General features: G+C 59.7%; 138 protein-coding genes, 3 tRNA genes and 1 pseudogene (2 of these 142 cut by a window edge). 84 read left to right on the plus strand and 58 right to left on the minus strand.

Translation table 11 applies throughout. The features are described 5' to 3' along the window. Positions 1-1120, plus strand: partial view of a siroheme synthase CysG gene (gene cysG, locus NRG23_RS30965; protein ID WP_053269441.1) — the 3' portion only. It extends 275 nt beyond the left edge of the window; 1120 of the gene's 1395 nt are visible here — the last part of the coding sequence; its start codon lies beyond the left edge, outside the window; its stop codon occupies positions 1118-1120. A 98-nt stretch (positions 1121-1218) separates the two neighbouring features. Here the strand turns inward: cysG and NRG23_RS30970 are convergent, their stop codons facing one another. From NRG23_RS30970 to NRG23_RS31005, 8 genes are all read right to left on the minus strand, one after another. Beyond that, positions 1219-2226, minus strand: a complete 1008-nt coding sequence (locus NRG23_RS30970; RefSeq protein ID WP_016701879.1) for a glutathione S-transferase family protein — start codon at positions 2224-2226, stop codon at positions 1219-1221. Positions 2227-2315: 89 nt separating this feature from the next. Further along, positions 2316-3317, minus strand: coding sequence for a glycosyl transferase family protein (locus NRG23_RS30975; RefSeq protein WP_110175634.1), 1002 nt, complete (start codon positions 3315-3317; stop codon positions 2316-2318). After that, positions 3314-3649, minus strand: a complete 336-nt coding sequence (locus NRG23_RS30980) for a TusE/DsrC/DsvC family sulfur relay protein (protein ID WP_009049764.1) — start codon at positions 3647-3649, stop codon at positions 3314-3316. Before NRG23_RS30980 ends, NRG23_RS30975 begins: the two co-directional genes overlap by 4 nt. Further along, entirely contained in the window at positions 3646-3945 is a 300-nt protein-coding gene (tusB, locus tag NRG23_RS30985; protein WP_009049763.1) for a sulfurtransferase complex subunit TusB, read from the minus strand. Before tusB ends, NRG23_RS30980 begins: the two co-directional genes overlap by 4 nt. Then, entirely contained in the window at positions 3945-4307 is a 363-nt protein-coding gene (gene tusC, locus NRG23_RS30990) for a sulfurtransferase complex subunit TusC (RefSeq protein ID WP_009049762.1), read from the minus strand. Before tusC ends, tusB begins: the two co-directional genes overlap by 1 nt. A gap of 3 nt (positions 4308-4310) precedes the next feature. Further along, on the minus strand, positions 4311-4703 hold the full coding sequence (tusD, locus tag NRG23_RS30995) for a sulfurtransferase complex subunit TusD (RefSeq protein WP_009049761.1): 393 nt from the start codon (positions 4701-4703) through the stop codon (positions 4311-4313). Between the two features lie 64 nt (positions 4704-4767). Continuing rightward, positions 4768-5472: a YoaK family protein gene (locus NRG23_RS31000; RefSeq protein ID WP_009049760.1), complete on the minus strand. Its 705-nt coding sequence runs from the start codon at positions 5470-5472 to the stop codon at positions 4768-4770. A gap of 51 nt (positions 5473-5523) precedes the next feature. Beyond that, positions 5524-5856 carry a DUF6388 family protein gene (locus NRG23_RS31005; protein ID WP_009049759.1) on the minus strand — a complete coding sequence of 111 codons (333 nt, stop codon included), beginning with the start codon at positions 5854-5856 and terminating at the stop codon, positions 5524-5526. A 282-nt stretch (positions 5857-6138) separates the two neighbouring features. Here NRG23_RS31005 and NRG23_RS31010 point away from each other — a divergent pair, with 282 nt between their 5' ends. Then, positions 6139-6387: a DUF1652 domain-containing protein gene (locus NRG23_RS31010; protein WP_009049758.1), complete on the plus strand. Its 249-nt coding sequence runs from the start codon at positions 6139-6141 to the stop codon at positions 6385-6387. 90 nt (positions 6388-6477) lie between these two features. Here the strand turns inward: NRG23_RS31010 and NRG23_RS31015 are convergent, their stop codons facing one another. Next, positions 6478-6714 (minus strand): DUF6555 family protein, encoded by a 237-nt coding sequence (locus tag NRG23_RS31015; protein ID WP_009049757.1) that lies wholly within the window; start codon positions 6712-6714, stop codon positions 6478-6480. Between the two features lie 482 nt (positions 6715-7196). Here NRG23_RS31015 and NRG23_RS31020 point away from each other — a divergent pair, with 482 nt between their 5' ends. The 3 genes from NRG23_RS31020 (at position 7197) to NRG23_RS31030 (ending at position 10548) form a co-directional block, all read left to right on the plus strand. Next, on the plus strand, positions 7197-7532 hold the full coding sequence (locus NRG23_RS31020) for a hypothetical protein (protein WP_009049756.1): 336 nt from the start codon (positions 7197-7199) through the stop codon (positions 7530-7532). Positions 7533-8243: 711 nt separating this feature from the next. After that, positions 8244-9890 (plus strand): malate dehydrogenase (quinone), encoded by a 1647-nt coding sequence (mqo, locus tag NRG23_RS31025; RefSeq protein WP_009049755.1) that lies wholly within the window; start codon positions 8244-8246, stop codon positions 9888-9890. Positions 9891-10149: 259 nt separating this feature from the next. Continuing rightward, complete coding sequence (locus NRG23_RS31030) at positions 10150-10548, plus strand: hypothetical protein (RefSeq protein WP_016701874.1); 399 nt, start codon at positions 10150-10152, stop codon at positions 10546-10548. Between the two features lie 12 nt (positions 10549-10560). Here the strand turns inward: NRG23_RS31030 and NRG23_RS31035 are convergent, their stop codons facing one another. The 6 genes from NRG23_RS31035 to NRG23_RS31060 all read right to left on the minus strand — a co-directional run bounded on the left by NRG23_RS31035 (position 10561) and on the right by NRG23_RS31060 (position 21409). Beyond that, positions 10561-12744, minus strand: a complete 2184-nt coding sequence (locus NRG23_RS31035; protein WP_257373225.1) for a TonB-dependent siderophore receptor — start codon at positions 12742-12744, stop codon at positions 10561-10563. 333 nt (positions 12745-13077) lie between these two features. Next, positions 13078-14484: an ATP-binding protein gene (locus tag NRG23_RS31040; RefSeq protein ID WP_009049752.1), complete on the minus strand. Its 1407-nt coding sequence runs from the start codon at positions 14482-14484 to the stop codon at positions 13078-13080. After that, on the minus strand, positions 14481-16292 hold the full coding sequence (locus NRG23_RS31045; RefSeq protein ID WP_009049751.1) for a DAHL domain-containing protein: 1812 nt from the start codon (positions 16290-16292) through the stop codon (positions 14481-14483). Before NRG23_RS31045 ends, NRG23_RS31040 begins: the two co-directional genes overlap by 4 nt. Then, positions 16289-17242: a cytochrome-c peroxidase gene (locus NRG23_RS31050; RefSeq protein ID WP_009049750.1), complete on the minus strand. Its 954-nt coding sequence runs from the start codon at positions 17240-17242 to the stop codon at positions 16289-16291. The genes NRG23_RS31045 and NRG23_RS31050 overlap by 4 nt, the downstream gene beginning before the upstream one ends. Positions 17243-17267: 25 nt before the next feature. After that, positions 17268-19136: a GGDEF and EAL domain-containing protein gene (locus NRG23_RS31055; protein WP_009049749.1), complete on the minus strand. Its 1869-nt coding sequence runs from the start codon at positions 19134-19136 to the stop codon at positions 17268-17270. Further along, the gene (locus NRG23_RS31060; protein WP_041986209.1) at positions 19133-21409 is read right to left on the minus strand and encodes an EAL domain-containing protein; all 2277 of its coding nucleotides are present in this window, start codon (positions 21407-21409) and stop codon (positions 19133-19135) included. The genes NRG23_RS31055 and NRG23_RS31060 overlap by 4 nt, the downstream gene beginning before the upstream one ends. A 213-nt stretch (positions 21410-21622) precedes the next feature. Between NRG23_RS31060 and NRG23_RS31065 the strand changes: the two genes are divergently transcribed. Next, entirely contained in the window at positions 21623-22981 is a 1359-nt protein-coding gene (locus NRG23_RS31065; RefSeq protein ID WP_009049747.1) for an HD domain-containing phosphohydrolase, read from the plus strand. 12 nt (positions 22982-22993) lie between these two features. On the opposite strand, the gene NRG23_RS31070 is transcribed toward NRG23_RS31065, so the two are convergent. Next, positions 22994-23707 (minus strand): murein L,D-transpeptidase catalytic domain family protein, encoded by a 714-nt coding sequence (locus tag NRG23_RS31070; RefSeq protein WP_009049746.1) that lies wholly within the window; start codon positions 23705-23707, stop codon positions 22994-22996. A gap of 141 nt (positions 23708-23848) precedes the next feature. Here NRG23_RS31070 and NRG23_RS31075 point away from each other — a divergent pair, with 141 nt between their 5' ends. The 8 genes from NRG23_RS31075 (at position 23849) to NRG23_RS31110 (ending at position 29039) form a co-directional block, all read left to right on the plus strand. After that, a complete protein-coding gene (locus NRG23_RS31075; RefSeq protein ID WP_016701867.1) occupies positions 23849-25420 on the plus strand; it encodes a murein L,D-transpeptidase in 1572 nt (523 codons plus the stop codon). Positions 25421-25528: 108 nt separating this feature from the next. Then, positions 25529-25744, plus strand: a complete 216-nt coding sequence (locus NRG23_RS31080) for a hypothetical protein (protein ID WP_257373227.1) — start codon at positions 25529-25531, stop codon at positions 25742-25744. A gap of 228 nt (positions 25745-25972) precedes the next feature. Then, a complete protein-coding gene (locus NRG23_RS31085; RefSeq protein ID WP_169751699.1) occupies positions 25973-26296 on the plus strand; it encodes a hypothetical protein in 324 nt (107 codons plus the stop codon). A gap of 153 nt (positions 26297-26449) precedes the next feature. Next, positions 26450-26686 (plus strand): hypothetical protein, encoded by a 237-nt coding sequence (locus tag NRG23_RS31090; protein ID WP_028682827.1) that lies wholly within the window; start codon positions 26450-26452, stop codon positions 26684-26686. 83 nt (positions 26687-26769) lie between these two features. Next, positions 26770-27186: a VOC family protein gene (locus NRG23_RS31095; RefSeq protein ID WP_009049741.1), complete on the plus strand. Its 417-nt coding sequence runs from the start codon at positions 26770-26772 to the stop codon at positions 27184-27186. A gap of 130 nt (positions 27187-27316) precedes the next feature. After that, positions 27317-27508, plus strand: a complete 192-nt coding sequence (locus NRG23_RS31100; RefSeq protein WP_009049740.1) for a hypothetical protein — start codon at positions 27317-27319, stop codon at positions 27506-27508. Positions 27509-27819: 311 nt separating this feature from the next. Beyond that, positions 27820-28395: a hypothetical protein gene (locus NRG23_RS31105; RefSeq protein WP_257373229.1), complete on the plus strand. Its 576-nt coding sequence runs from the start codon at positions 27820-27822 to the stop codon at positions 28393-28395. 209 nt (positions 28396-28604) lie between these two features. Further along, entirely contained in the window at positions 28605-29039 is a 435-nt protein-coding gene (locus NRG23_RS31110; RefSeq protein WP_009049738.1) for a GNAT family N-acetyltransferase, read from the plus strand. Positions 29040-29374: 335 nt separating this feature from the next. On the opposite strand, the gene NRG23_RS31115 is transcribed toward NRG23_RS31110, so the two are convergent. Then, complete coding sequence (locus tag NRG23_RS31115) at positions 29375-30424, minus strand: tyrosine-type recombinase/integrase (protein ID WP_257373230.1); 1050 nt, start codon at positions 30422-30424, stop codon at positions 29375-29377. A 1-nt stretch (position 30425) separates the two neighbouring features. After that, on the minus strand, positions 30426-30668 hold the full coding sequence (locus NRG23_RS31120; RefSeq protein WP_257373231.1) for a DUF4224 domain-containing protein: 243 nt from the start codon (positions 30666-30668) through the stop codon (positions 30426-30428). Positions 30669-30817: 149 nt separating this feature from the next. Between NRG23_RS31120 and NRG23_RS31125 the strand changes: the two genes are divergently transcribed. Then, positions 30818-31204, plus strand: coding sequence for a hypothetical protein (locus tag NRG23_RS31125; protein WP_257373232.1), 387 nt, complete (start codon positions 30818-30820; stop codon positions 31202-31204). Between the two features lie 462 nt (positions 31205-31666). Here the strand turns inward: NRG23_RS31125 and NRG23_RS31130 are convergent, their stop codons facing one another. Continuing rightward, the gene (locus NRG23_RS31130; protein ID WP_257373233.1) at positions 31667-32017 is read right to left on the minus strand and encodes a hypothetical protein; all 351 of its coding nucleotides are present in this window, start codon (positions 32015-32017) and stop codon (positions 31667-31669) included. Positions 32018-32066: 49 nt separating this feature from the next. Then, positions 32067-32399 carry a hypothetical protein gene (locus tag NRG23_RS31135; protein ID WP_257373234.1) on the minus strand — a complete coding sequence of 111 codons (333 nt, stop codon included), beginning with the start codon at positions 32397-32399 and terminating at the stop codon, positions 32067-32069. Here NRG23_RS31135 and NRG23_RS31140 point away from each other — a divergent pair. Further along, positions 32398-32703, plus strand: a complete 306-nt coding sequence (locus tag NRG23_RS31140) for a hypothetical protein (RefSeq protein WP_257373235.1) — start codon at positions 32398-32400, stop codon at positions 32701-32703. The genes NRG23_RS31135 and NRG23_RS31140 overlap by 2 nt on opposite strands. 83 nt (positions 32704-32786) lie before the next feature. Here NRG23_RS31140 and NRG23_RS31145 read toward each other — a convergent pair whose 3' ends face one another. Together NRG23_RS31145 and NRG23_RS31150 are read right to left on the minus strand one after the other, a co-directional pair. Continuing rightward, a complete protein-coding gene (locus tag NRG23_RS31145) occupies positions 32787-33428 on the minus strand; it encodes a hypothetical protein (RefSeq protein WP_257373236.1) in 642 nt (213 codons plus the stop codon). 330 nt (positions 33429-33758) lie between these two features. Next, positions 33759-34097, minus strand: a complete 339-nt coding sequence (locus tag NRG23_RS31150; RefSeq protein WP_257373237.1) for a hypothetical protein — start codon at positions 34095-34097, stop codon at positions 33759-33761. Between the two features lie 230 nt (positions 34098-34327). On the opposite strand from NRG23_RS31150, the gene NRG23_RS31155 reads away from it, so the two are divergent. Next, complete coding sequence (locus NRG23_RS31155; RefSeq protein WP_257373238.1) at positions 34328-34558, plus strand: hypothetical protein; 231 nt, start codon at positions 34328-34330, stop codon at positions 34556-34558. Here the strand turns inward: NRG23_RS31155 and NRG23_RS31160 are convergent. Next, a pseudogene (locus NRG23_RS31160) lies at positions 34555-34638 on the minus strand (DNA cytosine methyltransferase); the annotation flags it as partial. The gene NRG23_RS31155 and the pseudogene NRG23_RS31160 overlap by 4 nt on opposite strands. A 51-nt stretch (positions 34639-34689) precedes the next feature. Here NRG23_RS31160 and NRG23_RS31165 point away from each other — a divergent pair. Then, on the plus strand, positions 34690-36267 hold the full coding sequence (locus NRG23_RS31165; protein WP_257373239.1) for a hypothetical protein: 1578 nt from the start codon (positions 34690-34692) through the stop codon (positions 36265-36267). Here the strand turns inward: NRG23_RS31165 and NRG23_RS31170 are convergent. Further along, a complete protein-coding gene (locus NRG23_RS31170; protein ID WP_202339618.1) occupies positions 36213-37025 on the minus strand; it encodes a hypothetical protein in 813 nt (270 codons plus the stop codon). The genes NRG23_RS31165 and NRG23_RS31170 overlap by 55 nt on opposite strands. 119 nt (positions 37026-37144) lie before the next feature. Between NRG23_RS31170 and NRG23_RS31175 the strand changes: the two genes are divergently transcribed. After that, positions 37145-37426 carry a hypothetical protein gene (locus NRG23_RS31175; RefSeq protein WP_202339619.1) on the plus strand — a complete coding sequence of 94 codons (282 nt, stop codon included), beginning with the start codon at positions 37145-37147 and terminating at the stop codon, positions 37424-37426. Further along, positions 37423-37878: a hypothetical protein gene (locus NRG23_RS31180; RefSeq protein ID WP_257373240.1), complete on the plus strand. Its 456-nt coding sequence runs from the start codon at positions 37423-37425 to the stop codon at positions 37876-37878. Before NRG23_RS31175 ends, NRG23_RS31180 begins: the two co-directional genes overlap by 4 nt. Positions 37879-37930: 52 nt before the next feature. On the opposite strand, the gene NRG23_RS31185 is transcribed toward NRG23_RS31180, so the two are convergent. The 3 genes from NRG23_RS31185 to NRG23_RS31195 all read right to left on the minus strand — a co-directional run bounded on the left by NRG23_RS31185 (position 37931) and on the right by NRG23_RS31195 (position 38756). Then, the gene (locus NRG23_RS31185) at positions 37931-38275 is read right to left on the minus strand and encodes a hypothetical protein (RefSeq protein ID WP_202339621.1); all 345 of its coding nucleotides are present in this window, start codon (positions 38273-38275) and stop codon (positions 37931-37933) included. A gap of 111 nt (positions 38276-38386) precedes the next feature. Beyond that, complete coding sequence (locus tag NRG23_RS31190) at positions 38387-38563, minus strand: hypothetical protein (protein ID WP_257373241.1); 177 nt, start codon at positions 38561-38563, stop codon at positions 38387-38389. Positions 38564-38567: 4 nt separating this feature from the next. Next, entirely contained in the window at positions 38568-38756 is a 189-nt protein-coding gene (locus NRG23_RS31195) for a hypothetical protein (protein WP_257373242.1), read from the minus strand. Positions 38757-38860: 104 nt separating this feature from the next. On the opposite strand from NRG23_RS31195, the gene NRG23_RS31200 reads away from it, so the two are divergent. Continuing rightward, positions 38861-39079 (plus strand): hypothetical protein, encoded by a 219-nt coding sequence (locus NRG23_RS31200; protein ID WP_257373243.1) that lies wholly within the window; start codon positions 38861-38863, stop codon positions 39077-39079. A gap of 4 nt (positions 39080-39083) precedes the next feature. On the opposite strand, the gene NRG23_RS31205 is transcribed toward NRG23_RS31200, so the two are convergent. Further along, positions 39084-39644 carry a hypothetical protein gene (locus NRG23_RS31205; RefSeq protein ID WP_257373244.1) on the minus strand — a complete coding sequence of 187 codons (561 nt, stop codon included), beginning with the start codon at positions 39642-39644 and terminating at the stop codon, positions 39084-39086. Positions 39645-39736: 92 nt separating this feature from the next. Between NRG23_RS31205 and NRG23_RS31210 the strand changes: the two genes are divergently transcribed. After that, on the plus strand, positions 39737-40228 hold the full coding sequence (locus tag NRG23_RS31210) for a hypothetical protein (RefSeq protein ID WP_257373245.1): 492 nt from the start codon (positions 39737-39739) through the stop codon (positions 40226-40228). Here the strand turns inward: NRG23_RS31210 and NRG23_RS31215 are convergent. From NRG23_RS31215 to NRG23_RS31265, 11 genes are all read right to left on the minus strand, one after another. Then, positions 40225-40602, minus strand: a complete 378-nt coding sequence (locus tag NRG23_RS31215; RefSeq protein ID WP_257373246.1) for a hypothetical protein — start codon at positions 40600-40602, stop codon at positions 40225-40227. The genes NRG23_RS31210 and NRG23_RS31215 overlap by 4 nt on opposite strands. 72 nt (positions 40603-40674) lie before the next feature. Continuing rightward, a complete protein-coding gene (locus NRG23_RS31220) occupies positions 40675-41199 on the minus strand; it encodes a hypothetical protein (RefSeq protein ID WP_257373247.1) in 525 nt (174 codons plus the stop codon). Beyond that, positions 41196-41963: a lambda exonuclease family protein gene (locus tag NRG23_RS31225; RefSeq protein ID WP_009048005.1), complete on the minus strand. Its 768-nt coding sequence runs from the start codon at positions 41961-41963 to the stop codon at positions 41196-41198. The genes NRG23_RS31220 and NRG23_RS31225 overlap by 4 nt, the downstream gene beginning before the upstream one ends. Then, on the minus strand, positions 41960-42769 hold the full coding sequence (locus tag NRG23_RS31230; protein ID WP_257373248.1) for an ERF family protein: 810 nt from the start codon (positions 42767-42769) through the stop codon (positions 41960-41962). Before NRG23_RS31230 ends, NRG23_RS31225 begins: the two co-directional genes overlap by 4 nt. Before the next feature lie 7 nt (positions 42770-42776). After that, complete coding sequence (locus tag NRG23_RS31235) at positions 42777-43877, minus strand: hypothetical protein (protein ID WP_257373249.1); 1101 nt, start codon at positions 43875-43877, stop codon at positions 42777-42779. A gap of 55 nt (positions 43878-43932) precedes the next feature. Next, positions 43933-44427, minus strand: a complete 495-nt coding sequence (locus NRG23_RS31240; RefSeq protein WP_257373250.1) for an HNH endonuclease — start codon at positions 44425-44427, stop codon at positions 43933-43935. 252 nt (positions 44428-44679) lie between these two features. Then, entirely contained in the window at positions 44680-44868 is a 189-nt protein-coding gene (locus tag NRG23_RS31245; protein ID WP_081360813.1) for a hypothetical protein, read from the minus strand. Further along, entirely contained in the window at positions 44865-45056 is a 192-nt protein-coding gene (locus tag NRG23_RS31250; protein ID WP_257373251.1) for a hypothetical protein, read from the minus strand. Before NRG23_RS31250 ends, NRG23_RS31245 begins: the two co-directional genes overlap by 4 nt. Continuing rightward, positions 45053-45493 carry a hypothetical protein gene (locus NRG23_RS31255; protein WP_257373252.1) on the minus strand — a complete coding sequence of 147 codons (441 nt, stop codon included), beginning with the start codon at positions 45491-45493 and terminating at the stop codon, positions 45053-45055. Before NRG23_RS31255 ends, NRG23_RS31250 begins: the two co-directional genes overlap by 4 nt. A 21-nt stretch (positions 45494-45514) precedes the next feature. Continuing rightward, on the minus strand, positions 45515-45769 hold the full coding sequence (locus tag NRG23_RS31260; RefSeq protein WP_257373253.1) for a hypothetical protein: 255 nt from the start codon (positions 45767-45769) through the stop codon (positions 45515-45517). A 21-nt stretch (positions 45770-45790) separates the two neighbouring features. Then, positions 45791-46066: a hypothetical protein gene (locus NRG23_RS31265; RefSeq protein ID WP_257373254.1), complete on the minus strand. Its 276-nt coding sequence runs from the start codon at positions 46064-46066 to the stop codon at positions 45791-45793. 162 nt (positions 46067-46228) lie between these two features. On the opposite strand from NRG23_RS31265, the gene NRG23_RS31270 reads away from it, so the two are divergent. Next, the gene (locus tag NRG23_RS31270) at positions 46229-46465 is read left to right on the plus strand and encodes a hypothetical protein (RefSeq protein WP_037005894.1); all 237 of its coding nucleotides are present in this window, start codon (positions 46229-46231) and stop codon (positions 46463-46465) included. Positions 46466-46722: 257 nt separating this feature from the next. Here the strand turns inward: NRG23_RS31270 and NRG23_RS31275 are convergent, their stop codons facing one another. Continuing rightward, positions 46723-47577, minus strand: a complete 855-nt coding sequence (locus NRG23_RS31275) for a ParB N-terminal domain-containing protein (RefSeq protein ID WP_257373256.1) — start codon at positions 47575-47577, stop codon at positions 46723-46725. A 578-nt stretch (positions 47578-48155) separates the two neighbouring features. On the opposite strand from NRG23_RS31275, the gene NRG23_RS31280 reads away from it, so the two are divergent. Beyond that, positions 48156-48488, plus strand: a complete 333-nt coding sequence (locus tag NRG23_RS31280; RefSeq protein WP_257373257.1) for a DUF1654 domain-containing protein — start codon at positions 48156-48158, stop codon at positions 48486-48488. A 71-nt stretch (positions 48489-48559) separates the two neighbouring features. On the opposite strand, the gene NRG23_RS31285 is transcribed toward NRG23_RS31280, so the two are convergent. From NRG23_RS31285 to NRG23_RS31295, 3 genes are all read right to left on the minus strand, one after another. Next, entirely contained in the window at positions 48560-48970 is a 411-nt protein-coding gene (locus tag NRG23_RS31285; RefSeq protein WP_257373258.1) for a hypothetical protein, read from the minus strand. 273 nt (positions 48971-49243) lie between these two features. Continuing rightward, positions 49244-50137, minus strand: a complete 894-nt coding sequence (locus NRG23_RS31290; RefSeq protein ID WP_257373259.1) for a hypothetical protein — start codon at positions 50135-50137, stop codon at positions 49244-49246. Between the two features lie 66 nt (positions 50138-50203). Then, positions 50204-51022, minus strand: a complete 819-nt coding sequence (locus NRG23_RS31295) for a S24 family peptidase (RefSeq protein WP_257373260.1) — start codon at positions 51020-51022, stop codon at positions 50204-50206. A gap of 113 nt (positions 51023-51135) precedes the next feature. Between NRG23_RS31295 and NRG23_RS31300 the strand changes: the two genes are divergently transcribed. The 10 genes from NRG23_RS31300 to NRG23_RS31345 all read left to right on the plus strand — a co-directional run bounded on the left by NRG23_RS31300 (position 51136) and on the right by NRG23_RS31345 (position 56667). Further along, entirely contained in the window at positions 51136-51372 is a 237-nt protein-coding gene (locus NRG23_RS31300) for a helix-turn-helix domain-containing protein (protein ID WP_257373261.1), read from the plus strand. A 28-nt stretch (positions 51373-51400) separates the two neighbouring features. Next, the gene (locus NRG23_RS31305; protein ID WP_009048020.1) at positions 51401-51601 is read left to right on the plus strand and encodes a hypothetical protein; all 201 of its coding nucleotides are present in this window, start codon (positions 51401-51403) and stop codon (positions 51599-51601) included. A gap of 19 nt (positions 51602-51620) precedes the next feature. Then, positions 51621-51827: a hypothetical protein gene (locus NRG23_RS31310; protein WP_039967907.1), complete on the plus strand. Its 207-nt coding sequence runs from the start codon at positions 51621-51623 to the stop codon at positions 51825-51827. A gap of 174 nt (positions 51828-52001) precedes the next feature. After that, positions 52002-52724, plus strand: a complete 723-nt coding sequence (locus NRG23_RS31315) for a Rha family transcriptional regulator (RefSeq protein ID WP_257375103.1) — start codon at positions 52002-52004, stop codon at positions 52722-52724. A gap of 1 nt (position 52725) precedes the next feature. Then, positions 52726-53697, plus strand: coding sequence for a phage replication protein (locus NRG23_RS31320; RefSeq protein WP_257373262.1), 972 nt, complete (start codon positions 52726-52728; stop codon positions 53695-53697). Continuing rightward, entirely contained in the window at positions 53684-54484 is an 801-nt protein-coding gene (locus tag NRG23_RS31325; protein WP_257373264.1) for a hypothetical protein, read from the plus strand. The genes NRG23_RS31320 and NRG23_RS31325 overlap by 14 nt, the downstream gene beginning before the upstream one ends. After that, on the plus strand, positions 54481-54939 hold the full coding sequence (locus NRG23_RS31330) for a hypothetical protein (protein ID WP_257373265.1): 459 nt from the start codon (positions 54481-54483) through the stop codon (positions 54937-54939). The genes NRG23_RS31325 and NRG23_RS31330 overlap by 4 nt, the downstream gene beginning before the upstream one ends. Then, complete coding sequence (locus tag NRG23_RS31335) at positions 54936-55406, plus strand: hypothetical protein (protein WP_257373266.1); 471 nt, start codon at positions 54936-54938, stop codon at positions 55404-55406. The genes NRG23_RS31330 and NRG23_RS31335 overlap by 4 nt, the downstream gene beginning before the upstream one ends. Further along, complete coding sequence (locus NRG23_RS31340) at positions 55403-55984, plus strand: recombination protein NinG (protein ID WP_257373267.1); 582 nt, start codon at positions 55403-55405, stop codon at positions 55982-55984. Before NRG23_RS31335 ends, NRG23_RS31340 begins: the two co-directional genes overlap by 4 nt. Continuing rightward, positions 55981-56667: a hypothetical protein gene (locus NRG23_RS31345; protein ID WP_257373268.1), complete on the plus strand. Its 687-nt coding sequence runs from the start codon at positions 55981-55983 to the stop codon at positions 56665-56667. Before NRG23_RS31340 ends, NRG23_RS31345 begins: the two co-directional genes overlap by 4 nt. Here NRG23_RS31345 and NRG23_RS31350 read toward each other — a convergent pair whose 3' ends face one another. Beyond that, a complete protein-coding gene (locus NRG23_RS31350) occupies positions 56668-56796 on the minus strand; it encodes a hypothetical protein (protein ID WP_257373269.1) in 129 nt (42 codons plus the stop codon). Positions 56797-56942: 146 nt separating this feature from the next. On the opposite strand from NRG23_RS31350, the gene NRG23_RS31355 reads away from it, so the two are divergent. The 5 genes from NRG23_RS31355 (at position 56943) to NRG23_RS31375 (ending at position 58072) form a co-directional block, all read left to right on the plus strand. After that, positions 56943-57167: a hypothetical protein gene (locus NRG23_RS31355; protein WP_257373270.1), complete on the plus strand. Its 225-nt coding sequence runs from the start codon at positions 56943-56945 to the stop codon at positions 57165-57167. Positions 57168-57229: 62 nt separating this feature from the next. Further along, positions 57230-57305 (plus strand) — tRNA-Thr (locus tag NRG23_RS31360). Between the two features lie 3 nt (positions 57306-57308). After that, positions 57309-57384: transfer RNA gene (locus tag NRG23_RS31365), tRNA-Asn, on the plus strand. A gap of 253 nt (positions 57385-57637) precedes the next feature. Continuing rightward, complete coding sequence (locus tag NRG23_RS31370; RefSeq protein WP_257373271.1) at positions 57638-57823, plus strand: hypothetical protein; 186 nt, start codon at positions 57638-57640, stop codon at positions 57821-57823. A gap of 48 nt (positions 57824-57871) precedes the next feature. Continuing rightward, positions 57872-58072: a hypothetical protein gene (locus tag NRG23_RS31375; protein ID WP_257373272.1), complete on the plus strand. Its 201-nt coding sequence runs from the start codon at positions 57872-57874 to the stop codon at positions 58070-58072. Here NRG23_RS31375 and NRG23_RS31380 read toward each other — a convergent pair. Further along, positions 58050-58346 (minus strand): hypothetical protein, encoded by a 297-nt coding sequence (locus tag NRG23_RS31380; RefSeq protein WP_257373274.1) that lies wholly within the window; start codon positions 58344-58346, stop codon positions 58050-58052. The two genes, NRG23_RS31375 and NRG23_RS31380, sit on opposite strands and share 23 nt — an antisense overlap. A 147-nt stretch (positions 58347-58493) precedes the next feature. Between NRG23_RS31380 and NRG23_RS31385 the strand changes: the two genes are divergently transcribed. From NRG23_RS31385 to NRG23_RS31395, 3 genes are all read left to right on the plus strand, one after another. Then, entirely contained in the window at positions 58494-58826 is a 333-nt protein-coding gene (locus tag NRG23_RS31385; RefSeq protein WP_041983323.1) for a phage holin, lambda family, read from the plus strand. A gap of 4 nt (positions 58827-58830) precedes the next feature. Continuing rightward, a complete protein-coding gene (locus NRG23_RS31390; RefSeq protein WP_257373276.1) occupies positions 58831-59127 on the plus strand; it encodes a hypothetical protein in 297 nt (98 codons plus the stop codon). A gap of 122 nt (positions 59128-59249) precedes the next feature. Beyond that, positions 59250-59825 (plus strand): hypothetical protein, encoded by a 576-nt coding sequence (locus tag NRG23_RS31395; RefSeq protein WP_257373277.1) that lies wholly within the window; start codon positions 59250-59252, stop codon positions 59823-59825. A gap of 46 nt (positions 59826-59871) precedes the next feature. Here the strand turns inward: NRG23_RS31395 and NRG23_RS31400 are convergent, their stop codons facing one another. Then, a complete protein-coding gene (locus NRG23_RS31400) occupies positions 59872-60084 on the minus strand; it encodes a hypothetical protein (RefSeq protein ID WP_257373278.1) in 213 nt (70 codons plus the stop codon). A 73-nt stretch (positions 60085-60157) separates the two neighbouring features. On the opposite strand from NRG23_RS31400, the gene NRG23_RS31405 reads away from it, so the two are divergent. From NRG23_RS31405 to NRG23_RS31505, 21 genes are all read left to right on the plus strand, one after another. After that, positions 60158-60790: a putative metallopeptidase gene (locus NRG23_RS31405; RefSeq protein ID WP_257373279.1), complete on the plus strand. Its 633-nt coding sequence runs from the start codon at positions 60158-60160 to the stop codon at positions 60788-60790. Continuing rightward, positions 60790-61311, plus strand: a complete 522-nt coding sequence (locus tag NRG23_RS31410; protein WP_257373280.1) for an NUMOD4 motif-containing HNH endonuclease — start codon at positions 60790-60792, stop codon at positions 61309-61311. The genes NRG23_RS31405 and NRG23_RS31410 overlap by 1 nt, the downstream gene beginning before the upstream one ends. Before the next feature lie 111 nt (positions 61312-61422). Next, entirely contained in the window at positions 61423-61899 is a 477-nt protein-coding gene (locus tag NRG23_RS31415) for a DUF2280 domain-containing protein (RefSeq protein ID WP_009048040.1), read from the plus strand. Next, the gene (locus NRG23_RS31420; protein WP_257373282.1) at positions 61874-63193 is read left to right on the plus strand and encodes a terminase large subunit; all 1320 of its coding nucleotides are present in this window, start codon (positions 61874-61876) and stop codon (positions 63191-63193) included. Before NRG23_RS31415 ends, NRG23_RS31420 begins: the two co-directional genes overlap by 26 nt. Positions 63194-63195: 2 nt before the next feature. Then, entirely contained in the window at positions 63196-64572 is a 1377-nt protein-coding gene (locus NRG23_RS31425; protein WP_257373283.1) for a DUF4055 domain-containing protein, read from the plus strand. 1 nt (position 64573) lies between these two features. Further along, positions 64574-65686, plus strand: a complete 1113-nt coding sequence (locus NRG23_RS31430) for a hypothetical protein (protein ID WP_257373284.1) — start codon at positions 64574-64576, stop codon at positions 65684-65686. Between the two features lie 325 nt (positions 65687-66011). Next, complete coding sequence (locus NRG23_RS31435) at positions 66012-66362, plus strand: DNA-directed RNA polymerase subunit alpha C-terminal domain-containing protein (protein WP_257373286.1); 351 nt, start codon at positions 66012-66014, stop codon at positions 66360-66362. A 129-nt stretch (positions 66363-66491) separates the two neighbouring features. Further along, positions 66492-67280 carry a DUF6651 domain-containing protein gene (locus NRG23_RS31440; RefSeq protein ID WP_162094831.1) on the plus strand — a complete coding sequence of 263 codons (789 nt, stop codon included), beginning with the start codon at positions 66492-66494 and terminating at the stop codon, positions 67278-67280. 75 nt (positions 67281-67355) lie between these two features. After that, a complete protein-coding gene (locus tag NRG23_RS31445) occupies positions 67356-68504 on the plus strand; it encodes a P22 phage major capsid protein family protein (RefSeq protein WP_257373288.1) in 1149 nt (382 codons plus the stop codon). A 57-nt stretch (positions 68505-68561) separates the two neighbouring features. Next, positions 68562-68897, plus strand: a complete 336-nt coding sequence (locus NRG23_RS31450) for a hypothetical protein (protein ID WP_257373289.1) — start codon at positions 68562-68564, stop codon at positions 68895-68897. A 1-nt stretch (position 68898) separates the two neighbouring features. Beyond that, positions 68899-69393, plus strand: a complete 495-nt coding sequence (locus NRG23_RS31455) for a DnaT-like ssDNA-binding protein (protein WP_257373290.1) — start codon at positions 68899-68901, stop codon at positions 69391-69393. Further along, a complete protein-coding gene (locus tag NRG23_RS31460) occupies positions 69393-69782 on the plus strand; it encodes a hypothetical protein (RefSeq protein WP_041983500.1) in 390 nt (129 codons plus the stop codon). The genes NRG23_RS31455 and NRG23_RS31460 overlap by 1 nt, the downstream gene beginning before the upstream one ends. Then, positions 69779-70411, plus strand: a complete 633-nt coding sequence (locus NRG23_RS31465) for a hypothetical protein (protein ID WP_257373291.1) — start codon at positions 69779-69781, stop codon at positions 70409-70411. The genes NRG23_RS31460 and NRG23_RS31465 overlap by 4 nt, the downstream gene beginning before the upstream one ends. Further along, complete coding sequence (locus NRG23_RS31470; RefSeq protein ID WP_257373293.1) at positions 70411-70830, plus strand: DUF4128 domain-containing protein; 420 nt, start codon at positions 70411-70413, stop codon at positions 70828-70830. The genes NRG23_RS31465 and NRG23_RS31470 overlap by 1 nt, the downstream gene beginning before the upstream one ends. Before the next feature lie 71 nt (positions 70831-70901). Then, positions 70902-71558, plus strand: a complete 657-nt coding sequence (locus NRG23_RS31475) for a phage tail protein (RefSeq protein WP_038578404.1) — start codon at positions 70902-70904, stop codon at positions 71556-71558. Between the two features lie 3 nt (positions 71559-71561). Then, complete coding sequence (locus tag NRG23_RS31480; protein WP_038578407.1) at positions 71562-71942, plus strand: phage tail assembly chaperone; 381 nt, start codon at positions 71562-71564, stop codon at positions 71940-71942. Between the two features lie 62 nt (positions 71943-72004). Further along, positions 72005-72259, plus strand: coding sequence for a DUF1799 domain-containing protein (locus NRG23_RS31485; RefSeq protein ID WP_231999320.1), 255 nt, complete (start codon positions 72005-72007; stop codon positions 72257-72259). Continuing rightward, the gene (locus NRG23_RS31490; RefSeq protein WP_257373296.1) at positions 72256-75537 is read left to right on the plus strand and encodes a phage tail tape measure protein; all 3282 of its coding nucleotides are present in this window, start codon (positions 72256-72258) and stop codon (positions 75535-75537) included. Before NRG23_RS31485 ends, NRG23_RS31490 begins: the two co-directional genes overlap by 4 nt. Beyond that, positions 75537-75875, plus strand: a complete 339-nt coding sequence (locus tag NRG23_RS31495) for a phage tail protein (RefSeq protein ID WP_257373298.1) — start codon at positions 75537-75539, stop codon at positions 75873-75875. The genes NRG23_RS31490 and NRG23_RS31495 overlap by 1 nt, the downstream gene beginning before the upstream one ends. Before the next feature lie 9 nt (positions 75876-75884). Next, positions 75885-76634, plus strand: a complete 750-nt coding sequence (locus tag NRG23_RS31500) for a phage minor tail protein L (protein WP_257373299.1) — start codon at positions 75885-75887, stop codon at positions 76632-76634. Between the two features lie 2 nt (positions 76635-76636). Further along, on the plus strand, positions 76637-77425 hold the full coding sequence (locus tag NRG23_RS31505) for a C40 family peptidase (protein ID WP_257373300.1): 789 nt from the start codon (positions 76637-76639) through the stop codon (positions 77423-77425). Between the two features lie 101 nt (positions 77426-77526). Here NRG23_RS31505 and NRG23_RS31510 read toward each other — a convergent pair whose 3' ends face one another. Beyond that, positions 77527-78108, minus strand: a complete 582-nt coding sequence (locus tag NRG23_RS31510) for a hypothetical protein (protein WP_257373301.1) — start codon at positions 78106-78108, stop codon at positions 77527-77529. 62 nt (positions 78109-78170) lie between these two features. Between NRG23_RS31510 and NRG23_RS31515 the strand changes: the two genes are divergently transcribed. From NRG23_RS31515 to NRG23_RS31560, 10 genes are all read left to right on the plus strand, one after another. Further along, positions 78171-78554 (plus strand): hypothetical protein, encoded by a 384-nt coding sequence (locus tag NRG23_RS31515; RefSeq protein ID WP_257373303.1) that lies wholly within the window; start codon positions 78171-78173, stop codon positions 78552-78554. Further along, complete coding sequence (locus NRG23_RS31520) at positions 78542-78940, plus strand: DUF2846 domain-containing protein (protein ID WP_257373304.1); 399 nt, start codon at positions 78542-78544, stop codon at positions 78938-78940. The genes NRG23_RS31515 and NRG23_RS31520 overlap by 13 nt, the downstream gene beginning before the upstream one ends. 75 nt (positions 78941-79015) lie before the next feature. Then, complete coding sequence (locus NRG23_RS31525; protein WP_257375104.1) at positions 79016-79576, plus strand: tail assembly protein; 561 nt, start codon at positions 79016-79018, stop codon at positions 79574-79576. A 58-nt stretch (positions 79577-79634) separates the two neighbouring features. After that, the gene (locus tag NRG23_RS31530) at positions 79635-82910 is read left to right on the plus strand and encodes a host specificity protein J (RefSeq protein ID WP_257373305.1); all 3276 of its coding nucleotides are present in this window, start codon (positions 79635-79637) and stop codon (positions 82908-82910) included. Further along, a complete protein-coding gene (locus NRG23_RS31535; RefSeq protein ID WP_080684194.1) occupies positions 82907-83230 on the plus strand; it encodes a hypothetical protein in 324 nt (107 codons plus the stop codon). The genes NRG23_RS31530 and NRG23_RS31535 overlap by 4 nt, the downstream gene beginning before the upstream one ends. Further along, positions 83230-83910, plus strand: coding sequence for a hypothetical protein (locus NRG23_RS31540; protein WP_257373306.1), 681 nt, complete (start codon positions 83230-83232; stop codon positions 83908-83910). Before NRG23_RS31535 ends, NRG23_RS31540 begins: the two co-directional genes overlap by 1 nt. 65 nt (positions 83911-83975) lie before the next feature. Continuing rightward, positions 83976-84473 (plus strand): hypothetical protein, encoded by a 498-nt coding sequence (locus tag NRG23_RS31545; RefSeq protein ID WP_257373308.1) that lies wholly within the window; start codon positions 83976-83978, stop codon positions 84471-84473. A 2-nt stretch (positions 84474-84475) separates the two neighbouring features. Then, positions 84476-85036 carry a tail fiber assembly protein gene (locus NRG23_RS32725; protein ID WP_306674796.1) on the plus strand — a complete coding sequence of 187 codons (561 nt, stop codon included), beginning with the start codon at positions 84476-84478 and terminating at the stop codon, positions 85034-85036. Positions 85037-85097: 61 nt separating this feature from the next. After that, a complete protein-coding gene (locus NRG23_RS31555; RefSeq protein WP_257373309.1) occupies positions 85098-85523 on the plus strand; it encodes a structural protein in 426 nt (141 codons plus the stop codon). Then, a complete protein-coding gene (locus tag NRG23_RS31560; protein WP_257373310.1) occupies positions 85520-86038 on the plus strand; it encodes a lysis protein in 519 nt (172 codons plus the stop codon). The genes NRG23_RS31555 and NRG23_RS31560 overlap by 4 nt, the downstream gene beginning before the upstream one ends. Before the next feature lie 9 nt (positions 86039-86047). Here the strand turns inward: NRG23_RS31560 and NRG23_RS31565 are convergent, their stop codons facing one another. Continuing rightward, positions 86048-86755 (minus strand): SOS response-associated peptidase, encoded by a 708-nt coding sequence (locus NRG23_RS31565; RefSeq protein ID WP_257375106.1) that lies wholly within the window; start codon positions 86753-86755, stop codon positions 86048-86050. 87 nt (positions 86756-86842) lie between these two features. Between NRG23_RS31565 and NRG23_RS31570 the strand changes: the two genes are divergently transcribed. Further along, positions 86843-87181 carry a hypothetical protein gene (locus NRG23_RS31570; protein WP_257373311.1) on the plus strand — a complete coding sequence of 113 codons (339 nt, stop codon included), beginning with the start codon at positions 86843-86845 and terminating at the stop codon, positions 87179-87181. Positions 87182-87344: 163 nt separating this feature from the next. Here the strand turns inward: NRG23_RS31570 and NRG23_RS31575 are convergent. Further along, positions 87345-87432: transfer RNA gene (locus NRG23_RS31575), tRNA-Ser, on the minus strand. Positions 87433-87555: 123 nt separating this feature from the next. Between NRG23_RS31575 and NRG23_RS31580 the strand changes: the two genes are divergently transcribed. Continuing rightward, a complete protein-coding gene (locus NRG23_RS31580) occupies positions 87556-88227 on the plus strand; it encodes a Bax inhibitor-1/YccA family protein (RefSeq protein WP_007929309.1) in 672 nt (223 codons plus the stop codon). A 124-nt stretch (positions 88228-88351) separates the two neighbouring features. On the opposite strand, the gene NRG23_RS31585 is transcribed toward NRG23_RS31580, so the two are convergent. Both NRG23_RS31585 and NRG23_RS31590 read right to left on the minus strand, forming a co-directional pair. Then, a complete protein-coding gene (locus NRG23_RS31585) occupies positions 88352-88681 on the minus strand; it encodes a YceK/YidQ family lipoprotein (protein WP_041986197.1) in 330 nt (109 codons plus the stop codon). Positions 88682-88764: 83 nt separating this feature from the next. Continuing rightward, entirely contained in the window at positions 88765-89202 is a 438-nt protein-coding gene (locus NRG23_RS31590; RefSeq protein WP_257373314.1) for an Lrp/AsnC family transcriptional regulator, read from the minus strand. Positions 89203-89334: 132 nt separating this feature from the next. On the opposite strand from NRG23_RS31590, the gene NRG23_RS31595 reads away from it, so the two are divergent. After that, positions 89335-90231 carry a DMT family transporter gene (locus tag NRG23_RS31595; protein ID WP_257373316.1) on the plus strand — a complete coding sequence of 299 codons (897 nt, stop codon included), beginning with the start codon at positions 89335-89337 and terminating at the stop codon, positions 90229-90231. A gap of 84 nt (positions 90232-90315) precedes the next feature. Further along, complete coding sequence (locus tag NRG23_RS31600) at positions 90316-91269, plus strand: Dyp-type peroxidase (RefSeq protein ID WP_257373317.1); 954 nt, start codon at positions 90316-90318, stop codon at positions 91267-91269. 127 nt (positions 91270-91396) lie between these two features. On the opposite strand, the gene NRG23_RS31605 is transcribed toward NRG23_RS31600, so the two are convergent. The 5 genes from NRG23_RS31605 to NRG23_RS31625 all read right to left on the minus strand — a co-directional run bounded on the left by NRG23_RS31605 (position 91397) and on the right by NRG23_RS31625 (position 96593). After that, on the minus strand, positions 91397-91558 hold the full coding sequence (locus NRG23_RS31605; protein ID WP_016701859.1) for a DUF2474 domain-containing protein: 162 nt from the start codon (positions 91556-91558) through the stop codon (positions 91397-91399). Continuing rightward, positions 91545-91700 carry a hypothetical protein gene (locus NRG23_RS31610; protein ID WP_164485349.1) on the minus strand — a complete coding sequence of 52 codons (156 nt, stop codon included), beginning with the start codon at positions 91698-91700 and terminating at the stop codon, positions 91545-91547. The genes NRG23_RS31605 and NRG23_RS31610 overlap by 14 nt, the downstream gene beginning before the upstream one ends. Further along, on the minus strand, positions 91687-92703 hold the full coding sequence (gene cydB / locus NRG23_RS31615; protein ID WP_009049731.1) for a cytochrome d ubiquinol oxidase subunit II: 1017 nt from the start codon (positions 92701-92703) through the stop codon (positions 91687-91689). Before cydB ends, NRG23_RS31610 begins: the two co-directional genes overlap by 14 nt. Before the next feature lie 15 nt (positions 92704-92718). Further along, the gene (locus NRG23_RS31620; protein ID WP_257373320.1) at positions 92719-94140 is read right to left on the minus strand and encodes a cytochrome ubiquinol oxidase subunit I; all 1422 of its coding nucleotides are present in this window, start codon (positions 94138-94140) and stop codon (positions 92719-92721) included. Positions 94141-94268: 128 nt separating this feature from the next. Then, positions 94269-96593, minus strand: coding sequence for an FdhF/YdeP family oxidoreductase (locus tag NRG23_RS31625; RefSeq protein ID WP_257373321.1), 2325 nt, complete (start codon positions 96591-96593; stop codon positions 94269-94271). A 444-nt stretch (positions 96594-97037) separates the two neighbouring features. On the opposite strand from NRG23_RS31625, the gene moaA reads away from it, so the two are divergent. The 5 genes from moaA (at position 97038) to moaE (ending at position 100246) form a co-directional block, all read left to right on the plus strand. After that, positions 97038-98036 (plus strand): GTP 3',8-cyclase MoaA, encoded by a 999-nt coding sequence (gene moaA / locus NRG23_RS31630; RefSeq protein WP_110175629.1) that lies wholly within the window; start codon positions 97038-97040, stop codon positions 98034-98036. Between the two features lie 39 nt (positions 98037-98075). Further along, entirely contained in the window at positions 98076-98975 is a 900-nt protein-coding gene (locus tag NRG23_RS31635) for a bestrophin family protein (protein WP_162095659.1), read from the plus strand. Between the two features lie 78 nt (positions 98976-99053). Beyond that, a complete protein-coding gene (moaC, locus tag NRG23_RS31640; RefSeq protein WP_257373324.1) occupies positions 99054-99548 on the plus strand; it encodes a cyclic pyranopterin monophosphate synthase MoaC in 495 nt (164 codons plus the stop codon). Next, the gene (locus tag NRG23_RS31645; protein ID WP_009049725.1) at positions 99545-99796 is read left to right on the plus strand and encodes a MoaD/ThiS family protein; all 252 of its coding nucleotides are present in this window, start codon (positions 99545-99547) and stop codon (positions 99794-99796) included. Before moaC ends, NRG23_RS31645 begins: the two co-directional genes overlap by 4 nt. A gap of 3 nt (positions 99797-99799) precedes the next feature. Then, the gene (gene moaE, locus NRG23_RS31650) at positions 99800-100246 is read left to right on the plus strand and encodes a molybdopterin synthase catalytic subunit MoaE (RefSeq protein ID WP_257373325.1); all 447 of its coding nucleotides are present in this window, start codon (positions 99800-99802) and stop codon (positions 100244-100246) included. 30 nt (positions 100247-100276) lie between these two features. Here moaE and NRG23_RS31655 read toward each other — a convergent pair whose 3' ends face one another. Together NRG23_RS31655 and mobA are read right to left on the minus strand one after the other, a co-directional pair. Then, positions 100277-101179, minus strand: a complete 903-nt coding sequence (locus tag NRG23_RS31655; protein WP_009049723.1) for a LysR family transcriptional regulator — start codon at positions 101177-101179, stop codon at positions 100277-100279. Between the two features lie 147 nt (positions 101180-101326). Continuing rightward, positions 101327-101917, minus strand: a complete 591-nt coding sequence (gene mobA, locus NRG23_RS31660) for a molybdenum cofactor guanylyltransferase MobA (protein WP_257373327.1) — start codon at positions 101915-101917, stop codon at positions 101327-101329. A gap of 251 nt (positions 101918-102168) precedes the next feature. Between mobA and moaB the strand changes: the two genes are divergently transcribed. Both moaB and glp read left to right on the plus strand, forming a co-directional pair. Continuing rightward, positions 102169-102708: a molybdenum cofactor biosynthesis protein B gene (gene moaB, locus NRG23_RS31665; protein ID WP_038577944.1), complete on the plus strand. Its 540-nt coding sequence runs from the start codon at positions 102169-102171 to the stop codon at positions 102706-102708. Then, positions 102705-103760 carry the 5' portion of a gephyrin-like molybdotransferase Glp gene (glp, locus tag NRG23_RS31670; RefSeq protein WP_257373329.1) on the plus strand. The gene runs 150 nt beyond the window's last position, so the window shows 1056 of its 1206 coding nt (coding positions 1-1056); its start codon is at positions 102705-102707; its stop codon lies off the right edge, out of view. Before moaB ends, glp begins: the two co-directional genes overlap by 4 nt.

A 103760-nucleotide genomic window follows, 5' to 3' on the forward strand; every position in this document is an offset into this window, starting at 1 on the left:
TGCTCATCGGCGTTGTGTGCCGGTCAATGTGGTGGACGCGCCGGCCCTGTGCAGTGTGATCTTCCCGGCGATCGTCGACCGTTCGCCGCTGGTCATTGCCGTCTCCAGTGGCGGCGATGCGCCGGTGCTGGCGCGCCTGATCCGGGCCAAGCTGGAAACCTGGATTCCCTCGACCTACGGTCAACTGGCCGGCCTGGCCGCGCGTTTTCGCAATCAGGTCAAAGGCCTGTTTCCGGACGTGCAGCAGCGTCGTGCCTTCTGGGAAGACGTGTTCCAGGGACCGATCGCCGACCGGCAACTGGCCGGGCAGGGCGAGGAAGCCGAGCGCTTGCTGCAGGCCAAGATTGCTGGCGAAGCGCCCCATGCGCCGGGCGAGGTGTATCTGGTGGGGGCGGGGCCGGGCGATCCGGACCTGCTGACCTTCCGCGCCTTGCGCCTGATGCAGCAAGCCGACGTGGTGCTCTACGACCGCCTGGTAGCGCCGGCGATTCTCGAACTGTGCCGTCGCGATGCCGAGCGGGTGTATGTCGGCAAGCGCCGCGCCGATCACGCCTTGCCCCAGGAGCAGATCAACCAGCAACTGGTGGACCTGGCCAAGCAGGGCAAGCGCGTGCTGCGTCTGAAAGGGGGCGATCCGTTCATCTTCGGCCGTGGCGGCGAAGAGATCGAAGAGCTGGCGGCCCAGGGCATTCCGTTCCAGGTGGTGCCAGGGATTACCGCGGCCAGCGGCTGTGCGGCCTATGCCGGGATTCCGCTGACCCATCGTGACTATGCGCAGTCCGTGCGTTTCGTCACCGGGCACCTGAAGGATGGCACCACCGATCTGCCCTGGGCCGACCTGGTCGCGCCTGCACAGACCCTGGTGTTCTACATGGGCCTGGTGGGCTTGCCGGTGATCTGCGAACAACTGATCCAGCATGGCCGTTCGGCGGACACGCCGGCCGCCTTGATCCAGCAGGGCACGACCTCCAACCAGCGGGTGTTCACCGGCACCCTGGCGGACCTGCCGAAGCTGGTGGCGGAGCATGAAGTGCATGCGCCGACCCTGGTGATCGTCGGCGAAGTGGTGCAGCTTCGCGAGAAGCTCGCCTGGTTCGAAGGCGCGCAGTCGCAGGTCTGAACAGCATCGCGGGCAATCTCACTCCTGCACAGAACATCTCTTCTGTAGGAGCGAGGCTTGCCCGCGATAGCGATCTCAAGAACGATCGCTCTCCTGAGTTATTGCTTGTTGCCTTGCCAAACCCCACGCCCGCTCAAACGCTCGCGATCATGCGCTGCATCGAAGTCCTGCACCGGCCCTTTCGGCACGATGCCGGTCGGGTTGATGGTGCGGTGGCTGGCGTAGTAGTGCCCCTTGATATGGGTGAAGTCCACGGTTTCGGCGATCCCCGGCCACTGGTACAGCTCTCGCAGCCAGTTCGACAGGTTCGGATAGTCGGCGATCCGCCGCAGGTTGCACTTGAAGTGACCGTAATACACCGCGTCGAAGCGAATCAGCGTGGTGAACAGGCGGATGTCCGCTTCCGTCAGGTATTCGCCGGCCAGGTAGCGTTGGCCGGCCAAGCGCTGTTCCAGCCAGTCGAGTTCGGCGAACAGATCGTCGAAGGCCGCTTCGTAGGCTTGCTGCGAAGTAGCGAAGCCGGCGCGATAGACGCCGTTGTTCACCGCCGGATAGATGCGCGCGTTCAGTTCGTCGATTTCACGGCGTAGCGGTTCCGGATAGAAATCCAGGCCGTTGCCGCTCAAGTCATCGAAAGCACTGTTGAACATGCGGATGATTTCCGCCGATTCGTTGCTGACGATGCGTTTCTGCTGGGTGTCCCAGAGCACGGGCACGGTGACCCGGCCGGTGTAGTCGCGGGTATCGGCGGTGTAGCGCTGATGCAGGAAATCCAGGTGGTCCAGCTTGTCGCCGCTGGAGCCCAGGGTCCGGTCGAAAGTCCAGCCTTGTTCCAGCATCAGCCAGCTAACCACTGACACATCGATCAGGCTTTCCAGGCCCTTGAGCTTGCGCAGGATCAGCGTGCGGTGCGCCCAGGGGCAGGCCAGAGAGACATACAGATGATAACGGCCGGCTTCCGCGCGAAAGCCGCCTTCGCCACTAGGGCCGGGTTTGCCGTCGGTGGTCACCCAGTTGCGGCGTTGCGCCTGTTCGCGCTGGAAGGCGCCGTCTTTGCTGCTTTCGTACCACTGGTCGTGCCAGCGTCCTTCAATCAGCAGGCCCATGAAAAAGCTCCTCGGTCAGTGTGCATTGGCGTGCAGTTTAATCCGAGGAGTTCGAACGAATTACGCAAAAGTCGGGCGGTTATGATCGGTTAAATCGATCTGTTGCGAGCGTCCCAGTATTGCCGAGCCTGCTCGAACGCCTGCTCCCGCGGCACGCCGAGCCCGCGCAGGGCGAGGGCCATGGTGGCGGTCAGCGCCAGTTGCGGGTAGCTGTCCTGCACATCGCCGCGCCAGACGGCTTTCAGGTGCTCGGGGTCGAGGGCGGCTGGTTTGACATGGCGCTGCTCGGACAGCGCCGGCCATTCCTCATCCCAACTGACGCCGCCAGTAGTGCCGTACAGATGGCTGGCGCTGTCCGGGTTGATCTCGATTTCGCCGCCGTCGCCCTTGATCACAATGACGTTGTCCCCCAGCAGCCCGCTGGCATCGCGGTGCACGCCCTGATAGCCGGGGTGGAAGATGCTTTGCAGGCCGCAGCGCGCGCCCAGCGGGTTGAGGATGCGCGCCAGGGAGTGGATCGGCGAGCGCAGGCCCAGGGTGTTGCGCAGGTCGATCATGCGCTGCAACTGGGGCGCCCAGTCGCCCAGGGGGATAAAGGCCAGGTTGCCCTGGTCCAGCGCCTTGCCTACCGCCTGCCAGTCGCGGCACAACGGGATGTGCAATTGTTCCAGCAATTGCTCGGTGTACAGCCGGCCGGCGGTGTGGGCGCCACCACCGTGCAGCAGGATGCGCACGCCGTTCTGTGCCAGGCACTTGGCGGCCAGCAGGAACCAGGGCAGGTGGCGCTTTTTGCCGGCGTAGCTGGGCCAGTCCAGGTCGACCTTGATCGGTGGCGCCTGCAGTCGCTCGCGCAGGGCCTCGGTAAAGCCGGCCAGTTCCTCGGGGCTTTCTTCCTTGTGCCGCAACAACATCAGGAAGGCGCCGAGCTGGGTGTCCTCGACCTTGTCGTCGAGCAGCATGCCCATGGCTTCGCGGGCTTCTTCACGGGTGAGGCTACGGGCGCCGCGTTTGCCTTTGCCGAGAATGCGCACGAACTGTGCGAAAGGATGCTCGGCGGGCGTTTCGGTGGTCAGCGAGGTGAAGTCGGTCATAGGCAATTGGTCGGCTTGGGCAGGCCCGCCAGCTTGGCGGCAAGTTTGGCGGGAGTGCCTTTGAACAGTCGGTTGAGGTGCAGGCTGTTGCCCTTGTCCGGGCCCAGCTTCAAGGCGGTGTATTTGATCAGCGGGCGGGTCGCGGGCGACAGCTGGAACTCTTGATAGAAGCCGCGCAGCAGCTCGAGGATTTCCCAGTGCTCGGGCGTCAGTACGATCTGTTCCGCCGCGGCCAGGGCATCGGCCACCTCGCTGGACCAGTCGTCCAGTTCCACCAGGTAGCCGTCCTTGTCCAGGGCGATGGCGCGTTCGCCGACAGTCAGTGCATTCATAACCAGCTGTTGACCTTGTCGTAGTGGATCGACAGCGCGACGAACCCCGGGTAATCGACGCTGGTGGCCCAGGCTGGAACTTCCAGGCCTCGGGCCTGGTGGTCTTCCGCCAGGACGTAGAGCGCCAGCGCCTCCCCGCGTGCCTGCAAGGCCGCCAGCGGTGCGCTGCCAGGCTGCAGGGCGTACACCGCGTCGCCACACAGAAGAATGGCATCCTGCGCGCCAAGCAGGCGCAAGCAACTGGTCAGCCGGGAGTCGGTGAAGGGCGAGTGGGACAGCACGTGCAAGGTCGACATCAGAGGGTGATCACCTGGTCAAAACGGTCAATAAGTGCGCCGAGTTCGGCCGGGGCCAGGACCTGCACCTCGTCCAGGTTCAGCGCGGCCGGGTCGAGGCCACGTTCCGCCACGCTGGCGCCACAGGCGAACACCTGCTCCACACCAAACAACGACAGGGCCTGCAGATTGGCGCTGAGATCCTTTTGCTGCACGGCGGCGGCTTGTTGCCCGGGGGCGAGCTGAAACACGCCGTCGTCGAGAAACAGCAGGCCGATCGGCAAGTCGAAGGCGCCGCCGGCCAGCACGATATCCAGTGCCTCGCGGGCGCCGGGGCCGGACCAGGGCGCCTGGCGGCTGATAATCAACAGGGATTGCGCCATGTTTCATGGCCCTCCAAAACAGATCAGGCGGTCGGCCGCCTGTACGGCGTCGTGCAACTGGCCGAGCCCGGAAAGCTCCCAGGGCGCGCTCAGGTTGACGGCCGGGCGCTGGTAGCGTGCGGCTTCCTCCTGGTTCAACACCCCGCGGCGCAGGGCCGCGGCAATGCACACCACGCCATCGAGCTGGTGCTCGCTGACGAAGGTCCGCCATTGCGCGGGCAGGTCCAGCTCGTCCTGCGGGGTGACGATGTTGTCCGATGCGCTGTGCACGCCATCCTGATAGAAAAACAGCCGCACGATCTCGTGGCCACCGGCCAGCGCTGCCTGGGCGAATGCCAGGGCGCGGCGCGAGGAGGGCGCGTGAGCGGCGGAGAAAAGGGCAATGGCGAACTTCATGAAGAACTCTGTCTGCAAACCTGGGGCCATGATAAAGCTTTATGCCGGGCCCGGCGAAGTGGCTTTAGCGCGGCATATAGCCCAGTTGCCAGCGATGGGGGATCTTCAGCGACAACAGCCCCAGCAGCGCCGACAGCAGGCCGCTGACGAACAGGGCCGCGAGGCCGAGATGCTGTTCCAGAACGGCGCCCAGCACGGCGCCGGCGAACATGCCGCTCCAGGGCACCAGCTGCACGCGCCAGCCATTGCGCCGCTCGCCGAGCATCCAGCGGCCCAGGCCGCGGCCAAAGCGCGACAGGGCGCCGGTGACATAGGTCAGGCCCACGGGAAGCCCGTTCACTTCCTCGACGGCGGCATTGAGCATGCCCATGGAGATGATCGCGGCCAGCACGGCCGGTAGCCGTTGTTCAAACGGCCAGGCGGCTGCCGCGCACAGCAGCGTGGCAATGCACAGCAGCAGCGGCAGGGCGCGGCGCCCGCCAAAGCGGCTGACGACTATGCCCAGGGCGTTGCCGGCGATGAAGGTGGCGACCAGCAGCACCAGGTGCAGGGTCAGGGCCAGGTCGGCATCGCTGATGGCGACGGCCAGGCGCGTGGTGTTGCCGCTCATGAAGGAGACGAAATCGCCGGTGGCCATGAAGCCGATGGCGTCGGTCATGCCGGCCAGGACCGACAGGCTGGCGACCAGGCACAGGCCTATGCGGCCGCGCCATTTCTGGCGCCGCAGCAGCTCCGGGTTACTACGAAGACTGGTGGAAGAGGGCAGCATCAGCGTTGACTCATGGTGACAGTGATCCTTTATCGAAGGCCCGAGCGGCGCTCAATCGCGCGGCAGGCCATGTAGCTCGCAATACTCGCTCCAGGGCATGCCGGCCATTTCCGCCACTTCCCGGTGCACTTCGAGCCGCCGCACGGCAAATTCCTCCGCGCTCTGTGCGGTCAGTTGCAGGCTCAGTTCCCAGGCAAACAGGCCCTGACGTTCCGCCTCGGCCTCGAAGGCTTCGTGCAGTCGCTCGGCGCGGTATTGTTCCTGGGTTTCGCCCCTGGCCTGGGCGGCCAGAGGGTTGAGGTGATCGAGTGCTTCACGAAGCTCCGGGCGCGCCGCGAGAAACTTCTGCAGGGCCACTTCATGCGGGTGTTCGGGGGCGGCCATCGGTGATCCTGGATGGGGTTGGAGGAAGTCGTTTCGGCTTGGGGCTGTGCGAAAGCCCAGCGACCATAACGCCTGGCCGGTCCAGCGTCAAAATGCTCCCGGGCGGAGCTGCCGCGACGGACGGTCGAAGCCATGTCCGCGCCATGCCACTGAGCGGATTGGCTTGGCAAAAATGCGTGCTGGATAACACTTTCCACTGAATGCCTTGGTATGAGCCCCGTTCTTGTGACCTATTCTCAACAGGCACTCTCTCCAAGTGGCGTCGCCAAGGAGGAATTTCTCATGCTCTCGATGGACGAGCTTTGCCAGATCCTGGAGTCCGGTTTCCTGCCGCTTTCCTGCACCTGCACCGTCAACCCCGACGGCTCCCTGGCGATCAAGGTTTTCGAGCCGCAAAGCGGACGGATCGACCTGTTCATTACCAGGGTATCGACCGAACATCTCACCAGTGTCCGCGCGGCGGCCAATTTTGTCGGTGAGTTGCGGACTGAAATCAGGGCGGGGCGTCGGGCATTTGCCGGCGGTTTCTAGTGATTGAACACGTTGAGCATTGGGCAGGTCGAGCGCGCTTCCTTGCGCGAATGTGGCAGGTGACGTCTGAACGGTTGCGGGGAGGGGGGGCTAGTTCTTTTCAGACAGCTCTCTCCAGTTCGCCAGCGTGACGCCACTGCGCTCGGCGAATGTCTGCATGGTGCGGTAGGTCCCGCCGCAGGGGGTGTCGAGGGTAATCAGGCACCCTGAATGCAGAAAGGCAAGATACCAGGTATCGCTGTCGCTCAATCGCGCGCCCTGGTAGGTGAAGGTCCTTTGCGAACCTGCGAAACAGTAGCGGATTTCGAAAGTCTTGATGCTGTTCATCGCCGCGTCCTTTGGGCTGTATTTGGGTGTTGGCGATTCAAGATATTCCCAAAAGGACGCGTTGGCGTGCACCGCTCATCCGAACTCTATGAACAGTCGCGGTTCGTTCCTCAAATGCTTCGCCGCATTCTCCTGCACCTCACGCGCGCCTGGCTGCAACCGCCCTCAATAGGTGTCATGTTGAGCCAGGTCGTCGGTGATGCTGAACCAGGGCGCCTTGCTCCCGACAAAGATATGGCGGCTGGCGCTGACCCGAGGATCGCTGTCCAGGGTCCCCAGGGGGAACCCGGGTACGTGTGGGGCGGCATCAAAACGGGTGAACCATTTGCCTGTTCGGGACGTGATGGGGTTAACGGTTTTTTGACAGCTGTCAGGTGATGATCGCCGGGCGGGGGGACCGTTCGGCGAAAGAGGCAGGTGCTGCTAACGGTCGGCGCGGGCAAATGATACATTTCTCGATTTTTTAGGGGTGAGGAAGACATATGCGAGTTTGGCTAGGGGCGTCGTTGATGGGACTGTTGGCCGGGTGTTCGTTACCCACGGCTTTGGCACCGGGCAAGCCGAATGTCAGTGAGCTGACTGGCAAAACGCCAAAAGACTATGCGCAGTGTGTTCTGCCAGCCTGGCAGCGTGAGACGCCCAGGAGCACCCAGGCCGATATCTCCAACGGTTATCGGATCACCGCTCCTGGCAGCCTGGCATCGGATGAGGTCGTGGAAGTGGTGAAGTCGAAGAACGGCAGCCTGGTCTCGCTCTACCAGGGAACACCCTGGGCCAAGTCCGCGGCGCTGAAAAAGGCCGTGCACGATTGCCTGTAAGGCCGCTTCATGCCTTGCGTGAACGACCTGTCAAAGTGACAGCCCGCTGCCGTGGAACCGCAGGATCCCACCCACAAGAAAGCCCTGACCGTTCAGGGCTTTTTTGTGCCGGGTATTCGCCGGGCCTTGTCCGGAGGGCTCACTTTGCTCGCATCAAGGCAAGTTCTTGAATCATCAAGGTGCTTTTCTGCATAAAAACAGGATAAATCTGACAGTTTTTTTGACGGCTTTATCCGTCCAGTAGACAATGGCGCGTTAGCCACCACCCATGATGGCCATTATGTCCGTTTTCAGCAGGAGGGCTGCCAGGGTTGGGGGCGATCCCTGTTGCGATACCCGTGGCCTTGCCGCTGTCAGGCGGTGATCGGGGCATTGGCAGCAGGCCGATCGTGATACCGGGTGTTGTTGACTCACTCCTTTGGTTACACCCGACTAGTCTCTCTGTGGGAATGTGGTTTTAGCGGGCGTTTCGGACCGTCGATCGATGCTGTCCGAAGGCGTCCCAACAAAAGAGTGTCACTCAAGTAGCTGAAGCCAATAGCGAATAAGAAGTCAGCGCAGGAGCGACATATAAACTGAGGTCGATAGTGTCATGTCGGCCTTGTGTGCCCACCCTTCAGTTCTTCTGAGTGCGGGAACCCATGGCGGTGCCGGGGCGACTGATGATCGAGAATGGGGGGGCGGATGGCGTTCTATCGTAGGAACTACTGTATGTTGAAAAAAGTGAACACGGCCCTGCTGGGCTTGGCGATGACGATGGGGCTCAGCTCCGCGTACGCCGCCGAGACCAAGAAAGTGGATGTGCTGCTCATCGGTGGCGGCATCATGAGTTCGACCCTGGGTGTCTGGCTCAATGAGCTGGAGCCGGGCTGGTCGATGGAAATGGTCGAGCGTCTCGACGGCGTTGCCGAAGAAAGCTCGAACGGCTGGAACAACGCCGGTACCGGTCACTCTGCCCTGGCGGAACTGAACTACACCCCGGAAAACAAGGACGGCAAGGTCGAGATCGCCAAGGCCATCGAGATCAACGAAGCGTTCCAGATTTCCCGCCAGTTCTGGTCGTGGCAGGTCAAGAACAATGTCTTGAAGGACCCGCGTTCGTTCATCAACTCCACTCCGCACATGAGCTTCGTGTGGGGCGATGACAACATCAAGTTCCTGAAGAAGCGCTACGAAGCGCTTCAGGCAAGCCCGCTGTTCGCCGGCATGCAGTACTCCGAAGACCCGGAGCAGATCAAGAAGTGGGTCCCGCTGATGATGGAAGGGCGCGATCCGAAGCAGAAGATCGCCGCCACCTGGTCGCCGCTCGGCACCGACGTGAACTTCGGCGAGATCACCCGCCAGTTCGTCGGCCACCTGAAAGCCCAGCCGAACTTCTCGCTCAAGCTGTCGAGCGAAGTGGAAGACATCAAGCGTAACGAAGATGGCTCCTGGCGCGTGGTGTACAAGAACCTGAAAGACGGTACTGAAACCCAGACCGACGCCAAGTTCGTGTTCATCGGCGCGGGCGGCGGTGCCCTGCACCTGCTGCAGAAGTCGGGCATCCCTGAAGCCCAGGAATATGCCGGTTTCCCTGTGGGCGGCTCGTTCCTGGTGACCGAGAACCCGGCGATCGCCGAGCAGCACCTGGCGAAGGCCTACGGCAAGGCGTCGGTCGGCGCTCCACCGATGTCGGTTCCGCACCTGGACACCCGCGTGCTGGACGGCAAGCGCGTGATCCTGTTTGGCCCGTTCGCGACCTTCTCCACCAAGTTCCTCAAGGAAGGTTCGTACCTCGACCTGCTGACCACTACCACCACTCACAACATCTGGCCTATGACCAAGGTCGGCATCAAGGAGTACCCGCTGGTCGAGTACCTCGCCGGCCAGCTGATGCTGTCGGATGAAGACCGCCTGAATGCCCTGAAAGAGTACTTCCCTAACGCCAAGGCTGAAGACTGGCGTCTGTGGCAGGCCGGCCAGCGTGTGCAGATCATCAAGCGCGATGAGCAACTGGGTGGCGTGCTGAAACTGGGCACCGAGATCGTCAGCGCCAAGGACGGCAGCATTGCCGGCCTGCTGGGTGCCTCGCCAGGTGCTTCGACCGCCGCGCCGATCATGCTCAGCGTGCTGGAGAAGGTTTTCAAGGACAAGGTCGCGACGCCTGCCTGGCAGGCGAAGCTGCACCAGATCGTGCCGAGCTACGGTACCCAGCTCAACGGCAGTCCTGAGCGTGTCGCTCAAGAGTGGGCCTACACCAGCGAAGTGCTGCAATTGACTCCGCCACCGGCCATCGGTCAGACCGCTGCTCCTCAGCAGCCGGCTGGCGACAAGCCGAAAGCGCAAGAGAGCAACCCGTCGGCTGACATGGCTCTGTAATACCCGGCTGCGCCCAACACTGTTGGATGCCGCCAATACCCGGAACCCGCTGTTCGTTCCAGGTTAAAAAAAACGCCGCTCCCAGGAGCGGCGTTTTTGTTTGTGCGGCGCGCTCAAGCGCCTTTGCCCTCGCGTCCTGCGACCCTGCCTTGCGCCCATGGCGCCTTGCTGACCGAAACATCCAGGTCACGCCTGCCCGGGAACTATTGCCGGGGAATCCCTTTCCATAAGCTCGACGCAATGATGCCTGGAGAAGGCGATGTTCAGAGCTGGCTCGTTAATCTCGATCGTCTCGATTCTGCTATCGATCCCGCTGGATGCCGACGCTGCGCCTGGCGCGCAGGCGAACGCGCGGTACTCCAACGATCATGCGAATTGGGAGCGTCTTCCCGTGGTCAACTACTACCAGGTGAAAACGCTGTTGCAGGCTTCGAAGCGGGACTGGAGCCCGACCGCGGCCCTGCCGGCGGACATCAGGCAGAACCTTCGCCGGGGCAGGACGTTGCCCGCGCAGCAATCGCGACGCTTGAACCCCAGGCTGGTCCGGCAGTTGCCGCGTTACGACGGTTACCAGTGGTGGCGCGCGGGTTCCGATCTGCTGCTGGTCAGGACCTCGAATCGGATGATTTTCGACGTCCTGGTCGACGCCTTCCAGTAGGCCTGGCCCCGATCAGAAGTTGATCGAGGCACTCAAGCGCGCGGTGAGGGGCGCGCCCTGGAACAGGTAGCCATCGCCCATGTATTCACCAGCATCGCGCCAGTAGCGCTTGTCGAACAGGTTGTCCACGGTCAGCCGGAACACGGTGTCGTAACCGTCGATCCGGGTGCTGTAGCGGCTGCCGATGTTGAACACGGCGTAGCTGCCGGTCTGCACTTCGCCCTCGCGGTTGGCGTATTTGCGACCGCTGTACTGCACCCCGCCAAGCAGCGCCAAACCGTCGAACCAGGGCAGGGTGTAGTCGCCATAGAGGCTGGCGCGCAGGGTCGGCACGTTGAGCGCCTGGTGACCTTCGTACTCCGGGGTGTCGCTGCCGGTGACCCGCGCGCGGATCGCCGCGACACTGGCCGAGACTTGCAGGCGTTGGGTGGCCCAGCCATTGGCCGAGAGTTCCAGCCCGGTGTTCTTCTGTTCGCCCTGCTGGGTGAAAGTGAAGGTGCCGTCGCCATTCGGCCGGGAATACTGGTAGGCCTGGCGGATCTGGAACAGCGCCGCGGCCAGGCTGATGCGCTGCCAGTCGTATTTGATGCCGGCCTCGATCTGCCGCGACACGGTGGGCGCGAGGATCTCGAAGGCATTGCTGGCGAACCACGGCGCTTCGCCGCCCAGGGACAGGCCCTTGCTGTAACGGGTGTACAGCGCCAGGTTCTGCACCGGCTTATAGATCAGCGCGGCCTGGGGCAGGAACACATAACGCTGGGTGTGGCGGGTGGTGTCGCCCTGGCTGTCGAAGGTTTCCTCGTCCAGGCGTACTTCGCGCCCGCCGAGCACGGTCTGCCAGTGTTCGTTGAAGCTGATGCGGTCGTTGAAGAACAGCCCGTACTGGCGGCTGTCCAGGCGGCGATAGGCGTCGTTGAGCGGTCCGTCGTAGCGGGCGAAATCCGCTGGTTCGCCGTTGATATTGGCGCTGCCGATCATCTGGTTGATCGGGTCGCGCTTGTCTACCACGCGGCGGAAGGCGCTGGTCCCGACGCTGAGTTCGTGGCCCAGGCCGGCGGTGTCGAAGTTGCCGCTGAGGACGGCCTGCACCTCATCGTTGCGCCGGGTATCGTCGGGGCTGCGGAAGTCGTAGATGTCGTAGTCGCCCTCGGGGCTGAAGTGATTGGGCACCGCTGTGCCGGCGCAACTGGCGGCGCCATAGCAACCCCAGGCGAACGAGCTGTAGTCGTCGATCACCACCCGGCTGCGCGAGGCGCTGAGGTTGCCTTTCCATTGATCGTTGAAGCGGTATTCGAAATTGCCATTGAGGTTCAGCGCGTCGGTGCTGACCGGCTTCGAGCCGCTCTGGTGCGCCAGGAGCTTTTTCGGCGAGGCGTGGTGCGGCAGGCTGGAGCCGCCGAGCAACTGATAACCCGGGGCCGAACGCTGTTCCTTGGTCTGGTACTCGACATCCAGTTGCAACAGGGCGTCGGGGCTGATGTTCCAGTCGAAGGCCAGGGACGCGAAGTCGCGCTGGCCATTGGTGTGTTCGACGTAGGAGTGGATGTCCTCGTGGGCCAGGTTGGCGCGCAGCCCGAACTGCTGTTCGCTGCCGAACCAGCCGCCGACGTCGGTGGCCACATAGCCGCTGCCGCGATCGTCGGTGGAGACCGTGACCGAGCGCACGTCGGTGGGGCGCTTGGTCACGTAGTTGATCAGCCCGCCGGGTTCGCTGACGCCGCTCTGCAGGCCGTTCAGCCCCTTGAGCAATTCCACCTGCTGCTTGTTTTCCAGGCCGACGTTCTGCTCGCCGGTGATGCTGCGACCATTGATCCGGTAGCTGCTGGCGGCGTTCAGGGAGAAACCGCGCACCGTGAAGTTCTCGTAGTAACCGACCGGCGCGTAGCTTTCACCGACCGAGGCGTCGTTCTTCAGCACCTCGCTGAGCAGGCGGGCCTGCTGGTCCTTGATCAAGTCTTCGTTGATCACCGCAATCGAGGCCGGCGTGTCGAGCAGGGGAGCCGCCTCGAAACCACCGACCGCGGCGCTGCTGGCCTGATAACCGGAGCGGTCTTCGCCGGTCACGGTCAGCGCCGGCAATTCGGTTTCGGCGGCCTGGGTCACGGGTGCGGCACCGGCCAGCAGCAGGCTCAGCAGATTGCGCGCGAACCGCGGGGCGGGCAGCCCCTGGCGGGAGGCCCGGTAAAGCATATCCATGAAAAGCTCCTCGACGATGGCGATCCCGGCCCCGGCGAATACCAGGCACGGAGGTCCAGGCGCGCTCGGGAAAGCATCGTGCTGTTTAAGACGGGGGAAGCGCTGTGTGCCCTGAAGGCGTCAGGCCGGATTTGCTCCGGTGGTCATTGGCAAGACGAAATCCGCGACCCATTCTTGAAGCGCGCCATCATACAAGAGATCGGGCTCGTGGCATGCACGGTCCCTGTAGGAGCGAGGCTTGCCCGCGATGGGGGTTTACCTGACCCATCGCGCTGCCTGGATCGCCAGCAAGCTTGGCTCCTACAGAAGCGGTGGCGTCATCGAGAACGCCGTTCAGCCGGCCTTTTTGCTCTGGTGCACGGGAAGCTCGACGCGGAAGGTGGTGCCGACACCGACCTCGCTGCGCACCGAGATGTCGCCGCGGTGCTTCTTGACGATGCCGTAGGACAGCGACAGCCCCAGCCCCGTGCCCTGGCCCACGGGCTTGGTGGTGAAAAACGGGTCGAAGATCTTCTGCAGGCTGTCCGGCGGGATGCCCGAGCCGTTGTCGGCCACTTCGATCCATACGTTTTCGCCCTCGACGCCATTGCGCAGGGTAATGGTGCCCCGTTCGTTGCCCATGGCCTGGGCGGCGTTGACGATCAGGTTCATCACCACCTGGTTGATCTGCGAAGGCAGGCACTCGACCTCCGGCAGCTCGGCGTACTCCTTGATCACGTCGGCCTTGTACTTGATCTCGGCGGCGACGATGTTCAGGGTCGAGTCGATGCCCTGTTGCAGGTTCGCCCATTGCCATTCCTGGGTCGAATCGACCCGGGAAAAGTCCTTGAGGTCCTTGACGATCTGGCTGACCCGGCCGATGCCGTCCTTGGACTCCTTGATCAGCAATGGAATGTCCTCGAGGAGGAAATCCAGCTCGATGTCCGTGCGCAGCTGTTTCAGCCGATCGCGCAGCTCGCTGGCGCCGATCCCGGTTTCGGCGTTGGCGTAAGCCTCGAGCATCTCCTGCAAGCGCTTGAAGTAATTGTCCAGGGCGCCGAGGTTGGAGGAAATGAAGCCGATCGGGTTGTTGATTTCATGGGCGACCCCGGCGGCCAACTGGCCCAGGGAGGCGAGCTTTTCCGATTGCACCAGCTGGCTTTCCAGCAGCTTGCGCTCGTCGATTTCCCGTTGCAGCGCGGCGCTAGCCTGCTTGAACGCCAGGGTGCGTTGCTCCACCCGTTCTTCCAGCTCGCTCATCTGCAGCTGCGCGCGCAAGGTCATTTCCCACTTGGTGGTGAGGGTGTTGGCCATCTGCTGGACTTCGATATTGTCGAAGGGCTTTTTCAGGATCAGCAGGCGGTCATGACCGTTCAGGCGATCGAGCAACTCGTCCCAGGAGTAATCGGAATAGGCGGTGCACACCACCACCTGCAGCAGTGGGTCGTGTTTCCACAACTCTTCGATGGTTTGCGCGCCATCCCAGCCATCGGGCATGCGCATGTCGACAAAGGCCAGGGCATAGGGCTGGCCCTTGCTCGCCGCCTCCAGCAGTTTGCCCAGGCCTTCCTGGCCACCGTAGGCCGAGTCCAGTTCGAACACCGTGGCGGCGGTTTTCGGCGCACTGCCGAACAGCGTGCTTTCCATTGCATCGAGGTCGGCGCTGTCGCCGGTCTTGGGGGTGAGGATCTTGCGGAAGTCGTCGTGGATCGTAGGGGTGTCGTCGATCAGCAGGACGCGCCGGTTTATCGGGTTGTTCATGACTCACCTTCGGCGGGGATCAAGGGGATCTGCAGGACGAACAGCGCGCCTTTGCCCGGACCGTCGCTGTGGGCGGTCAGGTGGCCATTCATCTCGATGGCCGCCAGTGCGCAACTGTGCAGGCCGAACCCATGGCCTTCCTTACGGGTGGTGAAGCCGTGGGCGAAGATGCGGGTCATGTTTTCCGGGGCGATGCCTTCGCCTTCGTCGCGCACGCTGATCTGCAAGGTTTCGCCGTCGACCACCGCTGCCGCCAGGGTCATGTTGCGCGTCTGGTTGGCCAGGTCGGACATGGCGTACTTGGCGTTGCTGATCAGGTTGATCAGGATCAGCAGCAGGCGGTGTTTGTCGCCCATGATCCGCGGCACATCGGCGTAATCCTTGAGCACGGTCACATGATGGCGGGTGAGGGCGCCGGAGTTCATGCGCAGCGCGTCTTCGAGCAGCTCGCTGATCGACAGGGGTTCCAGCAGGCTGCTGGCACCCGCATAGGATTGCTGGGTGGCGACGATGTCCTTGATGTGATCGACGCTTTTGCTCAGTTGCGTCAGCTCCTCGGTCATGCCTTGCTGTTCCAGGTCGATGGCCTCGACCAGCTGGTTCAGGTAGCCGGGCAGCAACTTGCCTTTTGCATCCTCGGTGAGAAAGTTGCCCAGGTCCTCTTTGTGCTCGTTGATCAGTTGCATCGCCTTGCCCAGCCCCTGGGCCTTGCTGTTGCGCAGCTTGCGGCTGACCAGGTCGGCGGAGATGTTCACGCTGTTGAGCACGTTGCCGACGTTGTGCAGGACGTTGGTGGCGATTTCCGCCATGCCGGCCTGGCGGGCGGTGTCGAGCAGCTCGCTCTGGGTGTCCTTGAGCTGGCGCGTGCGCTCTTCGACCCTTTGCTCGAGTTCGTCGTTGGCGGTCACCAGGGCCCGGTTCATCTGGTTGATCTCGGCAAAGCTGCGGATCAGGCGGATGCCCAGCCAGATCAGCAGCAGCACCAGCAGCGCGGAAAACAGCAGCAGGTAGAAATGGTACTGCTGGTCGACGGTCTCGGCCTGCTGCTGGTCGCGGTTGAGCAGGACGGTGATGTCGTCCAGGCGTTCGTCGACCGGCACCACTTCTATTTCCTCGAGCAGGCGGTTGACCTTGGGTTGCTCGCGCAGGATCAGCCCGACGTGGTTGCTGAGGGTATCGATCAGCTCATGGAAGTCCGTGGGCAAGCGCTCCTTGTTGACCGCCAGCTTGTTCAGGCCCACCAGGATGTCCGCGGCCCGGTCGGCGGAGGTGACCTGGGCGAACTCCAGGCTGCTGAGCAACAGGTCGTAGGTATCGGTGGCGATGTTCTGCAACTGCAATTTGTCCACGTCCTGCAGTTGCGCCAGCTCCTGCTGGATGTCGTCCTCGGCGGTCGGCAGGAAGGCCAGGGAGTTGCGCAGCACGGAGTTGTGCGACTTGAACTGTTCCACCAGCCGGGTCTTTTCCTTTATCGCGCTCAGGTAGCCGTCATGGGCGTTGCGCCACAGCGGCGAATCGTTGCGCTGGTTCTGCGCCTCTATCGAGTCGAATTTCTGCCACAGGCGCGTCATTTCGCCCAGGGGTGAAACCAGTGGGTCGTAGTTGTGGGTGATGGCCACCCTGGCCTTGAGTATTTCGTTCTCCCACAGCGAATCCTGCTGCTTGATCTGGCGGATCAGGTCGCGGGATTCGGTGTAGGTCACGGTCTGGTCGGACCTGGACTTGAGGTAGAGAAACAACAGGATCGAAGCCAGCAGGGCCGCCAGGGCGGACAGCAGCAGGATGCTCACGCGACGGGATACTTTCATAAGGGTTTGCCTTCCCACTCGCCGGTCAGGGTCTTGAGAAACTTGACGATCAGGCGTTTGTCTTCCTCGGACGGTGTACGCCCCAACTGGTACTTGAACATCACCGTCACGGCGCCTTCGAGGGTGGCTTGCGAACCGTCGTGGAAGTACGGCGCGGTGACCGCGACGTTACGCAGGCTCGGTACCTTGAACACATTGCGGTCTTCTTCTTCGCCCGTGACATTGAACCGTCCCAGGTCGGCCTCGGTCGGATTGCCCCGGGCCGCGAAGTAGTCGCCGAGCACGCCGAATTTCTGGAACATGTTGCCGCCGATATTCACCCCCTGGTGACAGGCGATGCAGCCGTATTCCTGGAAGCGCTGGTAGCCGTACTTTTCCTCGATGTCGAGGATCTCGGTGTTGCCCGCCAGGTACTGGTCGAAGCGCGAGTTGACACTGAGCAGGGTGCGCTCGTAGTCGGCCAGGGCGCCCTGGATATTGCTCTGGGTCACGGCGTCGGGGTAGGCGTCGGCGAAGGCGGTGCGATAGGCCGGGTCGTCGGCAATGCGTTGCACCACGACTTTCCAGTCGCTGCCCATTTCACTGGGGCTCTGCACCACGATATGCACCTGGTCTTCCAGGGTCTCGACCCGACCGTCCCAGAACTGATGGAAGTTCAGGCTGGCGTTGAACACGCTCGGGGTATTGACCACCACCGGCTTGCCATCGAAACCCAGGGAGTGCGGGACGGTGTCGGCACCACCTTGGTCGAGGCGATGGCAACTGGCGCATGACAGGCTGTTGTTCACCGACAGGCGTGGGTCGTTGAACAGTCGTCGTCCCAGTTCGACCCGTTTGCTGTCCAGCACCGGAACTGCGGGGAGGGGTTTGAGCGGTCCTTCCAGTGGCGCAGCCGCGGCGCCTGGAGCGAACAGCAAGCCAGTCGAAAGGAGTAAGACGAGTGACAACATGGAGGTTTCCTTACCAGGCACAACTTCATGGATGGGGCAGGTGAGGTTGCAGGGAGTCGACCAGGAAGCGGGCGAAGGCGTCGGGCTCCACGGCCTTGCTGAAGTAGAAGCCCTGGCCTTCCTCGCAATGGTGGCGCTTGAGGAAGTCCAGTTGCTCGAGGGTCTCGATCCCTTCGGCGATGATGCTCAGGTTGAGGCTCTTGCCCAGGTCGATGATGCTGCTGACCAGTTTCGCGTCGTTGCTGTCGGTACCCAGGTCACGCACGAACGACTGGTCGATCTTCAGCACGTCGACCGGGAACTTCTGCAGGTAACTCAAGCTCGAGTAGCCGGTGCCAAAGTCGTCGATGGCCAGGCGCACGCCCAGTTGCTTGATGGCGCGGAGCGTGGCGATGGTGGCGTCGACGTTCTGCATCAGCACGCTTTCGGTGATTTCCAGCTCCAGCAGCTTCGGGGCGAGCCCGGTCTCGGTCAGCGTGCGGGTGAGACGCTCGACGTAGTCGCGCTGGCGAAAATCGATGGCCGACACGTTCACCGACATGCAGATGGGGGGCAGGCCCTGCTTTTGCCAGGCCTGGGATTGCAGGCAGGCTTGGCGCAATACCCATTGGCTGAGGGCGACGATCAATCCGCTGTCTTCGGCCACCGGGATGAAGGCCGAGGGGAACACCCAGCCATGGCCGGGCCGGTTCCAGCGCACCAGCGCTTCGGCGCCGACCACCGTGCCCCGGGCCAGGTCCAGCTTGGGCTGGTAGTGCAGGACGAACTCTTCGCGCTGCAACGCCAGGCGCAGGCCGGTTTCCAGGGTCTGCTGCTGGCGCGCGCGCAGGTTCATGTCGTCGATGAAAAAACTGAAGTCGTTGGGGCCGCAATCCTTGACGTTGCGCATGGCGGTCTCGGCCTTCTTGATCAGCGTTACGGCATCGGAACCGTCGTCGGGGTAGATGCTGATGCCCAGGCTGGCGGTGACCGTCAGGTCGTGGCCTGCCACGGAGTGAGGGGTATTGACGGCGGCCAGGAGTTTTTCGGCCACCCCTCGGGTCTGCTGCGGATGCAGGATGTCGCCGAGAATCACCACGAACTCGTCCGAACCGTAGCGAAACACCGAGTCGGACTCGCGCACCGCCGCCGCCAGGCTCTGGGCGACGAGCTTGAGCATTTCGTCTCCCGCCGGGTGCCCGAGGGCATTGTTGATGCGTTTGAAACGGTCCAGGCCGATGAACATCACCGCCAGCTTGCGGTCATGACGGCGTGACTGTGACAGGTGCTGGGTCAGGCGGTCGCCCAGCAAGGTGCTGTTGGGCAGCCCGGTGAGCACATCGTAATGCAGCAGGTGCGACACGCTCAGCAGTTCCTGGACCCGTTCCTCGATGGTCTGTTCCAGGTTGCGCATCTTGCTCGCCACGTCCTGCGCCAGTTGCCACTTCCAGGTCAGGGCACTGGCCATCTGGCGGATCTCCAGGCTGTCGAATGGCTTTTTCAGGATCAACAGCTGGTCGCCGAACTCGATGCGCTCGGCCATGGCTTCCCAGGAGTAATCGGAGAACGCCGTGCATAAAGCGATCTGCAACTGCGGGTCGGTTTTCCAGAGACGTTCGACGGTCTGCAGGCCATCCCAGCCGGGTGGCATGCGCATGTCGATGAAAGCCAGGGCATACGGCCGGCCTTCGGCCTGGGCGCGCTTGACCAGTTCCACGGCCTCTTCGCCCTGGTAGGCGGAGTCGATCTGGAAGTGCTGGTGAGGCCTGCTGTTGACGCCGAACAGCAAGGCTTCGGTGCTGCCCAACAGCCCTTCGTCTTCGGGGCTGAGGATCTTGCGAAAATCCTGATGGATCGCCGGTGTGTCGTCGATGATCAGAATCCGCCGGTTGGGCGCCACGGATAAAGGGCTCACCTGAAATGCTCCGACGTGGGATCCGCCGACCAGGCACTGCCATCCATAGCGACAGACCTGGCCTTGAGCAGTTCGCCAGCCTGGTCGCTGTCGACTGCCGTACCAAGTGAGTGCCCCAGTGGCGTGCCGCTGGATATCAGGGTGGTGCGCTGCTCCTGGGTTTCCACCCCTTCAGCGGTGACCCCGATCCCCACCTCGCGGGCGAAGTTGAGGATGGCCCGCAGCGTCATGGCGTTGTCCGGGTCGCTGCTGGCGCTGTCGAGAAAACGCTGGGCAAGCTTGAGGTGGTTGACCCTGTAGGTCTTGAGGTAGTCGAACGAGGAATACTCGGTGCCGAAATCGTCGATGGCGATCTTCACGCCCAGATCGCACAACCTCGGCAGGATATCGTTGTGGGTCCACTTGGTCTGGGCCAGGGTACCCTCGGTGACGTCGAATCTCAGGTCCCACGGGCACAGGCCCCAGCGCGTGGTGGTGCGCAGCACGTCGTAGATCAGTTCCGATCCGGTCTTGAGCTGGACCAGGGACAAATGGATCGCAATCAACGGCGGCGCCACGTTCTGGTCGCGCCAGGCGCTCATCTGCCGGCAAGCCTGGTCCAGCAGCCAATGGCCGAGAGCGATGACGATGCCGGTCTTCTCGGCCGCGGGCATGAAATCCTCGGCCTCGAGCCAGCCGCGCCGGGGGTGGAGCCAACGGACCTGCGCTGCCATGCCGAGGATCCTGCCGGTACCGAGATCGACTTCCGGCAGGTAATGCAGGTGCAGTTCGTCGCGTTCCAGGGCCAGCTTCAACTCGTTGGCCAGGGTCACCCGCTCCGTGACTTCCCGGTTGATTTCCTCGCTGTGGAAATGGAACTGGTTGCGGCCCTGGTCCTTGGAGCGATACAGCGCCATGTCCGACTGCGCCATCAGGCTGTCGGCGCTCAGGGTCTGCGGGCTGTAGAGGCTGATGCCGATGCTCACCGAGATACGCACCTCGTTACCTTCCAGCGAGTAGGGCAGCACCAGGGTGTCGCGGATTTTCGTCGCCAGCGCGGCGCAGTGCGTGGCCTCGTCGACGTCCAGTTGCAGGATCGCGAACTCGTCGCCACCCAGGCGCGCCACCACATCGTTTTCCCGGGTACAGGCCCTGATACGTCGGGACACTTCCTGCAACAACAGGTCGCCGATGGGGTGGCCGAGGGTGTCGTTGATGCGCTTGAAGTGGTCCAGGTCCAGGTAAAACATCGCGAAGGGCGAGGATCCCCGCCGGGCCGCGGCGAATGCCTGGTGCAGGCGCTCGATCAGGGTGGCGCGGTTGGCCAGCCCGGTCAGGCTGTCGGTGCGGGCCATCAGGGCCATCTTTTCTTCGGCTAGCTTGCGTTCGGTGATGTCGAGGATGATCCCTTCCACTTCGACCAGTTGGCCCTGGTCGTTGCGCACCGGGATGTAGCGGTTTTCCACCCAGCGGAAGGCACCGTCGCCGGTGCGCATGCGGAACTCGATGGACGCTCCCGCCACATCCCGGTCGAGGACCCGGAGCATGGCGCTCTCGACCTTGGCCTGGTCATCGGGGTGGATCAGCGTCTGGGCCCAGTCGGCCGAGGCCACCAGTTGCGCCGCCACATGGCCGAACTTGGTGATGTTGTGGGAGATGTACATCAACTTGAACGACGGCTCGCCGCGCAGGCGATAGAGGATGGTGGGGCTGTTCTGCACGATGATGTTGGCATCGGCCAGCTCGCGGGTGCGTTCCTCGACCGCCTGTTCCAACTGGTCCATTTTCAGCGCGGCGTCTTCGGTCATCTGCCATTTGACGGTCAGGGCGCTGGCCATCTGGCGGATCTCGATGGCATCGAAGGGCTTTTTCAGGATCAGCAGGCGGTCGCCCAGTTGCAGGCGCTCGGCGATGTCTTCCCACGAGTAGTCGGAGTAGGCGGTGCACAGGGCGATTTGCAGCTTGGGGTCGACCTGCCACAGCCGCTCGATGGTTTCCAGGCCGTCCCAGCCAGGCGGCATGCGCATGTCGATGAAGGCCATGGCATAGGGCGCATTGCGTTCCAGCGCCGCTTGCACCATGTTCAGCGCCTCCCGGCCCTGGAACGCCGAGTCGAGGAAAAAATGCTCCAGCGCGGCACTCACGGGCGTACCGAACAGGGCGGCCTCGGCGTCGCTGAGGCCGTCTTCGGGGGCATCCGTGGCGGCGAGGATCTTGCGGAAATCCTCGTGGATCGACGCCGTGTCGTCGACGATCAGAATTCGCCGGTTGGTCCGGTCTGCCGACGCCATCATCGTCGTGCTCCAACCCAGCGCGGGGACCTTATAGATAGGCTCATCGGGCTTCCCTTCCTGCTTCCTGGACATGCAATCCATTTTCGCCTTGAGCATAGTCAGGCTCCCCTGTATGCGCTAATCGGCCGGCGTCAAATCCATGCCGAAACGCTACAAGTCATCTAGCCTGTCCCAGAAGGCAGGTCTGATCGAAGTCAAAGGGGAGGGGGAGACATGGAAGAACATACAGCGGGCGCAGCCCAGGACAGATCGACGGTACTGCTGGTCGACGATGAGGAATCGATTCTCAATAGCCTTCGCCGGCTGTTACGCAGCCAGCCTTACGACATCCTGCTGGCCGACAGCGGTACCAAGGCCCTGGAAATCCTCGAGCAGCGGCCGGTCGACGTGGTCATGAGCGACGCCCGAATGCCGGGCATGGACGGAGCGACCTTGCTGGCCCATATCCATCAGCGTTATCCATCGACGCTGCGCATCCTGCTCACCGGTTATGCCGACATGACGTTGATCGCCAAGGCCATCAACGAAGGGCAGATCCATCGCTATATCAGCAAGCCCTGGAACGACGAGGACATGCTGGTGACGCTGCGTCAGGCCCTGGCCCATCACCATTCCGAAAGCGAGCGCCTGCGTCTGGAAGCGCTGACCCGGCAGCAGAACGAGCAACTGAAGAGCCTCAACTCGACCCTGGAAAAGCGCGTTGCGGCGCGCACCGCCGAGCTGCAACAGACCGCCGACATGCTCGACCTGGCCTATGAAGAGCTCAAGCGCAGCTACGTGACCGGCACCGAGGTGTTTTCGCTGCTGGCGAACCTGCGCTTGCCCAAGGCCAAGCAGACCAACCGGCAGATCATCGAACTGATTCGCGTCTACTGCATCACCCATGGCCTGGATGAAAGCGAAAGCCGCGACATGACCATGGCCGCCGCGTTGTACAACATCGGCAAGCTGAGCTGGACCGACAGCATGATGACCGCGCCGGCGGATCTGCTGCACCACACCGAGCGCGACCTGTACCGCGCCTACCCGAAACAGAGCGAATCGCTGCTGATGACCCTGGAGCCGATGAAAGACGCGGCGCGCATCATCCTGCATCACCAGGAGCGCTGGGATGGCAGTGGTTTTCCCGATCATCTCAAGGGCGAGGCGATTCCGCTGGGCTCGCGCTGGCTCAAGCTGGCCGTGGACTTCATCGAGTTGCAGCGTGGGCTGATCCTCGAACGGCAGATGAACAGCGATGAGGCGCTGCTGTTCATTCGCAAATACGCCGGCAAACTCTACGATCCGGACCTGGTGGAGGACTTCGTTGGCGTCTGCGCGGCCTATCAGAACGATGTCACCCTGGCCGATCCGACGGTCAGGGTCCTGACCACCCGGGACCTGGCTGCCGGCATGACCCTGGCGCGCAACCTGAATGCCGACAACGGCATGCTGCTGCTCAATGCCGGCAAGGTGCTGAGCGGCCCGCTGGTGGACAAACTCATCGCTTTCGAAGCGATGGAAGGGGCCAAATACAGCATCTTCGTCAAAATACCCGAAGAGCCGGAAACGGCGGCCTTAGCCGCCGGTTGAGGGACGAACGGATTAACCGCCGCTGGCGGCGACAATGCTGGCCACCTGGCGTGGCTGGCAGTTGAGATAGGGCGAGGATTTCAGCCATTGCTGGTCGGGGTACCAGGAAAACATGAACTGACCGTCCTTGAGGCGGTCGATCACCTGGCGTGCCACCTGTGGCCGCACGGCCGGGCAACCCAGGCTGCGGCCGATGCGCCCTTGGCGTCGGCTCCACAGGGGGCTCACGTAGTCGGCCGCGTGAATCACAATGTCCCGATCGCGGGCGAGGTCGTTAAAGCCTGGTTCCAGGCCGTCCATGCGCAGCGAATAACCGTGGCTGCCTTCATAACTTTCCTGGGTACGAAACAGGCCGAGGCTGGACTGGAAGCTGCCCATGCGATTGGAAAACTGGGTGGCGAAGTTTTCCCCGGATTTCTGCCCGTGGGCGACCAGGTCGCGCAGCACCAGGGTTCTTTTATTCAAATCGAAGATCCACAGGCGGCGGGCGGTGGAAGGTTGCGAATAGTCGATGACCGCCAGGTGCCGGGCCTGCCTGGCGCCGCTGTTGACGGCGCATTGCATGGCGCTCAAGGCACTTTTCAGCACTTGGGGATTGAGTTCTGGAGCGGCGTGGGCGAGGCTGTTGTAAAGCAGCGGAGTCGTGTTGTTGGCGGCGAGCGCGGGGCTGCAGATCGCGCCTAGGGTGGTCATTGCCAGGCAGAGCCGGCGCAGAAAGGTCAGCATTCTAGAGTGTCCCCACAGTCACTTTGGCTCCCGACGTCCTATCGCTCTTCTGGCAGTTCTGGTTACAGGTGGTTGGACGATTTTTCGCAGCCACTGCCGAGGTTGACCATCACCATGATGGCCATGATTGGAGTAAAGCAGTTGTTCAAAAAACACGCATGTTACTTGAGCCTTTTCCTGCTCGCTGCGCCGTTGGTCGCGACTGCTCAGGATGTACCGGTCGATCATGAGAACCCTGTGCAACTGGTATTCACTCGATTGTCCGCTGCCTGTCCGGGGTTGGCGGCGCACCTGGACATTCCCGCCCAGAGCCTGCTACAGGCCTTTTACCAACAGCAGGGTGACCAGCCGCTCTGGTCGTCCAGCGCACGTTTGGAGGCGTTGCAGGCACAGTTGCAGCAACTGGCCGACGATGGACTGGACCCGGCCGACTACCGGTCACCGGCCAGCGCGCTCGCGGGCGACGCGCTGTGCGCCGACCTGAGCTTCAGCCAGCATTACCTGCAAGCCCTGCATGACCTGCATTACGGCCGTCTGTCGCAAGCCCGTTTCGAGCCGATGTGGCACGCCCACCCCTTGCAGCTGGATCGCCAGGCGCAGGTGCTCGCCATTGCTGGGCCCGGCCTGCAAGACATCCCGGCGGCCTTCGCGCTGGCGCGGCCGAGCCTCGAGCAATATCAGAACCTGCGCCAGCTGTATGCCCAGCAGCGCCAACTGGAGTTGCCCCATTGGCAACCGCTGCCCAGCGGGCCGCTGCTGCGTCCGCAGATGCAGGACGCGCGGGTGCCGGAGTTGGCGCAACGGCTGTTCAAGGAGGGATACCTGAGCACCCTTGGCAACGGGGGCGATACCCTTTACAGCGGCGATCTGGTGAGCGCGGTGAAAAGCTTCCAGCTCAGCCATTCGCTGCAAGCCGACGGGGTGATCGGTGCGGGGACCTTGAATGAACTGAATATCAGCCCGCAGATGCGCCGCGAACAGCTGCGCATCAACCTCGAACGCTTTCGCTGGCTGGCGCAGGACATGGAACCCGACAGCCTGCTGGTCAACCTGGCCGCGGCGCAGTTGATCGTCTATCAGGACGGCGTACCGGTGTGGCAGACCCGGACCCAGGTGGGGCGTGCCGAGCGCCAGACGCCCTTGCTGAAATCCCAGGTCACACGCCTGACCCTGAACCCGACCTGGACGGTGCCGCCGACCATTTTCCGCGAAGACAAACTGCCGGAAATTCGCCGTGACCAGTCCTTCCTCAATCGGCAGAACCTGCAGGTGCTCGATAGCGAGGGGCATCCCCTGGCGGTGGAAGATATCGACTGGGACAACCCCGGCAATATCCTCCTACGCCAGGAGGCCGGGCCGAGAAACCCGCTGGGGCAGATGGCGATCCGGTTCCCCAACCCATTCTCGGTGTACCTGCACGACACGCCCAGCCAGGCGTTGTTCAACAAGGGGCCGAGGGCCTTCAGTTCGGGCTGCGTACGGGTCGAGCATGCGTTGCAGCTGCGCGATCTGCTGGTGAGTCCGGCGGAGCGGGTGCGTACCGACGAGTTGCTGAGCACCGGGCTCACGCATGAGTTCAGGCTGTCGACGCCGGTACCCATCCTGCTCACGTACTGGACGGCGCAAGCCGACAGCCATGGCCAGCTGTCCTATGCCCCGGACATCTACGGACGGGACGCGGCCTTGCTGGTGGCGCTGAACAGCAAGCTTTGAGCGCCTGGCCATGGGCATGGGAGCGCTGTGCCTTTGGTCAGGAACTGCTGAACATCCGCCGGCGCGCGACGATCTGAATAAATAAGAGGGCCATAAAGGAGAACCAAAATGGTTCAGCGTCGCCGCCACCACATCTCGCAGCTGTCCCTTCGTATCGAAGGGCTGCGGGCCAATGTCCTGCAATTCAAGCAGGATGAGTTCCAGATCCAGCAAGCCCTGTGCGGTGCTTCGGCGACAGCGAGGGTGCGCGATCTGGAGGATGCCTTCGATGAGATCCGGGAATCGATCAACCACACCGAGGCCTTGCTGGAAGCCCTGGTCTAGGTCGCGGGAGGCGTGGGGGAAGAGGGCGCAGGAGCCTGCCAGGCCGCTGGCCGATAAAGGGGCCCGGCACAGGACCGGATTCGCGGCTCCAGCTGCAGGCACCGCTACGCGATTGATGAAAACCCGGCCATTGCGCCGGGTTTTTTATGGCGACGCGAATGGCTATCATCGCTCGGTGATTTTTCAGCGTAGGTTGCCATGGCCTTTTTCGAGTTATTCGATCAATTCATGAGAAGCATGCTGGCGGCCTGGCTCTTTGTCGGTATCTGCCAGCTGGCCCGGTTCGTCTTCTCGCAGGCCCCGTCCAGGTTGTCCGGATGGATCACCCTCGCCGGGCTGGCCTTCTTGATGGTGTACCCCTGTGGGTGGGACTGGGCTTCCGGCTTCATGGAAAACGCCTGGGTGGCGATGTGCAGGGTCTACCAGCATTCGGCCTCTCAACTGGCGCTGTTTCTGGCCGATGCGGCGGGCGCGGCATTGGGCGGCCTGGTCGCCTACCTGATGTCCCGTTATGTCATGGCCGCCCCGGCGCCACTGAAACCTGCCGGCTGAAGCGCTGACAGATACAAAAACAGCCTCGCCACTTGTGCGGGGCTTTTTATGGCCTTCGGAAAATCTGTCTCTAACTCTTGATGGGGGCCTATCGACTGGCATGAATCAATGGGCTGTGCCTTACTCGAACTTCATTTACTGAGGGATGCGGCCATGACTGAGCGCCATTTGAACCACAGTGAAACCCTTTCCAATGGGTGCAAGATCAAGGTGCGATCAGAGATCCTCAGAGATGGCTCGCTCAAGATGTTCATTGGCATCTACAAGCCGGATGGCAGCGTTATTGTCGAGGATAATGACCTGGCCCCGGATGGCCTGGATATGGAGGATGCGTTTGAGTGGGGGATCGACAGGGCCAAGAAGATTGGCAGCGAGCAGAAGGTGCAATGACAGGTCATGCCGCGCGCTAAATAAGCCGGCATGCAGAGAACCAGGTAAATTGGCCGGCCAAGGAACTGAATGGATGCTAGAGCATGTTCAAGTTGAACGCCCTGGTGCCGGAACTGATCGTTTCGGACCTGCAGCAGAGTCTGTATTTCTACTGTGACGTGTTGGGTTTCAGGGTCGAGTACGACCGACCCGAAGACAAGTTTGCCTTTCTCTCCTTTGGCAACAGCCAGATCATGCTGGAGCAGGACTGGCATGACGATTCACCCTGGCGTGTGGGCCCCCTGGAGCCTCCCTACGGACGTGGCATGAACCTCTCCATCGAGTGTCCGGATGCCTTTGCCCTGGTTTGTGCACTGGAGAAGGCTGGTTGCGCGATCAGGAGATCCGTCGAAGAGCATTGGTACCGCAGCAATGACCGGCAATTCGGGCAGAGGAATTTCCTGGTCCTGGACCCTGACGGTTATCTGCTTCGTTTTGCAGAAGATATTGGCGTGAAATAACTGCCAAACAGCACCGGAAGCTCGAACGGTTCGACAGGTATCACGCCATTTGCCGGCTATCCGTTACGGCAGGGGCTGCCCGCGATTCAGGCGTAAAATGGCGGTGCTACCTCGTCAAAAGGAGTCCCATATGATCGCCGACCAAGTAAGCAAGCAGGCGTCGGAACAAAGAGTCTGGGATCAATACTTCTGCGCTGCGTTGATTGCCGAAAGCAACCTGACGGCACCGGTCGTAGGAGTGGCCACTCACGAAGACAGGCAGAACCTGTTGATCGAAAGAGCCAAGACGCTCGCCGACAAGATGATGGAATCCAGAAAATAACCAGAGCCCGGCCATAGTGCCGGGCTTTTTGCATCCTTCTCCTTGCACATGACCAAGGTCTGCCGACCGTTATACCCATGATGACGGTGCTCTGTGGTATCGATTGAGCACTCGACCCTCAGACTTTCTCGATGCAGGTACAAGCCGGTTTTCAAGGGCAAATGTATGCCGTAGGCGCCGGCCAGGCGATTCCAGATCCAGATGGACGGCTGGGCAGGTAACTTGTTGATACAAATATGAGTACGTATCATTTAGTTTCAAATCAAGGGTGCGAGGGAGTGCATTGCCCACATAAGAATAAGGTCAAGGTAATGCTCAAAATGCTACTCGTGTATGGTCATCTGATTGCCACCTGTATTGCTCTGGGGAGGGTGTTACAGGCTGATCAAAAGCTCTGGAGCTGGCGCAAGGATGTGCTGGGCCAGGTGCAGCGTGAGTACCTCGACGAGACTCAAAAGATCGTCATGCTCGCGCTATTGGCTCTTTGGGGAAGTGGCTTGTTGCTGGTGCTCCAAGGCTACCTCTATGAGGGCAGTGCGTATCTGCTCAATCAAAAACTCTGGGCCAAGGCCAGTGTCGTCGCGCTGCTTAGCCTCAACGGCGCTTTGTTGCATCGGATCGGTTTCCCGCTGCTGCAGAAGGCTCCTTTTGCCTCGTTACCCAACTCCGCCCGTACTCGCCTTGCTCTCTTGGGCGCGCTCTCCATGAGTGGCTGGTTATTTGCCGCCTTCCTGGGGGTGGCTCGAGCGTGGAATAACACACTGCCTTACTTGCATGTGATGGGTGTCTTTGCCGTGTTCGCGTTGTTTGCCTGTGTCGTGGCGCTGATAGTCGCCAATACCGCGGGCGCTATGGATGATGAGTGGTCGCGCACTGGCAGCAAGTGAGGTTTGGATCTGTCATGCATTGTGCTGCGAGTGCCGTATAGCGTGCTGTAGAGGCTCTGGACCTTCGGCGTACCAAAATGTAACCAGCGTCAATTAGCCCGTTCATGGTCGAGTTTGCGCTTTGCATCAGAACTATCGCTGAGCGTAATGGCATCTGGGGCATCGGAGCTGAAGTAAACTCCGGCGAATTTGACCGAAGGGACGCGATCATGAATTGGCAAATCAGACAGGCCGTCTTGAGCGATATCGAATGGTTGGTGCGTGTGGATCCTATAGCGGCAAAAGACCACGGCCGTCGAGCACAAATAGAAAGGGTAGTAGGCTCGGGCGAATGCTGGGTTGCTTGTGAGCCGAACGATCCCCGTGTCCCGATCGGTTACGGCTGCTTGGACAAAAGCTTTTTCGGGGAGTGGTTCATCCCGCTTGTAGTCGTTTCAAACGCTCATAGACGTTCTGGTGCAGGTAGGCAAATCATTGCTCACTTGGAGCATTGCTCCTCTGCCAGAAAGATCTTCACTTCGACCAACACGTCCAATACACCCATGCGGCAATTGTTGGTACAGAGTGGATATCAATACAGCGGGACTGTGGAGAATCTTGACCCTGGTGATCCAGAGCTGATTTTTGTGAAATTTTTGAATTAACTCCGCACAACAACGGCGGCAAGGTCTTCACCATCCATGTTGCGCTGTCGACGCTGGTTACCTTTGCGGCGGGACTCCCAAAAGCAGCATCGATCCTCAAACCCCAGAAACGAAAAAGCCCCGAATAATCGGGGCTTTAGCGTGACGAATATGGCGGAGGCGATGGGATTCGAACTCATGGACCTGTTACAGTCGACGGTTTTCAAGACCGATATAGCTAGGCAAGCAGGCTGCGCCTTGTAGAGGATTTCCGTTCCATTACTTACAATTTTCAGCACCTCTACAGACCGCGTTCTACAAGGGGGCGGATTTGAGTTATGGAACGGATTTTCGGGCTATTTTGATGGCTTCGCGATCGCGCCGACGCGACGATAAACGCGCTCTGTGATGTCGCCTTTTGTGTGGCCGAGCAAAAGGCTTGCCTCGCCTACGTCTGCAATCTCTGAGGCTGCTTTTGGCCGGATGTCTCGGAACTGGAAGCCGCCGATCTTTGCCGCCAGCAGCTCGTCGCCAATCTCCAGTGCCGCCGATTTCGCCTTTTCGCGGGCAGCATCCCAGCGTTTCCTCAGCATCGTGGCTGTCATCCGCTTTCCATGCCGGCTGACGATCAGGTAGCTCGACACATGCTGGGCATTGCGCGCGGCAATTTCCGCGATCAGCCGGCCCAGGCTGTTCGCTTCACCCCCAGCAGTCAGCTGAATGCGCAGCTTCTTGTGCGTCTTATTCTGCTGCACTCCTAGATATCCACCATCGATATCATCCTTGCGCATGATCAGGACGTCTGCCGGCCGCTGCCCGGTCAGGTACGCCAAATCCATAGCGTCTTTCAGCTCTTGAGCTGCCTTCCTGTACACCGCATCCCACACCAAGTCGTTCGCGTAGTAATCCCTCGGCGTTTCCTTGTTCTTGCGCACGCCCTGGCAAGGGTTTTCTTTCGTCGTCAGACCCCACTCCCGGGCGATGTTGAAAATGTGGGACAGCGTGGCAATCTCTCGGTTTGCCCGAACCTTTGCCGAACGAGCATCCCGGTAACCGGCAATCGTTGCCGGCGTGATCGAGTCAATCGGCGCACCGTCGAACATTGGTCGCAGCTGCTTGATCTCCGCCAGGTTGTCCTTCTGGGTTCGCGGCGCTTTCTTGGGCACCACCTCGCGGATATACCGGTCGAAGATACCTTTCATGGTGCGCAGGTCGAGCGGCTTTTCCTTGGCTTCGAGCTCGGCCCATTTGAGCCTGGCTTTGTCTAGGTCCTTGCCCAGTGGAATGTCTTTGCCGAGCAGGTCGCGGTAGTAATACGCGGTCCAGGTACTGCCGTTTTTTCGTTTCCGTGAACGCTTGTACATCCGAGGGGGGAGGTGCTGGTGCTCGGTCTTGCGGGGGCGCATATCAGTTCACTCGCGAATAGTCAGGTGTCCATGCCGGCGCCGCCGGCGGTGGGGCTGGATCGGCAAGGGTGGGGCTGATCATGCCCAGCTTCATGCGGGCGTACATGCGACCCACCAGCGGGCGTTTGCCGCGGCTTTCGACGTACTGCCAGTTCCGGTCATCGAGCCAGCGGCGCTGGTAGGCCCTGGCCTTGTAGCCGGTGATCTCGGCGAGTTCATCGTCCGAGAGGATTTCAGATTCCATGGTGTGCTCCATGCCGCGCGTGGCGCAGAGGTGAGGAGATAAGCGAGGGCACCGTCTATCAGTGGCGCAGAGCCTGAGCTTGATGTCAGGCGGCCCTGGACTAGAATTTTCAGTGCTGTAAGGAAGTTCAACTCATAAGGAGATGAGTCATGCTTGATGAACAAGATTCGATTGATCCGCGCGAATCCTTTACTGCTGCAGTGCAAGCAGATCTGGATGGATTCACTTTCTTAGGCAACGGTCGTTGCGAAATCAAAAACAAAGAAGGAGAGAGGGCAGGCCCCAACTTCGTTGAGTCTGCAATTCAGCAGTACAAATCCTTCAAGCTGGTTTCGGCAGCCGGGTCGGGAACCTTCATGGTTCGACTGGATTACGCCGGCGGTTCCGACAAGAACCTTCACTACGTTGAAGTGACACCCAACGCTTCCTCTGAGTCGTTCAACATCCGTTCTGTTTCGATGAACAACCTCAGAGGTCTTTTCCCAGCCGGCAAGAGTTCGACCAATCTGAACTTTGCTGTTTATGGTCGGCCTTGATTTAGCTGGATAGTAGGCCCAGAGCTCCGACTGAATCCTCAGTCGGAGTTTTCATTTGTCGTGGCTCAGATCATCCGGGCCATGGTGTAAATCTTGGTGGTGCCCAGCCCAACCAGCTTCTTGACTTCTGGCAGGCGGATTTACTCGATTACTTCTGGCTCGGTGTTGCATTCGGTATTCATGGGGATTCCTCGCCCACCAATGGCAGGCCTTCAGGTTTATTCAGAATTGTGTTCGGGACAGTTGTCGCGACAGTTTGTAGAGTTGCGCCGCTCGACCGGCCCAGCGCACTTGTAAAGGGGCGAATGTGCTGGCCGGGACGAGCGCCAATTCAGATTTCGGGCGTGGGCATTTTGGAAAGCTCTGATGGTTGCCGGCGTTGCGCAAGGCTATCGTTGAGTCGTTCGCCCAGTCCGTTGTCCTGGCTATCCGTCGACTGCAACACGGGCTGTGGCGAACTCCTCACTTCCTGTTCATGCGCTCGCACTCGGCGGCCAGCTTGAGCAGATGGCGCGTTGTTGGCCGGAAGCCTTCCGTATTGGGGAAGTGCTCATGTTCATGCCCGTCCGGGTAATCCTCGAACGGGCCGTGCCAAGGCCACGTCTGGCACCACTCAACCCACACGGTGAAAGCATCCTCGCCATCACCCTGCCAGTCGGTCCCACCACCAACGGATAGGACGTGACTCACTCGCGTGTTCTGCTCGTAGGCCAGCACAGATGGCTCACCATCATCGACCCAGGCGCTCCCGAAGTTCGATGGGTAGAGTTGAACAAGGCGCTTGCTCAGCTTCTTCTCGATGCGAGCTTTCATCGCCTCGGCCCTCGGTAGATCAGCCATGCCATGTAGAGCGGGGCGAAGATCATGGCGCCACCCTCCGACCCCAGATGCAGACAGGACCTTCCTCAGTGTCGTGAATTGACAGGATGAACCATCCAGGCTCGGTAGGGTGTCGGATATCCCATGCCGAGCAATCGACCTGGCCGTCCTCCATGTAGGCGTCGAACACATCGGCATCGACGTCGCTTTCCATGCAGGTGACCTTCGTTTCCACCTGGTGGCGCGCACACCAATCATCGAATTGCGCCCGGGTGATTTCATCGTCGAATTCCGAAAGGTAATCCGGGTGCGACCACCAGCCGTCGGCATCACGTTCAACTGGTAATGGCTGAATCAAAACGGTTTCTACAGGCATGACTTCGTCCTTGGCCGCTATAGCGGCTGACTTTGATGAGGAGTTTTACTTTTCTGGTACCTGGTCTTTACTTCACAAACCAGATCACTATGAAGAGAAGGTCGTAATGGGCGAATGGTCGGATTACTTCGAGGACTTTCCGGAAGAAGACCCCGCGAATTTTGGTAAGCGAAATCCTGACTCCTTGGAGGGCGTCATGGAGTCGACAAAAAAGCGGGTTCGTGAGCGCTCGATCGCTGAGCGGGATGAGGTTCGAAAAAAACTTAGCGAAGCTTTCTCCCGAGACAACTCAAAGAAGAACTAGTCCTGGCTTTGAATGAGCAGGGATAAGGGTTGCTGCGGTGTGAATTCGCGTGCCTCCGCCGAGGCCATGGGCATTCACGACCGTCATGCGGCCAGTTGCTGCTGTTCCTGGCGCAACGCCTGTTGAACAGCCTCGACAACACGTCGCAGGTACGTGAACTTGTGATTCTCTTCGACAGCCTTGCCATCGAGTGGGTAATGCCATTCCTCGCCGAACAGCTCGGTCAACAGCGTGCTGTGGTGCCAGCATTCGTTTGCACTCTCGATGCCGCGCAGAACATCGATGTCATGCCAAAGCTCGCGGGCTTCGCCCTTACTCAGCTCGCCTAGTTCCCAGTCGTGGCGCCCGGTCTGTTGCCGGCGGCGTTGGACGATGCACTTCTTAGCCAAAGCATGCAGGGCGTTACCGCTGAACACCGTCGAACTGATACCGCGATCCAAACAGTTCAGGATGTAATCCCAACCGCAGTCTGCGACGAACTCCGCGACGGTACGCGGCCCCATCCCGCCCCAGTAGGCGTTCCAGCTGCTGTCCCAGCAGTTGATCGTGATCTTGCCCTGGGCTGTCTCATAGTTCGGGTCGGATTCAGTCGGGCAAGCGCGCCGGCCGAAGTCTTCCAGGAACACCGTGATCGGGTCGAGACGGGGTGCACCGGTGATTACCAGCTTTGTGACTGTCGAGCGCTCAACCTGTAGCGGCTCGGCCGGTTTGTTTTCTGTGGGCATGAGAAGTCCTTGCCGCTGCTGCGGCTGGCTTGAAAGGGGGGTTAGGAATATGCGTGAGCGAAAACTTGTCAGAGGACTTAAGATGCGACACTTTTCCGCCATAGAAAGCACAGGGAGCGAGCTTGTTAGAGCCTTACATACTGATCTTTGGGGCAGCTGGATTTGGCCTGCTATATCTGTGGCTTATTTGCAGAGTCCTCACTAGCGGGCTCGGGCCGGTGAAAAAGATCGCACTAGTTCTCGTACTGATCTCCGTCTTACTTTCAGCTCTGTTCGGGTCGCTTAAGTAGTATTTTTGAGAACGTCACGAACTCACAATCGGCGCGGCTCCTAACCTGGACAAATGGCAGGCTCTGCGCTGGCGGCCGGGCAGCTGCCGCAGCAGGTGTGGGGCTTTGTGGTTAGCTTGAGTGCAGCCTCGATGCGCTGCACGGTCGCGAGCGAAAGGCCGAAGGGGTCACCGTGAAGAGCTTCGGACAGGCAATACCGCAACAACTCCTCCAGCTCATCCACCCGCTGATCCTTGGCATCCAGGTCGGCCTGCAGGGCGGAGCGCTCGGCGGCGACACGGTCGAAGTCCACAACTGTCACGAACTGCATTGTCGGGTTCTCGCTCGACTGAACGAGGCCCGCTACTGTGTAGCGCTTGATCTGGTTTTCTGTAGGCATGGGGAGTCCTTGCCGGGCCATGCCCGGGCGACTGGTAGGTTTATAGGTGCCTGTCATCCATCTCGAGTAAGGGGCTAATCCCTGAAGAGGAAGATGCATGACACAAGTTCTTGAGTGGCTGGACCTGCTTATCGCAATTCTCGAACTGATCAAACTGATCATCAGTCTGTGGCGCGGAACGCAATAAACATGAGGTGATACGATGGGCCTTCACTGAACTGGGAAGGCCCATGACAAAGCACGATATCTATGACGAGCTGGAAGGATTTCAGCTCTGGAACTACATGGAGTGCGAGAAAGACGAAGAAGGCCGGGAGACTTGGCGGATCAACGTCGAGGTGAAGCGGGGCGGTGAAGTGGTGGTGCCGGTTGTTGCTGGCGATCGCACATTCCCCGACCGCGGTCTGGCCCAGGTCGCTGGCCGGGAGCTGGGCGCTAAGTTGGTGGCCGAGCGCGGTTAGGCCGCTTTCAACAAGGCCTCTATAACTCGCTGCCCCGCCAGAGGCGGCACTGCGCTTCCAGCCATGTGCATGGTATGTCGAAATGCCATCCGTTTGCTTTAGACTCTTCTCCTAAATCGGAGAGGGTAAACATGGACGCACGCAAGATGGAAACTCTGAAGCAAGAAGCGGAGCGCATTGCTCTTGAGCGGTTCGGTGCAACCTCATCGGCTGAGATCGAGTCGATTCTTGCAGTGCTGTCGTATGAGCAAACGTTGCTCCAGAAACATGGAAAGCGACAGCCAGCTGCTTATACGTGGCGCATGCTGGAAAAGCATGGGATTGTTTCGGGCGTCGAGAGAGTGGTTACCCGTGAGGCAGAAACGCAAGGCTACAAAGCTCTAGTCAGCCTTGGTTTACAGGAGTTCGCTTTTGAAGCTGTTGTGGTTAGGCATCCGGATATTTTCTCCCCTGAGGCAGTCGAGCATTCAGCTTCACGACTACGCGACTTTGAAGATTCGTTAACCTCCCGGTATAAATTTTGGTGGGTAAACCATAAGCAGACTTTTAAGGCCGAATTTGAAGGTGGCTATATTTGGTCGCCAAAAACCAATAAAAATGGTGCTCGCAACAAAACTTACGATAATTTGACCCAAGTGGAGCCTGGCGACGTTGTGGTGTCCTACGCTGATGGACATATCAAAGCGATCGGTGTCGCAATTCATAATTGCTCAGAGGCTCCAAAGCCTGAAGAATTTGGAACGATTGGTGCCAGCTGGGCTGCCAACGGGTGGTTAGTGTCGATCGACTGGATCGCATTATCGACTTGGATTTCGCCGAAGGCTCACATCGAGAAAATCCTAAAACTTCTACCGAAAAAGAATTCACCTCTACAGCCAAATGGTAACGGTAACCAGGGCTGTTATCTGGCGGCCATTTCGATTGCATTAGGTAAAGTAATTCTTAACCTTTTAGATGACGTTGATTTGGAAGCAGTAACCGCAAAGCAGATTTTAGTTTCCGTTGACGGGGAAGAGCTGAAAGATAGTGGCCGTTTGCCTGCGGAAGAGTTACGCAAAGTTACTGCTGAATATATTTGGAAGGCAGTACAGAATCTTCTTCAAGGCGCTCAGACCAAGGATTTTGGACCTTCTATCGACTACGATTTATTGGTTGAAGCGAACGTAAGGCTAGCCCCTAAGCAGGTCTTCGGCCTGGCCGCAACGGAAGCACTGGGATTCAATGTGATGCCGAAGCACTTTACCGCGGGAAAGGGGACCGTTTGTTTCGAGCTGCTGGAGGCTGCGGGCTACCGAATCATCGCTAAAGGCGAGCAAATTGACTCCGTAGAAGTACCCATTGATGCCGAGGAACGGGAATGGGCGGAAGGCCAGCTTAAGTTGGTTATGCATCTGCGTAGGGAGCGGTCTCCAGGTCTAGCCAAAGCAAAGAGGGCGGAATTTATCAAAGCCCATGGCCGGCTTTTCTGCGAGAAGTGCGGAATAGACCCCATCGAAACCTATGGCGAGCAGGGTGAAGCCTGCATCGAGGTTCATCACGACTGTATACAGGTCGCTGATATGGGCGAGAATCACAAGACGACCCTCGATCAATTGCGATGCCTGTGCGCTAACTGTCATCGTGTATTGCACCGCAAACTGAAAGCTCAGATTGTTCACTCTGCACCAGATAACGACCAATCCGACGTTAGGTCCGCATTACTCATTTGATAATCGGCCTCAGCTATCTCGCAAAAAAAAGAGCAAGCCGGTAGCGCCTCGTTTCGGCGGGGCTCACCAGGCGGAAGGTCACGCAGAGAAAAGCGGATATTGGTCTTACGGTCGCGATGTAGGTACGAGCCTGGGCCAAGTTCATCTTGAACCTGGCACAGCACCTCAAACTGTTCCGGGAAGTCTTCACGAATTGCACGAAAATAGCCTTCACCGCCTTTCACGCAACCTATACAGTTCGCATTGTCATACCCCAAGCGATACATCAAGGGAAGCTCTATCCCAGCGCGTAAGATCATCGCCTTGCAATCCTCTTTCCCCAGGCCAGCCTCGATCAATGGCGCAATGACGGGACGATGGGGGTTCCGGTCGCGAAATCCCTCCAGGCGGTCTACTTCTTCGGCGGTGTAGCCGAACACCATTACGTCACCTGGTTGTTTCCACGCATCCATCAGGCGGCGCTTGAGGAATTTTGTGCAGGGCGCCCCCCAGCGGCTCATCATGAATCGCTCACGGAGAAACACGTGCATGATGTCTGCACCGTACTTCTCGTCCCGTAGTTGCACTATTTCCTGTCCAAACCACGTCTGGCAGTCCATCAGAAACCGCCGGTTGTCTTCGTGTTCATTGGCCAGAAAGGCGTTGATGATTTGTACGTCGTGAGTGGCGCTGTATTGCGCCAGCGCCAGCTTGGTGGCCACCGCCGAGGCAGCGCCACAGCTGAATTGGCATACGATTCGTGGTTGTTGTGCGGACATTGAGGATCCTCGCCGGCTGGCGTGATTCAAGGGAAATAGGATTTGTCTTGCTATAAATTTCAATAGAGAATGCGCATGAACTAAACTACAGCTGAATTCAAATAATGAGGGACTGACAAGTGGCTATTGGCATAAAAGAAGCGGCAAGAGTGGCGGTTTCCGTAGTTGCAGATCTGTTTGATGATCAGGCGATATCTAATGTTAAGTTTGAAGAAATAAATAGACGGGGCTTTAATTGGTTGGTCACAGTAGGATTTGATCGTGTGATCGAGAGGAATCATCAGATTTTGGGTGGTGCACTTTCCTCTATGTTTCCTACAGAGAGAACGTATAAAGTTGTTGAAGTCGATTCGGATGGGGATTTAATTTCCGTTACCGATAGAATGCTTGACAAGAAATGAAGTCGCCTACGCTGATTGATACTAATTTATTGTTGTTATTAGCGGTTGGTACTTATGATGTGCGTTACATCCAAGAGCATAAAAGAACGGATAGTTTTACTGCTGAAGATTATGAGATTTTGCTGATGTTGTTGTCCGACAGTGAGTTGGTTTTGACGGCAAATATTCTTACGGAGGCGAGTAATTTGCTTTGGAGTGGTGAGGGTGATCGCAAAAAAGAAATCAGAAAAGTATTAAAGGCCATCGCAGATAACTGTTCAGAGCTTCATGTGGAAAGTCGGGCGGTGATGTCCTGTCCAGAGTTTATGCCGCTTGGTCTTACAGATGCTGGGATTTTAGAACTTAGAGATAGAGCTGGTTTGATTCTAACTCAAGATCTTGATTTGCATCTGGCAGCTTTAGAAAGAGGGTTGCAGAGTGATAATTTCACTCATTATAGAAGCCTGATCTGAAATAGCCGCGCCACAGGCGCAGGAGTCACCGCCCTGCGCCAAAGCTTCTTCTTTATTTGGGATCAAACCCACCGAGACATAGCGAGGCGTTGGTACCGATTTTCTCCTGAAATACCGTCTTGAATTCCTGGGCAATGTCTTCGCGCTGAACTCTTTCCCTACCCACCGCAACTTCAACGCCGGCTGGCGTGATTCGTAGAAGTGGGGTATTTGTGTTGCGTTCGGTGAGTACCGGATGGTGGAGCGAGAGATGATCAGTGAGTGCTGCGCGGCAGCGATGCATGAGGTCGATGAGTCCGGTGGATCGGACAGTTTTTCGGACTTCGGCCATCACGAAGAGGGCGACCTCGTCGTGACGAGATACGTCTGCCGGACCTGTGAAACGCAATGGCTCCATGAGGCGCGCGATTGCTCAGGTACAAGCACGTGGCTCCCTGGTAGCTCTACCCGCAGCTGACTCTTCGCCAGTGGCGTAATTCAAAGGTGAAGGTGTGTATGCAGAATGGGGTTACAGCGACTCTTCGCCGGTATCGATCTTGCGGAGCTCCAGCACCTCGATGCGCTGCGTGCCGTCGGTGATCACCCAGCAAGGCAGCTCAAGGTTTCGGAAGGTGCCGTGGTAGCTGCGGTAGGCGCCGAGCGCCGCCTTCCGGAATGAGTCGGCGGCGACCCGGCCAATCGGCATCGGGCTACCCCCCCCCCAATAGGCTCAGCTCGTACACCGTGGCGTTGGCGATGCGCTTCGACGCCGCGCGGATCGTGTTCGGGGAGAGCTTGAAGTCCTGGGCGACCTCGGCAACGTGCTTGTAGGTCAGGGCGTCGTGGATCTGCTGGTCGCGGGCGCCATTACGCAGGCCCGCATAGATTACTGCTTGCATAAGTTTCCTCCGGGCAGCCTTCGGCAGTGCCTGGCTGGCATGTTGCTGGTTTGTGAACTATTGGTTGATGGCCCGGCATGGAGCCGGATCAAGGAGAGACTTAGATGCCTACAGATCGTGAAATTGCATTGGAGCAGGCGCTCGTCGCTGTAATTGCAGCCGCGGAAACAGGCGGTGCGGACGTCAGGAAGATCATCGATAAGGCTGGTGTATACATCATCGATAGCGGCTGCCCTTATCAAATTGCCGGCAACAAATATGCAGTTCAGGCGGCAAAAGAGATCAGTGATGCCCATGCGCTGGTGCTATCCAGGGCTGAGTAACAATTCAAGCCGCCTTACGCAGGCCTAACACCTGCTGTCGCGCCGCTTCAAACTCGCTGCCGAGGATCTCGGCGGCGCCTTCAATCTGCTCGACGCCATCCTCAAGCCGAATGCCTAAGCTCAGATACACCGCGCCGTCCAGCTCGAAGAACACGCCGCCGCTCAGCCACAGGGCGCCTGGGTTCAGGCCCATCGCTTCCCACGCCTCATCCTGATCGATGTTCGCCGGGCAATGCTCTTTCCACAGCGCGCTCAATCGCTCATGCTCGGCCACCTGGGCAGCGCGCTCTTCTTTGGATGTGCCCTTGGCCGGCTTGGCGCTGGAGCGTAGCGCGCGATAGCCGTATTGGTCAGGGCGGCACCAATGCACATCAAGCTCGCGGCTTGCACTGAGCTTCACGCCCCCGACATAGCTGCGACTGCCCGAGCGCATTGGCGAGGTCTCGCCGCCGAACACCTGGCCGAGCTTGGCGCGCTGAATATTCCAAGCCGAGCGCTTGGCATCCCAAGCGATGACAGCGTCAACAACTGCTGGCGCTGTCGTCTTGTACATGTAGTTGATCATGGTGTTTCTCCAGGTATGCGCCGCCCTCCGTGACCGGATGCGCAGCGGATGGTGGCAATTTGGTTTTGGCTGGGGTATTACGGGTGACCGGCATGGGGCTGGATCAAGGAGCGAAAATGTCAGCTACTGCGGAAATGCTTTTCAATCTTCAGAAATTCCAACTTCTCGCGCTCTTCACGAGCGATCGGACTGGCAGAAACATCACCTCGGCTTACGCATATGCCTGGGACAACGGTGTTTACCCGATTGGCAATGACGGTGCGCATTGGCATGAACCCTACAAAGAGCAGTTCGCGGTTAGCGAAGAGCAGATTTCTGAGTTGGCAGGTTTTCTGGACAAAAAGTGGTCAGAAAAGGAGAAAATCTCGTTTTACGAACTCGAAGATCATTACGATATTCAAGGACTCGCTAGTTCTGGATCAGAGTGGGATCGGGGAACGCTGATTGACGCCTGCCATTATTTTTATCTGCTTGGCTGGTTTGATGAGGACTTTTGGAAAGGGCTTGTCGGGCATTCAGATTGCCCGTCTGAGTCGCACTCTATCCGGCGCGAGTTCAAGCCAGAGGATGTGTATTTCCTTTAGGCGCCTGGCGTGATTATTTCATCGCCGGGGTCGGCGGCAAGTTCGGCCATGCTCTTCTCGTAAAATGCTCGCGACACCTTTTCGGGAATCTCATAAGGTGTCGTGACATTCCGTAGCATCCAGACCTGAACCTCGAAGTCGGCCCCAATCAAGTTCTTCAGCAGCCGTTGGTGAATATCCTGCTGGTTGTTGATGCCGTGGGCGGCCATGACCCGTTTGAGGTCAGGCTTGAACACCCCGGCCACCTCAACCGTAAACTTCTCGACGCCCAATGCAGCGTCCTTCGCTGCTGCCTTCTCGCGCTTCCTGCGCTGCTTGATGGCTTCCGCTGTCAGCTGCGGCTCGTCCGGCGCAAGTTCCTGTTCTTCGGCCATGGCCTACCTCTTCGATTCCGCTGGCCGGCAGTGCGAGCCAGGTCTGTCGTTTGCGTTGTTGGGGTCTTCGCTTCATCGGAACGCCGGCTTCAGTGTCGGATAGTCGATGCTGTAGTCCTTGATCAACCGGTAGAGAAGCGTCGAGCTGATGCCCAGGGACTTGCAGCACTGCTGGCGGTTGATGCCCTGTGCGATGCAGCCCTTGATCCGTATAACCATCAGGGCTTCGGTCTCTGGCGTGGCCCTGTTCGGAGCGCGTGCCTTCTTGGGTCCTGCCAAGAACTCAATGTCGTAGCGCTTGGCAATGCCCTTGAGAACGCCCAGGGATAGGCCTTCTTTCGCGCAGATCTCGCTCCGGTTCATGGTCTTGGCCAGCTTCTTGATGCGCGCTGCCCGCTGATCTGAGTTCTCTTTGACGGCTGGTCGCTGGAAGTTCGGCGTACTCTGGCGCCCGTAGGTGGATTTCTGCGGAGGGGAGGTGGAAATGTCCGCCTCCAGAATGACGCCGCCGGCGGACAAGAAGACCGCGGTGTGGTCGGCCAGGTCGGCGCGTTGCGCATCCTTCATCTTGATGGTGCTGAGCTCGGTGCTGATCATGCTGCCTTACTCCTCAGCTTGGCCTCGTACTGATCGACCAGCAGCTTGAACTGCCAGAGGTCTTCCTCGAGCTTTTCGATGTAGTCGTCGTCGCGCTTGAACTCTTGCAGCCAGAGCTGGCGGCCGACCGGCTTAAGAAGTGGGCAGTACATCCCGATGTGCCACCACTTCTTTTCAGTGATCCACATACATCCCTGCACCTGGTCTATGACGTCGCTTGCATCGTTGTCGATGTGGAAGGCGCGGAGCTTGTCCGGAGCGAGGAAGCACTTGTACTCAGCGCCGCCATCCTCGCCGATGAAACCGTCTGCGCTTGCGCCGAAAACTCCGTCGTCGGTTTTCACCAGTCCGACCTGATTCACAATGAGGCCGGTCTGAATTTCGTGCTCCATGCGCGCTTCCGGCTCCAGTTCGTGCCCACGACGCATTTGCCAGGTCTCGAACCCTCCATCCAGCGGTGCGCCGCCGATTCGCTCAACGGCCAGCTCGAAGGCATAGGTCAGTGCGGCATTGGATGGCTCTCCGACTTTTTCGCCATCCAGAGCACGCTGAACGACCTCTGCCTTCGGTGCCGCCTTATAGCCTGCCAGGTCACGAGCGCGGGACTCGCTATGGCCTGCCAGCATCGCATCCACATAGGTCCGCTGCTGGGCAGTCAGGCCATTCACCTTGGAACGAGCAGTACTGAACATGCTGGCTGTGATAACCCCGGCTCGGCCTTGCAGCCACTCGGGAGATCCTTGGGCGCAATTGAGGATGATCATTGATGACCTCCAGTTTCTGGCGATTGGTTGAGTCGCTGGCCGCGTGTGGTGACGGCAATCTTCAAGGCTTCATAGAGGTCGGTTGCCGTCTGCTTGTCGGTTGCTTTCAGGTCCTGGGAGAACTGCACTCCCGCCTGCCAGATAGCGGTAAGCGCGTCCTTCGATTCTGCTGCATAAGCCTTTGGTATCCACTCGTTCAGGAGTTCGCCAAGGCCTTGCGTTTGATCCCCATTCCCGTCGTCGTCCTCATTGGTCAGGACGACATTGAAGATCATCATCGTCAGATAGCGCCGGGCATAGCTGTATGTCGAACCACTGGCGTGGACGCCTGTCTTGTTCACGCTGCCTTTGATGCCGGCCGAGTCAATCGGAAGATCGACGTGGTACTGCTTCGTGTGGCCAGCCTCATGCATGCAGTCGCACACCGTGCGGATGTGGCCGGCCAGCGGACTGTCTCCAGTGCCGAATGACAGTGAGAAGCCGTAAGCCGTGTAGACCGGCGATATTTTCCGGTCAATCGACTCAAGCGCGGCATAAGAGCTGTTCGTCTGTGCGTTGAACTTGTCGCGGAACACTGGGCCGATCTCGGCTTGAGCCCTGACCATCGCGGCGTTGAAAGCCGCTGCAGCGGTGCGGTCCGTGTGCCGTTCGTACATCTCCATCATCTTCTGCATCTTGTCTGCGTCGAAGGCGGGATCGGTAGCAGCACGCTGAATCATGGTCAGCATTGCGGTTGACTCGCTGGTGATCCCCGGGGAGGCGATCTGCCGAGCGTCAGATTTCTCGGCGAGTGCTGTATTGCTCATGGCGACCTCAGTAGGCAATCGAAACGTTCGGGATCTGGCGCTTGGCAATCAGCGTGATGGCCTGCTTGGCGCATTCCTCAGTCATGCCGCCGGCGACAAACGCCTCAAGGGCGGAACGGTTGATGGTGCGGCGGTGCGCCTCATCGCGTTCGCGGGCCTCCTGCTGCCGCACAATCTCGGCGGCGGCTGCATCAGCCCGGCGGCGTTCATCGATGCGCGCCTGCTCGGCAGCCTGCTCAGCGCGCTGCGCTGCCGCCTGGCGCTCTTGCTCGGCACGCTGCTCAGCTGCGACCTGATCAGCTTTCGCTTGGGCCGCGGCGCGCTCGGCCTGTTCGGCCTGAAGTTTCAGCTCCAGTTCACGGCGTTCGGCGGCGGCCTTGGCTTCCTGTTCGCGGCGCAGAGTGGCTTCGCGTTCAGCCTGGGCTTTCTGCTCTGCTTCGATACGGGCGCGCTCGGCGGCTTCCCGGGCGATGCGTTCCTCGCGATCTTTCTGTTCGCGCGCTTCCGCTTCGGCCCGGAGACGTGCCAGCTCGGCTTGCTCTGCCTCTTCCTTTTGGCGTTTGACCAGAAGGCTGCGCAGCGCGATCAGCGTTTGATCCTTTGCCTGGGCCGCTTCGGGCAAGAACTCCTCCCAGGAGTCGTCGAGAGCCAGCAGCTCCAGGTCGACGATGACCTGGGAGACATGGGCAGCCGTCGGCGGCTCCTCGAACCTGGCCAGGGCCTTGATGGCCTCGATGCCGTCGTTGTGTTTGTCGACCCGGGCATCTTCTGCTGCTTGCCATTCGTTCAGCGGGCGGCGGACCTCTTCCTGCCAAGCTTCAAGGGTGTCCCGGACGCGCTTACGCTCGGCGTCGATCTTCTTCGGCACCTCCTTCAGGTCGGCCACCAGCTTCTTGCCGACGTCGTCCAGGGCGGTTTTGGATCTGGCGACTGCGTAGGCCATGGAAGCGATTGCCTCGCGACCTTTGCGGGTGCTGATGTCCGGCGTGAAGCCATCGATCTTGCTGCGGATCTGTTGAAGCCATGGCTCCAGGCCGTTCGGAGTGCTGTAAACGGCGAGGGCCGTTTCTTGCGGCGGCACGACGGCCAGTTCGGTTTGTGCGGACACGAGCGAATCCTTGCCGCGACGTGCGCAGCGCTTGAATGCTTGGGTTGTTGGGTGTTTAGAGGGTTTCGTTGTTGCAGAATTCGCCATGAAGCCTGGCGCGGCCTTTCTTCACAGCTTCCTCAGCATCTTCAAGAGACTGGAAAGTTCCGAGGTTGTAGGTCTTTCCTTTGAATCCAACTTGGGCGTACCACGCGCTATCGTTCCAGAAGCGGTGAACGCCTTTAACACCGGACTTGGCGAGCCTGTGTTTTCGGTTCATGAGGTTTTGTTGTCTATCGGCGACCCTCAAGTTTTCCCAGCGATTGTCTTCGCCGTTGCCGTTTATGTGATCAATCTCCTTCGGCGGAAAACTTCCGGTCATGTAGAGCCATGCAAGTCGATGGCAGTAATAGCGCTTACCATCCACGCACACCCCCAAATAGCGGTGACCATGTGGATGACCTACTGCCGTGCCTGGTGGCTGATTTGAAACCGTAACCTTTCTAGTAAAAATCCCGGTATCGGGGTTGTAGGTAAAAAGTTCGAGCAGTCGCTCCTGAGTGAGGGTCATGAACACTCCGTGGACTAGAAGACTGGCGCTATCCGATCGGCGAGGGCGCCGAGCAGCATCAAGAAGGTGCAGAGGAGAAGGGTGATTGCAGAGCCACGCCAATAGGCCGCGCGGCGGGCGCTTTGTAGGCGGCTCACCGCTGAGTCCCCGTCGAAAGGGCGGGGAGCTGGCAGGTTCCAGCTCTTTCCCGCGCGACGCCGTAGCTGAGCAGGGCTGCGAGATACAGGGCGGCCAAGATCCAGTAGGTGCTCTTCATGGTCGAACCCTCACCGCGACCCGTCCGTCTTTCATCGTGGGCTCAAGCTGCTTTGGCAGCATGGCAATCGGGAACTCGCGAGACGCCAGTTCATCAGGTGCGGCAACGTAGCCAATGATTTGCAGCTTGCGCTCGATGTCCTCGATCTGCTCGTCGATCAAGGTTTTTACCGGTGGAGTACTCACATTGCCTCCTTGCGCCGCTGACAGGCAGTCATCAAGCGCTTGCAGTAGTGATTGAATTCGTCACGCGTGATTGCGTCGTCGAGAAACAGGCGAGTGATCAGGCCCTGCACCAGGACGTCGATATCCGACTGGCTGCTTGGGTCGTCGACGCCTTCGAGAGCCTGGTCGATGAGGATGTGAGGGCTCATAGGTCGCCATCCACATCGTCTTCCTGTGCCTCGCGCTCGGCTGCCACCGCCTCGGCGGCGTATGGCCGGAGCATGTCGATAGCGATCTGTTCCAGGGCCTGGACAGGCCTTCCAGAGCCGAGTAAGTCGCCGGCATGGCCGTATGCCTCGCTTTGGCTGCCGACGACCGCGGCCAGCACCAGGCGCGCGAATGAATCACGCTCATCCTTGCCATCGATCTGCCGCTGATTCAGGTGGCCCTGAAGGTAGGTGGCGAACTGATCAGCCGTCACGGTAAAGGCCTTGCTGTAGCGCCGCTTCCACGACACATCAGCGCCGCACACCAGCTGTTCGGCTGCATGCTCGAGCCATTCACGCTCGGCCTCGCTGTCGTCGGGCACCTCAGGAGGCAACAAAGCGTCGAAGCGTTCCTGGTAGATGTTCAGTGCTGCGTTCATGGCTGCCTCCAGGGTGGCGGGTCAGTCGTCCGACTTGCTGCAGTCGTGGTCTTCATTGCTGAAAAGGTGGGCGTCGGTGAACTCACCGCTCTCATGCCCATCAGATCGGCGCTGTTTGCGCTCCTGGTACGCTGCATGCTGCCCGGTCCGTTGCTCTTGTCTGCTGGCTTTGCAGGATTTAGAGCAGTAGCGGGCCCATCCGCGTTTTCGGTCGGTGGCGCGGGCAATGAAAGGTTGTTTGCAGCGCAGGCATGCGTATTCGGCTGTTGCAGCCATGGCGACCTCCAGTGTTTTGGGTTAGGCGGAACGGGCTGCGAGCATGGCGTCGGCGATGACGTAGGCCTGCTTCGAGTAGCGGGCTGCGGCTGCGCCTCGCGAATCCGCATCTCCTTCCGGCAACTGGCTGAGTTCCCACTGCATAAAGGCGGTCAAGGCCCTGGCCGCGAAGTAGTCGCGCAGGCTCATGCCCTCTGTCGATTCCATGACATGGCGATTGCCGACGCCTTCGACATATTCGATCTGTCCTGAGGGGCGCTCGCCCGGGAAGGCCGGGCCGCCGTCTTGAATATCCATGCTTTGCTCCACCTGGTTGATCCAACAAAACTCGGCTGCACTCATCCATTCCGCCGGTTGCCGATGGGCGCGGAGGGGAGTGCATGCGGGTGGTGTCGGCGGAGAAGGGAGAGGTTTTATTGTCTATGCTGGTGACGTGGCCAATATCGAGCACCCGCTGTAATGAGCGACCTGATCAGCTTTGTCGCTGGTGTTATCGGCGATCTACTCTCGCGTTTTTTTCTCGGGCCCATCTTCTTTTGGATCGGCTGGCCATTTGCGAAGCTGCTTTCACTAGGACGCTATCCCAGGCACAGCTGGCAAGAGTCCTCGAGAGAGAGCGTCATGGTGTCGTGTCTTGGTGTTGTGATTTTCGCGCTACTGCTGATGTTGCTTTTCGGGCAACTCTCAACTGATTGAGCGTCGATTTGATGTGGTGCCCCGGTTAAGTTTCCGGGGTGTTCTCTTCCGCATCGGGGTGTGATCTGCGCTTGTCATCGCAAGGACGCCCATTCTGTTCCGGCTCAAGGCCTCAACTCAGCGACAAACTGAGCCCGGTATGGAGTCACCTTTCCAGATCACACTCCGATGCAGCCTGGTGCTGGGGAAGACCAGGTGATCGGGCAGTTATCGTCAGGCTGACGGGGTGTTTGTGGTTCTGGCTTGCAATTGAATTGCTAGTGGCTGGCCGCAATGACCGCCTGCTGTAGCTTCAGAAGAAGATCTGCGGGCACGCTAAGCTCTGATGCCGATGCATCCAAGCAGCCCTCAGGCAGCACGCTTACGAGTTCTTGTGCTGCAGCTCGTACAGCCTCGAGTTGCTGGCGCGGTGTCGTCGGGCCACGCATTGATCCTGCTGTCACCTTTGTCTTACCGGTGGCCTTGGCCTTTTGTAGTTCGCCACCGAGGACCTTGCCTGCTTCATCGCCATGCTGGCGGACGACTTGAACGGCCGTTGTCGCAGAGACCTGGCCTGAGGCGACCAGTTGCTGAACGTCGGTGTTGGCATTACCGAGCGTCATCACCTGCTCAACGTGCTGGCGGGTCTTGCCGACCTTTTTTGCGATCTGATCAGGCGTCCAGCCGAACGCTGTGAGCCGCTTGTACCCGTCCGCCAACTCAAGAGGGGAAAGCTTCTTTCCTTCCTGGCTAGTGATGACCCTGGCGACGCGCTCTGCGTCATTACCCTCGAAGGGGACAATCGAGATCCAGGCCTCTAAGCGCTTTGGGTCATCTTTGCTCGGCACCCTTGGAAGTCGTCCCGCCTGGTCGAGCTTCAAGTAGGCGCGACGACGGCGGTGGCCATCGACAACCCACATTCCACCCTCAGCGCGAGGTCGAACTTCCAATGCCGGGATCTGGCCGCCGGCGAAGATGAACTCAGCCAGCGCATCAATACTTTCTTCCAGCTCTTCGCCTTCGGCTCGAAGGTTGAAGCCGGGTTCTTCGTAGAGATCCTCCAGGCGCGCCTTCATCGCGTCGGCACGTTTCAGATCCCCGTCCTTGATCATTTGCTTGAAAGACTTGGCCATGCAATTTATTTCCAAGTGGTTGTCATCCCAAGCAGCCCTCGCGAGAAGGCTGCTCAGTGATGCTTTCCGCCGGGACCCGCTACTGGCGGCCGTCACCGGCTTGAATCGAATGTCTGGTATCTCACCGCGCCGCCGGTTCTCGATCGGCGTAGCTCAATCCCTCCCAACTACCGCCGGGGAAGGCGGGGCGCATTGCGTGCCGGGTTACTCGCACGGTTAAGGCGTTTCACCATCGATCAGCCGTACAGGTTTTTCCTGTCGTGGGCAGGCTTTCGGGCCTGTCTGCTCGCCGGTCACCGGTAGAGGCAATGCGGTCTGTTGTTTGTTGCGCTGGTTGTTAAAGAGCGGTCAGGCCCTTTCGAGGCCCTTCGCATGACCTTTGATCGCTGCGATGGGCTAAATTTAGCCGTAAGCTAAAATATCGTCAATAGCTCAGAGCTAAATTATTTTCGCTGGGCGATAAAAGACCAGCATTGCTGGCTTTCGAAAATTTCCGGCTGGCGCTCTTTACCTTTGATTTAGCACTGGGCTAAGCTTGGTAATAAACTGTATGGATATACAGCTATTGAGGTGGCGAGATGAAAGCAGTACTCGAAGCAGTCCCACAGGTAGTGCGCGAAGAACTAACCGGCCTGGAGCGTCTCGGGCTACGGGTATCGGCGATGATCAACTCTCCTTTCGCACAGCTTGGGAGGAGGGTATTGATCCATCGCTTGGATAGCGATAGTGATCAGGACTGGGAGACGATCATGGAGCTGCTAGCAGAGACCGATGCCCTGGACATGACTTTCTGCGATGACGGATCGGTGATCCTGCAATGGGATAAGGCGACTGATGATGACCGAATGATCGAGACGGAAGGGGAGGTAGAGCCCGTGCTGGCGGATTGGGAAGAGGAGGCACCTTTCTGACGGGCATGAAAAAGCCCGCGATGCGGGCCTTTTGCAAATGCTCTTAGCACAAAGTAATAGTTTCCCAGTCGCTATTCGGCTAGATCGGATTCTCCCGTTGTAGAGATTCCCAGAGACTTTGACCGGAAGTCTTGATGTGCTGTGGCCATTTTTAGCACTGTGTCAGAATAACGCTTCTCAATTGCCGCCTTTGCTTCTGGCGTAAGACTTCTGTTCTTCAGTGCTCTCTTTTGATATCTAAGATCATTCTCGTAAGCTGTTAGATAGTCGGTTAGCTCAGGTGGCTGCTCTACTTTTCGCTGAAGTCTTGCTACTCCAGCTGCAATAAATGGACTGATAATCCCAGCAATTACCGGAATTATCATCTTTACATCCTCTGACAGACCAGACGTAACCAAGGAACTAATGGAAACTAGAAGCCCGGTTATTGTGGCGGTCAACCCCGTACGGTTGTTAGCTGATGAGCTCTCAATTTCACTCATGGCTAGCCCTCCGCTTGGTCAGATCGATCTCCTTTAATGAACCATCCCGCTTTCTTTGTATTTTTAATTGAGAGGTTATGATTCCATTGTGTTTGTAAGTTACATATATATCTTCGATCGAGAAGTATCGATGATACAGATATCTAACAGATAGTCGTCCAATTCTAAATGCAGTTGGCGCAAGCATTATCATGAATAGATATACCATTGCCAGTGCGATATCGTGTTGAGTCCATGCAGACATAGCCGTCCCTCCGTCCATTGCTGTGCAGCTTAGTCTTGGACTTTTACTATAACACGGTCTATGGTTGCGCGCGTAGGTCTTGAGGTTGTAGTTGTTTCAATGGTTATGTTGTAGCTATCCTCCTTTTGGAAAGTCTTTTGGTTTTTATTTACTTTCTCAAGGAAGGCTTGGTCTTTTACGGTTACTGCAAACTCCGAACCGTCATGTTTTCTGATCCTCCAGCCTTTTGACGATTCAAAGTTAATCTGAGCAAATGACGCCCTGACGACCTCTGTCTCCACGGATATTTCCTCAAGTGTACCTTTCGGCAGCCTAGAGAAATCGTCAATTGCATCTTGTTTGATTGACACAACAGGAAGTTCGGCGCCACCTATTACTTTGAATTGAGCGTCTTTCTTGCCAGTTAATGGGGCTTGTATTATTTTATGTAGTGCATCCCGAATTTTGGTGCTAGTTATAAGCTTTGCAAGGTTCTTGTCGGCCTTGATTGGGCCATCGTTTGTCATTACCTCGGCTGTTGCACTATCACCTTCAATCGTGACGGATGTTATTTTTTTTCCCTTGATTTGCTGGACCAACTCAACAAGAGATCCGCCTACAAAAGCCGCAGCAGGAGTCGCGAATCCAAGTATGCTTAGTACTTTAAGCGCAGTGGCAGGATCGGCCAATAAGGCGAATACTACTTCGACCGAGCCTTCCTTCGCTGGAGTTGTAACTTTGAGCGTAACGTCTGCCGAACCATTGCTTATTATGCTTGCAGTCTCCTCAATGAGGTTGTGCATGCCTAGGATAGCTTCTCCAAGGTCTTTTGCGCTTATCTCATGATCAGAGAGCGAGCTTTCTTTCGCGTCATAGGAAATCGTGAACTTTTTCTCAGATAGATTTTCATCTTCTGCTCGCCTAACAACTTTGGCTACGGCCATCTCCCTCTCCCTAGTTTGGCCAATCCAAATGGCAGGCCTAAATAATAAGTTCTTATATTAAATTCTTTAGAGCTTGCGAGCATTCCAAACTAGGAGCACTTTTGCGTGGATAACTACATCGTCAATCCGAGCTTCAAGATCCTTATTGTTCGGGTTGTCCGAGATAAGCCACACGTGATTCTCGTCCTTTCGCTGCAAACGCTTGATCAGCAGATCTCCGTGCCAAGTCAGAACGTAAACCCCTTCGCCGGCGTAATCGTTTACACCACGGTCGACAATTACTGGATCCTTGTCATTGATCGTTCCTTCCATGCTTTGACCCCATCCAGTGATGATCGCCAAAGCCTGGGCGGAGGTGTAATTCACCCCCTTGTCGCGCAAAAGCTCTTCACTGATCACCACATTGCGGACAACTTCGCTGTATTCCGCAGGTAACTGTCCGGCACCCATGGCGGCGCGAATATCGTATTGGGGAATGGAGATATCACCAACAGCAGGAATCAAGGTGTAAGAGGGATAAGCTCCTTCGGGGGGCGTCTCAGCGGCAGCAAGCAGTCGCTGACGCGTTTCCTCAGGAATGCCCTTTCCGCTCCTGGCAAGCATCTGCTTTACCAGGTCCGCAGCGGACTTCTGGCCCGCTTCGTTAGTTGGCGGGGCTTCGTTAGCTTCGGGTTCAGTTGGGATTGAGTCGAACCAGCCGCGCGGCAGTCCCTCAATACCCTCGATTCGCCTGGCCACATCATCGCCCAGGTTCTTCGCCGTCTTATCCGAAAGAATCTGGCTCAGGTGAGCAGGAGCCATCCCCCAGCGCTCTGCGCAGGATCCCTTTCTCTGGCTGCCGATCAGCTTGACCAGGTTGTGCTTGCGAATTTCGTAGATATCCATGCCGCGAAGAATGCCAGCGTTTAGCTTTGTGCTAAATGTGCGCACAGCTAAATTATCCTTGCTTGAATATTAGCCATAAGCTAAATTTCGCTCTATGTGTAAGGAGAACTCTCATGAATGATCACCTCCGTGATTGGTTGGGCAGGGCCACGAACGAGCGTCGGCAAGAAGTTGCTGAGGCTGCGAGCACCTCTGTAGGCCACCTGTGGCAGCTCGCAGGTGGTCATCGCAAGGCATCAACCGAACTGGCTGAACGCCTCCAGGACGCCTCTGGTGGCGAAATTACCATCGCCGGCTTACGCCCAGACCTTATCCAATTTGCCCGCAAAGCGCTCAAGGGCGCCGCTTAACCATTTCTGATAACCAGGAGCACGAAGCATGTACATGGACCCCAATCAAAAGCGCGCCATTCCGGTGAAGGTTCGTTTCGAACCAGTTCTTGATCGGATTCTGCGCAGGGCTGCAACGAAGACCCGTATGCAGCACGCGACCTACCTGTACGAAATCATCGAGTGGGCAGTAGCCAACGGCGTGATCGAGGAACTGATGCAGGACAAACAAGAAGATATCGCGGGCTAAAGCCCCTTTGGAGGGCCGAATGACCGTAGAGCTCGAAAGGCTGCCGCCAAAGACGCGGCAGCGGGTAGAGGAACTGATGTGCACCAACGGCTGGAACTTCAGTCGCGCCATCAACGAAGTGATGGAAAACGCCATTGCCTGTGGCGCGCTTTCCGAAGTTGGAAGGAAGAAGGCCAAGGTCCTTCAACTGGTGGCCCCAATGAGGGCCTCTGGCAGGGACTCTTAAGGGTAATCCAGAGGGCCTCTGCCGAATTCCGGGCACAAAAAAGCCGGGATTGCGCCCCGGCTGATTCGATACCACCTGATGGGGACGATTATGCATACCCACACCGATTTAATCAACACTCAGACAAATGTCGCGACACGTTTTCGCAATCCTGAAAACGTGTCGCGTACCACCATGTCTTCTCGCGAAATTGCGAACGTCACCGGTAAGCGTCACGACAACGTGAAGCGCGACATTCTGGCGATGCTGAAAGAACTGAAGGCCGATGCCCTCAACTTTGAGGACATTTACCTGGATGGTCGCAATCGCGAGCAGGTGCAGTACCAGCTCGATCGCGAACACACCGATTGCCTGCTTACTGGTTACAGCGCGCCGATGCGCATGAAGGTGATCCGCCGGTGGCGGGAGCTGGAACAGCAGCAGGGCGCACGGGAGCAGGTCCTGCTCAATGGCACCAAGGTCGTCGGTGAGATTGCGATCATGGAGTGCTTCACGCGCCTGCTGAAGCCTGCCGCGTCCTGCCAGATGGCGATGCTCACCAAAATCGCCGAGAACAACGGGCTCGACCCGAAGTTTCTGCCAAGTTACGCCGTCGATGCAGCGCCGGACGCGACAGGTGGCTCGTCGATGCCTACCAAGTCCGCAACAGCTCTCTTGAAAGATTACGGCATCCGCTACGCGCCAGCTGCGTTCAACCGTGCACTGCAGGCCCGCGGCCTCCTCAAGCAGCTCCAGCGTCGCAACTCTAAAGGCGTGATGGTCGACTTCTGGTCAGTGACTGAAAAGGGCATGGCCTACGGCAAGAACCTCACCAGCCCGCAATCCCCACGCGAAACCCAGCCTCACTGGTACGTGGATCGCTTCCTCGAGCTAGCCGCACTGGTCGGGAAGGCCTGAAATGCAATTCACCATCACGATCAACCAGGTGAAGGCGCTCGAGTGGGGACTGAACTCTCAGCAGGCCCTGCTGTTCGCCTTCATCTACGGCTGCCCGAGCTGGACCAAGCCGGTAAAGACTGACGACGGGATCTTCTTCGCGCTGAGCAAGGCCAAGATCGTCGAGGAGCTGCCGCTTCTCACCGACAAGCCGGACACTGCCTATCGCATGCTGAAGGCCCTGGACGAGGCCGGTTTGATCGAGCTTTCCAGCACTTCCAACATCACGCTTTTCCGGCTGACCGAAAAGGCCATCGAGTGGAACCAGAAGCTCGATGGGTCGGAAAAATATCCGACCCCACCAGAAAACAAAGGTCGGAAAAAAATCCGATCTACCCCGGAAAAATCTCCGAGCAAGGTCGGAAGAAAATCCGAGCAAGGGTCGGAAAAAAATCCGACAAATCAGGATACCAATCATCAGGATACCAATCAGGGTACAAGTCAGGACTTGCAGGACGGTCCGGACAAGCCGGCGCCGTCCGGTGGCTTGGTGGCTCTGGATCGCCTCGAAGCGCCGCGGGTTGAGATCCCGGCCGACATGCCAGGCCCCAAAGACCAAGCCTGCAAGACCTTCAAGGTCTGGGCTAACTACGCGATGGCCTACCGCAAGCGCTACAACGCCTGGCCGGTATGGAACGCCAAGGTCGGTGGTCAGCTCGGCCAACTTGTCGACCGCCTCGGCGCCGATGTCGCCCACCACGTAGCCGCTCACTTCCTGAAGAACAGTGATGCCGGTGTCGTGCGCAAGTGCCACAGCCTCAACGAGCTGCTGGCCAACGCCGAGAGTTACCACACCCAGTGGGTCACCAATCGCCAGATGAACTCGACCACTGCCCAGCAGATCGAGCGCAAGCAGGCGAACCTGAATGCCGGCATGGAAGCGGCACAACGGATCATGCAGCGCGCAGGAGGGCAGCCCAATGAGTTCCTCTGAGCGTATGGCGCCTGACCAAATTGCCCGCCTGACCCTGGCGATCACCGCCACCGCGGAAGTTCTGGGCCAAACCATCACGTCCGAAGCCGCTGAAATGATGGCTGACGACCTGGCCGACTATCCCGCTGAGGCGGTGGCCGGCGCGCTGAAGGCCTGCCGCCGCGAGCTGACCGGCAAGCTGACCTTGGCCGCCATTCTCCAGCGGGTGCAGGCCGCCGACGGCCGCCCTGGCAAGGATGAGGCCTGGGCCATCGCCATGACCACGAACGACGAGTTCGAAACCGTGGTGCTGACCGACGAGATTCAGCTGGCCCTGGCTGCTGCAAAGCCTGTCCTCGACGCCGGCGACAAGGTTGGGGCGCGCATGGCGTTCATCAGCGCCTACGAGCGGTTCGTCGGCCAGGCCCGGGAAGACGCCAAGCCGGTCAACTGGCACGTCTCGGTGGGCTTCGACGCCAATCGCCGCATCCAGGCGGTCACCAAGGCGGTGGAGATGAAGCGTATCCCGCAGGAGCGCGGGCGGTTGTACCTGGCCGACCTGAGCGTCACGCCAGTTACCGAAGACGGCCGGGCCGTCGTAGCACTGCTCACCGGTGAGGTGGCCAGGCCATCGCCAAAGCTGCGGGCAAAGTTAGAGGCCGTGAGGAGCTCGATGCTGGAAATGCGAGCGGCATCAGCCAGAAGGAAGGACGAAATGCGGATTGAAGCAGCCAACGAGTTGGCGGATCGCCGGGCGATGCTGGTTCAGCAGGCCCAGGAATTGGAAGCGGGGAGGGCGGCGCAATGACTATCGACAAGGAAAAGCTGAAGTCTCTGCTGTGGTCCGTAGTGGCCTCATGGAAGGCTGAGGATGACGACCTGCAGCGTCACACCGCTGCGCTGGATGAACACCTGGGCGACAAGACGGTGGAGGAGGTAGCGCTTCAGCTGATCGCCGAGAACGAGCGCCTGAAGACATTGCGGAGCACGACCGAGCGTGATCTTGCGCAAGAGCTTGAGGTTTGGCGGAAAGGCCCTTCCTGCTGGAGCTGCGGCGACACCGGTGATGTGCATGACATGGCTGGCGAATGGCGTGGCAAATGCGATTGCAATGCAGCCAAGTTGATTGACGCTGCCAGCGATCGCGACCAGCTCAAGGCCGAGAACGAGGCGCTGCGCAAGGCGATCACCGACATCAATGGCGCGCTGGACCGCGATTGCTATCGCGTGGATGACACGGCAGTAACGGCGGTGCAGCCATGACCGACAAGATCAGCGTCAACTGCCCGGCCAAGCTCTCCGAGGCCATCACCAGGCTCCGCGCGATGTTCCGCGACAAGAAGTTCGTCGTGGTGTCCCTACGGCCCGGGAAGGACCGCACACTCGACCAGAACCGGCTGTGGTTCGCGATGTACAAGCGCATCTCCGAGATGACCCAGATCGGCGATGCCGCCGACGCCCGCCAGTACTGCAAGTTGCACATTGGCGTGCAGATCCTGCTGAACGAGGATGCGGGGTTCCAGGCTGAGTGGTACCGGGTGATGCGTCACCTGCCGTACGAAACGAAGCTGTCGATGATGGGCGGCTGCAAGCTGTTTGGCCCGGACGGGTTCCCAGTGACAAGCCTGTTCAATCGCGCCCAGGGCGTGGCGTACACCGACCGCATCGTCGCGCGCTTTGCTCCCCAGGGCGTGTACTTCGACGATCTGCTGAGCCAGGAGGCCGCATGACGATCGAACGCAAGCAGCCGAAACCGAAGAAATGCCGCGTCGCTACATGCAGGGCCTCATTCGTCCCTTCACGCCTGGGCCAGGCCGTATGCAGCCCGGCTTGCGCAATCATCGATGCGCCACGCAACCAGGAGAAGGCGCGCAAGTCGCTGGCCCAGGTTGAGCGCCGGGAGATCAAGGTTCGCAAGGAGCGCATCAAGACCCGCAGCGATCACTTCCGGGAAACGCAGGCGGTGTTCAACGAGTGGATCCGCCTACGCGATGCCGCGTTGCCTTGTGTCAGCTGTGGCCGCCATCACGAAGGCCAGTACCACGCCGGCCACTACCGAACTGTGGGAGCTAACCCAGAGCTTCGGTTCGAGCCGCTCAACGTCCACAAACAGTGCGCCCCCTGCAACAACCACAAGTCCGGCGACATCGTGAATTACCGCATTGAGCTGGTGAAGCGGATCGGCCAGGACCAGGTCGAGTGGCTTGAAGGCCCTCATTCGGCCCGCAAGTACACCGCCGACGAGCTCAAGGCACTGAAGGCCAAGTATCGAGAACTGATCAAAGAACTGAAGAGGGAAGCAGCATGAAGCTGATCAACGCAAGGCAAGTATGGACTGAGGCTCAGCACGAATCGAACGCGTCGATCAGCGCTGTGGCAATTGAAAGGGCAGAGGCGGCGCCGGTAAAGACCGGTGGACGCATCAGTAAGCGTGAGGTCAGGTTCCCAGCGTTGGGCAGCGAGAAGGGCGAAGAGGCGGCGCACTTCTCGGTGCCTGGACAGCGGATCAGCATCAGCGAGACTCGCCGCACGCCGATTGGTCGGTCCACCGCCCGCGCCGCGCACCTAGCCACGATCGGCAAGGTTCTGCGCGCCATCGACACGCTTCCGTTTCAGGTTCAGCAGTTCGGGCACTACCTGTACCACCCCTGCATGACCGTAGTGCACATGCTCAACGCCGAGAAGCTGATCTGGGCTGACACTGACTTTTCAGCGCTGACCGATGCCAAGGCCGCGAAGGTGCATTGCCTGGTCACCTGCGCTTTGCAGTCGTACAAGGCCGAGGCGAATGGTGGAGCTCCATGGGGGCCGGCACGGGTAGCTGAGGGGATGTTGAAGCTCTACGGAATCACCATCGAGCCCAAGCATTGGGATCGGGACTGGAAGGAAGTTTGGGAGTTTCTTCGCGCCGCCATCCAGGACGTGGATATTCAGGCTCAGCAGCCCGTTTGGCAGGTGATTCACGCGGAAAAAGAAGAAAGTGCAGCGTAATTAGTTGACATGGTGGGTTTTTATAGGTACTTTTTCTACATTGCGCAACGTGACTCCAGCGCAGAGACCTTCCCAAGCCCAGCCATCGCGCTGGGCTTTTTTGTTGTCTGGTGTTTTGTGTTTTGGCATGATTCTGCCTCCATTCCTCGCCCAATCTTCCATCCCTCTCAACTGGAGACTGGGCTGAGGAATGGCCCAAACCCAGCCACCGAGCCGGGTTTTTTATTTTGCGCACTGGTAGGATCGCGCTTTTTTAGACAAGTGAGTTTTGCTTAATGGTGATGTTCTTGCTGCTTTCTGGGCTTGGTCTAATGGTGGCCATGCAGCTGGTAATTTTTTTCGTGGCATTTAAGAACTCGCCGCCCCAAGCGTTTATTTGTTTGTTCATCCCGTTTTATGTGTATGTCTATGCGAAGAAAGATGTCCAAGCGAAGCCTTTCTTGTGGCTCTGGTATGGAGGAGTGGCGCTACTAATCGCTGGCGTGATCGCTTCGTCTTGATCAAATGAAGTAATAATTCTGAAGCCCGGCCACCGCGCCGGGTTTTTTATTGCCTGAAATTCGCCGCCATAGCTCCAGTGGTAGAGCGGTTGCCTTGTAAGCGAACGGCCCTGGGTTCGAATCCTCGTGGCGGCACCATATTGGCATGTAGCTCAGTCGGTAGAGCAGGCGGCTGTTAACCGCCCGGTCGGAGGTTCGAACCCTCCCATGCCAGCCAGCAACACCTGTAGCCAGGACAGCCCTCGGGAAGACCTGGACGTCGATAGCCGGATAGTGCGACGTACGGAATCAACACCGGCAGCCCGTGCATCCTGACCTCACATGCTTTCAGGGTGGCGCGAGGCCTGAGCGGCGAGACCGATGCAGCAGGGTGTCGGCGCGGCGATGGCTACGGCAGACGGCGGGAAAGACCGCGCACCTATTCAGGGCCCCTGCATTCGCAGGGGCTTTTTCGTTTCTGGAGCGTGAGTATGGCGACGGCAATCCTTGCCGCAGTGGCCGCAAATAATGCTGCCATTGCAGCTGCCGGTGCAGCTGGCGGCCGTGCGGACCTCGTAACTGGATGGCCAGCAGTTGTTCTTGTAGGGCTCATGGGCACCATCGTGGTCGTTGGGCTTGGCATGATCATCTACCTTGAGTGGCTTAAAAGCCGCTAACTCATGGCCTCAGCATTCGCTGGGGCTTTTTCATTTCTGGAGCACAGCATGAAGAGCGAATACCGTCAGGTGGTTGAGTCGATCATCTCGCAAGAGGCCAAGCTGGCCGAAGTTAAGAAGATGCATGACGGAGCTTTGGCTCGTGTTGCGAAGACAGCAGAATGGGTAAAGTTCAACGAGGCCAGCCTGAAGAAATATGAAGACAGGCTGGCTGAGATCGAGAGTGCTAGAAGCCTAGGCACTTTGTAAGAAGCTCAAGCTCCTCTATGTCGCCCTTCACAGCTTTTTCTTTTTTGTCTAAGTCGATCACTACCATCTGATCTTTAGATGATACGAAGTCGCTTTTGTAATACAGGTTGTCGCAAATGCTGCTGGCAGTACCGCTGGCCTGGATTGCATAGAAAGACGATGTTTCTTCCCACTTTGACGTTGCAATTTCTCCCACCTGCTTCGTGAAGGATTCATAGCGCTCTTGGTAGGTGGAGTCGTACTTGATACGGAAAGTAATGATGAAGTGTCCCATGGTTCCATCCGTTGTCGCGATTCAGGAATTACGACGATAGCACGGAGCCATAAGCCCGCCACTGAGCGGGTTTTTTCATTTTTGGGCTATGCCCGGGCCAACGCAGGCCATTTTTATTCATCAACTCCCGACCGGGAGGAAATCGAGATGCCGAACATGCCCGATAAACCAGATACCTGGCTGCTTGTCCTTGCGTGGCTGAGTCAGCACGCGCCGACGATCTATGCCGGAGCGCTGTCGTTTGTAGTTGGTGCTTTACGCATCATCTACGGCGGTGGGACTCGGCGCCAGGCGCTGCTCGAGGCCTGTCTCTGCACCTTGATCACCATCGGGCTGATACCGCTGCTCGAGTATTTCGGGTTGCCGCAGAGCTTCGCCACGCCGGCTGGAGTGTTCATCGGCTTTCTCGGTGTGAAGAAGATCGCTGAACTGGCTGATCGGTTCGCTGACTTCAAGTTGCCGAGTCGAAAGGCAGAGTAGGCCCATGGACTACATCGTCGGCGGAAACCACTACTCGGCGAGCTACCAGGAGTTGCGCGAGGAACACGCCCGATTCACCGGGATGACCGACAAGCGCTTCCTGAAGGAACTGCCCGCGGCGCTGCACTTCGCGGTGTTCGTGTGCTGGTTCAAGGAGCTGCCGTCGAGCCAGGTCCTGTCGGATGAGGGGATCGTTCACCAGCTGGCCCACTTGATCCACTTGAAGGGCGAGCCGTTGGTAATGACCAGGCTTGGTGAGATTCGCGAGCTGTTCAACAAGCAGCTTCAGCTAGCAGCGTAGGTCGCGAAACTGAAGAGAGCATGGCAACCATTATCACGCTGACGATCAAGATCGAGCAGTAGTTTTAAAGTGCCATTACGTGGTCTACGCTCTCTGAAAAATCCACATGGAAGGAAGCGGGCATGGTAATCAGGATCGTTTCAGTCTCGGTGCTTTTGAGTATATGTGCAGGTGCATTTGGTTCGGAGACTCAGACTCAGCTTGAGATTGAGACCGATGCTACATATGCCAAGCTTCCTAAGACAGTTCCCCTGCTTCTCAGGTATCCCAATGCGGTTTCGAATAATTTAGATGCTCAGCGCCAAGGCATTGCTGCGCTTCTCGACTATCAAACCGCTGCTGCGCATTGTCGAGTAATCCACAATTTCTATGAACGACGAGCGAAGAGCGCCGAAGGTGCGAAACTTGGAGTTGGCATGATTGGTGGTGTGGCCGGATTTGTGGGAGCCATGCTTGCCGCGGCAGGAACTGGAGGGGTCTGGCCAGGAGTAAGTGCTGGAATTGCGGGCGTCGCTAGTTCGACATTAGGAACTGCCGAGAAAGGCCCCCTTGCACCAAGCTCTTATTCGGCGCAGAGGGAGCTTGTGGCTAAAGCTATAACAACATCGGCTGCAAAACTGGATGGGCAAACAACTGGAGACAGTATCTATCGGAACGCGGTAGTGCTGCTCGCAGCATGCCCTGTTCCTGTCAAATGAATACGGATTAGGAGTGTGCCGCAGGTGAGTACGGCACTATTTCTTTTCAGACTTTCAGTGCGGCTTGTATCAAGTCTGTGTACTTGGAAAGTCTATCCATTTCCCAGTCGAGCTGGCCGTCAGAGCCTGGGGAGTTTGAAACCTTTTCTGCTATCAATTCTAAGGCAGCAGAAACAGCAAGTGCCTTTTGAGCTTCTGGTTTCAGGTTGTGGTATGCGCCTCCACCAAGCGTGGTTAGTGCTTTGATAGCTTCTGACATGTTGCGCTCCTTGCGTTGAGTTGAAACCCACCAACACCGGCAACCATCCACTATTTCAAGTATCAGGTGACCTATGGGCAGACCTATGCCTCCAGAGTCGCTGCTGGAGCTATCTGACCTGTCCGAGGTCGGTATTCGCCTGACTCCAGCTCCCGAGGTGTGGGACTGGCTCCACGCCGAGATCCTTGCCGACACTGGCAGCATCCACAACGAAGACCACGCTCACCTGCTGGATGCAGACATCCGGATCATGTGGGCATCGTCGAGCTTCGAGAAGCAGGAGCGCCGACTACTTGGCCAGGCCGAGCAGGTAGCGTTCCGTGCCGGTGGCTGGCAAAAGGCCCGAATGGAACAGCAGATGCGTGATTGGTTTGGCGATGTGCCGGCTTTCATCATCACCTTGGCTGCCGACTACTGCGCCCAGTGCTCCGACGCTGAGTTCTGCGCCCTCATAGAGCACGAGCTTTATCACCTGGCCCACGCCAAGGATAAGTACGGCCAACCAGCCTTCACCAAGGAAGGCGCGCCCAAGCTTGAGATGCGCGGCCATGACGTCAACGAGTTTGTAGCAATCGTTGAGCGATACGGCGTTGGCGCTCCGGACAGTGACGTCTCTCGCATGGTCGAGGCAGCAAAAACTCCTGCAAAGGTAGGTCGAGCATCCATTGCGAATGCTTGTGGTACTTGTCTACTGAGGGCTGTGTAGTGGAAGAGCAGTGGAAGACGATTCTGGATTATCCAGACTACGCGGTAAGCAATCTGGGAAGGATAAAACGTCTGACCACCAGAACCTGCGCTAAGGCTGGGATGATTCTCAAAACTCCCGGGCGCAGCAAGTCTCGGCCATATCTGAGCGTTGATCTCTGCTACCCGGGCGGGAAGCGTACTGAGCTCGTTCACCGGCTGGTCGCTGTTGCATTTCTGGGTGAGCCTCCATTTCAAGGTGCCGAGGTCAATCATATTGACGCCGACCGAGGGAATGCGGCCGCTTCAAATCTGGAATGGGTCACGTCCTCAGCGAATCAATTGCACGCCTATGCGTCCGGGCTGCAGACAGCTAAGGGCGAGTCGAACGGTCAGGCAAAGCTTACCGAGCCTGAAGTGCTGGAGATGCGTGCGCTTCATGCTACGGCGGGCGTCGACATGGAGTCTCTTGCTGACCGGTACGGCATCCATAAGCGGACAGCGCTTGATGTCGTGACTCGCCGCTCTTGGGCGCACATCTGACGCCGCCAACAATCCTGCTGAGGTGGGGAAATTGAACATATCGAGGGCCTGCGGAACCTGTCTGCTCAAGTCGGCCTGATCCTTGACAGGACCTTGACGGAATAAACCCATATGGCAGCCCTGAAAGATGAGGTGAAGCGCTTCATTGTGCAGGCGTTGGCCTGCTTTGATACGCCCACGCAGGTAGTGCAGGCGGTCAAGGAAACATTCGGGCTCGATGTAACTCGCCAGCAGTGCGAGCTGTACGACCCAACGAAGTACGCCGGTCGTGATCTTGGGGTGAAGTGGCGGACGGTCTTCGAAGATACCCGCAAGCGTTTTCGCGAGGACACGGCTGAGATCCCGATTGCCAATAGAGCATTCAGACTGCGTGGCCTTGGCAGGATGGCCGAAAAGGCCGAGAACATGCGCAACCTGGCCTTGACCGCTCAGCTTTACGAGCAGGCCGCCAAGGAGTGCGGCGATATGTACGTCAACCGAAAGATCGAACCCGATAAGCCCCTGGGCTCCCAGGCGGACCAGCAGCACGCAGTTGCTGAGTACACCCTGGAGCCAGACGAACGTGTCCCGACTACCCCGCACCTATGACCCGCCGGTAAAGCTGACGCCGAAACAGGCTAACATTTACGTGTGGGGATTCCAGCCTGAGGCGCGCTTCCGTGATGCGGTGTGTGGTCGCCGGTTCGGCAAGACATTCCTGGGCAAGGCCGAGATGCGCCGAGCTGCACGCCTGGCTGCTGAATGGGGTGTGAGCGTCGAGGATGAGATCTGGTACGGCGCGCCGACCTTCAAGCAGGCCAAGCGCGTGTTTTGGCGGCGCCTGAAGCAGGCCATCCCCGAGGCGTGGCGCGCTACCCGTCCAAACGAGACGGAATGTTCGATCACCCTGAAGTCTGGCCACGTTATGCGCGTGGTGGGGCTCGACAACTACGACAACCTGCGTGGCTCCGGTCTGTTCTTCGTCCTGGTGGATGAATGGGCGGACTGCCCGTGGGAGGCCTGGGAAGAAGTTCTGCGGCCGATGCTCTCGACCTGTCAGTACACGATTCCTGGCATAGGAGCGCGGAAGGGCGGCCATGCGCTGCGCATCGGTACACCGAAGGGTTTCAACCACTGCTACGACACGTTCCAGGACGGCCGTCCGGGTCATGAGCCTGACCACAAGAGCTGGCTATACACCTCGCTCGATGGCGGCAACGTCCCGGCTGAAGAGCTGGAAGCGGCCCGCCGCAAGATGGACCCCCGGACTTTCCGGCAGGAGTACGAAGCCAGCTTCGAGAACTACGCCGGCGTCGTGTACTACACGTTCAATCGTGATGAGTGCCGGACTTCCGAGCGGATCAAGCCAGGCGAAGCCCTACACATCGGCATGGACTTCAACGTCATGAAGATGAGCGCCGTGGTCTACGTGGTGCGGGATGACCTGCCGTTAGCTCTGGATGAGTTCCACGCTGTGCGTGATACGCCGGAGATGATCGAGAAGATCCAGGCGCGGTTCCCGGGCCATACCGTTGCGGTCTATCCGGACGCCAGCGGCCAGAACACCAGCAGCAAGAACGCTAGCGAGTCGGACCTGTCGCTACTCAAGAAGGCAGGTTTCACCGTTGTCGTCGACTCAACAAACCCAGGTGTGAAAGACCGGGTTAATGCTCTGAATGCGATGCTCCTTAACACCTATGGCGAGCGCCGCCTGAAGGTCAACATCGATCAGTGCCCCCAGCTCACCTTGTGCCTGGAACGCCAGACCTACACAGACAAGGGTGAGCCGGACAAGGATCCGAAGAAGGGGCACGACCACATGAACGACGCTGCCGGCTACTTCATCGCCAAGCGTTATCCGATCAAGGCACGCACCGCCTCTACTGCCCCTCTGAGAATCTGACCATGAGTGATGACCCAAGCAAAACACTCCCGGCAGTGGACGCTATGCGCCAGGACTGGGAAATCGTCGACGCATTGATGGGTGGAACTAAGGCTATGCGCGATGCCGGCGAGAAGTTCTTGCCGAAGTGGCCAAAGGAGGAAGACGACGCTTACAAGGCTCGCCTACAAGCCTCAACGCTTCTGCCAGCCTACAGCGAAACTGTTCAAAACATGAATGGCCGTGTCTTCGCTGAGCCGATCTCACTGGGCGACGACGTGCCGGAGGCAATCCAGGAGTTTGCGCAAGACATTGACCGGCAGGGCAACAACCTGCAGGTCTGGGCGCAATCAGTATTTGTAACCGGATTGTCTCATGGCCTATGTCACGTCCTGGCCGAGTACCCGAAGGTTGAGGGCCTGAAAACCAAGGCTGACGACAAGGCCGCGGGCGTTCGTCCGTATGCGGTGACTGTGAAACCCCATCAGGTTCTGGGTTGGAGAGTCGCAGCCAAAGCAGGCGGTCAGGTTCTGACTCAGTTTCGTTACTTAGAATGTATTGAAGAGGACGAAGGGCTCTTTGGAGTCAAAGTCACTCCTCAGATTCGCGTGCTCGAGCCGGGGCGATGGGCAACCTATCGGAAAGCGGACGATGGTAAAGGTGGGAAGTCGTGGCAGTTGTACGACGAAGGCGTGACGACGCTCGATGTCATCCCGCTGGCTACGTTCTACACCAAGCGAACTGGCTTCATGACTGCCACGCCGCCACTTCTTGAGCTCGCTCACCTGAACAAGAAGCACTGGCAGTCTCAGAGCGACCAAGACAACATCCTGCATGTTGCGCGGGTGCCGATGCTGGCGATTATCGGCATCGAGGATGATGCTTTCGAGTTGAAGGTTGGCACCAGTAGCGCTACGAAGTTGCCTAAAGAAGGCGACATGAAGTGGGTGGAGCACACTGGCTCTGCCATCGAGGCTGGTCGCACCTCGCTGCAGGACTTGGTCGACGATATGCGGATGGCGGGCGCCAAGTTACTGCTGAAGGACAAGCAATCGACCAAGACAGCAACCCAGGCTGAAGACGAAGCGGCTCAGGAGATGAGCCCGTTGCAAACCATGGCTGAAAGCTTCGAGGACTGCCTTGATCAGGTGCTGCAATACTTCGCAATGTGGACAAGACAGCCAGAAGGCGGTCACGTCCAGGTCAATGGCAACTTCGACATCGATTTCGCTCCCGAAACGACGCTGCCCCTCTTGCTGAATATGGCAGCTCAGGGCCGGCTGTCCGACGAAACCTTGTTCTCCGAATTTCAGCGCCGCGGTGTCGTTTCTGATGACCTCGACTGGGAGCTGGAAAAACAGAAGATTGCCGATCAAGGACCCGCACTCGGAGTGCTCTAAAATGACGACGGTTAACGAGACTCTCCGGGATGAGAGCATTGCGCATGCAGTGTCGCTCGATCAGTACAAGCTCGGAGTGGTGCGCCGAATCATCGCATTGCTCAACCGCTCCGATGCAAACCTGACGGCAGCTCTTGCAGAGGCACTTGAGCGCATGCCGGCAGGTTCATTCACGATTGAGCGGCTAGAAGACTTGCTCGATGAAGTCAGGTCGATAAACGAGGCTGCGTACAGCCAAGTATTGGAAGCGCTTCAGGGGGAGCTGAGAGGCTTGGCCGGGTATGAGATGCAGTGGCAGACAGACCTGTTTACGACCACGGTTCCCGAGCCTGTTCTGATTCGTTTCCCGATCATCAGCATCAGCGCTGAGCAGATTTATGCCGCGGCAATGGCTCGTCCTTTTCAAGGGCGTTTGCTGCGCAACTGGGGAAAGGAGATAGCCGCAGACCGGATGGTGAAGGTTCGTAACGCTGTTCGCACGGGATACCTTGAAGGCAAGACGACTGATCAGATCGTCCGTAGCATTCGAGGAACCAGAGCGGCGGGATATGCCGACGGCTTCCTTGAGCGCCCGCGGCGCGACTTGGCTTCGGTCGTTCGTACCGCAATCAGCCACACCGCTGCTGTAGCGCGAGAAAACTTCAATACGGCTAATGCCGACATCATCGAGTCGGAAGACTGGACCAGCACGCTGGACAATAAGACATCAGCGCCGTGCCGGATCAGGGACAAGCTGCCCTATGCAGTAGGTACACATAAGCCGATCGGGCATAAAGTGCCTTGGCTTGAGGGGCCAGGCCGGATTCACTTCAGCTGCAGATCCACTTCGACGCCACGCACGAAGTCTTGGAGAGATCTGGGTATTCCCATCGACGAGATGACCCCTGGCCAGCGGGCGAGCATGGACGGCCAGGTGCCGGCCGATACGAATTACGCTGAATGGATCAGCCGGCAGTCGTCAGAACGCCAGGAACAAGTCCTGGGCCCGGTGCGCGCCAAGATGCTTCGAGATGGCATGTCCATGGAGGAGTTCTATTCTCCGGCCGGTGCTTTCCTGACTCTGGAGCAGCTGCGTGAGCGGGACATCAAGACATTCGCTAAGATGGCAGCATGACCGATAAGCCTAAGCTTCACCTCATTCAAGGCACGCCAGCCCCGGATACTCCGGCGGAGCAGGTGCGCAAGCGTGTGCGGGCAATGCCCAAGCCAGCGACGATGGTCCAGTGCCATCGCTGCGGTGGACGCGAAGTGATCGAGGCGAAGATCGGCGTGATAATGAAGAGTGGTAAGCCTACTGGCGGCACCAAACAGCTGCTTTGTGTGGGATGTATGCTCCGAGGTGAGAGGGTGGTGGTCTAAAGGGGATTGCATTATGATGGCGTCGTTGCTGCGGCAACGAACAATCATTTACTTGGCCTGTGAGCAGGCTGGAGGTCCCCATGAAACCCGAATTCCGTATTCGTGAAGTCACCCGCTATATCATCGCTCGGCATGATGAATTAGGCAGCAAAGTTGTGGTAGAAGCAGACAACCTTGCAGCAGCTAACCACCTTCTCTCTGCGCTTCAGGAGCAATCCGAGCGGCTCTTTGCAACTGATCGTACCTCTGTAGATGTGCTCGGATTCGGAACGAGAACATACAATATTGTCTGTAGCTCCCTGGGTATACAGACAATTGGCGAGCTCAAAAAACTGACTCGCCAGCAGCTTTTGACTACCCCAAATGCGGGAGTTAAATGCTTAAGAGAAATCGAAAGTGCGATGCGCCCTTATGGCGGCATCGCTGAATAGCTCTAATCCTAAAGCAGCTCACAAAGACCTCGGCTATGCCGGGGTTTTTTTATGCCCGTAATTCCGGATGGAGGCGGGCGCACCTGGCCGGATGGCCTATCAAATGGGCGGATGCCCGGAGACAAACCGATGAAACTGAAACTCGACGACCAAGGCCATGTAGTTGTCCAGGATGGAAAGCCGGTCTACACGCATGATGATGGAAAGGACGTGGCGTTTGACGCGCCGTCGGCTGTATCTAAAATCACTGCGCTGAACGCGGAAGCCAAAGGCCACCGTGAAGCCAAAGAGGCTGCCGAGACTCGAGCCAAGGCTTTTGAGGGGATCGACGATCCTGAAAAGGCTCGCGCCGCCCTGGCGACCGTTGCGAACCTCGACGCCGGCCAGCTGGTTCAGGCTGGCAAGGTTGAAGAGATCAAGGTCGCTGCAATCGCCGCCACCGAAGAGAAGTTCAAGGCCCAGGTTACCGCACTCGCAGAGCAGGTGAAGACCGTTACTGCCGAGCGCGATACCACCACCAACATTCTCTACCAGGAGAAGATCGGCGGCGCCTTTGGACGCTCCAAGTTCGTCACCGAAAAGATCGCCGTGCCGCCTGACATGCTGCAGAACACCTTCGGCAAGGCCTTCAAGGTCGAAGACGGCAAAGTCGTTGCCTATGGTGAGGACGGAAACAAGATCTACAGCCGTGCCCGTCCGGGTGAACTGGCTGACTTCGACGAAGCCCTGGAAGCCCTCGTCGAGCGCTACCCGCACCGCGACAACATCCTGAAGAGCTCTGCCGGTAATGGCGGTGGTGCTCCGAACAATGGTGGCAAAGGCGGTGGCGGCAAAACGCTTTCCCGTACTGCATTCGATGCGCTCGACCCGGCCGGCAAGGCTGATCACGCACGCAATGGCGGCACGGTTACTGACTGACCAAAGCCGCCGGGGTTTGCCCGGCAAGTAATCAATGCCCGCCTTTGAGCGGGCTTTTTTGTGGAGAAAGCCAAAATGGCGAACACCCTTAACGGCCTCGTGCCGGACCTGTACGAAGCGCTGGATGTCATTTCGCGAGAGATGACGGGCTTCATCCCGGCGGTATCCCGCGACTCTTCCGTTGCTCGTGCGGCGATCGGCCAGGACGTTCTGGTTCCGATCACCACCGAGGCGTCGGCGGCAGATAACATCCCGGGCGTAACCGCCCCTGACTCTGGTGACACTATTGTCGACAACGTCGCGGTCGCGATCACCAAGAGCAAGCACGTTCCGGTTCGCTGGAATGGCGAGCAAACCCGCGGGCTGCAAAACGCCGGCACCTTCTCGTCCATCCAGGCTGACCGCTTCTATCAGGCGATGCGCACCCTGGTGAACGAGATCGAGAAAGACCTCTGGCTCGAGGCTTACCGTAATGCATCGCGCGCCTACGGCACCGCGGGCACCACACCGTTTGGCACTGCCGCCGATCTGTCTGATTTCGCTGGCGTGCTGGGCATCCTCGAGCAGAACGGCGCACCGACCAACGACCTGCAGTTGGTCCTGGGGCATTCGGCCATCGGCAACATGCGTGGCAAGCAATCTGGCCTGTTCAAGGTCAACGAGGCTGGCTCCAGCGACATGCTGCGCAATGGTATGACCGACCGCATCATGAACATGGCCATCCGTCACTCTCACCAGGTGGGGCGCCACGTTAAGGGCACTGGCGCTGCATACGTCACCAGCGGTGCTACTGCGGTAGGTGCGACCAACATCGCGCTGGCCACCGGTACCGGCACCGTGTTGGCCGGCGATATCGCGACCTTCGCCGCTGATGGCGACAACCAATACGTCGTTGGCACTGGCGTGGCCGCTCCGGGCACCATCACGCTGAATAAGCCAGGCTCGCAGATCCTGATCCCGACCGGCAACGCGTTGACCCTGGGTAACTCGTACACCGCAAACGTGGCGTTTGCCCGCTCGGCGATCGTTCTGGCAACCCGCGCCCCAGCAATGCCAGAAGGCGGTGACTCGGCAGACGATGTCATCACCATCACCGATCCGCTGACCGGCCTGTCGTTCGAAGTGGCGGTGTACCGCCAGTTCCTGCAAACGGCCTATCACGTCCGTCTGGCCTGGGGCTGCCGAGCCATCAAAGATGAGCACATCGGCCTGTTGATCGGCTAACTCAACTACAACGACAACCAGGGGCTTCGGCCCCTGCGTTGTTTCTGGAGAAAGACAATGGCTGGACTGACGAAAGAACAGAAAGCGGCGAAGGTTCTTCTGGCTAAGGCAATCGAACTCAGTGGCTTGAGTGCTGAGAAATTCGAGAATCTAGACGAGCAGGAGCGCGCCGACTGGAGCAAAAACGCGCAGGACGCACTTGATCTGGCTGCACAAGAGGAAAGGCGTCTTGCCGATGAAGCGGCTGCTTCCCGCGCATCGAGCAAGTCCTTGCCGGAAGATGCTGAGCCGGATTACAGCGGACTGGTACAAATGGAGCAGGGCGAGGAGGAGATTCATGTGCACCCGTCCTGCGTAGACGATCACAAGCGTCTCGGTTGGAAAGAGGTCTGATATGGCTCTGGTGATCGAGAACGGCAGCGTGGTGTCAGGCGCTGATAGCTTTGCGACGACTGCTGAGCTGGTCACCTATGCCGCGAACTTCGGCAGGGTCATTCCGGCGGATGTGGTGGCGCAAGAGGCGCTACTGCGTCGGTCGGCTCTGCAAATGACCTCTTTGCCGTGGAAGGGGCAAACAGTGAGCCGAGATCAGGCGCTGGCCTGGCCCAGGGCGAGCGTGAAGCGCCAGGGGTGGGTTCTTCCTCTCAATGAGATCCCTGCACAGGTGAAGGCTGGCCAGCTCGCCCTGGCTACGGAAATCCATGCTGATGACCTTGAGGATCCGACAACCAAAACAGGAGCGGTGGTTTCCGAATCGGTTGGCCCTATCAGCACGACTTTTGCCGTAGCCAGCGCCTCGGTGAGTAAGCCGGCAGCAACCCGGCAGTCTTATGCACAGTTCGCGGGGCTGCTGGAATCCTCAAGTCAGGTCAATCTGGTACGAAGCTGATGGCAGATATTTATGATCGGGCGAAGGCTTCAGCTGCCCGTATGTTGGCGCCGAGATCGAAAGGCGGGAAGGGGCTGGAGTTGTCTCTGCTCCAGATCGCCAATGGCGAGTATGACCCGGAGACAGGCACTGGCGGTGAAACGATCACCACCTTTGAAGGCTCTGGTTTTCGCGAAAACTACAGCCTGAAGGATATCGACGGATCATTGATCAAGCAGGGCGACGTCAAGATTCTTATCTCGCCGCTACTGCTCGATGGTGCCGATACGCCGAAGCCAACGACCCAGGACAAGCTGCTGTTCGATGGCGAGACGTATACGGTTCAGGCTGTTGACCCATGGAGTTACGCCGGCCTAGTTGTCGGCTTCAGTGTGCAGGCCAGAAAATGAGCTTCTCACTCGACATGAAAGCCTTTGTTGAAAAGACCAAGGGCAATGCTGAGCAGATAGTCCAGAAGGCTGCCATCGATATGCTGTCCAAGATCGTCGACAGGTCTCCAGTCGGCAATCCTGAGCTTTGGGCTGCCAACATTGCGCACCGTCAGGCCAACACGCGGGCGGCCGACGACTACGACTTCAAGGTCGCAGTACGCAACACGCTGATCAACCTGGACGAGAGCAATTTCACCAAGGCTGGCAAGCTGCGCCGCGGAGTGAAATATGCCAAGCCACTGACCAAGACCGAGCGCACTCAGAACTTCGATGTGAACGGCTTGGTGGCGGGCAAGGACTATGTTGGCGGGCGATTCCGGGCCAACTGGCAGGTATCGTTCGACACCGCGAAGACTGGAACCCTGGATATTGTTGATCCAGGTGGTGGGGCCACTAAGGCCGTCGGCAAACTGATGCTAGAGGGATTCAGCGGCGATGTAAGCAGCATCTGGCTCATGAACAACTTGCCATATGGACATCGCCTTGAATATGAAGGCTGGTCAAGCCAGGCGCCGGCTGGGATGGTTGGTATCACCGCCACTGAGTTCCAGGTGTCTGTGAACAAAGCTGTTGCGGAGCTTCCCTAATGAGCGATCTGATCATACGCAGCCTGTTCGAGAAGCGACTGAAGGCCTGGGCCGACGCCCGGATTCCAAAACTCCCGATTGCATTCGAAAACGTGCCATTTACGGCACCAACGGATGGCAGCGCATACCTGAAGGCCTTCCTTCTGCCTGGCGATACGGATAGCGAAGACCTTGAAGGGAGACACACTTCATATCGAGGGGTATTTCAGGTCAGCGTAGTAACGAAGGCTGGAAATGGCCGCGGCAGTGACGGCTTGATTGCGGAGGAGCTACAGGCTCTGTTCCCAAACAATCTTGAACTCAGCAAGTCGGGGTTTTCGGTATTCGTCCGGTCTCCAATGGCTACAGCTTCTGCGCTCCAAAGTGACACCACAAGCACGTTGCCGCTGAGGCTCACGTACCGCGCAGACACATTCTAATCCGCCCATTGGGCAAACCACTGAACCCGCCATTGAGCGGGTTTTGTCATTTCTGCAAAGAGGAAAAACCCATGGGCTACAAACTCCCGAACGGCGGTACCTTCCAGCACGCCGCGACCTATGCTGCTGCGCTGGCATTCACCGCGATCACCAACGCATCCGAGGCAGTGGCCACTGTCGTCGGCGCCACCTTGTCCGCCGGCGATATCGTTCTGCTCAGCTCTGGCTGGAGCAAGCTCGATAACAAGGTGGTGCGTGTGAAGGCAGCCACTGCAACTGCGATCACCCTGGAAGGGATCGACACCACCGACACCCAGATTTTCCCGGCCGGTGGTGGGGCTGGCAGCATGAAGAAAGTGTTGACCTGGGTGCAGATTCCGCAAGTAACCGACCTGGCCTTCTCCGGCGGTGATCAGAACTACCTGGACGTGGTGTTTCTGGAGAATGATCAGGGCAAACAGATCCCGACCGACAAGTCCGCCGCCAGCATGGTGCTGACTATCGCCGATGACCCGGCCCAGGCTTTCAACGCGGTGTTGCTGGCGGCTGACGCTGGCAAGCAGGTGCAGGCTGCGCGCCTCAATCTGCCGGGCAATGACTCGCTGCTCTACGGGACCTATACCTCGTTCTCCAAGCAGCCCGCGGTTTCTCGCAACAATCTGCTGACCCGCACCGTAAGCCTGGCGTTGCAGGCCGAACCGACCCGCTACCTGACAGCGGTGGTGTAACCCATGGCTAAGTTCACGCTGATCCAGAACCCGACCTTCAAGGCCGACGTGATGATCCCGCGCGTCGGCGGCGAACCGGTGAAGGTGGAGTTCGAGTTCAAGTATCTCGATCGAACCGCACTGGCGGCTCTGTACGCTGAGTGGGGCGAGCGTCACAGGGAGCTGGGGCTGAAGGTCGAGGAGATGGATCTGAAAGAGTTCACCGCTGCCAAGATCGACTTGGAAGTTGACCAGATCAAGGCCGTGGTAGCTGACTGGGACATCAAGGAAAAGTTTACCGAGCAGAACATCCGCATCCTGGTCACATCGATCGTATCGGCTTCTGGTGCGGTGCTTGCTGCGTACTCTGAAGCCTTCAACCAGTCCCGCCTGGGAAACTCCTAAGCGCCGCGCGCACCCTCTATGAGCAGGAGCCTTCCGCTAATGAGCTGAGGTCCTTTGGCTTCTTGGCGGGAGATCTGACTGGTCAGGATTGCGAGGTTTGGCCGGACAACTGGCCGGCCTTCACCGTCTTCGAGGCGATGAGCACCCAGTGGCGGGTGGGCGCGTGCGGCGCTACTGGTCTGGACTATGCCGTTCTACCTAGCGTTATTCGAATGTGTGGTGTCCCCGTCAAGGATCGGCAAATCATCTTCAGCGATATCCGGCACATGGAGGCTGAAGCCCTGCAGGTGATGGCGGAACAGAGAGATAACAAATGACCGATTTCACATCGCTTGGCATCAGGATCGATACCGCTGACGTTTCGAGGGCCAACGACGCCCTGGATGAGCTAGTCGATGCGGCCGAGGGTGCGGAGAAGGCTGTCGATGACCTGGGCAAGGCAGGCGAAGGTCTGGCTAACACCAGCAAAAAAATCAGCCAGGCCGAGACTGAGGCAGCCCAAGGCATCGATAAGGCTACTGGTGCCAAAGAGCGCCAGGTCGACGCCAGCCGTAAGGCTGGGGCAAGTGCTGCCAGTGAAATCGCGATCATCAGCCAGCTCGACAAGGCGATGTCCGGCAACATCGGCAGCATTGAGCAACTGATTCAGGCTGAAGGCCTCCTTGAGCGCGCTCGCAAGGGCGGTCTTGTCACCACTGAGCAGCAGGAGGCGTATCAGGAGCGCCTTGGCAAGGCTTACGAGAAGATCGAGAAAGCTGAGGCCAAGGAAGCAGCTCAAAAGCAGCGGCTGATCGAGGCTGAAAATCGCCAGATCGAAGCGCTGAAGCGCACGGTAAACAGCATTGATCCGGTCACCGCGAAGTTGGCCAAGCTCGAGGCCCAGGAGAAGGCGCTGGAGGCTGCGCATAAGGCGGGTGTGATCGATGCGAACCGTTACAACGAGGCGCTGGCCAAGATCGGCAAGGACCGTTCCGCACTTACGGCCACAGAGACGGCTTTCGACAAACTGAAGCTCGGTACCCGTCAGGCTCAGGAAAACGTTACCCAGCTGGGCAACGCTTTGGCCTCTGGCGACTTTGGTAGCGGCGCGCGGGCGATTGCGCAATTGGGGGTAGGGGCTGGGGCTTCGGCCAAGAGCATGGCCGCGCTGCTGCTTCCTGCGGGTGCTCTTGCCGGCGTGATCGGTGGCTTGGGCTACGCCTACTTCGATGCGATGAAGCAGGCGCGCGAGTTCAATGCTGCTATCAATGGCGGCTCGAACGATGCGGGCCAGACCATCGGCAGTCTCAAGGTCATGAGCGAGTCGGCTGGCGTGCTGACTGGCAACCTGTCAGGCGCACGGGAGGCCGTCATTGCCCTGGCATCTGGCGCGGCCACCAGCAGCACCCAAATGCAGAACTTGGCACAAGCTGCGGCAGCCATCGGCGAGGTAACAGGGAAGGGCGCTGGTGATATTGCGAAATCGCTGGCCAATGCTGGCGACACCGCTACAGAAGCCGCGTCGAAGATCAGCGACCAATATGGCCTGCTGACCTACGAGCAGTACCAGGTCATCAAAGCGATCGACGAGCAAGGAGATCATCAGCGCGCCCTGGACACCCTCAGTGAGAACCTGAACCAGTCGGCGCAGGAACGGCTGAAGGCTTACCGGGCCTCTCTATCTGATATTGAGCGTGACTGGGATGACATCAAGGTCGCGATCAAGGGGGCTTATGCCGCTGTCCGATCCGAAGTCTTTCCTGACCTGGCCAAGCAGATCGAAATCACCCAGCGGGTACTGGACACCCGGAAAGGTGGCGGCGTTGCTGGTGCGGTATCGAACGGGCTCAGCTCGCTCAACTCCTTCCTGGGGTTGAACGATGGCGAGAACGACGACTCGACGCCGGCATTGGAGGCAAAACTGGCTTCGCTCAAGGCGCGCCAGACTGCGAGTGAAGGGCTTACCGCTTCCACCGGTGAAGCAACTCATGCGAACAAGGAACTGATCGCGGTCCAGAAGGAACTGGACAAGCAGCTCGATAACTTGAACCCGCTGGCTAAGCGCCAAGAGGCCTACAAGAAGCTCGACGACCAGTTCACCAAGCTTTACCAGAATGCCGAAAAGACAGGGCAAAAGTCGGCGACCCTTGATGGTGTGCAGTTCGACGGGAAGAAGTTCTCCGGCGGTGCCTACGACAAGTTGCGCAAGGCAATCGACGACCAGAACAAAGACCCCAAGTCAGCATCTGGCGCCGTCGACATGACCAGCTTCAACGACTCGAAAAACGCGCTCACCGGCATCTTGTCCGAGTACAAAAACGCCCAGAAGGAACTGGACGCTGCGCAGAAGGCCGGCCTGATCTCCCAGGCCGACTACCTGCTCAAGCGCCAGGCCATGATCGGCAACGAGCGCGACGAGGTTACCGCGGCTTACGAGGCGGAAATCTCGGCGCTCGAAGCGACCAAGGGCAAGGCCGGAACCTCGGCGGCTCAGCGCATCCAGCTGGACCAGAAGATCGCCGATGCCCGCGCCTCCATGGTCAAGGCGCAGAAGGATGCCGACTCGGAACTGGCTGTGCTGGCCTCGAACGAGGAAGGCCGGCTCAAGAAGCAGGCCCTGGCCGTCAGCACCTATACCGGAGCCTTGCAGCAGCAAGTCGACACTCTGCGCCGGCAAGGGCAGCGTGCGGCTGCCGGCCTTGGGCAAGGTGACCGGCTGCGCGGCCTGACCGACCAGCAGAACGCCATCGACGATCGCGTCAATCAGCAGCGCCTGGACTTGGCCAACCAGTATGGCGACGGCTCCCGAGGCATGAGCCTCGACGAGTACAACCAGAAACTGGCGGCCCTGGACAAGGCGCAGCGGGACCTGCAGGAAACGGCGATTGCCAACTACGACGAGATGACCGCTGCCCAGGGTAGCTGGAGCGCCGGCGCCACATCGGCCTGGCAGAACTACCTGGAGTCGGCTCGTGACGTCGCAGGCCAAACGAAAAGCTTGTTCACCAGCGCCTACAGCTCCATGGAGGACGCGGCCGTCAACTTTGCGGTGACCGGAAAGGGTTCGTTTTCCGACTTCACCAAGTCGGTGCTGGCGGATATGGCGCGGATTGCGACCCGTCAGGCCAGTTCGGCGTTGCTGGGCAGCTTGGTGGGAGCAGCAACCAGCTATTTCACCGGTAGCGGTACCGGGGCAGCCTCTGCTGGTAGTACACAGGCTGGTTATACCGGGGTCGATTTCTCTGGATATCGAGCTGCTGGCGGTCCTGTTGCGCCCAACTCTCTGTACGAGGTCAACGAACTGGGGCCGGAGTTGTACAACGAGGGCGGCCGGTCATTCCTGATGACTGGGGCAAATGGAGGCAGCGTTACGCCCCTGAGCTCTGGAGGTGGGGCTGGAATAGCGGCTATGAGTGGTAGCGGCGGGCCAAACATCCAGATCAACGCACCGGTGAGCATCGTCACGCAGGACCGTAGCGGGGAGGGCATGCAGCTCGACCAGCAAGCTCTTCAGCAAAGCCTTCAGGCTCAGATGAAAGCGGTAGCCGAAAAGGCTGTGGCGGATTCGTGGCGCGCCGGTGGTACCAGTTTCAGGAACACAAACGGGAGGGCCTGATGGCTATCGAAACATTCATTTGGCCAACCCAGAACGGGGATGCACCCGAGATCACTTATCGGGTGCGCACCTCTCAATTCGGTGACGGCTACAAGCAGGAGGCCGGCGACGGTCCCAACAACAAAGTGGACTCCTACCCAATCACCTTCAGCGGCACGAAGGCCAGGGTGTTGGAGATCATGGCTTTCCTCGACCGGCATGCCGGCGCGAAGGCTTTCCTCTGGACAACACCGCTTGGCCAGCTCGGCCTGTTCACCTGCAAAAATCCCGTTCCCACTCCAGTGGGCGGGGGCGTTTTCAAACTCACGGCCACCTTTGACCGTGCCTTTCACCCATAAGGGGCAACCATGCCACTGATCAGCGATATCCAGTCCCTCGAGTCTGGCAGTGAGGTACTGCTCTTCGAGCTGGACGGTTCCGACTACGGGGCGGACGTGCTGCGTTTTCACGGGCACGCAATCCCGCATACACCGGAGGAACTGCTCGCAGCAGGGCCAAACGCCGACCAGCTTCCGGCCAAGGCGATCTGGTGGCAGGGCAATGAGTACGGCGCCTGGCCTATGCAAATCGACGGCATCGAAGCCAACGGAGACGGCACCGCGGTACGCCCGACGCTGTCGGTCGGCAACGTCAACGGCCGCATCACGGCCCTGTGCCTGGCCTTCGATGATCTGCTCGAGTTCAAGCTGACCATGCGGCACACGCTGGGCAGCTACCTGGATGCGCAGAACTTCCCGGGCGGTAACCCAACAGCCGATCCAACCCAGGAGACGATCGAGGTCTGGTACATAGACCAGAAGACGAACGAGGACGGGGAAACGGTAAGTTGGGAGTTGGCCAGCCCCGGCGACGTCGGCGGTGAGTCCATTGGCCGGCAGGCGACCACGCTTTGCCACTGGTGCCTCACCGGTGGTTACCGCGGGCCGAACTGCGGCTACACCGGCGGCTACGTCGACAAGGACGGTTTGCCTACGGACGATCCAGAAAAAGATGAGTGCGACGCCACCCTGGGCCGGGGCTGCATTCCACGCTTCGGTGAGGGGAATGCCTATCCGTTTGGGGGATTTCCCGCTGTCTCCATCGTTGCCCGGAGCTGACCATGCGCAAACACATCTTGAGCGCGATCCAGGCGCACGCGGCGGCCGAGTACCCGAAAGAAAGCTGCGGCCTGCTGCTGGGGATTGGGCGCAAACAGCAGTATTACCGGTGTCGCAATATTGCGTCGGAACCCAACGAGGAATTCCGGATTGACCCGGAAGACTACGCTGCAGCGGAAGACATCGGCGAAGTGATCGGCATCGTTCATTCGCATCCGGACGCCACCAGTAGGCCGTCACCGCGGGACCTCGCCATGTGCGAGGCCACCGCGCTGCCGTGGCACATCCTGAGCTGGCCCGAGGGCGACCTGCGTACCGTCATGCCTTCCGGCGAGGTGCCGCTCCTGAAGCGTCCTTTCGTGCATGGCACCTGGGACTGCTGGCAGGTCTGCGCAGATTGGTACAAGCGCGAGTGGGGGTTGGAATTCGAAGCCTTCAAGCGCGCCGAAGGCTGGTGGGAGAGCAAGGAGAACACAAGCCTGTACGAGGCGAACTACGAGGCTGCCGGCTTCTACCGAGTCGACCAGCCGCAGCGCGGCGACATGATAGTGATGGAAGTGGGGCGGACGGTTTACCCGAACCACGCCGGGATCTTCCTCGGTGCTGATCCTGGGTTGCCCGGCGAGGATGCAGCGACGTTTGGCCCCGGGCCGTTCCTGTTGCATCACCTGTACGGCAGGCCGTCTGAAGTCATTGTCTTCGGCGGGCCGTGGCTAGACCGGACACGCCTGATTCTCAGGCACAAAGACGCACAATCAGTGGAAAGTTGCTGTGGTCAGGTGGTGCGGTGATGCGTGCAGATTTGGTTCTAGGATCCAAAATATGAAACTGGTAAATGTCCCGCCGCGAGCCTAACGACATTGGTATCGTTAGGCTCGCTTTTTGCTCTTACTCAGTAAGTCTGCAGAAGCAGAGTCACCTGTGAGTCATTACTGGTAGTTTTGTATACTTTTCCTACCTGTAGGCCCGCTCTCACGTGCCCGGATTTATGTATGTTGCGCGCTTCATCTTGGATGTTGTAAATGACATCGGTTTTCGCTTGGCCATCAGATGATAGTTCCGTAACCACGCAACTCACCATGTATGCAGATGATGCATTCTGCCCCGGGCTTCGATCTTGTGAGGCAGCACCCGCGACATTGCCCGTGGTGGAGGCGCAATCACTGGTTAAGTCATCGACCTTCACTCGGAGAACAAACGGCTTGCGCTTTGGATCATTTTGATCCACGTCTGCTTCGTAGATGACCTTTCCGTTGTAGGTCATTGTTTGATGGGCCATCACTGGAATATGCGGAAATTGGTCGTTGACACTTGGTTGGGCAGCGGTGGCGGTAGACGCCAGAAGGGCGGAGATGAAGAGTGTGTTGGCAACGCGAGAATGCATGCTGAAAAATCCTTGTAGTGAAGCTTTTGTATCGTCGCCGGCACTGCATTCTTTAGCTGATGCAGGAGTGCTACATTGCTGCATTTCCACAGGAGTGACCTGCATGAAATGTAGGGCTGCTACAGTCGCTCGCTTTCAGGGCGAGAAAAACCATGCAAGCCAAGCCTGATCTGTCACTGGACTCGTTAGAAATGGATAGTCTGTCTCGCTTGAACGAAATTCTGATCGAACACAACTGCGTCGTTTCGATGAGCATCGAAATGCAGGGTTTTAAGTACAACCTAGCGTTGACGATGTCGTCTTCCGACGACGCAGAGTTAGGGGCGGTAACGGTAAATTTCCAAGACGTCAGCGCGCTGAACCTAAGTGGTTTCGGCGGCGGGCTAACTCAATTCATGGATCTCGTCGTCTCCCGAGTCGACTCTGGTCTCGACAGAATTAGGTATGAATTGAGAGATGTTGAAGACGAAAAAATATCGTTCTATTTCTTTACCTTTAGTGGACCAATTCATAAGGAGAAAGCATGCGGATTTTGATAGGAGCGTTGGCGGTAGCGCTGCTGGCTGGGTGTGCAACCTCCCCAGTTCCTTCCAGTGAAGCCGATCCGGTTCCATCGTCTAGGCTTTTTGCTTATCAAGCGCCCACTCAAGATGATTCGACGCTCATTGTCACTCGCGACAAAGGTTTTGTGGGCGGGGGCTGCAACACCGTGGTGAGCATTGACGGCCGTCGAGCAGCAGAAATAGGAGCGGGAGAAAGCGCCAAGTTTCGCGTGGCTCCTGGCGAGCACATCGTTTCGGCATCCTCCTGTGGTAGCGGGCTGAAAGAGCGGGAAACCAGCATAAAAGCCGGCAGCACCAAAAAATTCAGGATTTCCATAGACTCGGCAATGAGTATGGATTTATCACCCACGATGCAATGACAAGAAGCCGCCTCCGGGCGGTTTTTTTACGACTGGAGAAAATCCGTGGCAGCGACGCTCTGTGACAACCAGGCCATGACCACCATCCTGCTATCAGGTCCGCTCATCAAGCTTTTCGGCCGGGTCCACTATCGTGAGCTTGGCAGCAAGTCCATCGGCGAAGCGTTCAAGGCACTTAAATGCACCTTGGAAGGGTTCGAGGCTGCTATCAGGGACCTCGAGCGACGAGGGATGCGGTTTGCGATTTTCAGGAATCGGAAGAATGTTGCCGAAAAGGATTTCGCTCTAGGCGGCGCTCAAGAGATCCGCATTGTCCCGGTCGTATCCGGCAGTAAGCGAGCCGGCCTGCTCCAAACGATTATTGGTGCCATGCTGATCGTCGCCGGCTCATATTTCGGCCAGACCTGGGCGGTGCAGCTTGGCGTTGGCCTCGTCGCCGGCGGCGTTATCCAGATGCTCAGCCCGCAGGCGTCAGGACTGAAGCAGAGCGCATCCCCCGAGAACGCGCCCTCCTATGCCTTCGGCAGCGCCAAGAACACCACTGCCAGCGGTAACCCGGTACCGATCTGCATCGGCGAACGGCGGTGGGGCGGAATGATCATCTCGGCCTCGATCTACGCCGAAGACAAAACGTAAGTAGCACGCAGTAAGCAGGCCGCCCATGAGGCGGCTTTTTTTATGCTTGGAGGAAAGCATGGGCGCAGCAGCACAGATCAATATCCACGGCGAGAAGGGCGGCAGCAGCAAGCCAAAGTCGCCGACCGAGGCCAACGACAGCCTGCGCTCGACCAACCTGGCCAAGATGCTGATCGCGGTGGGCGAGGGCGAGTTCGACGGTACGCCGACTGACTACGACATTTATCTGGACAACACACCGATCAAGGACGCGAGCGGGAATATCAACTTCCCGAACGTGAAATGGGACTGGCGCTCGGGCTCCGTGGATCAGTCGTATATCCCGGGCATCCCTTCGGTCGAAAACGAGACCACGCTGAACATCGAGCTGCGCAGCGATACCCCGTGGGTGCGATCGATCACCAACACCCAGCTATCGGCTGCGCGCGTTCGGTTCGCCTGGCCGGCCCTGCAGCGCCAGGACGACGAAGGGAACGTTGGTGGCTATCGCATCGAGTACGCCATTGACGTGGCCACCGATGGCGGCGCCTATCAGCAGGTGCTGCTCGAGGCCGTGGACGGCAAGACCACCACCCGCTACGAGCGGTCCCGCCGCGTCGATCTGCCGCCTGCTACCAGTGGTTGGCTGATTCGCGTGCGCCGGCTGACACCCAACCAGAACAGCAACAAGGTCGCCGACACCATGCTGATCGCCGGCCTGACTGAGGTGATCGACGCGAAGTTGCGGTACCCAAACACCGCGCTGCTGTACATCGAGTTCGACGCCGAGCAGTTCACCAACATTCCAGCCGTCACCGTGAAGTGCAAGGCGCGCAAGTGGCAGGTACCGAGCAATTACGACCCCGTGGCCCGCACCTACACCGGGACCTGGGACGGCACCATGAAGCAGGCCTGGACCAACAACCCGGCGTGGATCACCTTCGGGGTCTGCACTGAGGATCGTTTCGGCCTTGGCAAGCGCATCAAGCCCTGGATGGTCGACAAGTGGGAGTTGTACCGGATCTCGCAATACTGCGACCAGAACGTGCCTAACGGCCTCGGTGGCCAGGAGCCGCGCTTTCTCTGCGACATGAACCTGCAGGGCAAGGCCGATGCCTGGTCGCTGCTGCGCGATATCGCCGGCATCTACCGGGGCATGACCTATTGGGCCCAGGGTCAGCTGGTGATGCAGGCCGACATGCCGCGCGCCCAGGACTACGACTACGTTTTCACCCGGGCCAACGTCATCGATGGGAAGTTCTCCTACGGCAGCGCCTCGGCCAAGACCCGGTACACCCGGGCCCTGGTCAGCTACGACAACCCGGCGAACAACTACGACACCGACGTCATTCCGTTCGCGGATCTGGAGTTGCAGCGCCGCTTCGGTGACAAGCCCACGGAACTGACGGCCATTGGCTGCACCCGCGCTTCGGAGGCACAGCGCCGCGGTAAGTGGGTGATCTTGAGCAACAACCAGGACCGGACCATCAGCTTCAAGACTGGTATGGAGGGTGTGATTCCGTTGCCTGGGCACATCATCCCGGTGGCTGACTCGCTGCTGGCCGGTCGCGCCGTTGGCGGCCGGATCTCGGCGTCTGCTGGCCGCGTGGTGACGCTCGACCGCGATACCCAGGCCAAAGCCGGCGATCGGCTGATCATCAACCTGCCAGGCGGGCGGGCCGAAGGCCGCACCGTGCAAAGCGTCGCTGGGCGCGCCGTCACGGTGACCACGGCCTATAGCGAGCAGCCTTTGCCGCAGCTCCAGTGGGCGCTCGATGCTGACGACCTGGCGATCCCGCTTTACCGGGTGCTGAGCACCAGGCGCACCACCGAGGGTGACTTCGAAATTAGCGCGCTGCAGTACGAGCCCGGCAAGTTCGCCTTCATCGACACCGGCGCCCGCCTGGAAGAGCGGCCGATCAGCGTGATCCCGATCACTGTCGTTCCGCCGCCGGCGAGCGTAACCCTGACCTCGAATTACGCGGTCGACCAGGGCATTGCCGTCAGCACCATGAACATCTCCTGGCCAGCCGTGAATGGCGCTGTGGCCTACGACGTGGAGTGGCGCAAGGACAACGGGAACTGGATCAAGCTGCAGCGCACCGGCGCGACCAGCGTGGACGTGACCGGGATCTACGCCGGCGCCTACCTGGCCCGGGTGCGGGCGGTGAGCGCTTTCGATATCTCGTCGATCTGGAAAAGCTCGAACCTGACCGATCTCAAGGGCAAGGAGGGCCTGCCGCCGTCGGTGTCGTTCCTGACGCCGACGAGCCTTGTCTACGGCATCCGCCTGGATTGGGGCTTTCCCGCGGGCGCCGAGGACACCCAGCGCACCGAGATCTGGTACAGCAAGACCACGTCACTTGCCGACGCGATCAAGCTGGGCGACTTCGCCTACCCGCAGGCCCGGCACGAAATGCAGGGCATCCTGGCGGGCGCCTCGTTCTTCTTCTGGGCGCGCCTGGTCGACCGCACCGGCAACGTCGGCCCGTGGTACCCGACCGGGATTGGTGTCAACGGCCAGGCCAGTTCTGACCAGTCAGAATACGAGGAGTACTTCGCCGGCCAGATCGGCGAGTCCGCGCTCGGCCAGCACCTGGGCGATCGAATCAACCTGATCGATGGCCCGGCTGACCTACCTGGCTCGGTCAACAACCGCATCCAGGTGGTATCGGGTGAGGTGTCGGCGATCAGCGAGAAGGTCGACGGCGTGTTTGCCCAGGTGAACCCGCCGATGGCGGGCTCCACCGAGGACCTGGCCGGATCTGAGGAAAGCTTTGTCGGCGTCTGGTCTGTGCAGTCGGCCGTGATCGAGGGCGACGTGGCCACCGGCAAGCGCGTCGACACCGTTCAGGTTGAGATGGCGCAAAACAGCGCGGTGGTCCAGCAGGTCAGCCAGGCCCAGGTAGCGCTCGACGGCAAGGCCTCGACGATGTGGTCGGTGAAGATGCAGGTCGACTCCAACGGCCGCTATGTCGCTGCCGGGATTGGCCTTGGCATTGAGAACCAGAACGGCGTCTTCCAGAGCCAGTTCATCGTCAGCGCTGATCGCTTTGCGGTAGTGAGTGGCATGGGTGGCACCTTGGGCGCGCCGTTTGTTATCCAGAACGGCCAGACGTTCATCAACTCACTGTTTGTTATGGACGGCACCATCACCAACGCAAAGATCGGGAGTTACATCAGCTCGACAAACTACGTCGCCGGGCAGTCAGGTTGGATCCTGAACAAGGATGGGACGTTCGAGATCAACAGCGCCCTGGGCCCTGGCGCTCGCCAGGTCATCAACAACAACGGCGGCAAGGTGTTCGATGAGAACGGACAACTGCGCTACCAGTGGGGGAACTTGGCCGCATGAGCTATGGCATTCGGATCTGGGGTGCGGATGGTTCGCTCCAGGTCGACGAGAACTCCTTCACCATCCGTGTGGCGCTGTCGACGCTGGTCACCTTCGCGGTGGGGGCTCCCAAGAGCAGTCAGGATTTTGCCGTGCCTGGCGTTGGGCCGAGTAACGGAACGGCCATCGTCGTTCCTATTGGCACCTACGGCGACAGCAACCTGCAGTTTGAAACCGAGGTACTGAGCGGGGTGGTTCGCGTCTACAACCACACCCGCACCTTTGCTGCCAGCACCACGTCCTCTGGGACTATGCGCTTGATCGTGATGAGGTGGAGCTGATGAGCTATGGAATGCAGTTCACGAACAACGGCGACGTGGTGGCGCTCGACTCGGAGTTCGCACGGCTGATGGTGATCTCCACGGGGCGTTATGCGCCGACGGAGGAGGGTGGGCTTGGATCAACCACAACCTTCGTTCGGCCTGTCACGTCCCAGGAGCCGCCGCTGGTGTTCATCAGGCCCGATACTGTGAATGGCGTTGCTGGCCTGTGTCGGATGCGCCTGACAGGCTCTGCGGGGAACTGGACTGGCTTCTATGTCCGGGCCTACAGCGCAGACACCGCGCAGCCGAACGGGCGCTACTTCGTTGCCGCCTTCGCGGCGCAGCCAGTGGCACAGTACGGGGCTCGCCTGTGGGACGGCACCGGGAAGTTGCTATTCGACTCGGGCACCTCCGCGGCGACCTTCACTCGCGCCTTCCAGAACTGGAGCTACGTCAAGGACGACAAGGACCCGCAGGGCCTGACGCGGATCTACTACACCGTGCCGTTCAACTTCCCGCAGGACGAGTTTTTGCTGTTGAACAACTTCGGTATGGACATGAACTCGGGAAGCGGCATGGGGCGGCAGCTCTATTGCTGGTGGGACTTTCCCAACAACACGCTGTACGCGATTACGATTGCCTCGGTAAACCCGATCGCTTTCTTCCTCCCGGCGGTCTTCGCCAAGATGAACAACTGATCAAGCCAGTCGCCTTTGAGTTTTTTCTAGCCCTCCATGCGAGGGCTTTCTTTTTGGAGTAATAAATGACTAAGCAGGTAATTCAGCTTGGGACGCCGCCGACAGGTGTAGGCGGGGACACACCGCGAAGCGCCAATATGAAAATCAATGGAAACTTTGATGAGGTGTACGCCGCGCTTGAGGGGCTTGGCCCCTTAGCAACAGCCAGATTCCAAAACTCTCCGACAGAAACAGTTTCGGGCGTTGCTTTGGCCCCGGGGGCGTTTGGATTGGGCGGCTCTATACAGGTAGAGGGGGGCGCTGTAGGTGATTTCCGGCCGAACGGGTTCTACCACATCTCTACCAACCTGACGTCTGGATCGCCAAGTGGCGAAAACGGAATACTCAAACATTGGTCGGCGCCTGGTGACCCTAATTTTCGGATTTTAGAGTACATAACTTGGTCGGGAAGGATCTTCACGCTGACCATGATCGCAGGTGCTTGGCAGGCTTCTGGCTGGCGCGAGGCATACAACACTGGGAATACTACCCGTGCCCAAGATGGCACTCTGAAGGCGATCTAATCATGTCGAGAGCAGCTATCAATATCATCGGCGCTACTGGTGAGATGCACGATCTTACATCGCTCGGCAGTACTGATGTGGACAGCTACAGAAAGTCCATTGGGGTGTACTGCGTAACTGGATCGCAGGGAATGGTCCCGTTCCCCCCAGCAGATCAAGGGTGGGGTTACTCGCTGCACCCTTCTGAAAGCGCCGCAAAGGTAGAAATCGTATTCAATGACGACCTGCTAACTGTGGCGGTGACCATGGATGGAGAGCCCTATGATCTAAAAACAATGATTACGCTTCACATCCTCGTGCCGGATCTTCCTCCGCTCGAGATGCCGCCGCTGCCGCCTCAGGTAGTTGATCAACTTAAGATTGCGCAGGCCGAGATCGTCCGGCTGAGGAATTTTGCTGATTACGCTATCGCTCCTTTGCAAGATGCTGTTGATATCGGCGATGCCTCCGAGACTGAGATCACCGAACTCAATGCCTGGAAGAAATATCGCGTTGCCTTGAGCCGCGTACCTGATCAGGTCGATTACCCGCGATCCATCGAATGGCCGGCCATGCCTGCGTAGCGCCATTGCGCCAATACCGATACCCGCCATTGCGCGGGTATTTTTTTGCCTGGAGAAAAGTATGCCGACCACAGAAACCCGCGGGGTGCGCAACCGCAACCCCGGCAACATCGATTACAACCCGGCCAACCAGTGGCGGGGCCAGCTCCCACCCAACCCAGCGCTTGAGAAGCGGTTCGCCCGGTTCGACACGCCGGAGAACGGCATCCGCGCCCTGGGCAAGCTGCTGCTAACCTACCAGCGCAAGCACGGACTCAAGACGGTGAGGGCGATTATCAGCCGCTGGGCGCCGGCGGTAGAGAACGATACCGCCGCCTACGTGCGCGCCGTCGAGGCCAACACCGGCACCCGGCCGGGGGCGGAAATCGACCTGACCCGGCCCGCCATCATGGCCGGCTTCGTCAAGGCGATCATCCATCATGAAAACGCAGGGTACGCATACCCGGACGCGGTACTGGCCGAAGGCGTGCGGCGGGCGCTGGCATGAGCTCGGTACAGAAGCTGGCCGGCCTGCTGGTGCTGGTCGTCCTGCTGCTTGCCGCCGGCGCGGGCGGGGCCTGGAAGGTGCAGGACTGGCGCTACGGCAAGCAACTGGCCGAGCAGGCGCGGCTTCACCAGGATGACCTGGCCGCCATCAGCAGCGCGACCTCTGCCCAGCAGCATGCCGAGCAGGCCAAGCGTCTGATGCTCGAGCAACGCCTGGCCATCGCCGACCAATCCCACCACCAGGAACTGACCAATGTTCAGAAAAAACAAGATCGTCTGCGTGATCGCCTTGCTACTGCCGATCTACGGCTGTCAGTCCTTGTCGACGCCGCGGATACAGCCAGTTGCAGCACAGTGCCTGCCACCGCCGCCACCGGCGGCCTGGTTCATGGAGCCCCGCGCGCCAGACTTGACCCAGCGCATGCTCAACGAATTGTCGGCATCACCGACGACGGCGACCAGGGACTGATTGCCTTGCAGGCGTGCCAGGCGTATGTGCGTGCGCTCACGCACTGATCGGCTTGATCAGCCGTTGTTCACGAACGCCCCACCGTGAATCTCGCCAATAGGGTCGATCAAGTGTGCCCCTTGGTTCTTCGTGTTGCCCGCGGCGCGGTCGACCTTGAACCATTCGAACGCCTCGGACGGTTCGCCCTGGTGCATCAGCATCAGCTCGGCCCGCTCCTTGGGTGTCGCCGGGTCAAGCCACTCCCGGGCCAGCTCAGGTGCTAGGACCACCGGCCGCCGGTCGTGAATATCGACCATGCCGCCGGCGGAGTCCGCAGTGATGATCACAAAGCCATCGTGCTCCCGAGGAGGCTCGTCAGCATGCGGCCAATGGCCAATCGACGCGCACAGGCTGGGCAAACCATCACGTCGCCGGATGTAGTAGGGCTGTTTTCCGCCTTCCTCCACAAGCCATTCAAACCATCCGTCTATTGGCGTGATCGCTCGATTTGGCCAGGCTGCCCGGTAGTAGGGGTTGTGCGCGACCTTTTCGGAGCGGGCATTGGGTTCGGCTCGATTGGTTGCCCAGTGCGGTTTCCAGGACCATCTGAGAAGGTCGGCATGTAGCGCGCCATTCTCCATGTGGAGCAGGGCGACCGGAGTTGTCGGTGGCACGTTGTACCGCCCCAGCGGCTGATCGCCGACGGAGTTGACCAGGGCCCCGGGCATGCTGAGCACGGCAACAAAGTCGTGGATGCCGTGGTACTGCGCGATACGTCCGCACATGCTCGCCTCCGAAGTGATGGTCCACTTCATTCAACGTAGACCAACGGGCGGTCCGCTCGTCAGCACCCGATTGATGGTCGGGGCACCATGGGTAATATGCTGTGTTTTTATACAGTGTTGAGGCTTGCGATGTACTTCAAGATTGTCCCGATGAGAGATCGAGGGATAGCAAGGTCCTGGGAGGCGATAGGCAAGGATAAGCCGATCCGTGGCGACGTGAATATCCGCCATGAGATGTGCAAGATCATGAATCGTGATAGCAACATAGCGAGGATTCGGCCGGTGATGCCGCTCGATCCTGAGTTGCTTCCACCACTGATTGATGCGTTTCTGTCCGGGATGGCAACCAACGCTTTCACGCTTAGTGGTATTGAGGAGATCGACGGGCGCCTGTATGCGCAGTCGTGGTACTGCAGGCCGGAGTAGGGGGGATTGTGTTCGGTCGGCAGGACGCCGGAGGAGGGTGGAAGCGGCTCTAGTTATGGAACACGTCCATAATAGTTATGGAACGGCTTTCTCATTGAGTCTTGACGCCAAAGCCCCAGAAACGAAAAAGCCCCGAATAATCGGGGCTTTAGCGTGACGAATATGGCGGAGGCGATGGGATTCGAACTCATGGACCTGTTACAGTCGACGGTTTTCAAGACCGTTGCCTTAAACCACTCGGCCACACCTCCGTTTTTGTTGCGGGCGCCATAATACCTGAATGAAACACACTGTCAAACTCTGTGCATGGCTTGTTGCAGAGCGTCTGTTATGATCTTTGCCACTGAACGTTTCAAACCAACAGGAGTGTCGCCATGCGCGAACAGGATTACGCAGTTAATAACAGCGTGCAGGCCGAGCAGCTAGAAGTTAGCCGCGTCCTGCGCAACACCTACGGCCTACTCGCTCTCACTCTCGCCTTCAGTGGCGTGATGGCTTACGTGGCCCAGCAGATGCGGGTCGGTTATCCGAACATCTTCGTGGTGCTGATCGGTTTCTACGGTCTGTTCTTCCTCACCAACAAACTCCGTGATTCGGCCTGGGGCCTGGTGTCGGCGTTTGCCCTGACCGGTTTCATGGGCTTCCTGCTCGGCCCGATCCTCAACCGTTACCTGGGCATGCAGGGCGGCGCGGAAGTGGTCAGCTCGGCCTTTGCGATGACCGCGCTGGTGTTCGGTGGCCTGTCGGCCTACGTGCTGATCTCCCGCAAGGACATGAGCTTCCTCGGTGGTTTCATCACCGCCGGTTTCTTCGTCCTGCTGGGCGCGACGCTGGCCAGCCTGTTCTTCCAGATCAGCGGCCTGCAACTGGCGATCAGCGCGGGCTTCGTGCTGTTCTCCTCGGTGTGCATCCTGTACCAGACCAGCGCCATCATCCATGGCGGCGAGCGGAACTACATCATGGCGACCATCAGCCTGTATGTATCGATCTACAACCTGTTCGTCAGCCTGTTGCAGCTGTTCGGCATCATGGGCCGCGACGACTGATCGCCAGCCTTGAAACAAAAAAAGCCCGCTTCGGCGGGCTTTTTATTGTCTGCGATCTGGTCGCCCGGCCAGGGTCAAGCCGGGTCGTGGCAGCGCACGCAGAGTTTATTGCCGTCCAGGAGCGCTACTCGGTAATGATCAGGCTGCCGTCGGTTTGTTGTTGATAGATGGTGTAGGGCAGCAGCAAGGTGTCGAGCACGCCTGAAACGGCCATGTCGAGCAGCATGCCTTGGGTCGAGGCAGGGCCGGTGGGAGTTCTTCCGTTTTCTGGCACGGGGGCGTGCATGCTGCAGAAGTCATAAGTCACGCCACTGTAGATGCGCGGGACTCCACCGCAGTACGATTTTCGCTCCTTGAGTTTCTGGCTGGCCACCGCATCCTCCCTGAAGACGGTATCGATGGTTCCACAGCCCGAGAGCATCAATGCCGCCAGCAACAGAAAACAAGTTTTCACGGTGCGAGTCCTTCGTCGATGAGGCCCTGAGTCTAGTCAGTTTTTAGGCGCCAGGGGACAAGCGCCGTGCGTGAGCTCATGCATTACGCCATCGGCGGCAATCGCCGTTTCACCGGGCTTTTCTTGACGATCGCGGTGTTGGTTTCCGCGCAGCTGTTGAGGTGGTCGAGCAGGTTGTCCAGTTGCTCCATGTCGCGCACATGCAGGCGGGCGATAAAGCAGTCTTCGCCTGTGACCTTGTCGCATTCGGTGAACTCGGGGATGGCCAGGATCTGGCGTTCGACTTCCTGGAGTTTCCCCGGCAGCGGCCGGATGCGCACGATGGCCTGCAACTGATAGCCGAAGAACCTGGGGTCGACTTCGACGGTATAGGCCTTGAGCACGCCGCGCTCTTCCAGGCGTCGCAGGCGTTCGGCGACGCTGGGTGACGACAGCCCGCTGATCTGTGCCAGCGCCTTGAGCGAACGGCGTGAGTCTTCCATCAGGGCGCTGATCAGCGCCTGGTCAGTTTCGTCGATCATGTCAGCCTCATTAGGTAAAACCTAAGAAATACCTTGATAAAAAAGGTGTAAGCCGAGTTTAGCCTGCCGTTGAGTCTTGAGCGGGGCAGGAGCCGATTGTCATACTTTTGGCTCTTGTTGAGGAGAGTGATCATGGACAAATTGTTACGCCGCGGCTCACTGGAAATGACCGCTGCCATGTTGATTTCCGGGACCATCGGCTGGTTCGTGCTGGTGTCCGGGCAGCCGGTGCTGGATGTGGTGTTCTGGCGCTGTGTGTTCGGCGCCGCGACCCTGCTGCTGATCTGCGCCGGCTTCGGTTTTCTGCGCCCCGGCATCCTGACGCGCACCACCTTTCTCCTCGCCGTGCTCAGCGGTGTCGCCATCGTCGGTAACTGGGTGCTGCTGTTCGCCTCCTATTCCCGGGCCTCGATCGCCATCGGCACCGCGGTCTACAACGTCCAGCCGTTCATGCTGGTGGGGCTGGCGGCGTTGTTTCTTGGCGAGAAAATCACCGCGCAGAAACTGTTCTGGCTGAGCATTTCCTTTGCCGGGATGCTGGCGATCGTCAGTGCTCATGGCGAGCAAGGGTCAGGGGGCAACGACTATCTGCTGGGGATCGCCCTGGCGCTGGGGGCGGCCCTGTTGTATGCCTTCGCCGCGCTGTTGATCAAGCGCCTGACCGGCACGCCGCCGCACCTGATCGCGCTGATCCAGGTCTGCACCGGGGTGTTGCTGCTGGCGCCCTGGGCCAATCTCTCCGCACTGCCCACGGCGCCGGGGGCCTGGGCCAGCCTGCTGACCCTGGGCATCGTGCACACCGGGGTGATGTACGTGCTTCTGTACGGTGCGATCCAGAAACTGCCGACCGCGCTGACCGGCGCGCTGTCGTTTATCTACCCGATTGCGGCGATCTTCGTCGACTGGTTCGCCTTCGGCCATCGCCTGGAACTGCTGCAATGGATCGGCGTGATCGCCATCCTGCTGGCGGCGGCCGGCATGCAGCAGGGCTGGAGCCTGGGCTTGCGTCGTCGGGCGGCGGCGCAGTAAGCGCCGCGGTCCACTCAGGCGCTGTGGCTGGGCGATTGTTTGCTACTCTGCGGTCCTTCTATCCCGTTCCGCCGAGTACAGAACATGCCAATATCCGACGCTAGTCCTGAACCACAATCCGTCTGCAACCCGATTACCAGCAGCGCGATCTTTATCGTCGCCACCCTGGCCCCTGGCAGGGACGCCGCCGCCAAGGTGCGGGGCTGGTGCGAGGACGTGGCGGGCCTCACCCGTTCGGTTGGCAAGCGGGTGCCGGCGGGTAACCTGTCGTGTGTCTGCGGTTTTGCTTCGGCGGCCTGGGACCGGCTGTTTGGCGGCCCGCGCCCGGCATCCCTGCACGCCTTTCGCGAGTTCGGCCTGCAAGAGCGCCGGGCCGTGGCGACCCCGGGCGACATCCTGCTGCACATTCGCGCGGACCAGATGGACCTGTGTTTCGAGCTGGCGACGCAACTGATCACGGCGCTGGGCGATGCGATCACGGTGGTCGACGAGGTGCAGGGTTTCCGCTATTTCGATATGCGCAGCATCATCGGTTTTGTCGATGGCACGGAAAACCCGGTCGGGCGCAAGGCCATCGAGTTCACCCTGGTCGGCGATGAAGATCCGGCGTTCAGCGGCGGCAGTTATGTGCTGGTGCAGAAGTACCTGCATAACATGAGCGCCTGGAACGAGCTGTCGGTCGAGGCCCAGGAACGCATTATCGGGCGCAAGAAGCTGTCCGATATCGAACTCGACGATGCCGTCAAGCCGAGCTCTTCCCACAGTGCCTTGACCACCATCACCAAGGACGGCGAAGAAGTGAAGATCCTGCGCGACAACATGCCGTTCGGCCGGCCCGGGGCGGGGGAGTTCGGCACCTATTTCATCGGCTACGCGCGCTCGCCGGAACCTATCGAGCAGATGTTGGAAAACATGTTTGTCGGCCGGCCGGCGGGCAACTATGACCGTCTGCTGGATTTCAGCACGGCGGTGACCGGCGGCCTGTTCTTCGTGCCTTCGGCCGATCTGCTGGAGGCGTTGGCCGAACGCCAGCCCTGATCCGGATGCAACGAGCCCGCGAGGCGAGGGCCTCGCGGGTTCGTTGCATCTGGCTGATTGAAACCACAAACCGGGAAAGGTGCCGGCGCCTAACAATGTGCCGAGCCTTTACCGGTGCAGCCAGCAATCAGTGACTGCTCATCCCGGCCAGCTGCATCATCAGCCGCAGCAGCCCGGCCACCGCACCCAGGGCCAGCACACTGCCAAACCAGATGCCCACCAGCCACGCCAGCCGCCGATACCAGGGGGCGGCCGGACCTTCAGTGCTCGATACCTCAGAGCGTTCCATAAGCCAACTCCATCATCAGTGCGGTGGCGGCGGCCAGCATCAGCAGCCCACCGAGGAACAGCAGACTCAGCTGCGCCACCTGCTGGTAGAAAGGCCTCGACCTGGCAGGGGTTCGAAGGGTTTCGCTATCAATGGTAACCATCGCCGATCCTCACTTTGCCGCGGAACACGTAGTAGCTCCAGCAGGTGTACATCAGGATGATCGGCAGGATGAACAGGGTGCCGATCAGGATGAACAACTGGCTGGACGGGGGCGATGCCGCCTGCCACAGGCTGATGGAAGGCGGCACGATATTCGGCCAGATGCTGAAGGCCAGGCCGATATAGCCGAGGAACACCAGCGCCAGGGTGAACACGAACGGCCAGTGCGAGTGATGCTGGCGCAAGGTGCGCAGCAGCCCGAACAGCGCCAGCAACCCGAGGACCACCAGGGCGCCGAAGACCACGATATGCGCGTGGGTGAACCAGCGGCTGGCGATTTCCGGGTGCAGCAAGGGCGTCCACACGCAGAGCACCGCGACCACTGCCATCAGCACGAATGCCAGCGGCCGGCTGTAGTGGCGCATCCGCGATTCGAGCATGCCTTCGGTCTTGACCAGCAGCCAGGTACTGCCCAGCAATGCATAGGCGACGATCAGGCCCAGGCCGCAGAACAGCGGGAACGGCGCCAGCCAGTCGAGGTTGCCGCCGGCGAACTGGCGATCGACTACCGGGATCCCGGCGATGTAACTGCCGATCACGATGCCCTGGCAGAAGGTCGCCAGCAGCGAGCCGCCAATGAACGCCATGTCCCAGATATGGCGTTTTTCCGGGCTGGCCTTGAAGCGGAACTCAAAGGCCACGCCGCGGAAGATCAAGCCGGCCAGCATGAAAATCAGCGGCAGGTACAAGGCCTCGAGAATCACCGAATAGGCCAGCGGGAAGGCCCCGTACAGCGCCGCGCCGCCGAGGATCAGCCAGGTCTCGTTACCGTCCCAGACCGGTGCCACGGTGTTCATCATCACATCGCGCTCCTGCGCGTCCGGGATCAGCGGGAAGAGGATCCCCAGTCCCAGGTCGAAGCCATCCATGATGACGTACATCATCACCCCGAAGGCGATGATCACGCCCCAGATCAACGACAGATCTATACCTTGAATGCCCATGGGCAAGCTCCTTGTTCAGTTGGCAGGGTTGCCGGACGCGAAGGTCTCGGGGACTGCGGACAGCGGCCGGCGCGGCGTGCGGTCCTGGCCGGGGCCGCCTTGTGGCGGATGATCGTGATGGGGCTGCGGGCCCTTGCGGACCAGCTTCATCATGTAGGCGATGCCCACGGTGAACACCGAGAAGTAGATCAACACGAACAGCGCCAGCGAGATGCTTAGTTGGCTGACCGAGTGGTTCGACGCCGCGTCGGCGGTGCGCTGCAAGCCGTACACCACCCACGGCTGGCGGCCGACCTCGGTGGTGATCCAGCCGGCGAGCATGGCGATCAGCCCGGTCGGGCCCATGAACAGCACCAGGCGCAGGAACAGCCGGTTGCGGTACAGCGCGCCGTTGCGGCGCAGGGCCAGGCCGAGCAGGCCGGTGAGGATCATCAACATGCCCAGCCCGGCCATGATCCGGAAGCTGAAGAAGATGATGGTCGCGTTCGGCCGGTCCTCTTTCGGGAAGCTCTTGAGCGCCGGGATCTGCTTGTCCAGGCTGTGGGTCAGGATCAGGCTGCCCAGGTAAGGCACTTCGATTGCGTAACCGGTCTTCTCGGCGTCCATGTCGGGAATGCCGAACAGCACCAGCGACGTCGGTTGGTTGCCGATGTTTTCCCAGTGGCCTTCGATGGCGGCGATTTTCGCCGGCTGATGTTCCAGGGTGTTCAGGCCATGGGCATCCCCGACCACCGCCTGGATCGGCGCGACGATCAAGGCCATCCACATCGCCATCGACAGCATCTTGCGCACCTGCGGCGTGTCGTTCTTGCGCAGCAAGTGCCAGGCCGCGGAAGAGCCGACAAAAAACGCGGTGGCGACAAACGCGGCGATCGCCATGTGCGCCAGGCGGAAGGGGAACGACGGGTTGAACACGATGGCCAGCCAGTCCATCGGCACGATCCGCCCATCGACGATGGAGAAGCCCTGTGGCGTCTGCATCCAGCTGTTGGAGGCGAGGATCCAGAAGGTCGAGATCAGCGTGCCGATCGCCACCATGACCGTGGAGAAGAAGTGCAGCCCACGGCCGACCCGGTTCCAGCCGAACAGCATCACCCCGAGGAAACCGGCCTCGAGGAAAAACGCGGTCAGCACTTCATAGGTCAGCAGGGGCCCGGTAATGCTCCCGGCGAAGTCCGAGAAACGGCTCCAGTTGGTGCCGAACTCGTAGGCCATGACCAGCCCGGAGACCACCCCCATGCCGAAGTTGACGGCGAAGATTTTCGACCAGAAGTGATACAGGTCCTTGTAGACCGGATTATTGCTTTTCAGCCACAGGCCTTCGAGCACTGCCAGGAAGCTGGCCAGCCCGATGGTGATGGCGGGAAAGATGATGTGGAACGAGACCGTGAACGCGAATTGAATTCGCGCCAGGTCGAGCGCTTCCAGGTTTGGCATGACGATACCCTCAGAGTGGCTCGATACGCGTGCACGGCACGGCCGACCGCGGTGAGCCTTGCGGCTCGCGGTCGACGGCAATGCAGGTTTCGAAAGGGCCGGGGCGACGCGCGCCGCCCCGGGCAGGTTCAATCGACGGAGGACTGGATCAGGTTGCTGGCCGGCGCCGGTTCAAGGCGGATCGCGATGAACTTCGAGGTCGGGGTGAAGGTGCGGTCGCCGTAGCTTTCCAGTGGCACCAGAGGGTTGGTTTCCGGGTAGTAGGCCGCGGCCTGGCCGGCGGGAATGTCGTAGGCGATCAGGGTGAAGCCGCTCACCCGGCGCTCGCGACCGTCGCCCCACAGCGAGATCATGTCGACCTTCTGCCCAGGCTCGTAGCCCAGCTGGCGAATGTCCTGCTCGTTGACGAACACCACGTCGCGCATGCCGTAGACCCCGCGATAACGATCGTCCAGGCCATACAGGGTGGTGTTGTACTGATCGTGGGAGCGCATGGTCTGCAGGATCAGCTCCGGCTTCACTCCCAGGTCGCGCACGCCCTTGCTTACCAGGTGTTCCGGCAACACGCTGGGGGTGAATTGGGCCTTGCCGGTGGCGGTTTTCCAGATGCGCTGGGCGGCGTCGTTGCCCAGGTGGAAACCACCGGGGTGCAGCAGCTTCTTGTTGAAGTCCTTGAAGCCGGGAATGGTGTCGGCGATCAGGTTGCGGATCCGGCTGTAGTCCTCGATCACCCATAGCCAGTCGATCGGGTGGCTGCCCAACGTGGCGTTGGCGATCCCGGCGATGATCGCCGGTTCCGAACGCATCAGCGGCGACTTGGGTTTCAGCTGGCCGTGGGAAATGTGCACCATGCTGAAGGTGTCTTCCACGGTGACGCCTTGCGGGCCCTGGGCTTGCAGGTCGATATCGGTGCGCCCCAGGCACGGCAGAATCAGCGCCTCGCGGCCGGTGACCAGGTGGCTGCGATTGAGCTTGGTGGCAATGTGCACGGTCAGCTCGCAGTTGCGCAGGGCCGCATGGGTGCGCGGGCTGTCGGGGGTGGCCTGGGCGAAGTTGCCGCCCAGGCCGATGAACACCTTGGCGCGACCTTCTTCCATGGCGGCGATCGCCATCACCGTGTTGTGCCCGTGCTTGCGCGGCGCCTTGAAGGCAAAACGCGCTTCCAGGGCATCGAGCAACTCGGCGGGGGCCAGTTCGTTGATGCCCATGGTGCGGTCGCCCTGCACGTTACTGTGGCCGCGCACCGGCGACAGCCCGGCGCCCGGCCGGCCGATATTGCCGCGCAGCAACTGCACGTTGACCACTTCCTGCACGGTCAGCACCGAGTGGGTGTGCTGGGTCACGCCCATGGCCCAGCACATGATCACCCGCTTGGCCTTGCGGTACATGCGCGCAGCCAGCTCGATGTCCTCCAGGGACAGCCCGGACTGTTCGAGGATGTGCTCCCAGCTGGTGGCGTCGACCTCGGCCAGGTAGGCGTCCAGGCCCGAGGTGTGCTCGGCGATGAAGGCGCGGTCAAACACCGCTTCGCCATTGTTCGCCAGCGCTTCGCGTTCCCATTGCCAGAGGAACTTGGCGATGCCGCGCATGGCCGCCATGTCGCCGCCCAGGGCCGGGCGGAAGTAAGCGGAGGAGGTAGGCTCCGAGCCGTTGGTGAGCATCTCCAGCGGATGCTGCGGGTGCTGGAAGCGTTCCAGGCCACGCTCTTTCAGCGGGTTGAAACAGATCACCTGGGCGCCACGCTTCACTGCCTCGCGCAGCGGTTCGAGCATCCGCGGGTGGTTGGTGCCAGGGTTCTGGCCGATGACAAAAATGGCGTCGGCTTCCTCCAGGTCGTCGAAGGTCACCGTGCCTTTGCCCACGCCGACGCTGTCGTCCATGCCCAGGCCACTGGCCTCGTGGCACATGTTCGAGCAGTCGGGGAAGTTGTTGGTGCCGTAGGCACGCACGAACAGCTGGTAGAGGTAGGCGGCCTCATTGCTGGCCCGGCCCGAGGTGTAGAACTCGGCCTGGTCGGGCGACTCCAGAGCGTTCAGGTGCTTGGCGATCAGGGCGAAGGCATCGTCCCAGCTGGTTTCGACGTAGCGGTCAGTGCTGGCGTCGTAACGCATGGGGTGGGTCAGGCGGCCCTGGTATTCGAGCCAGTAGTCGCTTTGCGCCGCCAGCGCCGCCACCGTGTATTTATTGAAGAAAGCCGGGTTGACCAGGCGCCCGGTGGCTTCCCAGTTGACCGCCTTGGCGCCGTTCTCGCAGAACTTGACCATGCCGTTTTCCGGCGATTCGCCCCAGGCGCAACCCGGGCAGTCGAAACCGCCGTTCTGGTTGGTCTTGAGCATGGTGCGAATATTCTTGAAAGCGTTTTCGCTGCCCAACCAGTTTTTGGTCACGGCGATCAGCGCGCCCCAACCGGCGGCTGCTCCCTTGTAGGGTTTGTAGCGTTCAACTTCGCTCATGGTTCTTCTCCAGGACATCGCACGTAGGCTGTGCCTAATGCCAAGTCATTGTTCATGACTGTTTTGTTGTGCGGTTAAATGCGCTTTTATTTGCAGCCAGTTACAAGGCATGCGCATTTATTCACTTCACGGGTGCCGCTCAAGTACTACGGGAACAAGCCTATGTTGACCGTGAAGTGCCTGTCTAATCGCTATTAATGACCAGTTGATCGAGGTCCTCTATCATGGAAAAAATCAAAATAAATCAATGGATTATTTGTTTAAGGTGGCGTGATTTTGGATGCTTTTCTGCTTGATAGATCCTATTGATCAACCGGTTGTTAATAGCGATTAGACGGCGCTTTTAATTGAACTTAGTCTTGCCGCAACAAGGCCCCTCTATAACGGCGGCCTTCCAATAACAGCCTTCTGGTCAATGCGCCTGAAGTGTTGATGGAGGCGGTAATGTCAGATCGAATCCTGCGGGATGGTTTTTCCAGGCGAGTCGACTATCTGCGGATGTCGGTGACCGATCGCTGCGACTTTCGCTGTGTGTATTGCATGGCCGAAGACATGCAGTTCCTGCCACGGCAACGCATCCTGACCCTGGAGGAGCTCTATCAGCTGGCGCACAGCTTCGTCGCCCTGGGCACCCGGAAAATCCGCCTGACCGGGGGCGAACCCTTGATCCGCCAGGGCGTCGTCGAGCTGTGCCGGCGCATCGCCGCGCTGCCGGGGCTGCGCGAGCTGTGCATGACCACCAATGGCTCGCAGTTGGGCAAGCTGGCGGCACCCCTGTTCGATGCCGGGCTCAAGCGTCTGAACATCAGCATCGACAGCCTCGATGCCAGGCGCTTTCGCGAGCTGACCCGCACCGGCGACCTGGCCCAGGTCATCGCCGGCATCGATGCGGCGAGCGCCGCCGGTTTCCAGCACACCAAACTCAACTGCGTGGTGATGAAAGGGCGCAACGATCACGAGATCAACGACCTGGTGGGGTTCGCCATCGACCGTGGGCTGGACATCTCCTTTATCGAAGAGATGCCCCTGGGGGTGATCAGCGAACACAGCCGCGCCGATGCGTTCTTTTCCAGCGCCCAGGTGCGCGAGCGCATCGCCGAGCGCTACACCCTGATCGACTCCACCGAATCGACCCAGGGGCCGTCGCGTTACTGGCGCCTGGCCGAGGCGCCGGAGATTCGCCTGGGGTTCATCTCGCCCCACAGCCACAACTTCTGCGCCACCTGCAACCGGGTGCGGCTGACCGTCGAGGGCCGGCTCCTGCTGTGCCTGGGCAACGAGCATTCGGTCGACCTGAAGCAGGTGCTGCGCAGCCACCCGGGCGAGCCGGAGCGCCTGGAGCGGGCAATCGTCGAGGCGATGAAAATCAAGCCGTACCGCCACAACTTCGAACTCAATGACGAGGTGCAAGTGGTGCGGTTCATGAACATGACCGGCGGCTGATCCGCGCGGTTTCCCTCTCTGCAAAAAGGCTGTCTTGCGATGATCGTCAGATCCAAACCCAACCTGATCAATGTGCTGATCTCCCTCAAGGGCTCGATCGCCAAGCGCATCGCCCTGCGCAGCCTGCTGGTGACCCTGCTGGCCTCGGCGATCGTGTTTATCGAGACCCTGTACCCGGCCTATTTCTCCAGGGTCAACGCCACGCCCTTCACCCTGTTGGGCCTGTCGCTGTCGATCTTCATGAGCTTTCGCAACAACGCCTGCTACGACCGCTGGTATGAAGCGCGCAAGGCCCTGGGCACGCTGGTGACGGAGGTGCGTTCGATGATCCGCGAAACCCAGGCGATCAAGGATTCGCGACAACGCGGCAAGATCCTGCGCGACCTCTGCGGCTTCGCCCATGCCCTCAACGCCAGGCTGCGCCAGGAAGACGAGTCGAGCGCGGCGGGCACCTGGCTGAGCCGGTTGCCGCCGGCCCAGACGCCCAACGTGCCGGACAGCATCCTGCGCCACGTCGGCCAACAGTGTTCGGCCCTGGCCGAATCCGGGGCGATCAACGAATGGCGCTACACGCTGCTGGCCAATCACCTGAGCAGCCTGACCAACGCCCAGACCATCTGCGAGCGGATCAAGAGCACGCCATTGCCTTTTCCCTACACGCTGTTGCTGCACCGCACCAGCTACATCTTCTGCATCCTGCTGCCCTTTGCCATGGCCGAGCCCCTGGGCTGGTTGACGCCGATCTTCACGGCCATCGTCAGTTATACGTTCTTCGGCCTGGATGCCATTGGCGACGAGCTGGAAGACCCCTTCGGCCGAGACGAGAACGACCTGCCGACCAATGCCCTGGTGCGCACCATCGAGCGCGAGGTGCTGGATGCCCTGGGGGCGACCCAGCTGCCGCCGGTGTTGCAGCCGGTGGACTTCGTGCTGAGCTGATCGGCGCCCATGCGTTCGCCCTGGCTCCCCCGGGCGACATCAAGTACTCAACCCAGCCAGCCGGCTGCGAGGATAACCATGCACCACGATTCCACCACCTTGACTCACCTGGACGCCGAAGGCCGCGCCAACATGGTCGATGTCAGCGACAAGCAGCCCACCGACCGCGAAGCCCAGGCCCAGGCCTGGGTGCGCATGCGGCCCGCCACCTTGCAGATGATCCAGCAGAACGGCCACCCCAAGGGCGACGTGTTCGCGGTGGCGCGCATCGCGGGGATCATGGCGGCGAAGAAAACCCATGAGCTCATCCCGCTCTGCCACCCGCTGATGCTCAGCTCGATTCACCTCGAACTGAAGGCCGTCGAGCCCGACAGCGTCAGGATCGTCGCCACCTGCCGGCTGAACGGCCGCACCGGGGTCGAGCTGGAAGCCCTTACCGCGGCCAGCGTGGCCGCGCTGACTATCTACGACATGTGCAAGGCGGTCGACCGCGGCATGGTCATCGACAGCATCCAGCTGCTGAAGAAACAGGGTGGACGATCCGGCACCTTTGACGCGGGAGTCACCGCATGATTCTGATCAACTACTTTGCCCGCTATCGCGAGCAGCTCGGTATCGGCGGCGAGAAGATCGCGCTGGACGATTCGTTGCGCAGCGTCGGCGACGTGAGGACATTGCTGATGGCCAGGGGCGAGACCTGGCAGGCGGTGCTCGGCGAAAACAGCCTGATGTGCGCGCTGAACCAGGACCTGTGCAACCTCGACGCACCCATCGAGGACTTCGACGAGATCGCGTTTTTCCCACAAGTCACCGGGGGCTGAACCATGACCGTGCATGTCCAGGCCGAGGCCCTCGACCTCGATCGACTGCACCGCGAGGTGCACGGCGGGGACCCGAGCATTGGCGCGGTGGTGACCTTCGTCGGCTATGTGCGCGACCTGAACCTCGGGGAGCAGGTCGGCAGCCTGTTCCTCGAACATTACCCGGGCATGACCGAGCGCGCGTTGCAGCGCATCGTCGATGAGGCCAATCAGCGCTGGCCGCTGCAACGGGTCAGGGTCGTGCATCGGGTGGGGGTGTTGCAGGTGGCTGAGCCGATCGTGTTTGTCGGCGTCGCCAGCGCCCATCGGCAGGCGGCCTTCGAGGCCTGCGCCTTCCTGATGGACTACCTGAAAACCCGCGCGCCGTTCTGGAAGCGTGAACAGACTTCGTCCGGCGAGCGTTGGGTGGATGGCCGGGAGAGCGACCAACTGGCTGCCAGTCGCTGGTAGGGCAGGGATGCGCCCTGCGGCGCAGCACCTTTAGTCGGCCGTTGGCTCTGGTGCGGCAAACAGTTTCCTGGCTTCGGCAAAGCACTTTTCGGCGATGGCCGAGCGCGGTTCGGTCTTGCGCATCACCAGGCCCAGGGGCGCCAGCACACTGGCATCCGGCAGGTTGATGAACGCCAGGTTCTCGATCGGATTTTCCAGGCCGCTGGACAGCGGCATGATCGAGCAGCAGAAGCCTTCGTGAATCGCCTGGAACAGCTGATAGGTGGAATCGCTTTCGAGGATCGGCTGCGGGTCGAGGCCGCGGCTGCGGAAACTCAGGTCGATGGATTTGCGGTAGTGCATGCCATTGCTGATCATCCCCAGGGGCAGCTCGGCGGCTTCTTCCCAGCTCATTTCGCTGCCTTCGAAATGGAAGTGGCGGGTGTCGTACAGCAGGCCGACGCGGGTTTCGCCGATCTCGAAAAACTCGAAATAGTTCGGGTTCACGTGGTCCAGATAACACACCCCCAGGTCCAGCTGGTTGTTGCCCAGGCCTTCGATGATCTGGTCCGAACTCATGGATGAGAGGGCGAACTTGAGTTCCGGGAAACTCTTGGAAAGGCCCTGGACGTAGCCGATCGGGTTGAAGCTGCTCAGCGGCACCAGGCCCAGGCGCAGGCTGCCGACCAGTTGGCCGCGGCATGCGGCGGCTTCGGCGAACAGCCCGTCATGGGCGGCGAGCAGGGTCCGCGCCCAGGCCAGCACCCGTTCGCCGGCCTCGGTGAAACCTTCGAAACGCTGGCCACGCTTGACCAGCACCAGGTCCAGCTCGTCCTCCAGATTGCGCAAGCGCATGGACAGGGTCGGCTGGGTAATGTGGCAGCGCGCGGCGGCCTGGCCGAAGTGTCGGGTCTGGTCCAGGGCGATAAGGAATTTGAGTTGTTTGATATCCACGATGGCACCTGCTGAGGAAGGGGTTGGTAAGGTCGGTCTTCAGGATGCACGCAGCTTGGAAATCCCGAGCCGACCTTTTGGAGGAAAAGACAGTGCACCCGTTCGGTGGCACGCGGAGCTGCTAAAAAACGCTGTTAAAAAATGCCGTTAAGAAAGTAGCTCAGGGGTATTGAAGTTGCTCAGGCGCGGGTCGTCCTCGGCGCAGACCAAGGCTTGCGGCCGGTGCTTCGACAAGGCGCGTTGCAGGCTGCGTTCGCCGGCGTCCCAGTCTTGCTGCAGGCTCGCCAGCAAGGCCTTGGGGATCAGGCTGAACATGGGTTGCCAGTGGCCGGCCTGCTGCACCATCAGCACCGCGTCCGCGGCGGGGCGCGCCGCCAGCATGGCGCTGATCAGCGCGGCATCGATTTTCGGCGCGTCGCAGGCGAACACCAGCAGCCACGGATGACGCGCCACCGCCAGGCCGGCGAGGACGCCCGCCAGTGGGCCCGGGAAGCCCTTCTGCGAGTCCTCCACCAGTTGGTCGGCATAGGCCCGGTACTGCTCGGCGTTGCGGTTGCAGGAGATGATCAGATCGTCGCTGAAGGGCCGGACCGCCGCCTGCACATGGGCGATCAGCGGCTTGCCCTGCCAGGGCAGCAGGCCCTTGTCCTGTCCGCCCATGCGCGCGCCACGGCCGCCGGCCAGCAGCAGTACCGAGCAGGGGATGGACGAAGGGGAAGCGGGGCAGGTCGGGGTCATGGTTCAAGGCACGCTGGTTGGGTATCGGGACGATCTCATTGTCGCCGCCGCGAGTCCAATCGGAAGTATCGAATGTCCGATCAAAAGGCTCTATCGACCGCGGATTTCACCCGCGCCGACCCGCGTTTTCCAGGGAAAAAAGTCTTGATAGATGGGCTCGATAAAGTGGTCGGCCAGAGTGATTAGACACTGACGGTTTCAGCGCTTTAGCCTCTGGCAATGGTTTTTATGACTGCCTGCCGGAGAAAGACATGAGCGTGAAATCGGATGCATTGTTTGTCCCCCTGAATATTGCCGTGCTGACCGTCAGCGACACCCGCGAATACGCCACCGATACCTCCGGGCAACTGCTCGTCAGCCGCCTGCTGGAAGCCGGCCACACCCTGAGCGAGCGCAACCTGCTCAAGGACGACCTGTACAAGATCCGCGCCCAGGTCGCGCTGTGGATCGCCGATGAAAATATCCAGGTGGTGCTGATTACCGGCGGCACCGGCTTCACCGGACGCGACAGCACCCCCGAGGCGGTGAGCTGCCTGCTGGACAAGCAGATCGACGGTTTCGGCGAGCTGTTCCGGGCGATCTCCATCCTCGATATCGGTACTTCCACCGTGCAGAGCCGGGCCCTGGCCGGGCTGTCCAACGGCACCCTGGTGTGCTGCCTGCCGGGCTCCACCGGCGCCTGCCGGACCGCCTGGGAAGGCATCCTCGCCGAGCAGCTCGACGCCCGCCACCGGCCGTGCAATTTCGTGCCGCACCTCAAGCAGGTGCAAGCCTGCGGGACCCGCGGATGAGCCCGTCACCGCTGATGCCGGTGGAGGAGGCCATCGCCCGCTTGCTGGCCATGGCCGAGGCGCAACGCTTGCAGGACAGCGAGCCGGTGGCGCTGGGCGAGGCGCGGCAACGGGTGCTGGCCAGCGACCTGGTGGCGACCCTGGACCTGCCGCCCTGGCCGAACAGCGCCATGGACGGTTATGCCTTGAGCCTCGAGGGCTGGGACGGGCAGCCGCTGGCGGTGTCACAACGCATCTTTGCCGGCCAGCCCCCCGAGCCGTTGCTGCCGGGCACCTGCGCGCGAATCTTCACCGGTGCGCCGCTGCCCCAGGGTGCCAACAGCATCGAGATGCAGGAGAACGTCGAGCAGCTTGACGACGGTCGCGTCCGCTTCAAGCAGCCGCTGAAGGCCGGCCAGAATATCCGCGCCCAAGGCCAGGAGAACCGCGCCGGGCAAGTGCTGCTGCGTGCCGGCAAACGCCTGGGGCCGTTCGAACTGGCCATCGCCGCGGCCCAGGGCTGTACCCATCTGCCGCTGGTGCGGCGACCACGGGTGGCATTGCTGTCCACCGGCGACGAACTGGTCGAGCCGGGCACGCCCTTGCGCCCCGGCTGCATCTACAACAGCAATCGCACCCTGCTCAGCCACTGGTTGAGTGCCCTGGCCTGCGAGGTGATCGATGCCGGGATTCTCCCCGACCAGCCACAGCAGACCCGGCTGCGCCTGGAGCAGTTGCAGTGCGCGGCGGACCTGATCCTGACCACCGGCGGTGTGTCCGCCGGCGACGCCGATTGCCTCGGCCAGGTGCTGCGCGAGTGCGCCACCCCGGTGTTCTGGAAGCTTGCGATAAAACCCGGCAAGCCGCTGACTGTCGGGCGCTTCGGCAGGGTGCCGGTGATCGGCCTGCCCGGCAACCCGACCTCGGCCCTGGTGACCTTTGGCTTGCTGGCCCGGCCTTATCTGTTGCGCATCCAGGGTGTCGAGGAGGTCATGCCATTGAGCTTCCCGGTCAGCGTCGGTTTCGACTGGCCGAAAGCGGGCAGCCGTCGCGAATACCTGCGGGCCAGGCTG

This window comes from Pseudomonas sp. T8, assembly GCF_024610635.1.
Classification (GTDB): domain Bacteria; phylum Pseudomonadota; class Gammaproteobacteria; order Pseudomonadales; family Pseudomonadaceae; genus Aquipseudomonas; species Aquipseudomonas chlororaphis_I.

What these genes read in the sequence shown, in the direction of transcription:
- NRG23_RS30970 (WP_016701879.1), bottom strand. Translation starts at nt 2,226, where the DNA reads ATGGGCCTGCTGATTGAAGGACGCTGGCACGACCAGTGGTACGAAAGC.
- NRG23_RS30975 (WP_110175634.1), bottom strand. Translation starts at nt 3,317, where the DNA reads ATGACCGACTTCACCTCGCTGACCACCGAAACGCCCGCCGAGCATCCT.
- NRG23_RS30980 (WP_009049764.1), bottom strand. Translation starts at nt 3,649, where the DNA reads ATGAATGCACTGACTGTCGGCGAACGCGCCATCGCCCTGGACAAGGAC.
- tusB (WP_009049763.1), bottom strand. Translation starts at nt 3,945, where the DNA reads ATGTCGACCTTGCACGTGCTGTCCCACTCGCCCTTCACCGACTCCCGG.
- tusC (WP_009049762.1), bottom strand. Translation starts at nt 4,307, where the DNA reads ATGGCGCAATCCCTGTTGATTATCAGCCGCCAGGCGCCCTGGTCCGGC.
- tusD (WP_009049761.1), bottom strand. Translation starts at nt 4,703, where the DNA reads ATGAAGTTCGCCATTGCCCTTTTCTCCGCCGCTCACGCGCCCTCCTCG.
- NRG23_RS31000 (WP_009049760.1), bottom strand. Translation starts at nt 5,472, where the DNA reads ATGCTGCCCTCTTCCACCAGTCTTCGTAGTAACCCGGAGCTGCTGCGG.
- NRG23_RS31005 (WP_009049759.1), bottom strand. Translation starts at nt 5,856, where the DNA reads ATGGCCGCCCCCGAACACCCGCATGAAGTGGCCCTGCAGAAGTTTCTC.
- NRG23_RS31010 (WP_009049758.1), top strand. Translation starts at nt 6,139, where the DNA reads ATGCTCTCGATGGACGAGCTTTGCCAGATCCTGGAGTCCGGTTTCCTG.
- NRG23_RS31015 (WP_009049757.1), bottom strand. Translation starts at nt 6,714, where the DNA reads ATGAACAGCATCAAGACTTTCGAAATCCGCTACTGTTTCGCAGGTTCG.
- NRG23_RS31020 (WP_009049756.1), top strand. Translation starts at nt 7,197, where the DNA reads ATGCGAGTTTGGCTAGGGGCGTCGTTGATGGGACTGTTGGCCGGGTGT.
- mqo (WP_009049755.1), top strand. Translation starts at nt 8,244, where the DNA reads ATGTTGAAAAAAGTGAACACGGCCCTGCTGGGCTTGGCGATGACGATG.
- NRG23_RS31030 (WP_016701874.1), top strand. Translation starts at nt 10,150, where the DNA reads ATGTTCAGAGCTGGCTCGTTAATCTCGATCGTCTCGATTCTGCTATCG.
- NRG23_RS31035 (WP_257373225.1), bottom strand. Translation starts at nt 12,744, where the DNA reads ATGGATATGCTTTACCGGGCCTCCCGCCAGGGGCTGCCCGCCCCGCGG.
- NRG23_RS31040 (WP_009049752.1), bottom strand. Translation starts at nt 14,484, where the DNA reads ATGAACAACCCGATAAACCGGCGCGTCCTGCTGATCGACGACACCCCT.
- NRG23_RS31045 (WP_009049751.1), bottom strand. Translation starts at nt 16,292, where the DNA reads ATGAAAGTATCCCGTCGCGTGAGCATCCTGCTGCTGTCCGCCCTGGCG.
- NRG23_RS31050 (WP_009049750.1), bottom strand. Translation starts at nt 17,242, where the DNA reads ATGTTGTCACTCGTCTTACTCCTTTCGACTGGCTTGCTGTTCGCTCCA.
- NRG23_RS31060 (WP_041986209.1), bottom strand. Translation starts at nt 21,409, where the DNA reads ATGATGGCGTCGGCAGACCGGACCAACCGGCGAATTCTGATCGTCGAC.
- NRG23_RS31065 (WP_009049747.1), top strand. Translation starts at nt 21,623, where the DNA reads ATGGAAGAACATACAGCGGGCGCAGCCCAGGACAGATCGACGGTACTG.
- NRG23_RS31070 (WP_009049746.1), bottom strand. Translation starts at nt 23,707, where the DNA reads ATGCTGACCTTTCTGCGCCGGCTCTGCCTGGCAATGACCACCCTAGGC.
- NRG23_RS31080 (WP_257373227.1), top strand. Translation starts at nt 25,529, where the DNA reads ATGGTTCAGCGTCGCCGCCACCACATCTCGCAGCTGTCCCTTCGTATC.
- NRG23_RS31085 (WP_169751699.1), top strand. Translation starts at nt 25,973, where the DNA reads ATGAGAAGCATGCTGGCGGCCTGGCTCTTTGTCGGTATCTGCCAGCTG.
- NRG23_RS31090 (WP_028682827.1), top strand. Translation starts at nt 26,450, where the DNA reads ATGACTGAGCGCCATTTGAACCACAGTGAAACCCTTTCCAATGGGTGC.
- NRG23_RS31095 (WP_009049741.1), top strand. Translation starts at nt 26,770, where the DNA reads ATGTTCAAGTTGAACGCCCTGGTGCCGGAACTGATCGTTTCGGACCTG.
- NRG23_RS31100 (WP_009049740.1), top strand. Translation starts at nt 27,317, where the DNA reads ATGATCGCCGACCAAGTAAGCAAGCAGGCGTCGGAACAAAGAGTCTGG.
- NRG23_RS31105 (WP_257373229.1), top strand. Translation starts at nt 27,820, where the DNA reads ATGCTCAAAATGCTACTCGTGTATGGTCATCTGATTGCCACCTGTATT.
- NRG23_RS31110 (WP_009049738.1), top strand. Translation starts at nt 28,605, where the DNA reads ATGAATTGGCAAATCAGACAGGCCGTCTTGAGCGATATCGAATGGTTG.
- NRG23_RS31115 (WP_257373230.1), bottom strand. Translation starts at nt 30,424, where the DNA reads ATGCGCCCCCGCAAGACCGAGCACCAGCACCTCCCCCCTCGGATGTAC.
- NRG23_RS31120 (WP_257373231.1), bottom strand. Translation starts at nt 30,668, where the DNA reads ATGGAATCTGAAATCCTCTCGGACGATGAACTCGCCGAGATCACCGGC.
- NRG23_RS31125 (WP_257373232.1), top strand. Translation starts at nt 30,818, where the DNA reads ATGCTTGATGAACAAGATTCGATTGATCCGCGCGAATCCTTTACTGCT.
- NRG23_RS31130 (WP_257373233.1), bottom strand. Translation starts at nt 32,017, where the DNA reads ATGAAAGCTCGCATCGAGAAGAAGCTGAGCAAGCGCCTTGTTCAACTC.
- NRG23_RS31140 (WP_257373235.1), top strand. Translation starts at nt 32,398, where the DNA reads ATGACTTCGTCCTTGGCCGCTATAGCGGCTGACTTTGATGAGGAGTTT.
- NRG23_RS31135 (WP_257373234.1), bottom strand. Translation starts at nt 32,399, where the DNA reads ATGCCTGTAGAAACCGTTTTGATTCAGCCATTACCAGTTGAACGTGAT.
- NRG23_RS31145 (WP_257373236.1), bottom strand. Translation starts at nt 33,428, where the DNA reads ATGCCCACAGAAAACAAACCGGCCGAGCCGCTACAGGTTGAGCGCTCG.
- NRG23_RS31150 (WP_257373237.1), bottom strand. Translation starts at nt 34,097, where the DNA reads ATGCCTACAGAAAACCAGATCAAGCGCTACACAGTAGCGGGCCTCGTT.
- NRG23_RS31155 (WP_257373238.1), top strand. Translation starts at nt 34,328, where the DNA reads ATGACAAAGCACGATATCTATGACGAGCTGGAAGGATTTCAGCTCTGG.
- NRG23_RS31165 (WP_257373239.1), top strand. Translation starts at nt 34,690, where the DNA reads ATGGACGCACGCAAGATGGAAACTCTGAAGCAAGAAGCGGAGCGCATT.
- NRG23_RS31170 (WP_202339618.1), bottom strand. Translation starts at nt 37,025, where the DNA reads ATGTCCGCACAACAACCACGAATCGTATGCCAATTCAGCTGTGGCGCT.
- NRG23_RS31180 (WP_257373240.1), top strand. Translation starts at nt 37,423, where the DNA reads ATGAAGTCGCCTACGCTGATTGATACTAATTTATTGTTGTTATTAGCG.
- NRG23_RS31185 (WP_202339621.1), bottom strand. Translation starts at nt 38,275, where the DNA reads ATGGAGCCATTGCGTTTCACAGGTCCGGCAGACGTATCTCGTCACGAC.
- NRG23_RS31190 (WP_257373241.1), bottom strand. Translation starts at nt 38,563, where the DNA reads ATGCCGATTGGCCGGGTCGCCGCCGACTCATTCCGGAAGGCGGCGCTC.
- NRG23_RS31195 (WP_257373242.1), bottom strand. Translation starts at nt 38,756, where the DNA reads ATGCAAGCAGTAATCTATGCGGGCCTGCGTAATGGCGCCCGCGACCAG.
- NRG23_RS31200 (WP_257373243.1), top strand. Translation starts at nt 38,861, where the DNA reads ATGCCTACAGATCGTGAAATTGCATTGGAGCAGGCGCTCGTCGCTGTA.
- NRG23_RS31205 (WP_257373244.1), bottom strand. Translation starts at nt 39,644, where the DNA reads ATGATCAACTACATGTACAAGACGACAGCGCCAGCAGTTGTTGACGCT.
- NRG23_RS31210 (WP_257373245.1), top strand. Translation starts at nt 39,737, where the DNA reads ATGGGGCTGGATCAAGGAGCGAAAATGTCAGCTACTGCGGAAATGCTT.
- NRG23_RS31215 (WP_257373246.1), bottom strand. Translation starts at nt 40,602, where the DNA reads ATGGCCGAAGAACAGGAACTTGCGCCGGACGAGCCGCAGCTGACAGCG.
- NRG23_RS31220 (WP_257373247.1), bottom strand. Translation starts at nt 41,199, where the DNA reads ATGATCAGCACCGAGCTCAGCACCATCAAGATGAAGGATGCGCAACGC.
- NRG23_RS31225 (WP_009048005.1), bottom strand. Translation starts at nt 41,963, where the DNA reads ATGATCATCCTCAATTGCGCCCAAGGATCTCCCGAGTGGCTGCAAGGC.
- NRG23_RS31230 (WP_257373248.1), bottom strand. Translation starts at nt 42,769, where the DNA reads ATGAGCAATACAGCACTCGCCGAGAAATCTGACGCTCGGCAGATCGCC.
- NRG23_RS31240 (WP_257373250.1), bottom strand. Translation starts at nt 44,427, where the DNA reads ATGACCCTCACTCAGGAGCGACTGCTCGAACTTTTTACCTACAACCCC.
- NRG23_RS31250 (WP_257373251.1), bottom strand. Translation starts at nt 45,056, where the DNA reads ATGAGCCCTCACATCCTCATCGACCAGGCTCTCGAAGGCGTCGACGAC.
- NRG23_RS31255 (WP_257373252.1), bottom strand. Translation starts at nt 45,493, where the DNA reads ATGAACGCAGCACTGAACATCTACCAGGAACGCTTCGACGCTTTGTTG.
- NRG23_RS31260 (WP_257373253.1), bottom strand. Translation starts at nt 45,769, where the DNA reads ATGGCTGCAACAGCCGAATACGCATGCCTGCGCTGCAAACAACCTTTC.
- NRG23_RS31265 (WP_257373254.1), bottom strand. Translation starts at nt 46,066, where the DNA reads ATGGATATTCAAGACGGCGGCCCGGCCTTCCCGGGCGAGCGCCCCTCA.
- NRG23_RS31270 (WP_037005894.1), top strand. Translation starts at nt 46,229, where the DNA reads ATGAGCGACCTGATCAGCTTTGTCGCTGGTGTTATCGGCGATCTACTC.
- NRG23_RS31275 (WP_257373256.1), bottom strand. Translation starts at nt 47,577, where the DNA reads ATGGCCAAGTCTTTCAAGCAAATGATCAAGGACGGGGATCTGAAACGT.
- NRG23_RS31280 (WP_257373257.1), top strand. Translation starts at nt 48,156, where the DNA reads ATGAAAGCAGTACTCGAAGCAGTCCCACAGGTAGTGCGCGAAGAACTA.
- NRG23_RS31285 (WP_257373258.1), bottom strand. Translation starts at nt 48,970, where the DNA reads ATGAGTGAAATTGAGAGCTCATCAGCTAACAACCGTACGGGGTTGACC.
- NRG23_RS31290 (WP_257373259.1), bottom strand. Translation starts at nt 50,137, where the DNA reads ATGGCCGTAGCCAAAGTTGTTAGGCGAGCAGAAGATGAAAATCTATCT.
- NRG23_RS31295 (WP_257373260.1), bottom strand. Translation starts at nt 51,022, where the DNA reads ATGGATATCTACGAAATTCGCAAGCACAACCTGGTCAAGCTGATCGGC.
- NRG23_RS31300 (WP_257373261.1), top strand. Translation starts at nt 51,136, where the DNA reads ATGAATGATCACCTCCGTGATTGGTTGGGCAGGGCCACGAACGAGCGT.
- NRG23_RS31305 (WP_009048020.1), top strand. Translation starts at nt 51,401, where the DNA reads ATGTACATGGACCCCAATCAAAAGCGCGCCATTCCGGTGAAGGTTCGT.
- NRG23_RS31310 (WP_039967907.1), top strand. Translation starts at nt 51,621, where the DNA reads ATGACCGTAGAGCTCGAAAGGCTGCCGCCAAAGACGCGGCAGCGGGTA.
- NRG23_RS31315 (WP_257375103.1), top strand. Translation starts at nt 52,002, where the DNA reads ATGTCTTCTCGCGAAATTGCGAACGTCACCGGTAAGCGTCACGACAAC.
- NRG23_RS31320 (WP_257373262.1), top strand. Translation starts at nt 52,726, where the DNA reads ATGCAATTCACCATCACGATCAACCAGGTGAAGGCGCTCGAGTGGGGA.
- NRG23_RS31325 (WP_257373264.1), top strand. Translation starts at nt 53,684, where the DNA reads ATGAGTTCCTCTGAGCGTATGGCGCCTGACCAAATTGCCCGCCTGACC.
- NRG23_RS31330 (WP_257373265.1), top strand. Translation starts at nt 54,481, where the DNA reads ATGACTATCGACAAGGAAAAGCTGAAGTCTCTGCTGTGGTCCGTAGTG.
- NRG23_RS31335 (WP_257373266.1), top strand. Translation starts at nt 54,936, where the DNA reads ATGACCGACAAGATCAGCGTCAACTGCCCGGCCAAGCTCTCCGAGGCC.
- NRG23_RS31340 (WP_257373267.1), top strand. Translation starts at nt 55,403, where the DNA reads ATGACGATCGAACGCAAGCAGCCGAAACCGAAGAAATGCCGCGTCGCT.
- NRG23_RS31345 (WP_257373268.1), top strand. Translation starts at nt 55,981, where the DNA reads ATGAAGCTGATCAACGCAAGGCAAGTATGGACTGAGGCTCAGCACGAA.
- NRG23_RS31350 (WP_257373269.1), bottom strand. Translation starts at nt 56,796, where the DNA reads ATGCCAAAACACAAAACACCAGACAACAAAAAAGCCCAGCGCGATGGC.
- NRG23_RS31355 (WP_257373270.1), top strand. Translation starts at nt 56,943, where the DNA reads ATGGTGATGTTCTTGCTGCTTTCTGGGCTTGGTCTAATGGTGGCCATG.
- NRG23_RS31370 (WP_257373271.1), top strand. Translation starts at nt 57,638, where the DNA reads ATGGCGACGGCAATCCTTGCCGCAGTGGCCGCAAATAATGCTGCCATT.
- NRG23_RS31375 (WP_257373272.1), top strand. Translation starts at nt 57,872, where the DNA reads ATGAAGAGCGAATACCGTCAGGTGGTTGAGTCGATCATCTCGCAAGAG.
- NRG23_RS31380 (WP_257373274.1), bottom strand. Translation starts at nt 58,346, where the DNA reads ATGGGACACTTCATCATTACTTTCCGTATCAAGTACGACTCCACCTAC.
- NRG23_RS31385 (WP_041983323.1), top strand. Translation starts at nt 58,494, where the DNA reads ATGCCGAACATGCCCGATAAACCAGATACCTGGCTGCTTGTCCTTGCG.
- NRG23_RS31390 (WP_257373276.1), top strand. Translation starts at nt 58,831, where the DNA reads ATGGACTACATCGTCGGCGGAAACCACTACTCGGCGAGCTACCAGGAG.
- NRG23_RS31395 (WP_257373277.1), top strand. Translation starts at nt 59,250, where the DNA reads ATGGTAATCAGGATCGTTTCAGTCTCGGTGCTTTTGAGTATATGTGCA.
- NRG23_RS31400 (WP_257373278.1), bottom strand. Translation starts at nt 60,084, where the DNA reads ATGTCAGAAGCTATCAAAGCACTAACCACGCTTGGTGGAGGCGCATAC.
- NRG23_RS31405 (WP_257373279.1), top strand. Translation starts at nt 60,158, where the DNA reads ATGGGCAGACCTATGCCTCCAGAGTCGCTGCTGGAGCTATCTGACCTG.
- NRG23_RS31415 (WP_009048040.1), top strand. Translation starts at nt 61,423, where the DNA reads ATGGCAGCCCTGAAAGATGAGGTGAAGCGCTTCATTGTGCAGGCGTTG.
- NRG23_RS31425 (WP_257373283.1), top strand. Translation starts at nt 63,196, where the DNA reads ATGAGTGATGACCCAAGCAAAACACTCCCGGCAGTGGACGCTATGCGC.
- NRG23_RS31430 (WP_257373284.1), top strand. Translation starts at nt 64,574, where the DNA reads ATGACGACGGTTAACGAGACTCTCCGGGATGAGAGCATTGCGCATGCA.
- NRG23_RS31435 (WP_257373286.1), top strand. Translation starts at nt 66,012, where the DNA reads ATGAAACCCGAATTCCGTATTCGTGAAGTCACCCGCTATATCATCGCT.
- NRG23_RS31440 (WP_162094831.1), top strand. Translation starts at nt 66,492, where the DNA reads ATGAAACTGAAACTCGACGACCAAGGCCATGTAGTTGTCCAGGATGGA.
- NRG23_RS31445 (WP_257373288.1), top strand. Translation starts at nt 67,356, where the DNA reads ATGGCGAACACCCTTAACGGCCTCGTGCCGGACCTGTACGAAGCGCTG.
- NRG23_RS31450 (WP_257373289.1), top strand. Translation starts at nt 68,562, where the DNA reads ATGGCTGGACTGACGAAAGAACAGAAAGCGGCGAAGGTTCTTCTGGCT.
- NRG23_RS31455 (WP_257373290.1), top strand. Translation starts at nt 68,899, where the DNA reads ATGGCTCTGGTGATCGAGAACGGCAGCGTGGTGTCAGGCGCTGATAGC.
- NRG23_RS31460 (WP_041983500.1), top strand. Translation starts at nt 69,393, where the DNA reads ATGGCAGATATTTATGATCGGGCGAAGGCTTCAGCTGCCCGTATGTTG.
- NRG23_RS31465 (WP_257373291.1), top strand. Translation starts at nt 69,779, where the DNA reads ATGAGCTTCTCACTCGACATGAAAGCCTTTGTTGAAAAGACCAAGGGC.
- NRG23_RS31470 (WP_257373293.1), top strand. Translation starts at nt 70,411, where the DNA reads ATGAGCGATCTGATCATACGCAGCCTGTTCGAGAAGCGACTGAAGGCC.
- NRG23_RS31475 (WP_038578404.1), top strand. Translation starts at nt 70,902, where the DNA reads ATGGGCTACAAACTCCCGAACGGCGGTACCTTCCAGCACGCCGCGACC.
- NRG23_RS31480 (WP_038578407.1), top strand. Translation starts at nt 71,562, where the DNA reads ATGGCTAAGTTCACGCTGATCCAGAACCCGACCTTCAAGGCCGACGTG.
- NRG23_RS31490 (WP_257373296.1), top strand. Translation starts at nt 72,256, where the DNA reads ATGACCGATTTCACATCGCTTGGCATCAGGATCGATACCGCTGACGTT.
- NRG23_RS31495 (WP_257373298.1), top strand. Translation starts at nt 75,537, where the DNA reads ATGGCTATCGAAACATTCATTTGGCCAACCCAGAACGGGGATGCACCC.
- NRG23_RS31500 (WP_257373299.1), top strand. Translation starts at nt 75,885, where the DNA reads ATGCCACTGATCAGCGATATCCAGTCCCTCGAGTCTGGCAGTGAGGTA.
- NRG23_RS31505 (WP_257373300.1), top strand. Translation starts at nt 76,637, where the DNA reads ATGCGCAAACACATCTTGAGCGCGATCCAGGCGCACGCGGCGGCCGAG.
- NRG23_RS31515 (WP_257373303.1), top strand. Translation starts at nt 78,171, where the DNA reads ATGCAAGCCAAGCCTGATCTGTCACTGGACTCGTTAGAAATGGATAGT.
- NRG23_RS31520 (WP_257373304.1), top strand. Translation starts at nt 78,542, where the DNA reads ATGCGGATTTTGATAGGAGCGTTGGCGGTAGCGCTGCTGGCTGGGTGT.
- NRG23_RS31525 (WP_257375104.1), top strand. Translation starts at nt 79,016, where the DNA reads ATGACCACCATCCTGCTATCAGGTCCGCTCATCAAGCTTTTCGGCCGG.
- NRG23_RS31530 (WP_257373305.1), top strand. Translation starts at nt 79,635, where the DNA reads ATGGGCGCAGCAGCACAGATCAATATCCACGGCGAGAAGGGCGGCAGC.
- NRG23_RS31535 (WP_080684194.1), top strand. Translation starts at nt 82,907, where the DNA reads ATGAGCTATGGCATTCGGATCTGGGGTGCGGATGGTTCGCTCCAGGTC.
- NRG23_RS31540 (WP_257373306.1), top strand. Translation starts at nt 83,230, where the DNA reads ATGAGCTATGGAATGCAGTTCACGAACAACGGCGACGTGGTGGCGCTC.
- NRG23_RS31545 (WP_257373308.1), top strand. Translation starts at nt 83,976, where the DNA reads ATGACTAAGCAGGTAATTCAGCTTGGGACGCCGCCGACAGGTGTAGGC.
- NRG23_RS32725 (WP_306674796.1), top strand. Translation starts at nt 84,476, where the DNA reads ATGTCGAGAGCAGCTATCAATATCATCGGCGCTACTGGTGAGATGCAC.
- NRG23_RS31555 (WP_257373309.1), top strand. Translation starts at nt 85,098, where the DNA reads ATGCCGACCACAGAAACCCGCGGGGTGCGCAACCGCAACCCCGGCAAC.
- NRG23_RS31560 (WP_257373310.1), top strand. Translation starts at nt 85,520, where the DNA reads ATGAGCTCGGTACAGAAGCTGGCCGGCCTGCTGGTGCTGGTCGTCCTG.
- NRG23_RS31565 (WP_257375106.1), bottom strand. Translation starts at nt 86,755, where the DNA reads ATGTGCGGACGTATCGCGCAGTACCACGGCATCCACGACTTTGTTGCC.
- NRG23_RS31570 (WP_257373311.1), top strand. Translation starts at nt 86,843, where the DNA reads ATGGGTAATATGCTGTGTTTTTATACAGTGTTGAGGCTTGCGATGTAC.
- NRG23_RS31580 (WP_007929309.1), top strand. Translation starts at nt 87,556, where the DNA reads ATGCGCGAACAGGATTACGCAGTTAATAACAGCGTGCAGGCCGAGCAG.
- NRG23_RS31590 (WP_257373314.1), bottom strand. Translation starts at nt 89,202, where the DNA reads ATGATCGACGAAACTGACCAGGCGCTGATCAGCGCCCTGATGGAAGAC.
- NRG23_RS31595 (WP_257373316.1), top strand. Translation starts at nt 89,335, where the DNA reads ATGGACAAATTGTTACGCCGCGGCTCACTGGAAATGACCGCTGCCATG.
- NRG23_RS31600 (WP_257373317.1), top strand. Translation starts at nt 90,316, where the DNA reads ATGCCAATATCCGACGCTAGTCCTGAACCACAATCCGTCTGCAACCCG.
- NRG23_RS31605 (WP_016701859.1), bottom strand. Translation starts at nt 91,558, where the DNA reads ATGGAACGCTCTGAGGTATCGAGCACTGAAGGTCCGGCCGCCCCCTGG.
- NRG23_RS31610 (WP_164485349.1), bottom strand. Translation starts at nt 91,700, where the DNA reads ATGGTTACCATTGATAGCGAAACCCTTCGAACCCCTGCCAGGTCGAGG.
- cydB (WP_009049731.1), bottom strand. Translation starts at nt 92,703, where the DNA reads ATGGGCATTCAAGGTATAGATCTGTCGTTGATCTGGGGCGTGATCATC.
- NRG23_RS31620 (WP_257373320.1), bottom strand. Translation starts at nt 94,140, where the DNA reads ATGCCAAACCTGGAAGCGCTCGACCTGGCGCGAATTCAATTCGCGTTC.
- NRG23_RS31625 (WP_257373321.1), bottom strand. Translation starts at nt 96,593, where the DNA reads ATGAGCGAAGTTGAACGCTACAAACCCTACAAGGGAGCAGCCGCCGGT.
- moaA (WP_110175629.1), top strand. Translation starts at nt 97,038, where the DNA reads ATGTCAGATCGAATCCTGCGGGATGGTTTTTCCAGGCGAGTCGACTAT.
- NRG23_RS31635 (WP_162095659.1), top strand. Translation starts at nt 98,076, where the DNA reads ATGATCGTCAGATCCAAACCCAACCTGATCAATGTGCTGATCTCCCTC.
- moaC (WP_257373324.1), top strand. Translation starts at nt 99,054, where the DNA reads ATGCACCACGATTCCACCACCTTGACTCACCTGGACGCCGAAGGCCGC.
- NRG23_RS31645 (WP_009049725.1), top strand. Translation starts at nt 99,545, where the DNA reads ATGATTCTGATCAACTACTTTGCCCGCTATCGCGAGCAGCTCGGTATC.
- moaE (WP_257373325.1), top strand. Translation starts at nt 99,800, where the DNA reads ATGACCGTGCATGTCCAGGCCGAGGCCCTCGACCTCGATCGACTGCAC.
- mobA (WP_257373327.1), bottom strand. Translation starts at nt 101,917, where the DNA reads ATGACCCCGACCTGCCCCGCTTCCCCTTCGTCCATCCCCTGCTCGGTA.
- moaB (WP_038577944.1), top strand. Translation starts at nt 102,169, where the DNA reads ATGAGCGTGAAATCGGATGCATTGTTTGTCCCCCTGAATATTGCCGTG.